Origin of the sequence: Psychrobacter pulmonis, from assembly GCF_904846465.1 — a bacterium.
Lineage (GTDB): Bacteria > Pseudomonadota > Gammaproteobacteria > Pseudomonadales > Moraxellaceae > Psychrobacter > Psychrobacter faecalis.
In genome coordinates, this window is record NZ_CAJHAT010000003.1 from 288358 (window position 1) to 403700 (window position 115343).

The 115343-nt window shown below is 43.7% G+C and carries 94 protein-coding genes, 1 tRNA gene and 1 pseudogene (2 of these 96 only partly in view); 44 read left to right on the top strand and 52 right to left on the bottom strand.

The window, feature by feature from the left end; genetic code table 11:
• On the top strand, window positions 1-54 hold the 3' end of the coding sequence (locus tag JMX70_RS07540) for a sulfite exporter TauE/SafE family protein (RefSeq protein WP_201590919.1). The gene continues 909 nt to the left of window position 1, outside the view; 54 of the gene's 963 nt are visible here — the last part of the coding sequence; its start codon lies off the left edge, out of view; the stop codon is at window positions 52-54.
• A 108-nt stretch (window positions 55-162) separates the two neighbouring features.
• On the opposite strand, the gene JMX70_RS07545 is transcribed toward JMX70_RS07540, so the two are convergent.
• Both JMX70_RS07545 and JMX70_RS07550 read right to left on the bottom strand, forming a co-directional pair.
• A complete protein-coding gene (locus JMX70_RS07545; RefSeq protein WP_068405376.1) occupies window positions 163-1317 on the bottom strand; it encodes a DEAD/DEAH box helicase in 1155 nt (384 codons plus the stop codon).
• Between the two features lie 221 nt (window positions 1318-1538).
• Window positions 1539-1754, bottom strand: coding sequence for a cold-shock protein (locus tag JMX70_RS07550; RefSeq protein ID WP_068405185.1), 216 nt, complete (start codon window positions 1752-1754; stop codon window positions 1539-1541).
• A gap of 510 nt (window positions 1755-2264) precedes the next feature.
• On the opposite strand from JMX70_RS07550, the gene aroQ reads away from it, so the two are divergent.
• Window positions 2265-2798: a type II 3-dehydroquinate dehydratase gene (gene aroQ, locus JMX70_RS07555; protein ID WP_068405182.1), complete on the top strand. Its 534-nt coding sequence runs from the start codon at window positions 2265-2267 to the stop codon at window positions 2796-2798.
• 167 nt (window positions 2799-2965) lie between these two features.
• Window positions 2966-4267, top strand: a complete 1302-nt coding sequence (locus JMX70_RS07560) for an ABC1 kinase family protein (protein WP_201590922.1) — start codon at window positions 2966-2968, stop codon at window positions 4265-4267.
• On the opposite strand, the gene JMX70_RS07565 is transcribed toward JMX70_RS07560, so the two are convergent.
• The gene (locus JMX70_RS07565; RefSeq protein ID WP_191689982.1) at window positions 4264-5094 is read right to left on the bottom strand and encodes an ion transporter; all 831 of its coding nucleotides are present in this window, start codon (window positions 5092-5094) and stop codon (window positions 4264-4266) included. The two genes, JMX70_RS07560 and JMX70_RS07565, sit on opposite strands and share 4 nt — an antisense overlap.
• A 356-nt stretch (window positions 5095-5450) precedes the next feature.
• Here JMX70_RS07565 and JMX70_RS07570 point away from each other — a divergent pair, with 356 nt between their 5' ends.
• The 3 genes from JMX70_RS07570 to JMX70_RS07580 all read left to right on the top strand — a co-directional run bounded on the left by JMX70_RS07570 (window position 5451) and on the right by JMX70_RS07580 (window position 7977).
• On the top strand, window positions 5451-6200 hold the full coding sequence (locus tag JMX70_RS07570) for a YebC/PmpR family DNA-binding transcriptional regulator (RefSeq protein WP_102077564.1): 750 nt from the start codon (window positions 5451-5453) through the stop codon (window positions 6198-6200).
• 541 nt (window positions 6201-6741) lie between these two features.
• Entirely contained in the window at window positions 6742-6915 is a 174-nt protein-coding gene (locus tag JMX70_RS12675) for a FeoA domain-containing protein (RefSeq protein ID WP_227671206.1), read from the top strand.
• Between the two features lie 51 nt (window positions 6916-6966).
• Complete coding sequence (locus tag JMX70_RS07580) at window positions 6967-7977, top strand: ferrous iron transporter B (RefSeq protein ID WP_265089131.1); 1011 nt, start codon at window positions 6967-6969, stop codon at window positions 7975-7977.
• Between the two features lie 181 nt (window positions 7978-8158).
• Here JMX70_RS07580 and JMX70_RS07585 read toward each other — a convergent pair whose 3' ends face one another.
• Window positions 8159-8731 carry a methylated-DNA--[protein]-cysteine S-methyltransferase gene (locus JMX70_RS07585; RefSeq protein WP_201590925.1) on the bottom strand — a complete coding sequence of 191 codons (573 nt, stop codon included), beginning with the start codon at window positions 8729-8731 and terminating at the stop codon, window positions 8159-8161.
• Window positions 8732-8793: 62 nt separating this feature from the next.
• A complete protein-coding gene (gene ftsY / locus JMX70_RS07590) occupies window positions 8794-9705 on the bottom strand; it encodes a signal recognition particle-docking protein FtsY (RefSeq protein WP_223808455.1) in 912 nt (303 codons plus the stop codon).
• An 829-nt stretch (window positions 9706-10534) separates the two neighbouring features.
• On the opposite strand from ftsY, the gene JMX70_RS07595 reads away from it, so the two are divergent.
• The 3 genes from JMX70_RS07595 (at window position 10535) to JMX70_RS07605 (ending at window position 13975) form a co-directional block, all read left to right on the top strand.
• Window positions 10535-10687 (top strand): hypothetical protein, encoded by a 153-nt coding sequence (locus JMX70_RS07595; protein WP_190295458.1) that lies wholly within the window; start codon window positions 10535-10537, stop codon window positions 10685-10687.
• A gap of 111 nt (window positions 10688-10798) precedes the next feature.
• A complete protein-coding gene (locus JMX70_RS07600) occupies window positions 10799-12370 on the top strand; it encodes a M16 family metallopeptidase (RefSeq protein WP_201590928.1) in 1572 nt (523 codons plus the stop codon).
• A gap of 51 nt (window positions 12371-12421) precedes the next feature.
• Window positions 12422-13975: a M16 family metallopeptidase gene (locus JMX70_RS07605; RefSeq protein WP_227671198.1), complete on the top strand. Its 1554-nt coding sequence runs from the start codon at window positions 12422-12424 to the stop codon at window positions 13973-13975.
• Window positions 13976-14071: 96 nt separating this feature from the next.
• Here the strand turns inward: JMX70_RS07605 and JMX70_RS07610 are convergent, their stop codons facing one another.
• Entirely contained in the window at window positions 14072-15049 is a 978-nt protein-coding gene (locus JMX70_RS07610; protein WP_201590931.1) for a D-Ala-D-Ala carboxypeptidase family metallohydrolase, read from the bottom strand.
• A 274-nt stretch (window positions 15050-15323) separates the two neighbouring features.
• Here JMX70_RS07610 and rodA point away from each other — a divergent pair, with 274 nt between their 5' ends.
• Both rodA and JMX70_RS07620 read left to right on the top strand, forming a co-directional pair.
• On the top strand, window positions 15324-16466 hold the full coding sequence (gene rodA / locus JMX70_RS07615; RefSeq protein ID WP_201590934.1) for a rod shape-determining protein RodA: 1143 nt from the start codon (window positions 15324-15326) through the stop codon (window positions 16464-16466).
• Window positions 16467-17412: 946 nt separating this feature from the next.
• Window positions 17413-18033: a septal ring lytic transglycosylase RlpA family protein gene (locus JMX70_RS07620; protein WP_201590937.1), complete on the top strand. Its 621-nt coding sequence runs from the start codon at window positions 17413-17415 to the stop codon at window positions 18031-18033.
• A 165-nt stretch (window positions 18034-18198) separates the two neighbouring features.
• Here the strand turns inward: JMX70_RS07620 and radA are convergent, their stop codons facing one another.
• The 15 genes from radA to JMX70_RS07695 form a co-directional block, all read right to left on the bottom strand.
• Window positions 18199-19635, bottom strand: a complete 1437-nt coding sequence (gene radA, locus JMX70_RS07625) for a DNA repair protein RadA (protein ID WP_068404223.1) — start codon at window positions 19633-19635, stop codon at window positions 18199-18201.
• 288 nt (window positions 19636-19923) lie between these two features.
• Window positions 19924-20634 (bottom strand): LPS export ABC transporter ATP-binding protein, encoded by a 711-nt coding sequence (lptB, locus tag JMX70_RS07630; RefSeq protein ID WP_190295467.1) that lies wholly within the window; start codon window positions 20632-20634, stop codon window positions 19924-19926.
• A 190-nt stretch (window positions 20635-20824) separates the two neighbouring features.
• Window positions 20825-21313: a lipopolysaccharide transport periplasmic protein LptA gene (gene lptA, locus JMX70_RS07635; protein ID WP_180952567.1), complete on the bottom strand. Its 489-nt coding sequence runs from the start codon at window positions 21311-21313 to the stop codon at window positions 20825-20827.
• A 141-nt stretch (window positions 21314-21454) separates the two neighbouring features.
• Complete coding sequence (gene lptC / locus JMX70_RS07640; protein ID WP_068404219.1) at window positions 21455-22039, bottom strand: LPS export ABC transporter periplasmic protein LptC; 585 nt, start codon at window positions 22037-22039, stop codon at window positions 21455-21457.
• Window positions 22036-22602, bottom strand: coding sequence for a KdsC family phosphatase (locus JMX70_RS07645; RefSeq protein ID WP_201590940.1), 567 nt, complete (start codon window positions 22600-22602; stop codon window positions 22036-22038). Before JMX70_RS07645 ends, lptC begins: the two co-directional genes overlap by 4 nt.
• 126 nt (window positions 22603-22728) lie before the next feature.
• Window positions 22729-23721: a KpsF/GutQ family sugar-phosphate isomerase gene (locus tag JMX70_RS07650; protein WP_201590943.1), complete on the bottom strand. Its 993-nt coding sequence runs from the start codon at window positions 23719-23721 to the stop codon at window positions 22729-22731.
• A 249-nt stretch (window positions 23722-23970) separates the two neighbouring features.
• The gene (hfq, locus tag JMX70_RS07655) at window positions 23971-24507 is read right to left on the bottom strand and encodes an RNA chaperone Hfq (protein WP_144296269.1); all 537 of its coding nucleotides are present in this window, start codon (window positions 24505-24507) and stop codon (window positions 23971-23973) included.
• A 372-nt stretch (window positions 24508-24879) separates the two neighbouring features.
• Window positions 24880-26073 carry a tRNA (adenosine(37)-N6)-dimethylallyltransferase MiaA gene (gene miaA, locus JMX70_RS07660; RefSeq protein ID WP_201590946.1) on the bottom strand — a complete coding sequence of 398 codons (1194 nt, stop codon included), beginning with the start codon at window positions 26071-26073 and terminating at the stop codon, window positions 24880-24882.
• A 61-nt stretch (window positions 26074-26134) separates the two neighbouring features.
• The gene (gene mutL, locus JMX70_RS07665; RefSeq protein WP_201590949.1) at window positions 26135-27910 is read right to left on the bottom strand and encodes a DNA mismatch repair endonuclease MutL; all 1776 of its coding nucleotides are present in this window, start codon (window positions 27908-27910) and stop codon (window positions 26135-26137) included.
• Window positions 27911-27961: 51 nt separating this feature from the next.
• Window positions 27962-28486: a tRNA (adenosine(37)-N6)-threonylcarbamoyltransferase complex ATPase subunit type 1 TsaE gene (gene tsaE / locus JMX70_RS07670; protein WP_201590952.1), complete on the bottom strand. Its 525-nt coding sequence runs from the start codon at window positions 28484-28486 to the stop codon at window positions 27962-27964.
• The gene (locus JMX70_RS07675; protein ID WP_201590955.1) at window positions 28479-29102 is read right to left on the bottom strand and encodes a 6-pyruvoyl trahydropterin synthase family protein; all 624 of its coding nucleotides are present in this window, start codon (window positions 29100-29102) and stop codon (window positions 28479-28481) included. The genes tsaE and JMX70_RS07675 overlap by 8 nt, the downstream gene beginning before the upstream one ends.
• Window positions 29103-29255: 153 nt before the next feature.
• A complete protein-coding gene (locus JMX70_RS07680) occupies window positions 29256-29585 on the bottom strand; it encodes a YnfA family protein (protein ID WP_201590958.1) in 330 nt (109 codons plus the stop codon).
• Window positions 29586-29596: 11 nt separating this feature from the next.
• Window positions 29597-30403, bottom strand: a complete 807-nt coding sequence (locus JMX70_RS07685) for a PhzF family phenazine biosynthesis protein (protein WP_201590960.1) — start codon at window positions 30401-30403, stop codon at window positions 29597-29599.
• Between the two features lie 82 nt (window positions 30404-30485).
• Window positions 30486-30815: a DHCW motif cupin fold protein gene (locus JMX70_RS07690; protein WP_201590962.1), complete on the bottom strand. Its 330-nt coding sequence runs from the start codon at window positions 30813-30815 to the stop codon at window positions 30486-30488.
• Window positions 30816-30877: 62 nt separating this feature from the next.
• Window positions 30878-31339 (bottom strand): methyltransferase family protein, encoded by a 462-nt coding sequence (locus JMX70_RS07695; protein ID WP_201590964.1) that lies wholly within the window; start codon window positions 31337-31339, stop codon window positions 30878-30880.
• 301 nt (window positions 31340-31640) lie between these two features.
• Here JMX70_RS07695 and htpX point away from each other — a divergent pair, with 301 nt between their 5' ends.
• Window positions 31641-32555 carry a protease HtpX gene (gene htpX / locus JMX70_RS07700; RefSeq protein WP_201565256.1) on the top strand — a complete coding sequence of 305 codons (915 nt, stop codon included), beginning with the start codon at window positions 31641-31643 and terminating at the stop codon, window positions 32553-32555.
• Window positions 32556-32725: 170 nt separating this feature from the next.
• On the opposite strand, the gene JMX70_RS07705 is transcribed toward htpX, so the two are convergent.
• Both JMX70_RS07705 and JMX70_RS07710 read right to left on the bottom strand, forming a co-directional pair.
• Window positions 32726-33997, bottom strand: coding sequence for a saccharopine dehydrogenase family protein (locus JMX70_RS07705; protein ID WP_201590966.1), 1272 nt, complete (start codon window positions 33995-33997; stop codon window positions 32726-32728).
• 257 nt (window positions 33998-34254) lie between these two features.
• Entirely contained in the window at window positions 34255-35469 is a 1215-nt protein-coding gene (locus JMX70_RS07710) for a carboxynorspermidine decarboxylase (RefSeq protein WP_193031533.1), read from the bottom strand.
• 90 nt (window positions 35470-35559) lie between these two features.
• Between JMX70_RS07710 and JMX70_RS07715 the strand changes: the two genes are divergently transcribed.
• Window positions 35560-36225: a DUF924 family protein gene (locus JMX70_RS07715; RefSeq protein ID WP_144296281.1), complete on the top strand. Its 666-nt coding sequence runs from the start codon at window positions 35560-35562 to the stop codon at window positions 36223-36225.
• Window positions 36226-36388: 163 nt separating this feature from the next.
• Here the strand turns inward: JMX70_RS07715 and JMX70_RS07720 are convergent, their stop codons facing one another.
• Window positions 36389-37273, bottom strand: a complete 885-nt coding sequence (locus JMX70_RS07720; RefSeq protein ID WP_227671199.1) for a ribonuclease HII — start codon at window positions 37271-37273, stop codon at window positions 36389-36391.
• A 102-nt stretch (window positions 37274-37375) separates the two neighbouring features.
• Window positions 37376-38770: a lipid-A-disaccharide synthase gene (gene lpxB, locus JMX70_RS07725; RefSeq protein ID WP_227671200.1), complete on the bottom strand. Its 1395-nt coding sequence runs from the start codon at window positions 38768-38770 to the stop codon at window positions 37376-37378.
• 539 nt (window positions 38771-39309) lie between these two features.
• Here lpxB and JMX70_RS07730 point away from each other — a divergent pair.
• Window positions 39310-40392, top strand: a complete 1083-nt coding sequence (locus tag JMX70_RS07730) for a 3-deoxy-7-phosphoheptulonate synthase (protein ID WP_198327847.1) — start codon at window positions 39310-39312, stop codon at window positions 40390-40392.
• Between the two features lie 109 nt (window positions 40393-40501).
• Here JMX70_RS07730 and pepN read toward each other — a convergent pair whose 3' ends face one another.
• Entirely contained in the window at window positions 40502-43117 is a 2616-nt protein-coding gene (pepN, locus tag JMX70_RS07735) for an aminopeptidase N (protein ID WP_227671207.1), read from the bottom strand.
• Window positions 43118-43512: 395 nt separating this feature from the next.
• Between pepN and pal the strand changes: the two genes are divergently transcribed.
• Together pal and JMX70_RS07745 are read left to right on the top strand one after the other, a co-directional pair.
• Complete coding sequence (gene pal / locus JMX70_RS07740) at window positions 43513-44031, top strand: peptidoglycan-associated lipoprotein Pal (RefSeq protein WP_068404186.1); 519 nt, start codon at window positions 43513-43515, stop codon at window positions 44029-44031.
• A gap of 95 nt (window positions 44032-44126) precedes the next feature.
• Entirely contained in the window at window positions 44127-44942 is an 816-nt protein-coding gene (locus tag JMX70_RS07745; RefSeq protein WP_227671201.1) for a 4'-phosphopantetheinyl transferase family protein, read from the top strand.
• Window positions 44943-45062: 120 nt separating this feature from the next.
• Here the strand turns inward: JMX70_RS07745 and JMX70_RS07750 are convergent, their stop codons facing one another.
• On the bottom strand, window positions 45063-45950 hold the full coding sequence (locus JMX70_RS07750) for a hypothetical protein (protein WP_201590970.1): 888 nt from the start codon (window positions 45948-45950) through the stop codon (window positions 45063-45065).
• A 615-nt stretch (window positions 45951-46565) separates the two neighbouring features.
• Here JMX70_RS07750 and JMX70_RS07755 point away from each other — a divergent pair.
• Window positions 46566-47324, top strand: a complete 759-nt coding sequence (locus JMX70_RS07755) for an IclR family transcriptional regulator (protein WP_068404183.1) — start codon at window positions 46566-46568, stop codon at window positions 47322-47324.
• 286 nt (window positions 47325-47610) lie between these two features.
• Here the strand turns inward: JMX70_RS07755 and mmsB are convergent, their stop codons facing one another.
• From mmsB to JMX70_RS07795, 8 genes are all read right to left on the bottom strand, one after another.
• Window positions 47611-48585 (bottom strand): 3-hydroxyisobutyrate dehydrogenase, encoded by a 975-nt coding sequence (gene mmsB / locus JMX70_RS07760; RefSeq protein ID WP_201590972.1) that lies wholly within the window; start codon window positions 48583-48585, stop codon window positions 47611-47613.
• Between the two features lie 96 nt (window positions 48586-48681).
• Window positions 48682-49914: an enoyl-CoA hydratase/isomerase family protein gene (locus JMX70_RS07765; protein WP_191691622.1), complete on the bottom strand. Its 1233-nt coding sequence runs from the start codon at window positions 49912-49914 to the stop codon at window positions 48682-48684.
• Between the two features lie 57 nt (window positions 49915-49971).
• Window positions 49972-50754, bottom strand: coding sequence for an enoyl-CoA hydratase (locus tag JMX70_RS07770; RefSeq protein WP_201590974.1), 783 nt, complete (start codon window positions 50752-50754; stop codon window positions 49972-49974).
• Between the two features lie 79 nt (window positions 50755-50833).
• The gene (locus JMX70_RS07775) at window positions 50834-51994 is read right to left on the bottom strand and encodes an acyl-CoA dehydrogenase family protein (protein ID WP_193030326.1); all 1161 of its coding nucleotides are present in this window, start codon (window positions 51992-51994) and stop codon (window positions 50834-50836) included.
• Window positions 51995-52190: 196 nt separating this feature from the next.
• Window positions 52191-53675, bottom strand: a complete 1485-nt coding sequence (locus tag JMX70_RS07780; protein WP_201590976.1) for a CoA-acylating methylmalonate-semialdehyde dehydrogenase — start codon at window positions 53673-53675, stop codon at window positions 52191-52193.
• Between the two features lie 322 nt (window positions 53676-53997).
• Window positions 53998-56094 carry a propionate--CoA ligase gene (locus tag JMX70_RS07785; protein ID WP_227671202.1) on the bottom strand — a complete coding sequence of 699 codons (2097 nt, stop codon included), beginning with the start codon at window positions 56092-56094 and terminating at the stop codon, window positions 53998-54000.
• Between the two features lie 334 nt (window positions 56095-56428).
• Window positions 56429-58093 carry a fatty acid--CoA ligase gene (locus tag JMX70_RS07790; protein ID WP_201590978.1) on the bottom strand — a complete coding sequence of 555 codons (1665 nt, stop codon included), beginning with the start codon at window positions 58091-58093 and terminating at the stop codon, window positions 56429-56431.
• A 314-nt stretch (window positions 58094-58407) separates the two neighbouring features.
• Window positions 58408-59592 carry an MFS transporter gene (locus JMX70_RS07795; protein WP_201591107.1) on the bottom strand — a complete coding sequence of 395 codons (1185 nt, stop codon included), beginning with the start codon at window positions 59590-59592 and terminating at the stop codon, window positions 58408-58410.
• 438 nt (window positions 59593-60030) lie between these two features.
• Between JMX70_RS07795 and JMX70_RS07800 the strand changes: the two genes are divergently transcribed.
• A complete protein-coding gene (locus JMX70_RS07800; RefSeq protein WP_201590980.1) occupies window positions 60031-61074 on the top strand; it encodes a dienelactone hydrolase family protein in 1044 nt (347 codons plus the stop codon).
• A gap of 195 nt (window positions 61075-61269) precedes the next feature.
• Window positions 61270-62016, top strand: coding sequence for a hypothetical protein (locus tag JMX70_RS07805; RefSeq protein ID WP_201590983.1), 747 nt, complete (start codon window positions 61270-61272; stop codon window positions 62014-62016).
• A 130-nt stretch (window positions 62017-62146) separates the two neighbouring features.
• On the opposite strand, the gene JMX70_RS07810 is transcribed toward JMX70_RS07805, so the two are convergent.
• Both JMX70_RS07810 and JMX70_RS07815 read right to left on the bottom strand, forming a co-directional pair.
• The gene (locus JMX70_RS07810) at window positions 62147-62749 is read right to left on the bottom strand and encodes an Rrf2 family transcriptional regulator (protein ID WP_201590985.1); all 603 of its coding nucleotides are present in this window, start codon (window positions 62747-62749) and stop codon (window positions 62147-62149) included.
• A gap of 73 nt (window positions 62750-62822) precedes the next feature.
• Window positions 62823-64076: an NnrS family protein gene (locus tag JMX70_RS07815; protein ID WP_201590987.1), complete on the bottom strand. Its 1254-nt coding sequence runs from the start codon at window positions 64074-64076 to the stop codon at window positions 62823-62825.
• 381 nt (window positions 64077-64457) lie between these two features.
• Here JMX70_RS07815 and JMX70_RS07820 point away from each other — a divergent pair, with 381 nt between their 5' ends.
• Window positions 64458-64694, top strand: coding sequence for a hypothetical protein (locus tag JMX70_RS07820; protein WP_144296297.1), 237 nt, complete (start codon window positions 64458-64460; stop codon window positions 64692-64694).
• Between the two features lie 113 nt (window positions 64695-64807).
• On the opposite strand, the gene JMX70_RS07825 is transcribed toward JMX70_RS07820, so the two are convergent.
• Window positions 64808-66298, bottom strand: a complete 1491-nt coding sequence (locus JMX70_RS07825) for an aldehyde dehydrogenase family protein (protein WP_201590989.1) — start codon at window positions 66296-66298, stop codon at window positions 64808-64810.
• A 539-nt stretch (window positions 66299-66837) separates the two neighbouring features.
• Here JMX70_RS07825 and JMX70_RS07830 point away from each other — a divergent pair.
• From JMX70_RS07830 to JMX70_RS07850, 5 genes are all read left to right on the top strand, one after another.
• Window positions 66838-67440, top strand: coding sequence for a TetR/AcrR family transcriptional regulator (locus tag JMX70_RS07830; RefSeq protein WP_201590991.1), 603 nt, complete (start codon window positions 66838-66840; stop codon window positions 67438-67440).
• Between the two features lie 229 nt (window positions 67441-67669).
• Window positions 67670-68887, top strand: a complete 1218-nt coding sequence (locus tag JMX70_RS07835) for an iron-containing alcohol dehydrogenase (RefSeq protein WP_144296300.1) — start codon at window positions 67670-67672, stop codon at window positions 68885-68887.
• A gap of 153 nt (window positions 68888-69040) precedes the next feature.
• A complete protein-coding gene (locus tag JMX70_RS07840; protein WP_201590993.1) occupies window positions 69041-70090 on the top strand; it encodes an NADP-dependent oxidoreductase in 1050 nt (349 codons plus the stop codon).
• 109 nt (window positions 70091-70199) lie between these two features.
• Window positions 70200-70877: a type 1 glutamine amidotransferase domain-containing protein gene (locus JMX70_RS07845; RefSeq protein ID WP_201590995.1), complete on the top strand. Its 678-nt coding sequence runs from the start codon at window positions 70200-70202 to the stop codon at window positions 70875-70877.
• A gap of 28 nt (window positions 70878-70905) precedes the next feature.
• Window positions 70906-71541: a glutathione S-transferase family protein gene (locus tag JMX70_RS07850; protein ID WP_201590998.1), complete on the top strand. Its 636-nt coding sequence runs from the start codon at window positions 70906-70908 to the stop codon at window positions 71539-71541.
• Window positions 71542-71602: 61 nt separating this feature from the next.
• Here JMX70_RS07850 and JMX70_RS07855 read toward each other — a convergent pair whose 3' ends face one another.
• Window positions 71603-72949 carry a D-arabinono-1,4-lactone oxidase gene (locus JMX70_RS07855; RefSeq protein ID WP_201591000.1) on the bottom strand — a complete coding sequence of 449 codons (1347 nt, stop codon included), beginning with the start codon at window positions 72947-72949 and terminating at the stop codon, window positions 71603-71605.
• The gene (locus JMX70_RS07860) at window positions 72937-74160 is read right to left on the bottom strand and encodes an alanine racemase (RefSeq protein WP_201591002.1); all 1224 of its coding nucleotides are present in this window, start codon (window positions 74158-74160) and stop codon (window positions 72937-72939) included. The genes JMX70_RS07855 and JMX70_RS07860 overlap by 13 nt, the downstream gene beginning before the upstream one ends.
• A 493-nt stretch (window positions 74161-74653) precedes the next feature.
• Between JMX70_RS07860 and JMX70_RS07865 the strand changes: the two genes are divergently transcribed.
• Window positions 74654-76342, top strand: a complete 1689-nt coding sequence (locus tag JMX70_RS07865; protein ID WP_201591004.1) for an efflux MFS transporter permease — start codon at window positions 74654-74656, stop codon at window positions 76340-76342.
• Window positions 76343-76443: 101 nt separating this feature from the next.
• Window positions 76444-77748 (top strand): HlyD family secretion protein, encoded by a 1305-nt coding sequence (locus JMX70_RS07870; RefSeq protein WP_201591006.1) that lies wholly within the window; start codon window positions 76444-76446, stop codon window positions 77746-77748.
• Window positions 77749-77861: 113 nt separating this feature from the next.
• On the opposite strand, the gene pdxH is transcribed toward JMX70_RS07870, so the two are convergent.
• The 5 genes from pdxH to cysS form a co-directional block, all read right to left on the bottom strand.
• A complete protein-coding gene (gene pdxH / locus JMX70_RS07875) occupies window positions 77862-78521 on the bottom strand; it encodes a pyridoxamine 5'-phosphate oxidase (RefSeq protein WP_201542509.1) in 660 nt (219 codons plus the stop codon).
• Between the two features lie 63 nt (window positions 78522-78584).
• Window positions 78585-79955, bottom strand: coding sequence for a phosphoglucosamine mutase (gene glmM / locus JMX70_RS07880; RefSeq protein ID WP_144296307.1), 1371 nt, complete (start codon window positions 79953-79955; stop codon window positions 78585-78587).
• 415 nt (window positions 79956-80370) lie between these two features.
• The gene (gene guaB / locus JMX70_RS07885; protein WP_191691593.1) at window positions 80371-81843 is read right to left on the bottom strand and encodes an IMP dehydrogenase; all 1473 of its coding nucleotides are present in this window, start codon (window positions 81841-81843) and stop codon (window positions 80371-80373) included.
• Window positions 81844-82216: 373 nt separating this feature from the next.
• A complete protein-coding gene (locus JMX70_RS07890) occupies window positions 82217-84259 on the bottom strand; it encodes a mechanosensitive ion channel family protein (protein ID WP_227671203.1) in 2043 nt (680 codons plus the stop codon).
• A gap of 165 nt (window positions 84260-84424) precedes the next feature.
• The gene (gene cysS / locus JMX70_RS07895) at window positions 84425-85885 is read right to left on the bottom strand and encodes a cysteine--tRNA ligase (protein ID WP_201591008.1); all 1461 of its coding nucleotides are present in this window, start codon (window positions 85883-85885) and stop codon (window positions 84425-84427) included.
• Window positions 85886-86146: 261 nt separating this feature from the next.
• On the opposite strand from cysS, the gene JMX70_RS07900 reads away from it, so the two are divergent.
• Window positions 86147-86746: a cob(I)yrinic acid a,c-diamide adenosyltransferase gene (locus JMX70_RS07900; RefSeq protein WP_191691590.1), complete on the top strand. Its 600-nt coding sequence runs from the start codon at window positions 86147-86149 to the stop codon at window positions 86744-86746.
• Window positions 86747-86893: 147 nt separating this feature from the next.
• Here the strand turns inward: JMX70_RS07900 and JMX70_RS07905 are convergent, their stop codons facing one another.
• Window positions 86894-87862 carry a hypothetical protein gene (locus JMX70_RS07905; RefSeq protein WP_201591010.1) on the bottom strand — a complete coding sequence of 323 codons (969 nt, stop codon included), beginning with the start codon at window positions 87860-87862 and terminating at the stop codon, window positions 86894-86896.
• Window positions 87863-88231: 369 nt separating this feature from the next.
• Between JMX70_RS07905 and JMX70_RS07910 the strand changes: the two genes are divergently transcribed.
• The 7 genes from JMX70_RS07910 to JMX70_RS07940 all read left to right on the top strand — a co-directional run bounded on the left by JMX70_RS07910 (window position 88232) and on the right by JMX70_RS07940 (window position 97472).
• Entirely contained in the window at window positions 88232-88960 is a 729-nt protein-coding gene (locus tag JMX70_RS07910; protein ID WP_201591013.1) for a glycerophosphodiester phosphodiesterase, read from the top strand.
• A gap of 302 nt (window positions 88961-89262) precedes the next feature.
• Window positions 89263-90660 (top strand): acyl-CoA desaturase, encoded by a 1398-nt coding sequence (locus tag JMX70_RS07915; RefSeq protein WP_227671204.1) that lies wholly within the window; start codon window positions 89263-89265, stop codon window positions 90658-90660.
• Window positions 90661-90949: 289 nt separating this feature from the next.
• Complete coding sequence (locus JMX70_RS07920; RefSeq protein ID WP_201591016.1) at window positions 90950-92416, top strand: protein adenylyltransferase SelO; 1467 nt, start codon at window positions 90950-90952, stop codon at window positions 92414-92416.
• A 340-nt stretch (window positions 92417-92756) separates the two neighbouring features.
• Window positions 92757-95078 (top strand): NADP-dependent malic enzyme, encoded by a 2322-nt coding sequence (locus tag JMX70_RS07925; RefSeq protein ID WP_201591019.1) that lies wholly within the window; start codon window positions 92757-92759, stop codon window positions 95076-95078.
• Between the two features lie 161 nt (window positions 95079-95239).
• The gene (locus JMX70_RS07930; protein ID WP_201591022.1) at window positions 95240-96427 is read left to right on the top strand and encodes a tRNA nucleotidyltransferase; all 1188 of its coding nucleotides are present in this window, start codon (window positions 95240-95242) and stop codon (window positions 96425-96427) included.
• A gap of 58 nt (window positions 96428-96485) precedes the next feature.
• On the top strand, window positions 96486-97298 hold the full coding sequence (locus tag JMX70_RS07935; RefSeq protein ID WP_201591025.1) for a pteridine reductase: 813 nt from the start codon (window positions 96486-96488) through the stop codon (window positions 97296-97298).
• Between the two features lie 97 nt (window positions 97299-97395).
• Window positions 97396-97472: transfer RNA gene (locus JMX70_RS07940), tRNA-Ile, on the top strand.
• A gap of 457 nt (window positions 97473-97929) precedes the next feature.
• Here the strand turns inward: JMX70_RS07940 and JMX70_RS07950 are convergent.
• Window positions 97930-98733 (bottom strand): helix-turn-helix domain-containing protein, encoded by an 804-nt coding sequence (locus JMX70_RS07950; RefSeq protein ID WP_201591028.1) that lies wholly within the window; start codon window positions 98731-98733, stop codon window positions 97930-97932.
• A gap of 342 nt (window positions 98734-99075) precedes the next feature.
• Between JMX70_RS07950 and JMX70_RS07955 the strand changes: the two genes are divergently transcribed.
• The 6 genes from JMX70_RS07955 (at window position 99076) to ppc (ending at window position 108318) form a co-directional block, all read left to right on the top strand.
• Complete coding sequence (locus JMX70_RS07955) at window positions 99076-100068, top strand: proline racemase family protein (protein ID WP_201591030.1); 993 nt, start codon at window positions 99076-99078, stop codon at window positions 100066-100068.
• A 124-nt stretch (window positions 100069-100192) separates the two neighbouring features.
• Complete coding sequence (locus JMX70_RS07960) at window positions 100193-101440, top strand: NAD(P)/FAD-dependent oxidoreductase (RefSeq protein ID WP_201591032.1); 1248 nt, start codon at window positions 100193-100195, stop codon at window positions 101438-101440.
• A 96-nt stretch (window positions 101441-101536) separates the two neighbouring features.
• Window positions 101537-102400 (top strand): 4-hydroxy-tetrahydrodipicolinate synthase, encoded by an 864-nt coding sequence (dapA, locus tag JMX70_RS07965; protein ID WP_201591034.1) that lies wholly within the window; start codon window positions 101537-101539, stop codon window positions 102398-102400.
• A 53-nt stretch (window positions 102401-102453) separates the two neighbouring features.
• Window positions 102454-103938 (top strand): aldehyde dehydrogenase, encoded by a 1485-nt coding sequence (locus JMX70_RS07970; protein WP_201591036.1) that lies wholly within the window; start codon window positions 102454-102456, stop codon window positions 103936-103938.
• Between the two features lie 60 nt (window positions 103939-103998).
• Window positions 103999-105447: an alanine/glycine:cation symporter family protein gene (locus tag JMX70_RS07975; protein WP_201591038.1), complete on the top strand. Its 1449-nt coding sequence runs from the start codon at window positions 103999-104001 to the stop codon at window positions 105445-105447.
• 90 nt (window positions 105448-105537) lie between these two features.
• Window positions 105538-108318, top strand: a complete 2781-nt coding sequence (ppc, locus tag JMX70_RS07980; protein ID WP_201591040.1) for a phosphoenolpyruvate carboxylase — start codon at window positions 105538-105540, stop codon at window positions 108316-108318.
• A gap of 709 nt (window positions 108319-109027) precedes the next feature.
• Here ppc and JMX70_RS07985 read toward each other — a convergent pair.
• The 5 genes from JMX70_RS07985 to JMX70_RS08005 all read right to left on the bottom strand — a co-directional run bounded on the left by JMX70_RS07985 (window position 109028) and on the right by JMX70_RS08005 (window position 114529).
• The gene (locus tag JMX70_RS07985) at window positions 109028-109951 is read right to left on the bottom strand and encodes a LysR family transcriptional regulator (protein ID WP_201591042.1); all 924 of its coding nucleotides are present in this window, start codon (window positions 109949-109951) and stop codon (window positions 109028-109030) included.
• A 182-nt stretch (window positions 109952-110133) separates the two neighbouring features.
• A complete protein-coding gene (locus JMX70_RS07990; RefSeq protein WP_201591045.1) occupies window positions 110134-111495 on the bottom strand; it encodes an NAD-dependent succinate-semialdehyde dehydrogenase in 1362 nt (453 codons plus the stop codon).
• A 54-nt stretch (window positions 111496-111549) separates the two neighbouring features.
• Window positions 111550-112794, bottom strand: coding sequence for a thiamine pyrophosphate-dependent enzyme (locus tag JMX70_RS12680; protein ID WP_201591047.1), 1245 nt, complete (start codon window positions 112792-112794; stop codon window positions 111550-111552).
• Window positions 112795-112872: 78 nt separating this feature from the next.
• A complete protein-coding gene (locus JMX70_RS12685; protein ID WP_201591050.1) occupies window positions 112873-113217 on the bottom strand; it encodes a thiamine pyrophosphate-binding protein in 345 nt (114 codons plus the stop codon).
• 112 nt (window positions 113218-113329) lie between these two features.
• Window positions 113330-114529, bottom strand: a complete 1200-nt coding sequence (locus tag JMX70_RS08005) for a divalent metal cation transporter (protein ID WP_227671205.1) — start codon at window positions 114527-114529, stop codon at window positions 113330-113332.
• Here JMX70_RS08005 and JMX70_RS08010 point away from each other — a divergent pair.
• From JMX70_RS08010 to JMX70_RS08020, 3 genes and pseudogenes are all read left to right on the top strand, one after another.
• A pseudogene (locus tag JMX70_RS08010) lies at window positions 114529-114897 on the top strand (transposase); the annotation flags it as partial. The gene JMX70_RS08005 and the pseudogene JMX70_RS08010 sit on opposite strands and share 1 nt — an antisense overlap.
• Before the next feature lie 47 nt (window positions 114898-114944).
• Window positions 114945-115256, top strand: a complete 312-nt coding sequence (locus JMX70_RS08015) for a transposase (RefSeq protein WP_201591054.1) — start codon at window positions 114945-114947, stop codon at window positions 115254-115256.
• A protein-coding gene (locus tag JMX70_RS08020; protein ID WP_201591113.1) for an IS3 family transposase crosses the window boundary here: on the top strand, window positions 115256-115343 show its 5' end (the start). It continues 791 nt past the right edge of the window; 88 of the gene's 879 nt are visible here — the first part of the coding sequence; the start codon lies at window positions 115256-115258; its stop codon lies off the right edge, out of view. The genes JMX70_RS08015 and JMX70_RS08020 overlap by 1 nt, the downstream gene beginning before the upstream one ends.

Sequence of the window (115343 nt, forward strand, 5' to 3'; positions counted from 1 at the left end):
GAGCAGCAAATGAATAGCCATCCTCATGAAGCTATGCCAGAAACTGCTCAATAGCAGCATAAAAAATATCATGACCCTATAAAAAAGCCCTTAACATCATGATGACGTTAAGGGCTTTTTTATGCAGCAATATTTATCAAAATAAAAGTTGTTTTAATAAAATCATTCCTGCCACTGTTGAAGACGAAACTTGGTATCCAAATGCTTCTCTAGCGCTGGGATATTAAAAGCATCGTCTTCGCTTACAAAGCTGATACTGATACCGGTTTGTCCGGCGCGTCCCGTACGACCAATACGGTGTACGTAATCATCTGGCTGATCTGGCAAGGTATAATTAATCACATGGCTGACATCATCCACATGAATGCCGCGCCCCGCCACATCGGTTGCCACCAACACAGAAGCATGACCATCTTTAAAGCGTTGCAGATATTTTTCACGCTTTTGCTGAATCACATCTCCTGATAACATGACGATTTTATGCGCTTGACGCAGCTTATGATACAAACGCTTCACTTGGTCTTTACGGTTGGCAAAAATTATCACCTTCTCTACTGTCTCATCAGTGATAAAACGCTCGACCGCGGCGAGCTTTTGATCTTCGGTTAATAAGTAAAAATGCTGATCGACCAATTCACTGGTTTTATGCTCAGGCTCAATTTCTACAAACTCTGGCTCATGTAACCAGCGATAGGCAAGATTCATCACATCTTGGTTAAAGGTGGCAGAAAACAGCAAGCTTTGACGATCAGTATTCGGCGGCATACGACCAACCAAGCGTTTGATATCTGGGATAAAACCCATATCGAGCATACGATCCGCTTCATCTAACACCAACACTTCCACGCGATCGAGATAAACCATGCCTTTATGCATTAAGTCAATCAAACGCCCTGGAGTCGCAATTAAGATATCGACATATTGGCGCTCAAGCTCATGCTGCTGAGTTTCATAATTGGTACCACCCATGATACAAACGCTGTGAAGCGAAGTATATTTGGTCAGAGCAATACAGTCATCAAATATCTGCTGGGCAAGCTCACGCGTTGGCGCCATAACAACGGCTCTTGGCTCGCCCAAATAGCGTTTTTCATCGGCAGCAAAGGGGCGCTTAAGCAGTGCTTCCATAATAGTCAATAAAAACGTTGCCGTCTTGCCAGTACCGGTTTGCGCCTGTCCGATAGCGTCTTGATTTGCCAATGTATGCGGTAATATCTGTGCTTGAATGGGTGTCAATTCAGTAAAGCCTAAATCATTTACAGCTCGCAAAGTGGCACTTGATAACGGCAAATCGGTAAACGTCTTAAAAGTACTCAAAAAAAATATCCTTTTGTATAATTTGCCTGCCATTAATAGCATATCTGCGCTAAGCAGACAAACAATAAAACAAGCATGCATAAAAAAGCCAAGCCTAACATCTAAACTTACCAAATATGCTGCGTTTTATTCAACATAGGCAAGACAGACGGGCTTGACTTAGTAGTATATCAGTAGTTTGTAACGACATTATAGCCAAACGGCATTAATGTCGGTAGCGATTACTCTTCTACTTTTCTGACTTCTTCAGCCTGCAGGCCTTTTTCGCCTTCAACCACACTGAACTCGACTTTTTCGCCATCTTTTAAAGAGCGATAACCATCACCTTGGATCGCGCGGAAATGGACAAAAATATCTTCGCCGCTATCACGTTGAATGAAACCAAAGCCTTTTGAGTCATTAAACCACTTAACGATACCTTGCTCACGAGCTGACATAATATTACTTCCTAAAAAGTCACTTAACCCCAAATTCCTTTGCGACATTGCATATAAACGGGGTTGAAGATTATGAAATCAAAATGTAAGAGTACTACTTTACATACCATCATCGCCTCATAAAGCCTGTTATTACTCTCTTTATGAATCAGCGTATAGTAAATTCATCCTCACCAACATAAGCAACTATCAAAATACTCTAAGCATTATATTATTTGCTTATATCAGCACTAGCAACAAATAAGTAATATTTGTTGCGTAAAAAATATCATAGCATGGGTTTTTGGCAACATAAAGACTTTTCATATGATTTTTAGCCCTTATGGCAGTTTTTGCGGTTATTTTTATAACCATGCTGACAAACTGTTATGATAAAGGTCTAAAACATCGTATATTTGATGTATTTTCTTTCTTAAAATTTCAAAAAAGCACCGTCATAAAAGTACGGCGCCGCTTATTTTTAATAATAGCAACCCACTTACCTTAATAATTGCAGAGCCAACTATAACTATGACAACCACTTCTCAGCCAATAAAAGCAAATAGCAATCTACAACAAAATGATAAGACGTTGACGCACAAATTATTGCTGATCAATGGCGTTAATCTTAACCTACTTGGTAAACGTGAGCCAGAAATCTATGGCCATACGACCCTTGCTGATATTGAGAAAAACTTGATCGAGCGTGCCGCCAAATACGGTATCGAGCTGATTTGTATCCAATCAAACCATGAGGGCAAACTGGTCGATGAGATTCAATATTATGGTCTTTTAGCAGAAACCGCTGTACAAGTAGATGCAATTATTATCAATCCTGCCGCTTTTACCCATACCTCAGTGGCGATACGCGACGCGCTATTGGCAACACAAAAACCCTTTATAGAGGTGCATTTATCCAATGTTCATGCTCGTGAGCCGTTTCGGCAGCATTCGTATTTAAGCGATATAGCCGTCGGCGTGATTTGCGGTCTCGGGCATTTGGGTTATCAGATGGCATTGGATTATTGGCTAACCCATACTTATGCTTTAAAATTAGACGGTTAACGTAGAGATTATGACTTTATCTATATAAAGAAAACGTCAAATAAGCACAAGACTATTAGCATTGAAGTTGCGATCAAGTTGCTTTTGGCACATTAGTCAAACAGCAATAATATGATGAAAGTAATAATATGAGCGCATGAAAAACAACCCACGATATGGTGATATGAATGGCAAAATCGTCCGGAAAACGCTTTATGAAACTCGCTGGCATGACCGCAAGTATTGCCGGTAAAGCTGCTAAAAACTCATTAAAGCACCTCTCAAGTGACGAAGAAAAACGTCTAGAAGCGCGCTCAGCGCTGATGCAAGACGTCGGTGTGCAAATCGCTGAAACGCTTGGTGAAATGAAAGGCGCGGTGATGAAAGTGGGACAAATCGCCTCCCAATATAAAGACGTGTTTCCGCCTGAAGTCGCGACCGCTTTAGAGAAACTCCAAAAAGACGCGCCGCCGATGCCTTATGGTCAAATACGCGCGCAAGTTGAGCGTGAATTAAAAGCGCCTATTGCTGAGTTATTTACCCAATTTGAAGAAGCGCCATTTGCCGCGGCATCAATCGGCCAAGTGCACAGAGCGATTTTGCCCTCTGGACAAAGGGTGGTGGTAAAGGTGCAGTATCCTGATGTCGATGAAAACTGCGATAGCGATCTAAAACAAGTACGCATGGCGCTAAAAATAGCTGGCGTGCTCAATATGAGTAAGCAGTTACAAGAGCAGCTGTTTAATGAGATTCGCCAAAGTTTGCATGACGAGCTCGACTACGTTAAAGAGGCGCACAATCTACAGGTATTTGGCGCCTTTCATGCTGATGATGAAGGGCTAATTATCCCCAAAGTGATCAGTAGCCATTCATCCAAACGCATTTTAACTTTGACCGAGGAGATGGGTGAGCCGCTTACCGTCGCTGCGACATGGGATAACGACGTTAAGCAAAAAATCGCTAAGCGCCTGTTTCATTTTAGCGCCGGACAGCTATTTGGTTTATATCGTATGCACTGTGACCCCCACCCTGGCAACTTTGCTTTTCGCACCGATGGTAGCGTTGTGGCGTATGATTTTGGTGGTATCCGCAGTTATAGTGACAGCGAAGTACAATTATTTCGCCGCTTTGCTAAGCATGCCTTAAAAGGCGATGTGACCGCGCTTGAGCAAGACTTGCTTGCCCTTGATATCCGCCGCGATGATGATAAAGTTGTGCCGGGTGAATTTTATAAAGAGTGGTTAGAGATTGGACTTAAACCCTTATCCATAGAACCTTATCAGCAAGGCCCTTTTGATTTTGGCAGCAGCCAAACCCATCATGAAGCCATTGCCCAAATGCGCACGTCGTTAAAGTATTTTGGTCAGTTTCAGCCATCAGCAACGACGATGATGCTTGACCGTACCATTTCAGGTCAATATTGGAATTTGGTCAATCTAGGCGTGATTATCGACTTATCGCCACTGGTGGCAGAATACATAGACTACTAAACGTGCAATGCATGACCGCAGCGATCGCAGAAATCCGCTCCTACGGCGTGACCGAATTTGCCACAGTTTGGACAGGCAATCGGGTTTAGCTGTGGGCGCATGTTACGTGCCAGCTCGGCGGTAAAAATACCTGTCGGCACGGCAATAATCGCATAACCGGTGATCATCACCATCGATGCAATTGCTTGGCCGATTGGCGTTTTTGGTGACATATCACCATAGCCCGTGGTCGTAACCGTCACCACTGCCCAATAAATAGAGATAGGAATACTGGTAAAACCATTTTCCGGCCCTTCTACCACATAGACAACCGAACCAAAAATGGTGACGAGCAAAACGAGTGATAAGAAAAATACCGTGATTTTCTGTTGGCTGGTTTTAAGTGCTGAGGCAAGAAAGCCCGCTTGCTGCATGTAGGTATTGAGCTTGAGTACCCGAAATACCCGTAAGATACGCAGGATGCGAATGACGAGCAGATACTGGACGCCGCCAAATACAAGGCTTAAATAGCTGGGTAATACTGACAGTAAATCTACGATGCCAAAGAAACTAAACGCATAACGAAAGCGATTGGGCGCCGAAAACCACCTTAAAATATACTCAATGGTAAATAAAATGGTAAAAAACCATTCTGCATAACGAAATAGCGTACCATATTGCAAACGCATATATAGCACACTATCGAGCATTACCACGGCAACACTGGCCAAAATCGTAATCAACAATACGATATCAAACAGCTTACCCAAACGGGTATCCGTGCCTTCGATAATGATATGAATGCGGTTACGCAAATGGGTAATGGCTTCGGCGGTTGGTTGCTTCATAAAGTCGGTATAGTCACAAAATCAATGGTTATAAAAAACCGAACGCTTTAAGCTGATATGGGCAAGCTAAGGTTGGTCAAAATGCGCTAAAGTGGTTTATAATACTGCCAATATTTTACTAGCGGTTTCCATCGCCTTAGGCAATAGTCACTCAAGACAAAGAAGATAGCAGTGTAGCAAAAAAGCGCGCCAAACGACATACATATCGTTAACTTGCCGATAGGTCTATTACACTGTATTAACCGCACAATCATATAATAACAATACCTTATCAAGTATGAAAAGTTGTTAACAAGGCATAGCCTACTAACTTTTTATACGCACTATAAACAACCCGTAAAACGTAAGGACGTCATATGGCAGGCCATTCAAAATGGGCAAATATCAAACACCGTAAAGCCCGTCAGGATGCGGTAAAAGGTAAAATATTTACCAAGATTATTCGTGAAATTGTTTCTGCTGCCAAGCAAGGTGACCCCGACCCTGATAAAAACCCACGCTTGCGTGCGGTAATCGAAAAAGCCTTATCAGTTAATATGACACGAGATACCATTAACCGTGCGGTTGCTCGTGGTACAGGCGGCGATGATAATGACAATATGGATGAAGTCAGCTACGAAGGCTATGGCGTCGGCGGCGTTGCGGTCCTGGTAGAAACCATGACTGACAATCTGAACCGTACGGTCAGTGAAGTGCGCCATGCCTTTACCAAAAATGAAGGCAATCTTGGTACCTCAGGCTCGGTCGCTTATCTGTTTACCAAACGCGGTGAAATCGTTTTTAACGATGTCAGCTTAGAAGAAGAAGTCATGCTCGCGGCTTTGGACGCTGGCGCGCTGGATATCGAAAACGATGGTGAAAGCTTGCTGGTTATTACTGAATGGGAAAATTTCGGTCGAGTAAAAGATGCGCTCAATGCAGCAGGGCTTGTCTCTGATAATGCCGAAGTCACTATGGCACCTGCCACCAGCGCTGAGATTGATAATATCGACGACGCGCTAAAAGTGATGAAAATGATCGATATGCTAGAAGATATTGACGATGTGCAAGAAGTCTATAGTAATGTGAGCTTTACCGATGCAGTCATGGCGCAGCTTGAACAGTAGCCTAATGTGTCTGAGCTTAGTCTAAGATTTACCAGCAAAAAACCTTGGCAAATTTAGCTAGCTTACGTCAAAAACCATATTATCCGTAGCAAAAAATGAAAACCAGACAGTGTCATACTCTCTGGTTTTTTTTGTTATTTGCATCATCCTTTATGGGTATTGTATCGTCAATAAGCGAGGCATATAATTCGATTTTAACAGTAACAATTATCATTAACATACGCCAATCTCAACTTATCGTAGGCTTTTGATTTTTATAGAATTTAAAATTCTAATTGTTTTAACTGAAATTTTAAAAACTAAGTAAACCAATACCTTAGAAAAATAAGTTGAGAGTGGGGTATTAACATATAAGAATGGATAAGGATTCTTTATGCGTACGTCCCTTCTGCCCTCTTATCCAACCGCCACTGTCGTCAATATTCATACGCTTAACCCTAAAGCGACTCATCTGTGCTCGTTACTCGATTTGGCTAAGCATTAGCCTGCCATTATTAATGACATCGTCGCTAATGAGCACTTTGGTGATATCGACGGCGTTATCAGTCAACGACTCAAAGATTTAGGCTTTCTGCCCAATACCACTATTCAAATCGTTGCCAAAGGTCTGTTTGGCAAGCCGCCTTATGCGGTGCAACTGAGTACCGGTGCGCAGTTTAGCTTACGCGCCGATGAGCTCATTAAAATCAGCTGTATCGCTATAGATTCAAGGTAAGTGTTCAGTCTAATTTACTGACTTGCTCCTGACTTACTGTATTACGTCGTGGTGTTCGTACCACAAATCACCCTGCTATTTTTATTCTTATTAATACTAGAGGACTCAGGTTATTTACCGCGCGCCGCTTTTTTACTGGACAACTTATTGTCTAAAGTAGGCTTATCTGGACGCTCATTTATCCCTTTGTTGTCAGGTTTCGCTTGTACGGTGCCAGCGGTTATGTCGACCCGTACTATTCCCGATCATAAAGAACGTTTTGTGGCGATTGCGGTATTGCCCATGCTGACGTGTTCGGCGCGTTTGCCGATTTATGCGCTGATTATTGCAGCGGTGATTTCCAATCAAACCGTCCTAGGTGTTTTCAACTTACAAGGTATGACCTTATTTGTATTGTATATCGCCGGTATTTTTTCAGCGGCGTTTGTATCGTGGCTATTCAAACGCTTTCATAGCACGACGGCAAAAGCGGCAGCATTTCCCTTATTGATAGAGCTCCCTATTTATCGTCTGCCAAATATCAAACATATTGCCAGTGAGCTTTGGGACAAGGTAAGTGCTTTTTTAATGCGAGCCGGTACAGTCATTTTTGCGATGACGGTAATATTGTGGGTATTGGTGACTTTTCCCGCAGCCCCGATTGGCGCGACAAACCCAGCGATTGATTATAGTTTTGCGGGCATGCTTGGGCATATGATTGAGCCAATTTTTGCGCCCATTGGTTTTACTTGGCAGATGTGTATTGCTTTAATCCCAGGGCTTGCCGCGCGCGAGGTCGTTATTGCCGCGCTTGGCACGGTATATGCGGTCGGTAGCATCGGCGATGAAGCGGTCAATCAGACGCTTATTCCTATTATTCATACGCAGTGGGGATTGGCTACTGCGTTTTCATTTTTGGCATTTTATGTTTACGCGCCGATGTGTTTGGCCACGCTAGCCGTTATTCGCCGCGAAACCAATTCTTTGAAACAAACCATCGCCATAGCCAGCTATTTATTCGTATTGGCTTATTTAATGGCGGGGCTAACCTATCGGGTGACAGGACAAATTTTCGGATTTTAGAGAGGTAATGATGAGTACATGGGTCGAGTATTTATTGGTGTTTATGATGGTGGTTTTATCTATTTATTACGTATGGACCAAGGTGATATTTAAAAAGTCGAAGGATTGCAATGGCTGCGGCAAATGTTTTAAATAGCCAAAAAACTTAGAGTCAGAATTTTTGGCTTAGTAAAGAAAAACCTTAGCGTTTAACCTCAGCCCCTTCGAGCGTCAGCAAGTATGTTTTTTTATCTAAGCCGCCGGTATAACCGCCCAATTTACCATCGCTCGCAATAACGCGGTGACAAGGAATGATGATGCTAAAGGGGTTTTTGCCATTGGCATTGGCGACGGCGCGAAAGCCTTTAGGATTACCGACTCGCTGCGCCAGTGTGGCATAACTAATCGTTTCACCATGCGGTATCTGTTGCAGCTGTTGCCAGACGCATTGCTGAAAATCAGTGCCTAAGCTTATGTCTAATGGCAAGTCGAATGCTTGACGCTTACCTTTAAAATACGCTGCTAATTGCTCAAGCGCTTCTAGAAGTAACGCCTCAGCAGGCTCGCTTTTGCTCAGGTTATTTTGAGCGATAAAGGTGAAATTCTCATCGACAAGCCCATAATGCTTTTTAAGCTTGGGAAGAGATTTTGAGCTGTGCCAAGAATCACCCACCTGCAGCCAATTGACTTCGACCAGCTTAGGGCTGCTATGCTCATGCGTACTGGCAATCAACGCCAACTGGTGCGACTCAACCGCTGCGATGGTGACTATCATTATTCCTTCCTCTAAACACTCATAATTTTGACACTTACTTATTGTAAAAAACCTATAGAGCGCTACTCTTTATCGTCAGTCTCAAATAAAGCGGCGACAAACTGTTTTGGACTAAAGGCGCGCAAATCATCAATCGACTCACCGACCCCAATATAACGAATCGGCACATCCGTGGTTTCAGCGATATTGAACACCACACCACCTTTCGCCGTACCGTCTAGTTTGGTAATGGTAATACCGGTTAATGGCACGACTTCATTAAATAACTCGACCTGATTGATGGCGTTTTGACCCGTGCCAGCGTCGAGGACAATCATGCCTTCATGCGGCGCGCTTGGATCAGCTTTACGCATCACGCGCACGACTTTTTCAAGCTCGGCCATCAAGTGGGTTTTATTTTGCAAGCGCCCTGCCGTATCAGCGATTAACACGTCGATATTTTTTGCTTTGGCAGATTGCATCGCATCAAAGATAACAGAGGCGCTATCAGAACCATGACCTTGAGCAACGACAGGAATGTGATTGCGCTCACCCCAAATTTGTAGCTGTTCAGTCGCCGCGGCACGGAACGTATCACCAGCCGCTAACATGACGGATTTTCCTTCACCTTGCAGGCGCTTAGCAAGTTTACCAATAGTCGTCGTTTTACCAACACCATTGACCCCCACTACCAAGATAACAAAGGGCTTTTTACTGGTATCGATGACTAATGGCGCAACTTTTGGCGTTAAGATATCGACCAGCTCAGTTTGCAGTGCTTTATATAATGAATGGGCATAAATCAAATCGCCACGGGCAGTTTGTTCAGTCAGGCTCTTAATAATACGATTGGTTGCATTGACACCGATATCAGCCACCAACAGCTGGTCTTCCACTTCTTCTAAGAGCTCATCGTCAATCTCTTTACCACCGATAAGGATACTAACCATCCCTTCGGCAAGATTTTTACGTGACTTACTCAGCCCCGTCTTCATGCGATTAAACCAGCTGCCTTTTTTCTTATTTTCCTCAGTCTGTTCTGACTGTTGCGACTCTTCTGGCGCTGTTGTCGGCTGCTGTAACTCAGTTTTTGCTTTATCAATAGCGCTGCTATCATTATTTTTAGAGGTGACGCTCGCACTATCGCCCAGATGATCTTGCAGAGGCATCGTAGGAATTGAAGTTATAGACTGCGACGCAACAGTATTTGTAGCACTTTTTGCCGTTGTTTCTACAGTACCCTCTATAGTATTTGCAGCAGGGCTTTGTTTTTCTTTCTCAATAATCGGCGTCGCTAGTGGTAGGTCTGCCGCTGTATCGGTAAGTGAAGTATCTTCAGGCTCATCGATGATAGGCACCGATTGCGCTGGCAGACTGGGTAAGGTAATATCATCGTCATCCAAATCATCAAGACCGCCGTCGAGGTTGATGACCACACGATTGCTATTATTGGGATTATTCATAAGCTTGCCCTAAAAGTTATCATTATCAGTAGTTTTTAAAATGATGTGCCGCCCGCCTTTGGTGTTTAACGGACGATTATTTTTAGCCTAGTTTAGCATAATTCAAGCGACGCTTAGCCTTTAGCATCGCAGAGCATGGTTAAATTATAAAAACTCATAAATTCATAGTAAAAACGTTTAGTAATTAAGAATAATCTTCCTAATGAGAGGTTTATAAATCCTATAACTAGCTAAGCAAGTTTCGCTTAAGGTTTGGACACAAAAATCTGACCCTTGATAGGGCAAACTTCGCCTACCCTTAGCATGATTATACCACCCTATTTCATTTGCTTTTTTTGTCCACTTATATTGGAAATGACCTATGTTATCACTATCGAACGATTATAAAAAAATGACCCAAATGGGCGCCGCCTTGCTTGTTGCTACTATCGCGTTGTCTTCAACTGGCTGTAGCACTACACAAGAATTCAAACCGACTGCTACCGTCATGGTGGGAGCACACAAGTCTTTATAATAGCGTTATGTTTGTCATAAATAGGCATATTCATCTAAGCATAAATATGCACCATTCTCATTTTATCACTCAGTCACTTATCAGCTACCTTTTATATAAGTAGAACCTATCATGCCCTCATCTTTACCTACTATCTCTTTACGCTTTGCCTGCGCTTTAGCGATGGCGACCACCCTTGCGGCTTGCCAAACCAGCGCAATTTCTTCGACAAATGAAGTTGCTACGACTAAAAATGCCGCAACAACACAGGTAGTGAATAAAAATCAAACGCTAGAAAATACCGAACAATCTTCAGCATTGACCATGGATATGTCTGGTCGCCATGAATACCAGCTTGAAAATGGCTTAAAGATAGTGGTCAAAGAAGACCACCGCGCGCCTGTGGTCATGACCCAAATTTGGTATCGCGTCGGCTCAGCAGATGAACCTCTCGATAAAGGCGGCATCTCACATGTGCTTGAGCATATGATGTTCAAAGGTACCGCTGATGTATCAAGCGACGATTATGAGCGTTTGATTGCCAAATTTGGCGGCGTCAATAATGCCTTTACCAGTTACGATTTTACCGGTTATTACGAGCTATTCCCTGCCAATCGCTTACCGTTAGCCTTAGAGCTAGAAGCAGATCGCATGAAAAACTTAATATTTGATGACAAAGCGTTTGCCAAAGAGCATCAAGTGGTCATGGAAGAGCGTCGTCAGCGTACGGATGACAATCCGATAGCCAAAGCTTATGAGTCATTTCGCTTGCTGGCAATGCCAAACAGTCCAAAAGGCGAATCGGTCATTGGCCCTATGAATGAGCTTGAATCGATTACCCTTAACGATTTAAAAGACTGGTACAAAACATGGTACGCACCTAATAATGCCACGTTGGTTATTGTCGGCGATGTCGAGCCAACCGACGTATTAGCGCAGGTCAAACGCTATTTTGGGGAGCTAAAACCAAGCGCGTTACCTAAGCGTCCTATGGTCACGCAAAAGGGCTTCCGCGGTTATCAGCAAGTAGAATCCGAGCAAGCGGTACAAGTGCCTGTTTTGCTGATGGGTTATAACGTGCCCAGTCTGGTAACAGCGGGCGCTAACAATGAGAAGCAAGCCTATGCGCTGTCGCTTGCGCAAGATGTATTAGATGGTGGTCTATCCGCGCGGCTAGAGAGCAGGCTGGTACGCGAGCAAGGACTGCTGACCACAGTTGGTACCTCTTACGATTTGCTCGATCGCGGCGATGGGCTGTTTTTGATACAAGCAACCCCGCGCGAAGGCGTCAGTTTAGCGCAGGCACAACAAGCCATTATCAATGAGATTAATAAGCTATCAACCGACCCAATTTCTGCCGATGAAATCGAGCGCGCCAAAACCAATACTGTCACCGGCTTGATATACGCACAGGATAGCATGGAAGGTCAGGCGCGGATGATTGGCTCGCTGCAATCTATCGGTCTTGATGATAGGTTACTTGCCAAATTGCCAACCAAGCTTGATAGCGTAACCATTGCAGATATCCAAGCGGCAAGTAAAAAGTATTTGGTCAAAGATAATTTAACGGTCATGCATATCATCCCGCCTAAAGAGACTGCTGCTAAAGATAACGTTAGCCAAAATAAGATGAGCAAAGATACCGTTAGTAAAAATGATGCTACTAATACCGCTACTAAAGAAGCGGCAAGCAAAGCTAAATAACATCAATGTGCTATCCAATTAACTTGGCAAAAACCCTATACTGATGACCTTATGAATAAGAAGAAAGACATGACGCAAATACCTTTTCTCAAAAAAAATAAATTATCATCACATTTTAAGCAGCTCCCTTATGTAAGTGCTTGCGCCTTGTTTGGCATAATGAGCTTGACCACCGTAGCGCAGGCAGATATGGCAGGTAGCGAAGATGCTCGTACGCCAGCAGCCGCTGTCGATACCAGCGCGCCTATTGCTGCTCTCTCTAAGCTGAGTAGTCTTGAAAATGCGAAACCTTTAGAAGTCACGGTGCCAGACATACAGAGCTTTAAGACCAAAGCCGGTATTCCTGTACTTTTCGTGCCGACCACTACCTTGCCCATTGTCGATATTGATTTGCGCTTTAATGCCGGTAGCGCGCGTGACGGTACTATCAGTGAATCAGGCTTTGGTATCGCCAATATGACCGCGACAATGCTTGAACAAGGCTCCAAACGCTTAGATGAAAACGCGTTCACGCAAGCGGTCGAAACTTTGGGTATCAGTTTAGGTAGTAGCGCCTATAAAGACATGTTTATTGTCTCATTGCGTAGCTTATCTGATGATAAACATCTACTGCCTGCGGTTGATTTAATGACGCAAATGCTTACTGAGCCGAGCTTTGATGAGAAAATCTTAGCCCGTAATAAAGCACGCTTATTGGTCGGTTTACAACAGCAAAAGCAAGACCCTGGCAGTCTTGCCAGTATCGCCTTTAGTAAGGCATTGTATGGCGACCACCCTTATGCGCATCCATCGGTTGGCACACTTGAAAGCGTTCCTAATATTGATAGAAAACAGCTAATTGATTTTAAAAATCGCTATCTAGTCGCTGCCAATGCGTCGCTTGCCATGACGGGTAATTTGACTTTGGCACAAGCGAAAAATTTGGCGGAAGAAATAACGGCAGACTTGCCAGCGGGTCAAGCGGCGGCGGCCCTGCCCGAACCAAAGCCACTAACCCAGCCTCAACATATTCATATTCCGTTTCCTAGCACCCAAACTACGGTATTGATGGGACAACTGGGCGAAAAGCGTGCCACCGACCCGCAAGCGCAGCAAAAGCAAACCAACTTTGCCGTCGGTAATGAAGTGCTAGCAGGGGGCGATTTTAACGCGCGTCTGATGACCGAAGTCAGGCAAAACCTCGGCTATACTTATGGCATATCAGGTTCTATGAACCCGATGTTGGCGCGTGGTCCTTATCAAATTGGATTTTCAACCCGTAATGACAAAGCACGCGCAGCAATTGATGCCAGCCTAAATGTGATTAATGAGACATTAGATAAAGGTATTACCAGCGATGAGATGAAATTGACCACGGATAATTTAAAAAACAGCTTTCCGATGGGATTTGCCAGTAATGCTGGAATCAACAGCTTAATTGGTATGATGAATTTTTATCAGCTACCTAACAGCTACTTGACCAACTATGTCAATCGCATCGAACAGGTTAAACTCTCAGAAGTCAACCAAACCCTGCGCGACACTCTAAAGCCTGATAACTTTTTGATCGTGACTGTTGGTGAGGTCAATCCATGGGATGAGAAGAAACCTAAGAAAAAGTCGTAGAGCCAATATTATTTTTACAGACGCTTAAAAAATAGCTCAATAAAAAAGCTCAATCAGTAATCACTGGCTGAGCTTTTTAAATTGAAGAGTCTGCTTTTAATAGCGGCAAGCGGAGCTGCTACTGGCATGATTAAAGCCCCATTTGCGATAACCATCGGTATCAAGATGAATAGCACCGGTAGAATACAGTCCTAAACCAAAGTTATGCGACTGCCCTTGATATTGCCAAAACTCGCAGAGACTATCTTGCATGCGACTTAGCTGCCATAAATTGCCTTCATATTCAGGCACCCAGATATCCATCGCGCCTGCGGTCATGTGCTTACTCGCACTCGCCCCGCCCGCGCAATTATTTAACCCCGGACTGCGATATACTGAACGTATCTCGGTACTGGCAGGTAAAATACCTTGGCGTTTTAGCTGACTATAAAGCTGCAAGGTCGGTACAATATTTGCCCATAACTCCTGCGGTGGTAGCTGATAAGGCTCATAACCACATTTATCCCAACTACGAGCGGTCGTCAACAGCTGAGATAAGGGCGGTACATTTCTTGCGCCGACGCGTGAGCTTAAATATTGTTGATAATTGGCCACTTGGCTTGCGCGGTAACTATTACTATTTAACCATACATTAAAATCCATACTGGTAAAATCGTTATAATTACTATTTCCAAAGTTATTATTACCGCTGCTATAACGTGGCGTTCCTCTATTGGTAATGACGCGTTTGTTTTCTTCTATCGATACTGCGCTATCGAAGTTAAACTCGCGCTGTTTTTGTTGAATCAGCCCTTGCATACTGTCGCCGCTAATACCATTTGACCGACGAGCGCCTTCACTCAAGATGGTTGCGCCGCCGCTATAGCTATTGCTTTGACTGCCATAACTGCTAGCGGGTGTGATATAAGCATTGCCACTATTATTGTTCGTACCACTGCCATGACGGATTTGGATGCGGCGCTCACTATTATCACTTATAATAGCGGCGTGCACAGAAATACTGTTGGCACAAATACCTAGGACGATAATAGGCTTATAAATGTGCCTATAAATAAATTTTTTTGTCTTTATCATTACCAGAAACTACCGCTAAAAACGTTTTATCGATACTATCAAATTTTAAGCAAGCAAGCTAAACTATCGCAGCGAATTGATGGTCACTGATTCGTTATTAACACTTATCCTTATAATGTTCATATTGTCGTTACTTTATTACGGATAAATTAGGGTTTTGCTACCAAATTCTTAATTAAGCTGCCCGATAAACATTTTGCCCTCGCTGATTGCTTACTTATCGTTTGTCAAAGCAGACTTTTCTTTCACGCCAATTATCAGTCACATATCACCTATGTCTTCTAACCTCCAGTACCGTTTTTCTCGTCAAAGCCATCACTTTGGTCGAGGTCGTGCGCCGACGCTTTGGCAACGTATCCATATTGATCCGTGGCTGACCTTATTGCTATTGACCGTTTGTTGCATTGGCTTGACGATTTTATATAGCGCAGCAAGCCAAGACACTGATATGGTCATCCGCCAAGTCATTAGTTATGGCGTGGCATTTACGGTGATGTTTACTATGGCGCAGATACCGCCTAGCCTTTATCGTACCTTTACGCCCATATTTTATGTATTGGGGCTGATATTGTTGGTGTTGGTCGATATCATTGGCGAGGTGCGTATGGGTGCGCAGCGCTGGATTAACTTACCTGGTTTTGGTAGCGTTCAACCTTCAGAGTTTATGAAGCTTGGTATGCCAATGATGTGTGCGTGGTTTTTATCCAAACGTGACTTACCGCCTTCATTATCAAGTATTGCCATCACCTTAGCGTTAATTGTCGTGCCGGTATTATTAATCGCCAAAGAGCCTGACCTTGGTACTTCCTTGCTGGTCGCAGCCAGTGGCATTTTTGTATTGTTTTTAGCGGGTCTATCATGGCGCTTGATTGCTAGTGCGGCAGCATTAGCCGTGCCATTGGTGGCATTTGCTTGGAACTTTTTATTACACGACTACCAACGTACGCGCGTTTTAACGCTATTCAATCCTGAAGCTGACGTCCAAGGTGCTGGATGGAATATCATTCAGTCCAAAACCGCCATTGGCGCGGGCGGTTTGACCGGTAAAGGCTATTTAGAAGGCACGCAGTCGCATCTACATTTTTTACCAGAAGGTCATACTGACTTTATTATTGCTGCCTTTTCCGAAGAGTTCGGTCTGCTTGGCGTGATATTGTTGATGTTTATATATGCTTGCCTGCTTATGCGTGCTTTATATATCGCATTTTCGCACCCTGATGTTTATAGTCGATTGCTGGCAGGTGCACTTGCGATGTCTTTTTTCGTATATATTTTTGTCAATGTCGGCATGGTTGGCGGCATCTTACCCGTTGTTGGGGTACCTTTACCTTTTATCAGTTATGGCGGTACTGCTATCGTGACGTTAATGGCAGGTTTTGGCCTACTAATGTCAATTCATACTCACAAATCCAGCTAAGCCATAGCAGGTATTATTTACAATCTATTCACCTGTAAAGTTCATCTTTAATAACCAATATTACATTCGATAATCACGATAAACTTGGGTTTAAATGTCTATATAACTCCCTTATATAGACAGGGTTAAAATGGTACGTTAACAAATTTGCCTAGAAACTGAAGCAAAATGTGCTTGGCTAAGTAATCTAATGTAATAGCGAAATTGCTCAAATTAAATGAATATCTACTTTTTTAAGCTTTTCTTATTTGTCATTAATTCTCCATAAATTACTATTAAAACCTTAACTTTCTTGCTTTAGAAATAACCATAAGTTGTTGTTATTTATAGCTATTATTCTTCTTATGTTTTGGCAAAACCCAGATGAAGCCCTATTAGTGACCGATTAGTACTGTTAGGTTTTATTCCTTGTTTTTTACAAATAATTGCGTTACCCTCCTTTTATTGTAGTTTGATACACAACGCGTACATAGCTACTAAGAAAGATATCATTTAATTATATTGCAGTTGTAGCTCGTCCGTATAGTTAGCAAATTGTAGATTTTGGGCTTGCAAAGTCAGTACTTAATTAACGGTTTAATAACAAAGTAATACGCAACATACTTTAAACCCTTTATTAACTTAGCAATGCAAAAAAGTCCTTTATCGATTGGTGCAACCTTACTTTGGTTGTTTGATTACTATTGTTAACTATCATTTGAGCGTGTCATAAGTGGGTTTTGCGAGTCGTATATAACGATAATTCCCGAGCCACTTATGATGATATAAATGAAAATTACCATATGTTAGAGCTTATAAAAGCCCATATTTACTATCATCGTGATAAAACAGATAGATGATAGAGCGGCTTTCGAGTTTGCGGCACTGTTAGAGTGGTCTAATATTGTCTCGCTCCCTCTAAGAGGTTTTAGAGTTAGGTTCTAATGTATACGCTATAGAGGTATTTATGAATAAGCGTTTATCTGGTTTACTTACAATGTCAGCCGTTTTATTTGCTGGCTCTGCAATCGCTACTAATGCAAATGCTGTAGAATCAAAAACCTCCCTTGCAACGATTTCGCAAGATAACGCCTCCCGTATTGACCGTGTGCTCGGTGAACTTAGTCGTCAACATGACGGCGCATCAAGCTTAGTTAAGTCTGCTCGTCAGCCCACTTCATTAGCGCTTAGCAGCCCATTACTCGCCAGCGACACTGCCCAAGTATCCAATGATGCAGATGTTTTAGAGCGCTTAACGGCAGTCGCTTCTAATTCTGTAAGCAAATTTAAACAAACTGGTTTGGCTTCTTGGTACGGTCGTCAGTTTCATGGCCGCAAAACTGCCAGTGGCGAAACCTTTGACATGAATGGTTTAACCGCTGCTCACCGCTCGTTACCCTTGAACTGCTACGTTAAAGTTACCAATAAAACCAATGGCAAAAGCGTCGTCGTTAAAGTAAACGATCGTGGTCCATTCCATGGTAACCGTGTGTTGGATTTATCTTACGGTGCTGCCAAGCAACTTGGTATTACCAATAAAGGTGTGGGTAACGTCTCTATTGAGCGTGTTTCAGGCCCCTCTTCTTAAACCATTAACGTTTTAGACCATTCGCGGTTTAAACCTTTAACGGTTTTTTATCGAAAAAACTGCTTAACGTTAGTTGTAAAAAAAGCGCCTAACTCATTTAAAGTTAGGCGCTTTTTCGTTTTTAACGTTTGACGCTAAATAGTTAACATGGTATAGCTTTTAAAACTATAACTCAAATGCGCTTTCAATCGCATCATCGAGACGCTCAACCGCGATGACATTGATACCCTTAAACTGCGGCGCATCTTTGGCAGGCGCATTGGCTTTAGGAATAATTGCGTGTTTAAAGCCGTGTTTCATCGCCTCCTTTAGGCGCTCTTGTCCGTTAGGAACCGGTCGAATCTCTCCTGATAAGCCGACTTCACCAAAAACGGCAAGTGATGAGGGTAAAGGCTTTTCTTTGATACTAGAAGCACAAGCCAATAGTACGGCCAAATCAGACCCGGTTTCAATCACCTTAACGCCGCCAACGACGTTTACATACACATCTTGTCCGCTGGTATGGATACCGCCGTGACGATGCATGACCGCAAGCAGCATTGATAGGCGCTGAAAATCGAGCCCTAAAGCCATACGTCTTGGTGAACCTTGTGAGTCATCAACCAAGGCTTGCACTTCAACCAGCAGGGGTCTAGTACCTTCACGGCTTACCATCACCACAGAACCCGCTACGGGCTTATCATAACGGCTTAAGAATATCGCTGAGGGATTGGCGACTTCTTTGAGTCCCATATCGGTCATGCCAAAAATGCCCAGCTCATTAACTGCACCAAAACGGTTTTTTACCGCGCGAATCATACGAAAGCGTGAATCGGACTGACCTTCAAAATATAAAACCGTATCAACCATGTGTTCGAGGACACGTGGTCCTGCCAGCGTCCCTTCTTTGGTCACATGCCCGACTAAAAATAGTGCCGTGCCAGTTTGCTTCGCATAACGGGTCAAAATAGCTGCCGACTCACGAATTTGACTAACGCCGCCTGGGGCAGAATTAATGGCATCGGTATAAATAGTCTGAATCGAGTCAATAATAGCAATCGCCGGCTGCTCTTGGGTTAAAGCCGCACAAATGGTTTCAACATTGGTCTCCGCGAGCACACGTAATCTATCCGCTGGCAAATCTAAACGCTTGGCGCGCATCGCCACTTGGGCGAGCGACTCTTCACCCGTCACATACAGCGCGCTACCTGCCAATGAATCAGCCTTTGCCATATTGGTCGCAGTTTGCAGCAAAATCGTAGATTTACCGATTCCTGGGTCACCGCCGATCAAAACGACCGAACCGGCCACCAGTCCGCCGCCCAACACTCGATCAAACTCACTAATGCCAGTGGGCAGGCGTGTATCTAGTGTCACGCTTACCGCATTGAGTGGCATGACCGCACTGTGCGTACCCGAATAATTGCCAGCAGGTGCACCCGCACTACGAGAAACCGCTCGGCTAGCATTCGCTTTTGCGCTACTCTTATTATGGTGCGGCATACTGACATTTGGTGCTTCTACCAAACTGTTCCATTCACCGCAGTCTGTACACTGCCCCGCCCATTTGCCAAAATGCGCCCCGCACTGTTGACAGACATAACTGCTTTTATTTTTTGCCATAACGTATGAACCTTATTGAACTGGTCAATCGAAAGTAATAAATCGCGAATAATAAATAGAATTCTAGAATGCTCTATACGAGCTTAAGTGTAAGACTAAGAGAAAGAATGAACGTGCCTTTTTTAATAACCAGGCATTAGATTATGAGAGATAGATAGCAATTTATAGTGGGCATGGATGTTAAGAGAAAATAGACAAATATTCGTTACACCCTACAATGATAAGATATTTGGCTAATGATTCAAACAAGGCTTTATACAGGCTCACCTCTACTAAATAGCGAAGTGCTTATACGCGAAAGTCTTTACCAAGATAGACAGATTTTACCAAATCATTCTCTAACACTTCACATGACGTCCCTTCCGCAATGATGGCGCCTTCTGAAACGATATAGGCTTTTTCGCAAATGGCGAGGGTATCGCGCACGTTATGGTCGGTGATGAGTACACCAATACCGCGATTTTTTAGGGTTAAAATAACATCTTTAATATCACTAACAGAGATAGGGTCAACACCAGCAAACGGCTCATCTAATAGGATAAATTTTGGATTGGCCGCCAAAGCACGCGCAATCTCGCAGCGGCGGCGCTCACCGCCTGAGACACTCATACCCAATGATTTGCGTACATGTTCTAAATGGAACTCGCCGATCAACTTTTCAAGCTCTTGACGCTGCTCAGCGGCACTTAACTCTTTACGAGTTTGCAGAATGGCTAAGATATTATCTTCAATGGATAATTTACGAAAAATAGAAGCTTCTTGCGGCAAATAGCCAATACCAGCACGCGCGCGCTCATGCATGGCATATTTTGATAAATCCATTTTTCCTAAGGTAACGCGGCCCTTATCCATATTGACCAGTCCGACCACCATATAAAAGCTAGTAGTTTTGCCCGCGCCATTTGGTCCTAATAATCCAACAACTTGCCCTTGCTCAACAGAAAATGATACATCCTTTACCACCCAGCGTTTGCCGTAGCGTTTGCCCAAATTTTGCATTGTTAAACGGGCGACAGGCTCGGAGCTATTGGTTGCCGCTACAGAACCATTATTAAGCTCGTTGCTATGAATTTCATTAGTCTTAACAACATTGTTTTTAATATCGCTCATCACTTACCTGTCAATTACTGTTAAAGTTGCAAAGTTTTTAGTATTACTATCGCTTACTTTTATATTAAAAATACTGTGCTTAGCGTATGCTGCTTCGGTTACTACCGCTATTAGGCGGGAAGACCAATTCTACGCGCTGACTGCCACCAGCAGTTGCTTCTACATCGCCAGCTTTTAAGCTATAACGAATGACATTACCGGCAAAACTGGCGCCATTTTGTACCAATTTTGCATTACCCGTGAGCGTCACGATACCCGTGACCGCATTATAATCAATCTTATTGGCCTGCCCTTTTGCCAAGCCCTTTTCTTGCGTCACTACCTGCTGCATAGTGGCTGGACGGCCGGTGGCGACTGCCGAGTTGATACTACGGCCTTGCGAGAGGTTGACCGTAATATCATCGGCGGTCATTTTGAACGTACCCTGCGTAATCACGACAGTGCCTGAATAGCTGGTGATACCTGTACGTTCACTATAAGTAGCCTTATCCGCCAACAGCTTAATAGGCTGATTGGCATCTGATGGCAAGGCATGGCTGTATAACGGCAATGCTAACAACATTAGCATCGGTAGCGTTCGTAAACCGTGTGTTACTTGGATAGAGCGTGTCGATAGCAAGCGTAAAGTAGGCAAAAAAGTAGATTTCATAAAAGTTACTCGTATCATTATGGGTAGTGGCGTTTGCAAACTTCCTGCTAGGTGCTGCTGTTAAAATAAAGCTTTATCTTGGCGTTTCGCGGGCGTAAATGCAACCGCGACTTGACCAAATTCATAGTCCCCAGTTTCAAGGTTGGCTTTCATGCTTGACGCCTCGAAGCGGTTCATCCCTTGTTCGACTTTTACTGGCGCATCACTATAGACTTGACCTGTTTTGGTATTGCCTTTTAAGGTAGTGCCCATGACTTTAATCGGCTCAATATCAGACTCGCCCGCTTTGCCTTCGCTAACTAAAGTAAAACCACCTGATAAGCTCATCTCACCTGTCTGTTGACTGATGGCAGCGCTGCCCGCTTCAACGCGGTAACGCTGCTCGTCTGATGGCTCCCAATTCATGGTGATGCCTTTCATCTCATCTTTATTGGTCACAGGATTATGGGTCAAGGATTCTGCACTTAGTTCGTACTCGGTCTCACCTTTTTCATTGGTCTGTACCGCCTTAATGTCAGTGGCTTCATAATCCACATCCGTCGGTTCCATACTAACGGGCGGCGTGATCTCCCCTTGCTGTTTGAAGAACCAGCCAGCAATCACAGCAATAATTAATGCCAGAACGATTAAAACACGAGTATTCACGATAAGTTATCCTCAGGTTTCGCTGCATCAAGCGTATAGTGCGCGATAAAATCTTGATAGTGACCATGACCTTTTAAAATAAGATCACATATTTCCCGTACTGCGCCGGTACCACCTGCGCGGGTGGTCACCATATCACTGCGCTTTATCACCTCTTGATGGGCATTTGGGACAGTGGCCGCAAAACCTACCGTTTGCATCGCTTTAATATCTGGTAAGTCATCGCCCATATAAGCACAATCAGCAGCGGTGATATTAAGCTCAGCATCAAGCGTCGCTAATAGCTCATTCAACGCAATCAGCTTATCATCACGACCTTGGACGATATAATTGACACCCATTTCAGCAGCACGCTTGTCCACCATAGGACTGCTACGACCAGTAATAATAGCGGTCAAAATACCATAGCGCGCCAACGATTTGACACCGACACCGTCCTGTACCGAAAAGGCTTTGGTTTCAGTACCGTTGGCATCATAAATAATTTGACCGTTTGACAAGATACCATCAACATCCATGACCAATAACTTTACTTGTCCGGCTTTTTTTATTAAGTCTTGCATCAATTTTCTCTTATTAATAATTTTATTATGAGACGTATTCTTATTAAACACTCTTTTATTAAGGCTTTTTTAATATGTTACTTCTTAATTGCGCCAATTATTAATACATTGTTTATTAAAATAGGGCTACTTAACACCGGCTTGTAATAAGTCATGTACCGTAATAATGGCCTCCAAACGCTGTTCCTCATCGATGATCAGCAGCTGGCTAATACCATTTTCATTCATCACACTTAAAGCATCGGACGCGCGCATATCCTTACTGACGCGGCGTGGATTACTGACCATCAGCTCACGCATCGTGGTTTGCAAATCAATGCCTTTTTCTAAGCCGCGGCGCAAATCACCATCGGTAAATACGCCGACGACTTTTTGTTCGTCATCAGTCACTACTGTCATACCTAGACGCCCAGAAGACATGGTCAATAAAGCGTCTTGTAGCGGTGCTTGTTGATTAATAAGCGGTAAATTTTCTGAATTGGTATGCATTAAATCTTCGACCCGCGTCAGCAACTGGCGTCCTAAGGCGCCTGCAGGATGCGATAAGGCAAAGTCTTCTGAAGTAAAATTACGTGCATGTACCAAAGCCACAGCCAACGCATCGCCCAATGCCAAGGTCGCTGTGGTACTAGAAGTCGGGGCAAGGTTGAGCGGGCAAGCTTCTTGTGATTTACCAAGCGTCAAAATGATATCCGCCGCTCGTGGTAGCATACCGCGTTTGTCTCGACTAATACTAATCAGGGGAATATTTAGACGCTTAACCACGGGCAGCAGCATTCTAATTTCATCTGACTCGCCCGAGTTTGAGATAGCCAGTAGGACATCGCCCTGCACCAACATCCCCAAATCGCCATGCCCCGCTTCCCCAGGATGCATAAAAAACGCTGGCGTGCCCGTAGAAGCAAAAGTCGCGGCTATCTTACGACCAATCAGACCCGATTTGCCCATGCCCGTCACCACCACACGCCCTTTGCAGGCTAGGATAATATCGCAGGCTTGAGCAAATCTATCATCGATTTGTTCCGTTAACAATGCTAGCGCTGCCATCTCCGTATGAATTGCTTCGATAGCAGTGCTAATAAATTGTTGATGGGTCAGGTCGCGGTGCGGATTACTCATACGTTAGCTCTATATTTTCGATGAATCAATGAAACATTTTACTATACTATGGCTGATATTAATAATATAGGGCAAGACGTCGCTTTCATCATTGCCTTCTTACTAAGCAGTGTAAATAGTCGCTTGCACAGCCATGATTATACGTCTATTTATACAAAAAAAACCCACTATAATTAATAGTAGGTCTTAATCAGCTATACAACATTTTAATAACATACTTTCAATCAAATACACACCAGATAGCGTTATTTATTGATTGCTATCGTCTATATCATCGTTTGATTTGTTTTCAAACATAGCATTGTCTGAAGAATTGTCGAAGCCACGATCTTGACCAAAGCCGCCGCGCTCAAATCCGCGCTCTTGACCTTGACCAAAGCTGCCACGCTCAAAACCACGATCTTGGCCTTGACCAAAACCGCCACGATTAAAGCCACTACGATTGGCAAAGCCACGCTCTTCAAAACCGCCACCACCAGCAAGGTTACTACCACGCTCAAACCCACTACTCATACCACCTTGGTAACCAGCAGGTGCACCCGTTGAGGTTTGCGTACCCGTACCAGTAGTCGTGCTGCTTCTAGGATTACGGGCGGGCACGACTGTTGAAATGGCATGCTTATAAACCATTTGACTCACTGTATTTTTTAACAGCACCACATATTGATCAAATGATTCAATTTGACCTTGCAGCTTAATACCATTAACTAAAAAAATAGAAACCGGAATGCGATCTTTGCGCAACGAGTTCAAAAACGGGTCTTGTAAAGTTTGTCCTTTTGACATGACATCTCTCCTAAATATTATATAATTATTTTTAGTGCCAATTATTATAAGTATTGCTTTAATTATAATGGCTAAGGGCAGATACAATAATAAGTTTTATTTATAAAACGTATCTAAATAAGCACTAATTCTTGTTAAATAATTTCACTTTACCGTGAATACGTTATTATTGTAAATAATTAAGTAACCGCTTATTTTTTAAGACTTCCTACCAACAAAAGTTAATTAACGACCGTTCAAAAAGCAATGATACCGATATAATTCACACTATTTTGCTATGATTTAAATTATAGCAGTTATCCAACCTTTATTTTGAAACTAATTGTCATTATTTTTTACGGGGCTAATTAACGCGCTTTATATGATTTGGTTTTAGTATAAATACTCTCTTACTTGGGTCATAGTAGCAAACGTTTTTATTTTGATATCACCGCGCATAAGCTTGTCATCGTTTTCATTTAGCTTTGTTGCAGTATTTGACGCATTATCAGGCAAATTGGGCAACTGAGTAAGTTTGCGCAGCCAAGTATATTGACGCTTCGCCAGCTGTCTGGTCGCATATAATGCCTTATTTTGCATTTTCTGACAAGCAAGTGCCTCGGTTTGAGCGCTGAGCGTCAATGGCTGATCGAGCGCTTGAGTAGTGGTGTCTTGTGGTCGTTTACTTGCACTCGCCGCTTCTACTTCTAAAAAGGCGTCATAAAATTGCGCTTTATCCAAGTGCGGCTGTTTAAATATTGGATGCTTAATATGGACTAGGTATTCTAATACTTGCCGATAACCGACGCAGCGCATAGAGGGTAAGTTTGGTGTCAAAGGGTACTGCTCAAGCAATCTAATCACTTCCGCCACTAGCCCGTCATGCCACATTATATCTAAACGTTGCTCGATACGCTGATGTAGCCATGAACGTTCTGGCATCACCGCCAGCGCATGCCATTGCTGATTGGGATTATGCGCCAAGGCATGTTTGGGCTTTTGCTGCCAGTCACTGATGGGTATATTGGTTTGCAGATAAACTTCAACCGCGCGCGTGATACGCTGAGTATCGGTCGCATTAAGACGCTCGTGGCTTATCGGATCTATTTTTCCTAGATAATCATATAGTGCACCAAGACCTTCGTCTTGCCGCCACTGCTCCACACGCGCGCGCACGTCATCATCACTGTCAGGCACGGGCGATAACCCATCAATAAGCGCCATGTAATACATCATAGTACCGCCAACGAGCAAAGGTATTTTACCTTTCTTATGACAGCTATCAATTAAACGTGCAACATCATTAACGAATTCAGCGACACTATAGCTTTGCATCGGGTCAATGATATCAACCAAATAATGCGGATAACGTGCCAACTCTGCAGCGGTTGGTTTGGCTGTACCGATATTCATATCACGATATATCAATGCTGAATCGACCGAAATCAGCTCATAACGCCCAGTATCGTATAGCTCATACGCTAGAGCTGTCTTGCCACTCGCCGTCGGTGCCATCAAGCACACCACGCTATTATCTGCCAAATTGGGATTGAGGCGATAAGATGAGCTAGCAGACGAGATTTGCATAGGATTACCTTTATTTTTTATAGGACTACTAAAACGTGTCCTCACTCTAATCAATGGACATCTAAATGGCTGTAGATGATAGCATCAACGCGATTAAACGCTGGTTATTTATAGACTTAAAAGCATGTTTAGCAAGTAAGTCTTCGATATCTGCGTTAAATGCCCATAAATCTTCTGTAGACATTTTTGTGGCTAAGTCAGTAAGCTGCTGATTGACAGCATTCGCATCATTAAATGAAACCTGCTCTCTAAATATATCCGACTCAAACAATAAGCTTAATTGCGCCTGCCATATTTCAGCGCCAATCAGAAAAAATTGGCTGCAACTATAAAACAGCAACCATGGTAGCGTTTTCTCACTGACACTTTTAATTGCATCTAAATCATGACCCGTATTTAAAATAACCTCCAAACAATATGGTAAAGGAGCATTTTTTACCGATAGATTTTGTGACGTATTGGCCGTGCTTATTAATGTGCTACCCCGATTTATATTTTCAGTAAAAGTAGCCTGTTCTGATGATTGCGCAGCATCGGTATTTTCTGACAACTGATACGATTGTTTGGGCGCTTGCACTTGTTGGGTTTTGGTTGAATGATTGGTTAAATGAGTAGCCGATGACGTCTGTTGCCTTTTAGCAGCGAAGGCGTTATTGATAGATAGATGATTATCTAATACCTGACTACTTTCATCAGCGGAATTGATGGTCTGATTGATGTTCTGTTTGGTAGCAACCGCTTTAAGCTTTGCTTGAATCGCATGACTAAGATGCGCCATGATGTTATTTAGCGGGCTGATTTTGATACGCTGTTTGGACGGATGGACATTGATATTGAGCCAATCAGTTGGCAGATCAAAATAAAGCGCGTAGCCAATACCTGCTAACTGCGCACTTTGGGCAAGTTGACGCAGCTGATTGCTAATCAATGCTTCTTTTACCAATCGCCCATTCACATAAATTAATTTTGGAAAGGTACTTTGAGAGTCATTGCTAAGCCATAACCAACCGTTGATGTTCGCTTGACCAGCAAAGTTATTATTCACATAGTCTTTAGGCAATTGCATCAAACTGGTAAGGTCGATGGATATTTCTAAGGCGTTGTCCGTTAATGGTAACCCAGTCGCTTGCTCAAGACGTGATAAAGGCAGACGATGAGCGTTATTGTTGCTGCTATTGGTATTATCGTTATCATTTGCAGACATTGCTCTTGAAGACAGCGATAACCGCTTTTTATTGTCATGAAACAAGGTTAGCGCCACATCTGCACGCGCCAAAGCCACTTCGCGGACAATGGTTTCGATATGACCGAACTCGGTCGCAATAGATTTTAAGTTGCCGCGGCGTGCGGGCACATTAAAGTATAAATCCTTGACGGTAATGGTCGTGCCGCGTTGATGCACGACTGGCAGCAATTTTGGCACCTCGTCCAATACACCGGCAACTTGCAACTGGCGACCAATCCCACTGTCGTCATGACTACTGGTTAAAGTCAAACGAGAAACTGCCGCAGTCGCTGCTAACGCTTCACCGCGAAATCCCAGTGTGGTAATACCATGCAAATTAGCCACATCGGCCACTTTACTGGTTGCATGGCGAGTAATGGCCATGACCATATCATCAGGATGAATACCCGTGCCGTTATCCAGCACTTCAATCATACCCATGCCGCCTTGGGTAATACGTATCTCAATATTGCTCGCGCCAGCGTCTATCGCGTTTTCAAGCAGCTCTTTGACCACAGCGGCAGGACGCGTCACCACCTCGCCCGCTGCCAATTGATTGATAAGCAGCGGCGATAGTTTTTTGATGCGGCTATTGGAGGGATTATCTGGCATTAGTGAGCGTCATACTTTTATAAAACCTCAGAGGCTGTGATGCGGTTTAACCTAAAGGTTAAGAGAAGACAAATCTAAGCCTTGCGCTTGACCCGCCTTCGATAGTCTCAGCTCAACCTGACGCGCTTCTTTATCATTATCATCGCGATCGGCTTGCGTCATATCAATAAACAAACTCGGCGGTGGTAAATAGCTGTTCGCACGGCTGGCCCATTCAATAATAACTAAGGCATTTGCTTCATCCAAATATTCATCGAAACCAATAAAGGATAGCTCTTCTGGGTCTTGCAGACGGTATAAATCTGCATGATAAACAGGTTTAATTGAACCATCTTTTTGCTCAATACTATAAGGCTCGACCAAGGTATAAGTTGGGCTTTTGACCGCACCTGTATGGCCGAGCGCCTGCAACCAATAACGCGTCAAGGTGGTTTTACCAGCGCCTAGATCACCCGACAGCCAAACACTACCCGATAAGGGCAACGCTGCCAATTGCACCGCCAAGCGCTGGGTATCTGCTTCAGAATGCAGCGTCAAGGTTTTCACATGTTGGTCTTGTTTTATATTATTAGGCATCAAACTTACCTTTCCTTACTTGCGTCTGTACTTGCATAGTCACGGCTGGATTGATAAAGCTTTCACCGCGAATCAATTTGGCATATAGCTCGGGGTCATGCCATTCTGCCTTCACTTGCTCACTAAATTCAAAGTCTTCTAGATGAAGCTCACCCATTTGCGCGTTTGCAACATCGTCTGCAAAGCACTGTGCGTAACCGGTTGCGGTTTCGTGGGCAATTACCGAGTAAACGCTGACATCAGATTCACCGTTTTGCATTTGGGTTTGTTTGAGAATTTCTTGTGCCCAAAAGAAGATAACGCGTGAGAACTGCTCTGCTGACGGCGATACCGGCAAACTGATCCAGCGCGCGCTGAATTTTTTACAGGCGATGATATATTCAGGGTCGTCTTTATTCCAAAAGCAAATCGCATGATCAAAGCTATCAATAATGTCTTTAATAGACGTTTTTAATAGACCAAAATCATACACCATTTGCCCATGGTCTAATCGCTTAGCTTCAAGAATCAGCTCAATCTGATAGCTATGACCATGAATAGAATGTTTGCAGCGCTCAGAGCTACAATTACGCACGATATGCGCATTTTCAAATTTGAACAGTTTACGAATACGCATAATAATTGACCAAAACAGTAAGCTTTACTGTGTTAAACATGAATATTATAAGGGTTTACCGCGACGACACATCGGCGTGCGGCTCATTATAGCAAATCGTAATGACTGCGTAAGTAGTCACTTACTAATAGCAATATTGGCAAAACCCATTCACTAATGACGTGGTGCAAACATAATAATTGCCATGCCTAAGAGCGCGACAATAGAACCCAATATGTCCCACGTGGTTGGTCTGATGCCGTTCACCGTCCACAGCCAAATAATAGCCATCGAAATATAAACACCGCCGTAAGCAGCATAAACGCGACCAGTGGCGGTGGGATGTAAGGACAGCAGCCAAACAAAAGCGACCAAACTGAGCGCACCTGGAACCAGCAGCCAAATCGACTTACCTTCTCGCAACCATAAATAAGGCAAATAACAACCGATAATTTCAGCCAGTGCGGTCAGCGCAAACAGTCCAACGGTTTTTAATTCAGTCAAACCAACCACTCCTAAACCGTGATAAATCCTGTCATATACTGCACAGCATTACCAGAAATTAGCACCCTATCGCCTGCAACGACGCAGTTTAAAATACCGCCTCGTTTTGATGCTTGATAAGCTATTAATTCATCTTTACCCAAACGCTCTGCCCACAGTGGTGCAAGCCCCGTATGAACCGAACCCGTCACTGGGTCTTCATCGCCACCATTGGCAGGCCAAAAATAACGTGAAATAAAATCGTAATCCTTATAGTCAGCGGAGGTGGCCTGACAGGTGACCACCACATTTAACGGCGCGAGTTGTTTTAATTGCTCGTTATCACGCGTTACGTTTAAGACATCGGCTTCAGCATTATAAATCACAAAATAGGCTTGAGTGTTTTTATAAACTTCGACTGGTGCAACAGACAATCCTGCCAACAAGCTATCGGGAATATCTTTAACCTTTTCCGGCTTAGTATTAGGAAAATCCATTTGTATTTTGCCATCGTCTGTTTGCACGATAGTTAAAACACCAACCGCTTTGGCGTAAAATCTAATAGATTCTAAACTAGGATTTTTGTCAAATAACACAAAAGCAGAAGCTAAAGTCGCATGTCCGCAAAAAGCAATCTCAGACAATGGTGAAAACCAGCGGATATGATAAATGCCGTCATCACTAAGAACAATAAAGGCCGTCTCAGATAAATTGTTCTCAAAGGCAATCGATTGCATCAAATCATCACTTAACCAATTATCTGTAATGATAACCGCCGCTGAATTGCCCTTAAAAACCGTATCCGTAAAAGCATCAATGACATTGATTTCTAGCTGCATTTTATGTTCTCGCTGTTATTTTTTATAACTTCATGGTTTTATGGTTTTATGGTTTTATGGTTTTATGAGTTTACCGCCAATATCAATCAACGATAAATAGCTTAGCGCCTGTCTTCGTTGACGAACGATGTGCAATCGTATTGTCCGCTACTTGATAAGTCATACCGGCTGTTAAGGTAAAAGTACGCCCATCCTTTAACTCAGTGTTTAGCTCGCCCTCAATACAAAACAAAATATGTCCTTTATCGCACCAGTGATCGGCAAGGTAGCCTGCAGAATACTCAACCATATGCACATTAATAGAATCAAATTCACGAGTCTTCCAATATCCTGTGCCCGTTTCGCCTTTGATTTCTACTGTTTCTACTGTCGTCCAGTCGGTAGTAGCAAAAGGTATGTTTTTCATTTCCATGACGTCATCTTCCTGATTTAATCGATCATTTATGCATAATAATTCTCTTTACTTACTATACCTCAAATCCAGCGCCGCACTTTATTTAGATATGCTTGATAAGTTTTACCAAATTTTCGTGCCATCATTTCCTCTTCTGGCTGTATCTGAAAGCGTGTCATATAAAGTATAAAAACGGGCAATAACACAAACGACAGAAAGTGCGACAGATAGAATGCCCAGCCTAATAAGATAAGCACCAAGCCTAAATACATCGGATTGCGACTATATCGATATATGCCACTGGTTACTAAACTAGATACTTTCTCAAGCGCCTGCGGATTGGGTGTGGTCTGCGCCTTTCTAAATTGCGTCACACCCATGACACCTAAGCTCATTCCGATCACACCCAAACCCACTGCCAGTGCAGTTGAGCCGTTGAGTGAGAACGTCAAAGCAGGAACCATTTTAGAGACGCCATACATGGCAGCTGCCGTAATAATGACTTGTGCTACTGGTGGTACTTTAAGCGCTAGAGCGTTCATGGTTGCACCTTATATATGACTAAACAACGAATTTAAATAACGAACCTAAACCATTCATTATCTATTATAACTGCTAACTATTTGTGTGTTTATTTTTCTACTTGCGCCTGTATCTAGCAACTGCACATTTCACACCGCTATCATTGGTATTCTCCATATTATAAAACTTTATTCATACTAGAATTGGCGCCTATATTACTTCTAGAAGGTTATAATTGTCCTCTGTTTAATTTTTAGTCTTTATTACGGTAAAGGAATTGCTCCTAACACTGTCGTTGAATTTAATGAGGAAGTTAGCGTCATGATGCGTATCGGATTGTTTTTATTAACCAACTTAGCGGTGATTGTGGTATTTAGCATCGTGTTTGGTATTTTGTCCAGATTTTTTGGGATTGGTGGCGTACATGGCGCAGGCGGGCTAAATTACACCAGCCTTGCCATTATGTGCGGTATATACGGCATGGTTGGCTCGATGGTTTCGCTATTTATCTCAAAGTGGATGGCCAAAAGATCAACGGGGACGGTGGTTATTGAAACGCCAAGCAACGCCACGGAACAATGGCTGGTAGATACCGTCGCTAAGCAAGCACGAGCGGTAAATATTGGCATGCCAGAAGTGGGGATATTTAATAATTCCCAGCCAAACGCGTTTGCAACTGGCTGGAATAAAAATAAAGCGTTGGTCGCGGTTTCATCTGGTCTGTTGCAAAATATGAATCAAGATGAAGTAGAAGCGGTATTGGCGCATGAGATCGGTCACGTGGCCAATGGTGATATGGTAACGCTTGCGCTTATCCAAGGCGTGGTAAACGCCTTTGTGATGTTCTTTGCGCGTATTATCGGCAGCTTCGTCGACCGTACTGTCTTTAAAAATACCAGTGATAGCCCCGGCATTGGCTACTTTGTGACGAGTATTGTGATGGATATTTTGCTTGGATTTTTGGCGTCTGCCATCGTTATGTGGTTCTCACGTCTGCGTGAATTCCGTGCTGATGAGATGGGTGCTAAGCTTGCTAGCAAAGACAAGATGATTAGTGCGCTTGATGCCTTGCGTCCTTCTGCACAGCGTCCAGACCAAATGCCAGAGAGCATGAAGGCATTTGCAATCTCGTCTGGACAATCTACTGGCTTTAGTATCGCTAACCTTTTCCGCTCACACCCAACGCTTGATGATCGTATTGCGGCGTTGAGGAAGTATAATCCTCGGGAAGCATAGTAAAAAGTGTGATGATTTGTTTAGGTCGTAGGGTGCGCCCCGCCCAGTTTAGTAGATAATAGCGGACGGCAGGATCAGCTCCCTCTACCTTCCCGTAAAGTCACACTACAACCAAACATAAAAAAAGCCTATCTTTAAAAGATAGGCTTTTTATTAGATAAACTTACTGACTAAATATCGAACTCTAATGCTCTATCGCCTTCGCTATCTTTGATACGCGTTGGCAAACCAATCTCATTTAGCAAGTTGATAAATGGCTTGGCATCAAGTTCTTCAACGTTGACCATTTTGCCTGCATCCCACTCGCCAGTCGCCACCAACATTGCAGCAGCAACAGGTGGCACGCCAGCGGTATAAGAGATACCTTGGCTACCAACTTCGTTATAAGCGTCTTTATGATCAGAGATATTATAAATAAACACCTCGCTATCAACGCCATTAATCTTGCCTTTAACCTTATCCCCGATACAAGTCTTACCCGTATAATTGGGCGCTAATGAGCTTGGATCCGGCAGTACGGCTTTGACCACCTTAAGCGGAATCACTTCTTGCCCTTCAGCAGTCATCACCGGCTGCTCGGACAATAGACCTAGGTTTTGGAGCACAGTAAACACATTGATATAATGCTCACCAAAGCCCATCCAAAAGCGGATATTTGGCACATCTAGGTTAGCCGATAAAGAATGAATCTCGTCATGACCACTTAGGTAACTGTTTTGCTCGCCAACGACTGGCAAATCATCGGTACGTTTGACTTCAAACATCTTATTCGACTGCCACTTACTGTCTTGCCAAGAATAAACCGTACCAGTGAACTCACGGAAATTAATCTCAGGGTCAAAGTTGGTGGCAAAATACTTACCGTGGCTGCCAGCGTTGATATCGATAATATCGATATCCGTCACCGAGCCTGCATCCATCATGTCATAGCCAAGACGCGCATAGGCATTGACCACACCAGGATCAAATCCAGCACCCAAAATTGCCGTGATGTTCTTGTCAGCACAGCGCTGTTTACGCTGCCATTCATAGTTGTCATACCATGGCGGCGTCTCACAAATCTTGCGCGGATCCTCATGAATGGCGGTATCAATATAAGCCGCGCCCGTTTCAATACAAGCCTCTAAAACGGTCATATTGACAAATGCCGAACCGACATTGATAACGATTTGAATACCCGTCTCTTCAATCAGCTGTATCAGCGCTTGCGTATCCATCGCATCGACTTGATGGGTATGTAATACCGCAGGCAGCTTAAAGCTATTCTTTTCTTTGACATTTTGGGCGATGGCATCACATTTATCTTGCGTGCGTGAGGCAATATGAATCTCGCCGAGCACATCGTTATGCATCGCACATTTATGCGCGACCACTTGCGCCACACCGCCTGCACCGATGATGAGCACGTCTTTTTTGTTAGGGTTGGTTTGATTTGTGTTCAATGAACAATCCTCCTTTGTGTCCCTGTCGATACCATCGATGGTGGCGAGTCAAAACAGAAACGAGTGAATGATATGCGTGAATTAAAAAGGAAGACCGAGGAAAACCCACGCACCCGTCGGGCAAAGCAGTATTTGGCTACTTGCTTTTGCCCGCGGCGATTATAACAATTTTTACCCACCTTTCGGCAATAATTAATCGATAAGATGACATCTAATTCTATTACTCAAATACCATCACCGTCATCTTAATAGCAAAATTAAGACAAGCTGGCCTTATAATCTTGATAATCAAACTCACGCTGCACATGTATCGACCCATCTAAACGGCGGATAACGATTGCAGGCATACCCACACCATTAAACCAGTTTTTCTTGACCATGGTATAACCGGCAGCATTTCCAAACGCAATGGTATCGCCAATTTTCAAATTACTCGGTAAGGCGTACTCACCAAAAATATCGCCTGCCAAACAAGAACGACCGTAAATAATAGTGTTGTCTGCAGCGCCCTCTTTTTGATCTTTATTTACCGGCATCATATCTATTGATTCTTCATTAATGGACACAATGGGAGCAGACTCGCGATAAATGAGCAAATCAAGCATATGCGCTTCGATAGAGGCATCGACGACGGCAAGATTTTTTTCATTGTGCATAGTGTCTAAGACGGTTGTCACTAATGAGCCAGCGCCGTGAATGCTCGCTTCACCCGGCTCAAGATAGACTTGCACGCCATATTTTTCGCTAAAGCCTTTTAATCTATCAGCCAGTTTTTCGAGTGGATAATCAGGCGCGATAAAGTGAATACCACCGCCCAAGCTCACCCATTCAAGCTGCGCCAGCACCTCACCAAACCTGTTTTCGATATCGGCTAAGCTTGCGCTAAATGCCTCAAAACTATCGTTTTCACAGTTGTTATGAATCATGACGCCAGTGATATCAGCAAGTACGGCGGTAATCTTATCTTTATCATGCTCACCCAAACGGCTAAAGGGACGCGCTGGATCAGCAATAATAAAGGACGAGTTGCTGGTTTTTGGATTTAAGCGTAGCCCTACTGGAATATTCTGAGCAGCAGCTTTACCTTTAAATGCATTCAATTGCGAGATAGAATTAAAAATAATTTTATCGGCATAGCTTAATACTTCGTCAATTTCATCTGCGCTATAAGCAACGCTATAAGCATGGGTCTCTTTTTTATTATCACTGCCTTTACCTTTACCAAAGGTCTCATAGCCCAACCGCACTTCATTCAATGAAGACGAGGTTGTACCATGCAAATAAGGCTGCATGACATCAAACACGCCCCAAGTGGCAAAACATTTGAGCGCGAGCAAGGCTTTGGCGCCAGATAGCTCGCACAGACGCGCGATAATCTGCATATTGGCAACGATTGCCGCTTCATCAAGCAGATAATAGGGCGTTGCAGGCAAGGATGAGTGACTGGTTTGTAACGGTAAGTTTGTATTCATAAGAGGTTACCTAATAGCTGCGGTCGGTATCATGACAGACCTAAATAATTGCGCTATAGTAGACTAAATCCATCATAAATAGAATATCTTATGGCACTCTCGACCGATTATTCTACGGCTAAAAACCCAGCCAATCTATCCCAGCTAGATCCACAAAACATCAGCTTAGAACATCTTGCTGCGGATGCGCGTGCGGTATTGGATTTTTGGTTCGATAAAGACAATGAGCAGTACTGGTTTGCGCAAAATGATGCTTTTGATAAACAGATAAAAGACAAATTTTATAATATTTGGCAGGCAGCAAAACAGGGTGAATGCGTGTCGTGGCGTATCGCAGATGCAGCGACTGATAGCAATAGCTCAGTCACGGCGCTAGCAGGACGCTTGGCAGAAATTATTGTGTTAGATCAGTTTTCGCGTAATTTATGCCGTGAGCAAGCGTGCGCTTTTGCCCAAGATGGCATGGCACTAGCATTGGCACAAGAAGCCATTGGACAACCATATTTTGATACGCTGCCAGCGCAGTGGCGGAAATTTATTATCATGCCATTTATGCATTCTGAATCGGCCATGATTCATGAGCGCTATCTGCCGCTGTTTAAGCAATTAAATGATGCAACAACCTTAGAGTTTGAAGAGCGTCATAAAGAGATTATCGATAAATTTGGACGCTATCCACATCGTAACGACACGTTGGATCGTGAAACGACTGACGAAGAAGAAGCGTTTTTAAAGCAGCCGAACTCATCGTTCTAAGTATTTTTGGGACTTTGAAGATTTCTGTTGTTAAAGGTTTAAATAAAAAAACCATCTGTTGATTATGAACAGATGGTTTTTTTATGACTGAAAGCATTTTCTTATTTAATTTTGCTTAGGCTATTTCATTAAGCAGTCTCATTCTGCTAGCTAATGATCATTTTTAGGTCAGGCAATATTGGCTTTCGAGCACTTTTCTTACCGGTGCAAAGCTACGTCTATGCGCGGCTAATACGCCATGAGCTGCAATCGCTTCCATATGGGCGCGCGTTGGATAGCCTTTATGCTTGGCGATGCCATATTCAGGATGTTCAGTATCAAGCGCATACATGGTTTGGTCACGGCTGACTTTTGCTAAAATACTGGCCGCCGCGATACTGGTATGTCGGCCATCGCCTTTTACCCATGCTTGGCAGTCAATCGCTGACTCTTGAATACCAAATTTAGTGAGACTGGCATAATCTAAATCTGGACAACGATTGCCATCAATTAATATCTCAAACAGTGTTTTGTCACCCGTATTCAGGTGTTTAGCAACTACCGCCAATAAAACCTCAGTACATAAGCGCATCCCTAGCATGGTCGCTTGCAAGATATTGACTTGGTCGATGACCGCTGGCGGTATATCAGCGACGATGTGCGCGACTGCATGCTGCTGAACCAACGGATAAAGAATATCGCGCTTTTTTTCACTCAGCTGCTTTGAGTCCGTCAGTATAGACAATGGCGTATTTTTTAGTGGCTCATTTTCAATTAAACCTGCCCACGCCGCAGGTAATATTGCCGCAGCGACATCCACACTACCCAGCAGCGGTCCACGCCCTGCTTCGTCAACGCCAATTTGTATGGCTGTTGGTTGCAAGTTTTCTAAACTTAATGAGTATTGCGCAATCAGTTCTGAGATATTGACTTGCCCTGATAACTGTATGGGCGCTGCCAGTTGTATATATTGTCCTTTAATATCAATTTGCTCAATAACTCTTTCAATCTGAACGCTATGCTTAAGCATAACTGGGCTTTTTATAGGATCATTTTCTGTAGAAGACATAGTACTCATAACTTTATTATTTCTTAACTTTACGGTTTAAAGAGTTTTTTGCGTGCCTGACATAATTAGCGCTTGATTATTGAGCTTAGTTATTAATCTTGATTACTGAGCTTGATAATTGTCTTGGCTGTCGTAATTTTCTTGACTGACATGACCGTCTTGTCCATTAAAATCATGATTTTGATGACTGGCGCGGTTTTGAATAAACCACTGTTCGATGACGCTATGCGCAGGGTCATGATTGCTTTGTTGTTGCAATGCATACTTGGTATCAATCAGCGCTTTTAATTGTTCTGCATACGCGCGCGGCTGCAACAAACGCATCACGGTACGACAGATATTATCGCCACTTGCCTGCTCTTGGATAAGCTCAGGCACGATTGCGCTATCTGCCAAAATATTAGGCAAACCGACATAAGGGACTTTGACCAAACGTTTTGCTATCTGATAAGTCAGCTGATTTAATTGATAAATCACCACCATTGGACGCTCAAGCAGCATGGCTTCCAAGGTTGCAGTACCCGATGCCAGCATCACCATATCTGATGCCGCCATCGCCAGCTGACTAAAGGCTGGCTGACTTTCATCATAGACCACCGCAATCGCGGCCCGCAGCTGCTCTGAGCGCTTATCGATCACATCTTGCACAATATATTGATGGTTTTGATCGACAGTTGGAATGATAAAGCACAGCTTAGGATCTAACAATAATAGTCTTTGAATACCATCGAGCATAAGCGGCAAAATAGCCGTTATCTCACCACGCCTAGACCCTGGCATGACGCAAATAAGCTGACTGACCTCATCGAAACGATCGATGAAAAACTGCTGTAAGCCATCATTATGCCAGACCAATTCGCTACGGCGCTGATTGATGGGCGTCTCAAGTAAGGTCTGATCAATGGTTCGTAGTAGCGGATGACCAACGCAAATCGCGGGATGATTATAACGCTCGTAGACGGGTAGCTCAAATGGAAATAGGCACAGAACCAAATTGGTCGCTGCCATAATATTATGAATACGCGACTCACGCCACGCCCAAATAGAAGGGCTGACATACTGCACGCAAAACACGCCCTGCGGCTTTAATTTCTTGGCCACTCTGAGGTTAAAATCAGGCGCATCAATGCCAATAAACCAATCAATGCTTGCGGCTTTAAATGCCGTCAGCAGCTCTTGACGTGCTTTGAGTAAATCCGGTAACTGCGACACCACTTCGACCAAACCCATCACAGCTAAGCGCGATAACGGAAAAATACTTTGCAGCCCTTGCGCCTGCATTTTTGCGCCGCCAACCCCAACCCAAATAATATCATCACGCAGATTATTCATCTGCTGCATAAAATCTGCACCCAAACTGTCGCCTGATACTTCACCGGCGACAATCCCTATCACCAGTGGCGAGCTGGTAACCTCAGGCAATTTATCAAAAGCACCATAAGTATCCGGTGCTGGCGTTATATCAGCAGTTTGGTGAGGCGTAGCAGGATCTATCATGATAAGCTCTCAATATTAAAGTGGTACAATTTAATTGGTGCCATTTGAGTAGCACAGTTAAATGAAACAAAAGATAAAATGCGTCTATCATAAAAATGATTATATAAAATATAACATAGCTTAACCGTAATAAGATGCCCATTAAAAGGCATCTTGATAGCATTCTATAATGCTCGAACTTAGTCGTTTATATTGCCATCATACGTGACAGTGCTGGAAATAGCTAAAAATAGCGAAATTAGTGCACAAAATCCATTCAGTATCACTCATTTATATCTGCCTATAAACGTTGTGTTTAATGCAAATTTGGACTTAGGTTAGCGATAAAGCATCATTTTCCCTATGCTTTACATTGCCTTATCATTCTTATACACCTATGAATGACAGCATGTTAAGACGGGTTGCAGCGATAAGGTATAACAAAGTTTTGGTCGCCACATTCCAGTTAGCAGTCAATTAACTGTACGACTGCCCTTGTCAACCAGCGCTTTTGTCCGCATAATGAATATCCCTATAAATCAGCTAGACGATATATAATCATGACAACACCAGCTACTCATAATGCAGATATTGACGACGTGAATATTGAAAAATTCATTCCTTTAATCACACCCGCTGAGCTAAAGTCTGAGCTACCTTTGTCAAATGACGCCTATAACACGGTGCTAAAAGGTCGCAATACCATCCAAGATATCCTTGATGGCAAAGACAAGCGTTTATTTGTGGTTATCGGCCCCTGCTCTATTCACGATATTAAAGCCGCCCACGAATACGCCGATCGCTTAGCCGTATTGGCCAAAGAGATTGAAGACAGCATCTTCGTTGTGATGCGCGTTTATTTTGAAAAGCCGCGTACCACGGTTGGCTGGAAAGGCATGATTAATGACCCTGATATGAACGACAGCTTTGATATCGAAAAAGGTCTGCGCACCGCTCGTAAGCTACTGCTTGATTTAAATGAAAAAGGTCTGCCGTGCGCGACCGAAGCATTAGACCCAAATACGCCGCAGTACATTCAGGATTTGATTAGTTGGTCAGCGATTGGCGCGCGTACCACCGAAAGCCAAACGCATCGTGAAATGAGCTCAGGTTTATCGTGCCCAGTTGGCTTTAAAAACGGCACCGATGGCGGCATGACCGTTGCGGTTAATGCCATGCAAGCGGTCAAAGAAGGTCATAGTTTTCTTGGCTTATCAGCAGATGGCAAAGTTTCTATCATCAAATCAAAAGGTAACCCCTACGCACACGTAGTACTACGCGGTGGTAACGGTAAGCCAAACTATGATGAAACTGCTGTTGCACAAGTTGAAAATGAGCTGGCAAAAGGCAAAACCAATAGTAAAATTATGATTGACTCAAGCCACGCCAACTCAGGTAAAGACCCTTATCTGCAACCAATGGTCATTCAAAACGTTGCCGAGCAGATTAAAAATGGTAATAAATCTATCATCGGTTTGATGATTGAGAGTCATTTAAAAGGTGGCAATCAAAAGCTAACGACTGACTTAAGCCAGCTTGAATATGGTAAATCTATCACCGATGGCTGCCTAGATTGGGAAAGCACCGTTAGCGCTCTACACAATCTACGTGATATGGTTAAAGACGTTCTGCCGAATCGTTAAAAGCGCTTGGTGGTAATGAATACTGATTGACCACTCACTAAAAGGCCCGTTTGATAACAGATATCAGACGGGCCTTTTTTGTGCTTTTTAACTTATAAAGTACTGCTCGTTATGCACTTGCAGAACCTTCATTTGCCGCGCCTAAAACACTGTTTAAGCTTTCAATTACATGCTTAGAAGTCGCTTGCTTTTGTAGTTCAAGCAACTGCTCATGCGCCATTTGACGACGGGGTTCCGCCAAAGTATTCCAACGTGCCAGCACTTGCAATAAGCGCGACGCTAACACCGGATTGGCGTCATCCAGCTTTTTAATCACAGCGATATAAATATCTAAACCCTCTGGTGTCCACAACACCGTAGGCTGCGAGGTAAAGGCGCTGATGACTGAGCGCACACGGTTGGGCGTATTCCAATCAAAATCGTTATGCGCAAGTAAGGATTTAATAGTATCAGGTGTGACTGTATCAGCAGAGGCTTGCACACTAAACCATAAATCAATGACCAAATCATTATTTTCAAAACGCTGATAAAAATCCGCCAGATACTTATCAGCATTTGCCAGTTGATGATTGACCATCGCCTTTAACGCGCCAAAACGCTCGGTCATACAGCTGGCGTTATCATACTGCTGCTCTGCCCATTCAGTAGCGCCATCGACGTTGGCGGTCAGTGCCATATCAAGCACCACATTACGTAAAGCGCGGTTACCACGAGCTTCCGCACTGTCTTCATAAGCCTGCATCGGTAGCTGTTTATAAAGCTCAGACCATTGATCTTTTAACGCTAAAGCCAGCTGTTGATATAAGCCTTCACGCTGTGCTTTTACCAGCTCTGGATCGTAATCTTTATGAATGGCAGATGCCAGCTCATGTGCTGACGGAATATCAAGCAAACGCGCCGCCAACATCGCATCATTAGCAGCCAGTTCAGGTAAGGCCTGCGCCACTACTTGCAAATATATCTCAGGACTGCTTTTCGCGCCGTGACCTTGCAGTAAAATGCGATTGACCAGCATTTGCGTCACTTGCCAGCGGTTAAAACCATTGGTTTCATATTTGAGCAAAAACGCCAAGTCTTCATCTTGATAATTATAATTGAGCTGAACGGGCGCACTAAAATCACGTAGCAAGGATACGACTGGCTCGCTCATTATATTTTCAAAGGTAAAGGTTTGTGTGACTTGATCGAGAAGCAACATACGCTCGGCGATGATATGACCAGAATTTTTATCAAATAGTGCGGTCGCTACAGGAATCGGCAAGGGTTTTGGTGCATCAAAACCTGCAACCTGACGGGTTTGCTGACTCAAAGTAATAGTCAATGTCTGCGTCGCGCTGTCATAATCTTGGTAACCAGACACCACAGGCGTACCGGGCTGACGATACCAGTCGATAAAGTCTTCAATTTTGCTATCGGTAATACTAAGCGCCGATAAAAAGTCCTCAACCGTCACCGCTTGCCCATCATAACGGCGGAAATATTCGTCCGTACCTTTACGAAAGTTATCAGGCCCTAGCGTATTGGCAATCATACGCACGATTTCAGCGCCTTTTTCGTAGACGGTGGTGGTATAAAAGTTGTTAATCTCAACGAAACTCTCAGGACGTACAGGGTGCGCTAGTGGTCCGGCATCTTCAGCAAATTGATGGGCGCGCAAGGTTGCCACATCGTCGATACGCTGGACAGCACTTGACTGCTGATCGGCTGAAAATGATTGATCCCGATAAACGGTAAAACCTTCTTTTAGGCACAGCTGAAACCAATCACGGCAGGTAATGCGATTACCCGTCCAGTTATGAAAATACTCATGAGCAATGATAGATTTGACACTAAAGCTGCGCGCATCTGTGGTCGTCTCAGGACTAGACAAGACACAAGCGGTGTTAAAAATATTTAAACCCTTATTTTCCATCGCGCCCATATTAAACTGACTGACGGCAACAATCATATAACGGTCTAAATCATACGCGCGGCCATAATTGACCTCATCCCACTGCATCGAGTCTTTTAAAGCTTGCATGCCAACAGCACATTTATCGATATCTTCAGATTTTGCATAGAGCTCAAGCTTCACCTCGCGTCCCTCGCTCGTGGTGTAGCTATCAGTCAATACATCCAAATCAGCGATGACACAAGCAAACAGATAGCTTGGTTTGTTGGTCGGGTCTTGCCAAATCGCATAATGACGCTCAGGCGCGTCCGACACTTCACCCGCTTCGAGCAAATTCCCATTACTCAATAGCGTCGTGAAACGCTTATCGGCTTCAAGCCGCGTTGTAAATCTCGCCAGCACATCGGGACGGTCTGGATAAAAGGTAATCTTGCGAAAGCCCTCAGGCTCACACTGAGTGACGAACATAGTATCGTCACCACTACCGGCGATATATAAGCCTTCAAGCGCGGTATTGGTATGCGGATGGATGCGTACTTGCAGCTGTAATTTGGTGTTTTCTGGCGCATCGGTAATGGTTAATGTGCCCTCAGCTTGCGTATAACGATTACGAGCAAGCAGCTCATCATTAAGCTTAATAGATAACAGCTCAAGTCCTTCACCATAAAGCACTAAGTCGCCGTCAGTCTGACGTTGCATCATCAAAGTGCTATCCACAATAGCATGGTCATCGAATAACTTAATATCCAAATCAACGGTTTCGACCGCAAAGCTTGGCGGTTGATAATCTTTCAAATGAATTTTACTTGGCGCATGTGGCGGCACATCTGGCATGTCAGGATTGATAATTTGTGCGTCAGTTTCAGTAGTAGACATGGAAATTCCTATTATTATTCATGTTTTAAACAGTTAATTGATTATTTTGCAGCGCCCTATTAATTAGCACGGTGTTCGTTATAAACAGAGTTTTTAAGATAGTTACATTGACCTAAACTATGAAATTTCAAGTACGATGAGTAATTAAATTGGTTAAGGTAGAAATCAATTCAAAGGTTTTAATCAGAATGCTACATATCTTTAGGTAAACTCTCGAACTATTTACAGTAATACTACTTACATAAAGTAACATTTAGTATATGATAGATAGTAATTGCCTAAGTTTTACCGTAAGCAGTTCAAAAACAACAAATGCCATTAAAACTAATGTTATTAAAATTTTAGGAGCTTATATGTCTACCAGTATTGCAAAAGTTGCTGCCCTCGCAGTATTATCAAGCGCTGTCGTATTTGCGTCAGGTTGTGCTAACAAACGTGCGACATCAGAAGTGGTCGTTGCCCCACTAGGTATCCCAGGTGGTCAAGTTGGTTATAACGGTGCGGTTATCGTTGATAATTCAAATGCCGTTATCACTGGTGCAGAAAATCTACAAGCGGTGGTTTACTTTGCTTTCGATAGCAGTGAAATCACCTCAGAAGCTGCCAGTGTATTAAACCAACATGCTAGCCTCCTAAGCTCAAATCCAAACGCCGGTGTCGTTATTGCAGGTCATACCGATGAGCGTGGTAGCCGCGAGTACAACATGGCACTAGGCGAGCGCCGTGCCCAAGCGGCACGTAATTATCTTGCCGCTCAAGGTGTTGCGGTAAACAACGTCCGTATCATCAGCTATGGTGAAGAGCGCCCTGCTGTTGCTGGTACAACTGAAGATGCCTATGCCCAAAACCGCCGTGCTGAATTGTCTTACTAATATTATTTAATAAGCGTTAATCAGCCGTAATTTAAAGAAGCCCAGCAATCTATTGTTGGGCTTTTCTTATTCTATTCACATTCTACAGATAAATTATGTCAACTTTAAAATTACGTGATATTCACTACCAGCAACTTGACGCTACGACCTGGTATGCGTCAGCTCAGATTATCATGCCTTCTTTTTTAAATTATCCCGTTTTACTCAGCGATTTACCGCTGTTATTTAATCCCAATCTATTTTTAAATACGAGCGTGGAAAAAGTGCGCCACATGCAATGGCGGCAGATGCAATGGTACCGCATTTCTACCGTGTCTCTATCCACACGCGAGATAGCTCATCGTCAGCGCCAACAGCAGCGCACTGGCGTACGATTATTATTACAATCACTACTTAATAAGCTAGAGATGATTGATACCTTGAATGATGCAAGTTTTCCATATCGACTTGCCAATAGTCAATACTACGTCTGCTTTAGTCATACTGGCGCCCATAACAAAGTTATTTCTAATCAGCATAAAAACGAAAATCTATTTAAACATTTGGATAATAAAGTCGCGGTGATCATTAGCGCTTATCGTCCTGTGGGCATTGATATAGAAGTAAATGCCATTAAATGGAAAGTGGCGCAGCGCTTTTATCATACTAATGAGATTGCTATCTTACAAGCTCTAACCATCACTCAGCGTGACACTGTCGCTAAGTTACTATGGCAAATAAAAGAGTGTTTTATCAAGATTCATCAGTATACCCTTGCCCAAGGTTTGGGTATGGATTACTCCTATCTCATTACCGGCTTAGTGAACGGTATCGAAGCACAGGCACAGCTATCTTTGTTAGCGTTTAACGATGATAAAACCAAGTACCATCTTGCCTACTTACCTGAGCAGCAGACAGTGATTGTCTATTAAAAAGTATTTAATGTAGGCACATCATTCTGACTTTATTTTAGACAAAAAAAACGACCCTTTTCAGGATCGTTTTTTTATTACTACTTATCTTCTAACAACAGTCCTTAGACTGTGATTAGCTTAGAAGCGGTAAGTTGCACCAACTTTAACAATTGGCATCCACTCTAACCAGTTTTTGTCTTCTAATTCATTTTCAGCCAAGCGCGCAACATCTTGAGCAGTTTGTGTAGTAGGCACATCGTTACCGGCGCCATCTTTGATATTGACAAAGTCACCACTTACGTTACTTGCATTTACAGTAGCGTCAGTCTTGCCCATGTATGCTGCACCGATCTCACCAAACAAACCGAAGTTGTTAGTGATGTTAGGACGGAAACCGATAGTAGCATAAGGAGCTAACTTGTTACGATGTTCCATAGTACCTTGTAAAGAACCTACATCAGATGCGTTATACTCTGCGCCATTGATTTTATATACGCCATCTGCACCACCATTAGGGTTAGCAGTTACGTCGATATCGTTATCAGGAACGATGATACCAGCACCCATTGTGAACCAGTTACCAGTAGGACGTAATTGTACGCCTAGGTATGGGTTGCTAAAATCAGAATCAACCTCATAGTTTACATCGTTTGCATCAAAGTCACCGCCGAATAGGTCAGCAACATCGCCACCTGCCCAACCAGCTTGTAATTCAGTTTTGTCGTTAAGTGCCCAACCGATATTAGCACCATAACCTAGTGTACCTACTTCAGCACTGATAGCCGCTGGATGAGTCACAGTTTGGAAAAAAGTTCTGTCGCTATATGAGTTTGCTGGTTGTACGACAGCAACTGGCTCAGCTTGATAAGCTACGGCAACTGGCTCTGCTTGATAAGCTACTGCAACTGGCTCTGCTTCGTATACAACCGCATCGTTGTTATCAACAACGATAACTGGTTCAGCTGCTAGTGCAGCAGTAGATGCTAATACAGCAGCAGAAATTGCTGTTAATTTAATAAGTTTCATAAATACTCTCCTAAAGTGTGAAATAACTCGCCCGTAAAAAAATGATAATTTAACTTTTTTATAAACAACCATTTTGTTGAGCAGATTAAAACAATTTTGGCTTAAAAAGTCACCCCCATGAATGCACTTTTTATTTGCCGTTATGTAAAGATTGCATAGATATTGTAATATTTGCTACACCAACCTGCAAAACTTCGCTTCCCTGTTACACAATACTCCCAAAGCAACTGAATAGTCAGAACATGAATATTGAATCGCTTAACGCTCATGTAAAGGTATTACAAAACATGTCAGTATAATGAACTACCTCCACCTTTAACTCAATTACAGTTATAGAGTTTATTACTACAGTTTGTTGTGGTTTGTGAGTTAACGTATCCAATCCTACCTAAAATAAAACATGAGATAGAAATGTGAGAAATCAGTCTGAACTATAAAAACGTAAATATATCGTTTATATCTAATAAGATAGCTTGTTTGAGTGCGTTATTATGCTAAATTAGAGCTATTAATAGATGTCTTTTTAGTATTTGCATTTTTGGACTTTTCACTAGCGTATTAATGATTTTTTTCTACTTTTCGCTTTACCTTTATTATTCTTATTGAGCCATTTTTATGCCAAAAGTTTCGTCGATTACGCGTGTTTTAGAGATTATCGAAGCGGTGTCTTATGCGTCAAAACCCCTCTCACCACTTGAGCTGTCGCAAGAGCTTGATATCCCAAAACCTACTATTCATCGCTTGATTCAAAACTTAGTCGATGAAGGGTTTGTGACCGTCGATATTGGCGGCGGTATTATTCCTGGCAAGCGGGTGCGTAATTTGAGCGTTGAGCTTTGGCAGCAGCGTCAATTTTTTAATGAGCGGCAAATTATTTTACAAAAATTGGTTGATGAGATTAAGGAGACTTGCGGTATCGCCATTCCTTACCAGATGGACATGATGTATACCAATCGCGCTAACACCTCGCTGCCTTTGCAAATATATCTGCCTGTCGGCGCGAAATCACCGATGTGGTGTACGGCTACGGGTAAGTTATATTTAAGCCAGTTGTCTGCGACCAGCCGCGCTAAAATACTACAAGGCCTACCGTTAGATAAATTTACCAAAAATACGATTACTGATATTGATACATTAAATGCCGAGCTTGATCGTATCGCAGAGACAGGCATTGGTATCGATAATGAGGAATTTATCTCAGAGATGGTAGGGGTGTCAGTGCCTGTACTAGACAAAAAATCTCGCTATCTGGCGTCGCTATATATCCACGCACCAACCATTCGCGTGTCATTAGATGAGCTAATGGAGCATGTGCCGCGCTTGCAAAAGGCAGCGCATGATATTCAAGCATTGGTGTATGAGCTACAAAACTAGGGTGTGTGACATTAAGAAAAAATATGACTGAGTAAAAAGGTCTGCGTCATAAAACTAGCGCAGACCTTTTTTATGCTTTGTTAATAACATGATGATAAATATAGTGAGTGAAAAGTAATATCGATACATCACGCACTGCTGATATCAATTTTTCTTGCTTGCTGTGCCTGCGCAGACAGAGGCTACAAAAAATTGATATCAGCAATACCGTCGCGTTTTTAGGATACTTTGACTATAGAAACACACTCTATGCAAAACTGATTAAGGATTTTAAGCGTTTCGTACTTTAAGACAATACCGAACTGTCATGTCGCGCCATGATGCTAGAAAAATCTTTATCGCCATTTTCTACTGTGTGAGATTCATAAAGCTCAGTAGCTTTCGCTCCCATCGGCGTTTCAACATCGGTATCCTTAGCCGTTTGCATCGCAAGGTTAAGGTCTTTTTGCATGAGCTTACTCATAAAGCCGCCTTTATAACCGTTGCTAGAGGGCACATTTTCCATCACCTGCGGATAAGGGTTATAAACCTCTAGCGTCCAGTTACGGCCCGAGCTTTGTAGCATAATATCTGATAGCACTTTAGGGTCGAGACCGTTTTTTACGCCTAAATTAATCGCCTCTGCCGTCCCTGCCATGAGAATACCTAACAGCATATTATTGCAGATTTTCGCCACTTGTCCGGCACCATGCTCGCCTGCATGAAAGATGTTTTTGCCCATAACGGCGAGTATTGGTTCGGCTTTAGCGAATGCATCGTCACTACCACCGACAATAAAAGTTAAAGTGCCAGCAATGGCGCCTCCTGTACCACCGGAGACTGGCGCATCTAAGAAGTCGATACCAACCTTACTTGCTGCTTCTGCCACCAATCTTGCATCAGCTGCTGCGATGGTACTGCTATCGATGACCAACGTACCCTTAGGTAATTCTGCTAGTAAACCATCAGCGCCATTATTTCCTAGATAAACAGAATGGACGTGCTTGCCCGCAGGCAACATGCTAATGATAACTTGTGCATTGCTCGCAGCATCTTTAGGACTATCAGCCACACTGGCACCTGTTTGCTGCAAGCGCGCGGTTGCCTCTTCAGATAAATCATAAACCGATAGCGTATAACCTGCCTTTAACAAGTTCTCTGCCATCGGTGCGCCCATATTGCCAAGCCCAATAAAGGCTATATTTGGCTTAGTAGTATGATTATCGCTCGCAGCAGTATTATTTGTGTCTTTATTACTTAAATTCAAATCCTTTGTACCCATCTCATCGCTCCTTGATGATTGCTTATGCCGACAGTGCTACACATAGTTTTACGTTTTTTAATTTATACCTGATTCTTATAATGAGCCGATAAGCTCTTAGCGTACAAGCTGGCTGCCTAAAGCGTCTTCACCCAACCAATCGCCTAACGGATGCTCACCTTTAGCATAAGGATTCACAAAGTGCTGATGTATATACGCCTGCCCTTCGCTACTGAGACAGTCTGCCAGTGAACGTGACCACTGCGGATTACGGTCTTTGTCAATCAGTAGCGCACGTACGCCTTCTTTAAAATCAGGATTGGCGGCACAATGCACAGCTACGTTGGTCTCTAAATACAGGACTTGCTCAAGCGATAAGTCGGTGACTTTGTGGTAAAGCGCATAGGTCAAAGCGGCAGTTACAGGGCAGCCGTGACGATAAGTAGCTACTGCGCGCTGCGTCCAGCTATCTGCTGCAAAGTCTGTATCTAATTTTTCAAGCGCTTCGTCACTTTGTAGAAGTGCATCAATATCTCCTAAGCCGCCGCTGTTCATTAATTGCTGGATAGGTTTCCAATATATCGCAAGCTTACTTGCAGGCAACTCAGCAACAGGCTGTGCGGTAAGCGCACGACTAACGATACTATGAGCGCTATTATTATGATATTTATCATTGTTGTCAGCTGCTCCTTGCCAATTACTCTGTTTTAAACGTTGTATGACAGCATCGTAATCACTACTGGCAACAGCATACTCTGCAAGATTGGCTAATAAAGCGTCACTGCCATTACACATCGCACCTGTTAGCCCTAAGAACAAACCTGTTTTAGCAGGCATGCGCTGCAAGAACCAACTACCAGAGGCGTCAGGGAACAGTCCAATGGTCACTTCTGGCATGGCAAAGCGCGTGCGCTCGGTGACTAAACGATGACTACAACCTGCCATTAGACCCATGCCGCCACCCATGATAATGCCGTCACCCCAGAGGATTAATGGCTTTGGATAAAAATGCATCTGCCGATACAAACGGTATTCATGACCAAAAAACTCTGTCGCATAAGGATTCGGTAGCGGCACACTGCTGGACATGCTGTCATACAGCTTACGGATATCACCGCCAGCACAAAACGCCTTGTCACCTGCCCCTTTTAACACCAATGCCACTACCTGATCGTCGTTTTGCCACTGCTCTAGCTGCTTGGCTAATAATTGACACATCTCAACGCTGAGCGCATTGAGAGACTTTGGCGTATTTAACATCATTATGCCAATCAGGTGACCGCACTCTGTCGGCTCAGTATTGAATAGGACCGGCGCTTCTTGTTCTATGTTTTCTGTTACTGCTGTCATAAAAGAGACCTACCAAAATTAAAATGAGTAAAGTAAATATTAAGACATCCCTACAGGCTATTTATTTTGCCAATTGGGTGTGCGCTTCTCTAAGAATGCTTGTACGCCTTCGCGCTGATCGTTGGTGTCGAATAACTTAACAAAAGCTTCACGTTCATGGATAAGGTTTTGGGCAGGCGGGGTATTTCTGGCCGCTTGGATAAGCTGTTTCGAATAACTGACCGCCACAGGTGATTGCTTAGCGACTTTTTGCGCTAAGGCTTGCGCCGCTAATAAACCGCCACCCTTTGCCGTGACTTCTTCGACTAAGCCAATGCGCAATGCTGTCTCGGCATCGACGCGCTCACCGCACAATATCATACGCTTCGCCCAACCTTCACCAACCAGTAAAGGTAGGTTTTGCGTCCCGCCTGCACAGGGCAATAAGCCCACGCCCGTCTCTGGTAACGCCATCTGTGCATGCGCTTCTGCGATACGAATATCACAGGCCAGCGCGCACTCAAGTCCACCGCCCATCGCATAACCATTGATAACCGCGATGCTAACGCCGCGATACGCTGATAGCGCTTCGAACGCTTCACCAAACGCGATAGCCATACTTATCGCGCGTCCTTTATCGCCGTCTGAAAAATTGTTTAAATCCGCACCTGCTGAAAAGAACTTTTCCCCATCGCCATGGATAATTAAGGCATAAACATCATCATTGGCATTGAGGTCAGTGACCAGTTGATTGAGCGCTGGCAGACTGTCCATCGTCCAGGTATGGGCTGGTGGGTTATTCAGTGTGACGGTAGCAATATGGCCGTCGATTGAGAGCTTTAAATTGGTATAATCGGTCATGGAACATCCTTGTTATTATCTTTCTATAAAATGGCTTTATTCAAAACGCTTAATAAAGCAGTTTTATAATATTGTTGGGCTAGCGTAATTGACTCAACGCATCATCTTGCATAAGCTGGCGCGAGACAATCACCCGCATAATCTCATTGGTGCCTTCTAAAATCTGATGGACACGCAAGTCTCGCACATGGCGCTCAAGCGGATATTCATTGAGATAGCCATAACCACCATGTAGCTGTAAGGCTTCATTGGCAACATCGAAACAAAGATCCGTAGACAGACGCTTTGCCATGGCACAGTAGGTAGAGGCTTGCGCATCATTATTATCGATTTTGCTAGCCGCTAAATACAGCATTTGCCTTGCAGTAATGGTTTGGGTGAGCATATCAGCAAGTTTAAACTGTACTGACTGTAAGCTGGCAATCGGGCTGCCAAACTGGCTACGCTCTTGCACATAATTGGTCGCGGTCTCTAGCGCCGACTGCGCTGTGCCAACTGCACAGATACCGATATTAATACGACCGCCATCTAAGCCTTTCATCGCAATACGAAAACCTTGGCCTTCCTCGCCGATGAGGTTTTCAGCGGGTACTTTGACATTTTTAAAACTAATCGTTCGCGTTGGTTGCGCTTTCCAGCCCATTTTATGCTCGTTTTTACCATACTCAATACCATCGCTATGGGCATCTACGACAAATGCCGAGATCCCTTTTGGCCCTGCAGCGCCTGTACGTGCCATAACTACTAACACATCGGTTGAACCAGCCCCTGATATAAAAGTCTTTTCGCCATTAAGCACATAATAGTCGCCTTGCTTATCGGCTTTGGTACGTAATGAAGCCGCATCAGAACCAGCATTCGGCTCAGTTAAGCAGTAACTGCCAAGCCATTCACCGCTGACCATATGGGGCAAATACTTTTTACACAAAGCATCGCTACCGTACTCACCAATCATCCAACCTGCCATATTATGGATACTCATATAGGCGGCAACGGCGGTATCACCCCAAGCCAGCTCCTCAAACACCATGGCAGAATCTAGGCGTGGTAGCCCTAAGCCGTCATATTCTGGGTTGGTATACAGCCCTAAAAAGCCAAGCTCGCCGGTTTTTTTGATGACATCGACTGGAAAGTGCGAAGTACGATCCCATTCAGCCGCGTTGGGCTTTAGCTCTTTTTGCGCAAACTGTCTGGCAGTTTGGCGAAAGGCGATTTGGTCTTCGGTCAATGAGAAATCCATAGGGTCATCCTTGTGCTTGCATAGCAAATATGGTGGAGAAAAGGTTATAAGCCGTCAGTCTACTGTGGTTTAAACCGTGTTGGTTATACAGTATAGCAGCGCTATAACGACTATCATAAATTATGCTTTGTTAAAAACATACTGAGTAAGATTGTCGCTATGTTATTGAGATGCTGCCAATATAGTCGATTGACGATTACATTGAAATAGTGGTATTGACACCGCGGCTTGCCTCATCATCGAACCAGCGGGCAGTGACCGTTTTGGTTTGAGTATAAAATTGCACCGCTTGCTTACCATAAGGACCGAGATCACCCAGCTTACTAGCACGTGAGCCTGAGAACGAGAACATTGGTAGTGGCACAGGAATTGGCAAGTTAATACCGATTTGACCCACCTGCACATCCTGCTGGAATTTATGCGCAGCCGCTCCTGACTGAGTAAAGATCGCCGTACCATTACCATGTGGATTGGCATTTAGCAGCTCAATCGCTTCATCAAGGTCGGCTGCACGCATGATACACAGAACAGGGCCAAAGATTTCTTGCTGATAAATTTGCATATCAGCGGTAACGTTATCAAAGATAGTCGGTCCTACGAAGTTGCCTTTCTCATAGCCTTCGACAGTAATGCCACGACCATCAAGAATCAAGCTTGCGCCCTCTTCTACCCCTGTACCAATCAAATGCTCAACACGCGCTTTTGCGGCAGGTGAAATGAGCGGACCTAAATCCTTGTCGTTTTTGCCTGCTGAGACCACTAAGCCTTCTGCTTTGGCTTTAATATCGTCAATCCATTCCCCTGCTGCGCCGACTAACACCACGACTGACAGCGCCATACAACGTTGACCGGCAGCACCAAATGCTGCACCCGCTAGCTGATTGAGTGTTTGCTCTTTATTAGCATCAGGTAGGATAACGCCATGGTTTTTCGCACCCATCATACACTGGGCACGTTTGCCAGATTGACTAGCGCGCTCATAGACATGCTTGCCGACGTTGGTTGAGCCGACAAATGAAACCGCCTTAATATCTGGGTGATCACAAATGGCATCAACCGTCGCCTTGCCGCCGTGCACGACGTTTAACACGCCTTCAGGGACGCCAGCTTCAACTGCCAACTCAACCAAACGCATGGTTACCATCGGATCTTGTTCAGAAGGTTTAAGGACAAAGGTGTTACCCGTAGCAATCGCCATTGGGAACATCCATAGTGGAATCATCGCGGGAAAGTTAAATGGGGTGATACCAGCGCAAACGCCAAGTGGCTGCCAGATACTATAGGTGTCGACGCCTGTTGCGACGTTTTCAACAAAGTCACCAATCTGCAAGTTAGCAATGCCCGCTGCATGCTCAACAACTTCTAAACCACGAAATACATCACCGCGCGCATCAGCAATGGTTTTTCCCTGCTCTGCGGTTAAGATTTCTGCCAGCTCATCCATATGCTCGCGAATCAGTTCTTGATACTTTAAAAAAATACGCGCACGTGTGGTGATAGGCGTTTTACGCCATGTCTGAAACGCTTTTTGGGCGGCAGCGACGGCTTGATTGATTTCATCGTCAGTCGTTTGCGGAACTTTGGCGATGACTTCTTGGGTGGCGGGATCTGTGATGTCAATCCATTCGCTGGTATTAGAATCAACAAATTGACCATCGATAAGCTGCTGAACGTGATGCATAAGATATCCTTATCTTGTTTGTTTGCTCACCATTTAATGGTGGGCCAGTATTTATAAAAAAGTATTCATACAAGTATATTGTTAAAAGGGATAAAAACTGTCCATTATTACCCTTTAAATATTTTTTTAAAATGATTTATTTCGTATCGTTATTGACTATAGCAATAAATCAATTTTAGGGTCAAGCGCTTTATCAAACTTTTATTTGCGATAGTCGCCATCTATAAAATTTATCAGTCTAAAAACCAAAAAGCCCATGATGGTACATGAGCTTTTCCCGATATTAAGATGACTGAATTTTTTCAATTAATACGCTATTAGATTAATAATCTTTCATCGATTTTTTAATCGCATCAATCGCCGTTGGATTGTCAAGCGTTGACATATCTCCCGTTTCATTACCTTCCGCTAAAGCACGGATAGCGCGGCGTAAGATTTTGCCAGAGCGCGTTTTGGGTAATGCTTGCGGGAAATAAATCGCCGCTGGACGAGCGATACCGCCCAAGGATTTTACTACCGCACCGATGACTTGCTGCTCAATACGGAAACGGTTTTCGGTCGTTGCCACTTGCTCATGGTCTTTTAACACACAAAAAGCAATCGGCAACTCGCCTTTTAATTGATCTTTGATACCCACGACCGCACATTCGGCCATCTCTGGATGGGTACTGATGGCTTCCTCAATCTCCTGCGTGCCAATACGATGACCGGCGACATTAATCACATCATCGGTGCGTCCTAAAATATAAAAATAACCGTCGTCGTCGGTCACTGCATAGTCTGATGTAGAGTAGTGCTTGCCATCAAACAGACCAAAATAGCTGCTGATAAAGCGCTCGTCATTACGCCATACAGTCGTGAGACAACCAGGCGGCAGTGGAGCGCGAATGGCGAGTAAGCCCTTTTCACCAGCTTTACAAAGCTCGCCGGTTTCTTCATTGATGACGTGGGCATCATAGCCATACATCGGATAACCGGGCGAGCCTTGTTTGTGCGGTTTATGATTAAATTTGGGCGTGTTACTTAGGATTGGCCAGCCAGACTCTGTCTGCCAATAATGATCTAAAATCGGCACCCCTAAATGCTTGGTTAACCAATTGGCCGTTGATTCATCGAGTGGCTCACCTGCCAAAAAGAATGACTTAAGGCTAGAGACATCATACCGGGTCATCCACGTTTCATCTTGTTTTTTCAGCATACGCACACCCGTCGGTGCGGTAAATAAAATATTCACCTTGTTTGCTTCGACAATCCGCCACCAAATACCTGGGTTTGGACGATGCGGCAAGCCCTCATACATGACACTGGTCATGCCAGCCAGCAACGGCGCATAAATGGTATAAGAATGCCCAACTGCCCAGCCGATATCTGATATCGCCCAAAAAGTTTCGCCAGCTTTGCCATCATAGATATAATCTATCGACGTCGTGAGCGCCACTGCATGACCGCCGGTATCGCGCTGCACACCCTTTGGCGTCCCAGTGGTGCCTGAAGTATACAGAAGATACGACGGCGTATTGGACTCTAACCAAACTGGCTCAACAATAGCATTGGCCTCACAACTGATACGGCGCTGGGCTGCATAATCGACATCGATAGATTTTGGCTCGAACGGTAATACACCACGATTGACCACTAGTACATGCTCGGGCTTGATTGTCGCTTGCTCAACACCTTGATTAACGAGGCTTTTATAATTAATCACTTTACCGCCGCGTAGACCTGCATCGACAGTGATGACCATTTTTGCCTCAGCATCATCCATACGGATGGCCAAGTTATGGGCTGCAAAGCCACCAAACACCACCGAATGCACCGCACCGATACGCGCACAGGCGAGCATGGCATAAGCGGCTTCTAAAATCATCGGCATATAAATGATGACGCGATCGCCCTTCTCGATACCATGACGCTGTAGCACATCGGCGAAGTAATTTACTTCTTTATAAAGGTCGTTATAAGTCAGGCGCCGCTTAGTATAATCAGTATAAAGCTCAACGTTATTGCCCAAATCATTAAAAGCATCAACTACGGCAGGAAAAGTTTCGATTAACTCTTGGTTAATTTCAGAGGATAGCCAAATAAAGGCATCTTGCTCAGCGCGCTCTGCAAGATGGCGATCGACACAGTTGTAGCAAAGATTGGTTTCACCGCCGACGAACCATTTGGCAAATGGCAGATTGCTGTCATCAAGGGTTTGCTCAGGCTCTTTGTGCCAATAAATCCGCTTGGCTTGCTCCGCCCAAAACTGCTCGCGATTATCAATAGAGGATTGATAAATGTCGGCAAAGCTTTGCGTGCTATCAAATGATGGGTGAGAATCTTGGCTAGAGGATTGAGTAAGGTTTTGATTATTATTGTGATTTATAGCTGGCTGGCTGGTTTGTTGAGAATTTTGACGAATGACTTGCTCGTTCATAATGGCTGTCCTTAGCGTAAACGATGGGTAATGCTGTATTTTTTTATAACAAGCGATACTATAAAAAGTGCTTTTATAAGAGATGATTTTATAAACTATAAAAAGCGCTTTTATAGAGATCATATTTATAATATGACGCTTTATAAGGTACGCTCTTATTCAATACTATCATAGTATAAAACTGGCTGTCCCTGCCAGAACTAAAAAACCGATACGTTATGTATCGGTTTAAAATGTAGCAGAGCTAGAGATAAAGGTCAACTACTACGCATGTCAGCCATTTGATATTTTGCTTAACGCAAGCGTTTTAAACAGCTGACTATTTAATGAAGTCTTATTTCTGCTCATCGTACATTTCGCGCATGACCTTTTTATCATGTTTACCGACCGAGGTTTTTGGCAGCTCATCGACAAACTTAAACTGACTTGGCACGCCGTATTTAGGAATAATTCCCCGCGCTACCGCCTGTTCGGCAAGCGCTTTGATGTCATCGGCGTTAGTATCTTGACAGGCAGGTTTGAGTACAATCAAAGCTAGCGGACGCTCGCCCCATTGTTTATCACGGATACCAATCACTGACACGTCAGCCACCGCCGGATGTAGCGATAAAATCGTTTCAATCTCTAATGACGATATCCACTCACCGCCTGATTTGATGACGTCTTTTAAACGATCGGTAATTTTAATATAGCCATCAGGTTGTATATAGGCGATATCTTGGGTATGCATATAGCCATTTTCCCACAGCTCTTTACCGGCATCGTCATTTTTCAGATAGCTCTGCGTTAGCCAAGGGGCGCGCAGCACCAACTCGCCGGTATTATCTTTGCCCGTACCGACGGACTCATTATCAGTATTCCATATTTGAGCGTCCACCATCAGTACTGGCTTACCCGTCATACAGCGGCGGGCAATATCTTCGTCCTCAGACATCTCAGGCTCATTTAGGCTAAATTCTGTCAAGCTAATCAGCGGTGCAGTCTCAGACATGCCATAACCGGTATAAACCTCAATATCTTGCGCTAATGCGGCTCTTGCTAGGCCTTCCGTCAGTTTCGAACCACCGATAATCATTTTTAACCCATTAAAACTGGCATCACGCTCTTGCGCTTCTTTGAGTACCATCTGCAAAATCGTTGGTACGCAGTGGGTGATACTGACCTTTTCATTGATAATCAAATCCATCAAGGCATCAGGCGCGTAACGTCCGGGATAGACTTGTTTTAAACCAACCATTGTGGCGGTAAACGGGAAGCCCCACGCATGAACGTGGAACATCGGCGTCATCGGCATATAAACATCGCCGTAACTGACGCCTTGTTTATTGGGCAGCATACCCAAGGTCGCGGCTTCCGTCAGACTGTGCAAGACCAGTTGGCGGTGGCTAAAGAACACCCCTTTTGGATCGCCTGTTGTACCTGAAGTATAAAAAGTCGTGGCAATAGTGTTTTCATCAAAATCTGGGAAATCAAACTCGCTACTGGCGGCCTCTAACAATGCTTCATACTCTCCAGTGACGCGATTTTGATTACCGCCAAAGACGCCTTCATGTGACACGCCATTGTCATCAAGCCAAATAATATGCTCAATGCTAGAGTTTTCAAACTGATAGTCTTTCACCAATGGCGCAAACTCAGAGTTTAGTAGCAATACTTTTGGCTTAGCGTGGTTGATGGTATAGAGGATTTTTTCAGGTGACAGGCGGATATTGACGGTTTGCAAAATATATTCTGACATCGGTACGGCGAAATACGATTCTAAATAGCGATGACTGTCCCAATCCATCACCGCAATCACATCACCGGCAGCAAGATTTAGGTCGGCTAAAACATTAGCTAAACGATTGATACGCTCAAACAACTCTTTATAAGTGAGGCGTTTTTTATCGGCATAAATAATTTCTTGCTCTAGCGACACCTTTTTGGCACGGTTTAAGAGTTGCTTGACGATTAAGGGATAATCGTAGGCTGACGGCGCACTATGATAAATATTTGACATAAATTTAACTTCCTTGTGGGTGATTTTAATTATCTTAAAGCACTTTTAATAAGGTTTAAGACACATATAAAAACAGAGCATTTTTATCGGTATACGCGTGGCTATTATTGGTGGCAATGCTTATCGTCATTCTTGATAAGCTTCATTGATAGTAAGAAAAAACCTAAGCCATGTAAAGCCTGCTTGCGTAAGTCGCTGACGACTATAGGTTCTTTGATTGACGTTTAAATACTTAGATTATTGTGTTATGGCAAGTTAGGTTATAGGGTCGAGTGAGGTTAAAAGTGTATGTTAAAGGGTAGTAAAAATCTATATTACTCCGCGCGAGCCACTGTTTTGACCATCCCAATGCTAGCGACCAATAGAGCCAGCACTTGTACAAACAATAATAACCAAACCGTCAGCGACCATTGTCCACGCGCGTAAGCGATGCCGCAGAGCCACGCGCCCATCGTGCCGCCCGCGTAATAGCCCATATAATATAAGCCTGAGGCCAATGAGCGTCCTTTTTTGACATTGACCGCAATATAGCTGATGGTGGCCGCTTGGGTAATAAAGACGCCGCTAGACATGATGGCAAGCCCCAGTACGATGCCCCAAAGCGGCGTCACGAGCGTTAAGAGCACGCCAAACATCGAGATAATAACTGCCACGCGAACCGTACGCGCTGAACCAAAGCGGCGCAGCAACGTCGTCGATAATGGGGTGATGACAACGCCAATTAAATACACCGCAAAAATATTGGCAAGCGCACCTGTGCTTAATTCATAAGGTGTATCGGCCAAATGCAGATTAATAAAGGTAAAACAGCCAACCAACGAGAACAACACACAAGCACCAAGCAAACAGGAAGTGACAACATAGCGATTGACCAAATGCTCACCGAGGGTCTGCATGGCTGAGCGAAAGTTGGGATTAGCAACGAAGTGCCGTGATGCGGGCAGCATTTTACCCACCCACAGCGCCCCGATCAGCGTCATACCTGCCATCACATAGTAGCCAGCGCGCCAACCAATAAGTTCGTGCAAGTGCCCAAGTAAAAAGCGCCCCATAAAGCCGCCGAGCACCGACCCTGACACATAAAACGACATCAGCTCAGTGAGCGCCCGTCCCTCAAACTCTTCGCCGATATAAGCAATCGTCACCACCGTAATACCGGGCACAGACAATCCCTGCATAAAGCGCCACATGCCCATCCAGCCGATATTCGGACTTTGGGCAATTAACGCAGTGGGTATCGCTAAAAACAATAACGCCCCAACGATAAATGACTTGCGTCCTACTGCATCAGACAGCATGCCCAAAAATGGTGACATGATAGCAATTGCCAATATGGTGGCACCAACAATCATGCCCGCCTGCACCTCAGTTGCGGTGAAATCCATCATCAAGACCGGTAAAATAGCTTGAATAGAATAGACCTGCAAAAAAGCAAACATCCCAATCAAGCCAATCGTCAGCTTAAGTACCCATGAAGGCGCGGCAAAGGGTGTGTTCATACGGCGATTGCTGACGCTATTATCTTGGCTAATACCAGCGGCTTTGCCATTAACATCGCTATCATTATTTATACTGTTATTTATATGATTGTTCAAAGTATGACTTACTATATTGAGTGCTTTTTTAGCTAGAGCTGACTTTTGTGCTGGCTCGTACTAAATGACGCATGGGTGATAGAAATAAGTGGTAGCAATTACATCATGCCTAGCATAAAACTTATAACTGACTATAAAAAGATGGCTGATTGGTGATTTTATCACAGCAAATACCAGACTCAGGTTTCGGTATGTTATTCACGCCAGCTTTTTAAATGCCGCTTTATAAAAGCCGTTTTAGCACTGTAGAGGTGACTGTTATTTTTGACAGCGAATAGATTACTGTCTACTATTATTTTGCTTTGCTATTAAAACCAACCATCATCTAACAGACCCTTTATCATGTTAAACAACCCTTTTTATCTAAGATTGATTGCCCTAACCGGCACACTGATTATTTCTGTGAATATGGCAGCAGTCGCAGCACAACCAACAGACTCAATTCAAACCTTTTCAATTAAAGAGCAATCAACCATTACCTTACCAACTACAGCAACCAAAGCGACTTCAAACGAAATATTATTAACCCCTGCATCATTAGCCAAAGTGCCTGCAAGTAAAGCAACTTTAACCACCACAACTTCTACAGCCTCCAGATCAAACTGTATCGCTGATAGTGTCATTACCGCAGCTGAGCTGTCAGCTACGCGTGATAACGGTCCTTTTACGGTGGCAAGTAAAGCCATTCCTCGTCAGTTAGCAAATGGCTTTGGCGGCGGCACCATTCATTATCCTACCAATGCTGGAGACTGCGGCCTGTTAGGCGGCATCGCAGTGATTCCCGGTTATGTGTCTTATGAAGCATCGATTAAATGGTGGGGTCCGCGTCTGGCATCTTGGGGATTTGTGGTGATTACTATCGACACTAACTCTATTTATGATGATCCAAATAGCCGTGCAACGCAATTGAGCGCCGCCCTCGATCATATTGTGAGCGATAGTACGGTAGGTGCGCAAATAGATAGCACACGTTTGGGCGCCATCGGTTGGTCGATGGGCGGTGGTGGCGCGCTGCAGTTAGCAACCCAGCGCAGTGACGTTCGCGCCATTATTCCGCAAACGCCTTATCATGATAAAGACTACGGCATTATGGACACGCCCGCGTTATTTATTACCTGCCAAAATGACCGCATTGCCTCTAATAAGAAGTACAGCAGTGCGTTTTATAATCATGCTGCTGGGCCAAAAATAAAGATTGAGATAAAAAACGGCAGCCACTTTTGTCCAAGCTATCGCTTTAATGAGATATTACTCAGCAAACCGGGTATTGCTTGGATGCATCGCTACATCAATGGTGATACTCGCTTCGATAAATTTTTATGCAATAACGAAAACTATGGCAACAGCCCTCGTATATCTTCTTACGATTATAAAGATTGTGGATAAGCACTGCTCTTAATTTGCCTTGTATTTAATATTTTTTCTCCTTCATCTTTTTCAAACTTACATATTTATAGTCCTGATATCCTTTTGCTTACAGACTTTGCATGCTCAAAAAATCATAATCAAAAACTATCCATATTTATTGCTATGACTAACAATTAAAAAAACTCATAAAATAATGATTAAGGAAGAATATTAATGACCGATAAAATACATGATTTAGGCGCAGGATTTTGGAATATTCGCGGTACGTTTCGCATAGGCGGCGTCCTTAATATAGGTACTCAATGCTCACTGATTAAGTTAGATTCAGGGCGTTTTATCTTTTTAGATAGCTATAAGCTTACTGGCGACGTACGCAATGAGGTAATGGCCTTAACCAATAAGGGGCAAGATGTTGAAGCTGTGCTCAACGTCCATCCCTTTCATACGATTCACTGCGCGCAGATGGCAAAAGATTTCCCGCAAGCGACTTTTTATGGCAGTCGCCGTCATCATAAAAAAATCCCTGAGGTGAAATGGGCAGACGATTTGGTCGAAAGCGAGGCCGTCGCCAAGCGTTATCCTGAGCTAAAGTTTTCTATGTCAGAAGGCATTCACTATATCTCACCTAATGAGATGATTCATGCAGGGTCGCTGTTGGCCTTTCATCCTGCCAGTAAAAGCCTACACGTCGATGACACCTTTATGAGTCCGCCAACCAAACTCCTAGAAGCGGTGTTGCCTGAGCTACTATTGCACCCAACCACCAAAAAAGCGCTCAAAGATGAGCCTGATGCTGGCAAGCAATACTGCGATTGGGCGGCCAATTTGGCACATGAATGGCGAGAAGTGCGTAATTTTTGCGCCGCGCATTCTTATTTGGTGAAGTTTAAGGAAGGCGAGTTTGAAAAAGCCTTATTAAAAGCCATCGATAAAGCGCGTCCGAAGCTTGAAAACGCTTAGATGATTAGACGATTAGTTGCTTAAATCGAATGATTTAGAAATTGATAATAAAAAAGCTGCCTCGCTATGATGGACGAGGCAGCTTTTTTATTTTTGAGTGTCTATATCAGCTTTATTTTTTAGATGAGCGTTATTTTACCAGACTATTTAAGCCATTGAGGTTATTTCTATAAAACAATAGCTCAGCCAATTCTGACTCATTACTGATAATATCCGCCAGTGTATAGCGCTCAAGGACATTGATAAAAGCAGTCAGCGCTTCAAAAAATACCTGCTTTAACTGACAGACAGGGCTAATGATACAGCCTGATTTGACCACCGCACTGGCCTCTTCGTCGATAAGCGTCAAAGCCAAATCTTTGGCGACCCCGCTGTCTTCACTAATAACCGGACTATTCGCCGTGCTATTAGTATTAGCATCGGGTTTGGCAGTTACTAATAAATCAGTCGAAAAACATTCAACCAAATTAAAATCTGGCTCAATTTGCTTAATCAATACGCCCAAATTGATATCCTTTGGCCGACAAGCCAAGCGAATACCGCCATTTTTACCGCGTACGCTGTCGATATAACCAAGCTGCCCCAGTTGGTGGATAATCTTGGTCAAATGACTTTTAGAAATATTGTAGCTGTTGGCAATATCACTGATGTTTGCCAATAGATGCGGCTCAGGCTTAATCGCCAAATATATTAATGAGCGCAGCGCATAATCACTATAGTTGGTCAGTCGCATTTTTTGCGCTCCCCTGTTTGAGATGAATATTAACTTGACGTTGTAAAATAACGTTGATCACGTCAAAACCTTATTAACCAAATAAGCCATCTGGCCGTTGGCGTGCCAGCATCGGTAAATAACTGATGCAAAATAGTGCAAAACAAGCAATCCAAGCACCTTGCGCCGTCATAATCCATAACAAGTAATGGCTCATATCGACTAATGGTAAAAATACTCGACTGACAAACGCCAGAACCATCAGTGCAAACATGAGATTGACGATTTTGGGCGGTTGATGGATACTGCGACCTGTATGACCGAGCGATACCCGCGCCATCATTGCCACTGTCATCATACCCACGCCAGAGATGGATAATCCATGGACGGCGATACTGTGGCTGTAACCAAGCCATGGCTGTATTGCGTATAACACAAAACTCAGACACATCCCTAAAAATGCGATATATAACGACCATAAGAGTGGTTTTTGCCAAATGCCGCGATGATACCAGCCGGCCAAGCGCACGATGTTGACCACTGCGACCCCAAGAGCACTGATGGTCAGCAAGTATTTATTGGGGTAAAATAAATCAACGAGGAAAAAAACAAAGAAAAACAGTAAACTTGCGATATCTTGTGCTTTATTATTACGTACTGTGACTTCTTCTTTTTCGCCTTTAGCGTTTGGAATACTTAAACCACGCTCGATAAAGAACGGCACCACACGGCGACCAATGGTCAAAACTAGGCCGATAATCAAGTAAAAACCTAAATAGACACCTAACTTGGTCAAATTCATATTGGCGCTGATAATACCCCAATAGCATAGCGCATTACCGAGTGTTAGGAGCGTAAGCTTGGCTAAAATACCCATCTGCTTATATTGCTTTACTTGTAGCACTGCCCGAGAAATCACAAACGCCATCCAGCCGACAAACAATAAATCAAATATCGCCGCGGCATATAGTAAGGCTGCCCCGCTACCAGCTACCGTGATACCGAGGCCGAAAGCTACCCAGCCCAAGCGTGCCAGCAACCAACACATAAAAATACCGAGCAGCTTATAACCATGCGGCATCATCACACCCGTCCAGGTTTTCACTGCGGTCAATAAAAATCCCGCCACGACTGCCAGCGCATAGCCATAAATCATCTCATGGCCATGCCAATACAGCGGATTTAGCGTTTGCGCATCGATATCCGTGTGTCCGGTAAACACAAACGCCCATAGAGCCATTGTGATAATGGCAAATAAAGCCGCGGCACTAAAAAATATCCGAAAGCTCAGGTTAAGAATAGGATGCGGCGAGCTTGGCGGTTTGGTAGGTAAATTAATTGATTGCATAACAGACTTCTTATAGTCAAAGTTAGAAGGTATGTCTTAAAGATATATTTTAAATGAATGTTATACATAATACAACTGAAACTCTATGACTGCTACGATGAATTAACGCACTTATTATATACAGCTTTGATTTATATAACGCGCTACACTAGATAACTTATATTATATTAATCTATATTATATCATTTATGCTAAACCACGGCTATTAAATAACTTATCGCAAATGACTGATATCGGCGAATTTACGGCGGTATAAATGTAAATTCTAAAAGCTAAGCGCTAAAGTAGCCAGCACCTTGATATTTGCTTTCATTATTACCATCATAAATAGTGACCACGGATAATTTGACTGCATAAATGGTCTACCTTGAGGAGAATGTCATGACAGAAGCACATGCACCAATTGAAAAACGTAAAATTGTTAATCGTTTTTTAACTCTACTGACCGAACAACAACCACAAATGTATTATGCCACGACATCAGAGGTCGCGCGCAGTATCCATACCATGATTAAAGAGCACGCCAATCGCTTGACGGTAGAAGAGCAAGCACTGACCCGCCGTATGTCTATCGAGGAAATCGAAGCGTTATTGGGTTTTCATACTAAGCAACATTAGAATAATCAACTTTTAGAGTCACGACATTATTAGTAAGAAAAAAGACCACCATCAAGGCGGTCTTTTTTCATAGCAGTACGTTTAATTAAATACGTCTAACCAAAATACGTTGATTAGAACCGATACTCACGTGGTTTATGCTGTACTGAAATCCAATGCAAAGTGGTAAATTCTTCTAGTATCCACTCACCATTAAAGCGTCCGATACCAGAGTTTTTCTCGCCACCGAACGGCACATTACTTTCATCATTGACCGAGATATCGTTGATATGGGTCATGCCCGCTTTGATACCGCGCGCAAAACGCAGACCTTTTTCCATATCTTGGGTAAAGACCGCACTCGATAGACCATACATAGAGTCATTGGCAATCGACAGCGCATCATCTTCATCCTTGGCACGAATGATACCAACCACAGGGCCAAAAACTTCGTTACAGGATAAGTCCATCTCACGCGTCACTTCACTAAAGATATGCGGCGGCACCACCTGACCTTTAATCTCACCACTTAATAGCATCTTAGCGCCCTCTTTCTGCGCTTTGGCGATTTTTTCTTGTAGCGATTCGACTTGTTTTTTATTGATGATAGGGCCAACTGCGGTGTCTTCTTTGCTAGGATCACCGACATTTAGGGTTTTTACGTGAGCGAGGAAACGCTCAACGAAATCATCATAAATCTCATCTTCGACAATGATGCGATTAATCGCAATACAGATTTGTCCTTGGTGCAGGAATTTACCAAAGGCTGCTGCTTTTACCGCTTGTTCGATGTCGGCATCTTTTAGCACCACAAATGGGCTATTACCACCAAGCTCAAGCGCCACTTGCTTTATATAATCGCCGCCGTTAGCAAGCTCGCCGATATGTTTGCCAACCGCCGTTGAACCAGTAAATGACACCAAGCTTGGAATATCGTGAGTAACAATCGCATCGCCAATCTCGCTACCTGCGCCAACGACCACGCTCAGCAGCCCTTTTGGCAGACCCGCTTCTTCAAATATTTTTGCCAATAGCAGACCGCCAGTAATTGGCGTATCACTGGCAGGTTTGAGCACCACGGCATTACCCAAGGCTAACGCAGGCGCAATAGAACGCTGGGTTAAATGTAGAGGAAAGTTCCATGGGCTAATCACGGCAATCACGCCCATCGGCTCACGATAAATAAAGTTCTCTTTACCCGGCGTATTAGAAGGGCGAATCTCGCCATGCACGCGGTTAGGAAAAGTAGCCGCTTCAAGCGTAATCGCACGCGCACTACCAAACTCGACCATGGCTTTAATACGGGTACTGCCCGACTCTTTAATTAACCACTCAACGATTTCTTCTTGACGCTCATCAAAAATATTGACAACTTTATATAATACCGCTGCACGCTGGGCTGGCGTTTGCTTCGCCCATTCTGCCTGTGCTTTGGTTGCCGCCTGAAAAGCTTCATCGAGCTGTTTATCGGTTGCTTGCTGAATCTCTACCAAGGTTTCGCCATTAAAAGGATTGGTATCGGTATTGACGCTATCGTCTTGACCTTTTTGCCAAGTACCGGCGATATATTGCAAATGAAAATCGTTATACGCGCTTTGTTGAGTATGCTTAGTATCGGTTGACATAATCATCCTTATTTATTTTAAGTTTGTTTTTAAGAGCCATTCAATTAAAAGTATTTTCTAGATAGAAACTTATATAAAACACCCCACTCTCAACTTATTTTTCTAAGGTATTGGTTTACTTAGTTTTTAAAATTTCAGTTAAAACAATTAGAATTTTAAATTCTATAAAAATCAAAAGCCTACGATAATTTGAGATTGGCGTATAAAACTCTAGGTTGTATCACTTTATAAACAGTCGGCACAACTATCGTGCAAAAAACTTGCTGCTCAACGTTGATAAAAGGTTTCATTGATAAAAGAATTCATTTATAAGTTGCGTTAATAAATAAAAGCCTTCTTACCAAACGCAACTTGCTAGACGACTGGTCTAATGCTACCATAGTAAGCACAAAAACAAGAATAATTTATCATTATGTATTGTTGAGAAAACGTAACGCTTAAAACTATTGTCAAAGTAGTGCTCTCAACCCTGGTTTCTATTTAACTGATTTCCATTCGATTACATAACCAAATAATACCCTAAGGAGAACATCCTCTTCATGTCTGATATTACCACCCCTATTCCATCCGATACGAAGGCGCTTCTGTTAGCGATAGGTTATAAGCTTATTGCCCAAAAAGGTTTTACCGCTGTCGGTATCAAACAAATACTCGATACTGCCGGGGTACCTAAAGGCTCGTTTTATCATTACTTTGCTTCAAAAGAAGCTTTTGGTGAAGCCATCATCGAGCATTATTTTGCTAACTATAAAAGGCGCTTAGAGTCGATTGCAGCTGAAGATATTAGCGCGCAACAAAAGATTTATAACTATTTTCAGAACTGGTATGACACCCAGCAAAACGGCTGCGACCATGGAAAATGCTTGGTAGTTAAGCTCAGCGCTGAAGTGGCTGATATCTCAGAAACCATGCGTAAAGCCTTGTATGCAGGTTATCAGCAAACTGTTAATTGGATTGCTGAGCAAATAAAAGCCGGCTGGGCAGATCGTTCAATTCCTCACCCTGATAATATCGCCGCTGAAAGTATGGCTAAGCGTTGGTACTTTGCGTGGTTAGGTGCCAGCTTAATCGCTAAAATCAGTCAAACCGATACACCATTGGCAGAAGTTTGGCTGATGACAACCTCGCAACTTGGTCGCTAAATATTATTCAGGATTTCCATGAGCAACTATTTAGACCGCTAGCTAATCAATGACGATTTTCGGTTATACGATAGTTTTGTAAAATTAATAATAAATTACTAGACGACCGGTCTAATTGATGTAAAATACGCTCAAACAACAAAAGTTACTACGATCTAATTTTTGCGCTCACAACCTACACACTTCTTAAAACTCACCTTACAACTTCTCATTAACAACTAGGAATTTTATGAATAACTTTCAATATTACAATCCCGTTCGTATCGTCTTTGGCGAAGGTCAAATCAAAAAATTGTCAGAACTGGTGCCAACCGATGCACGTGTATTAATCACTTATGGCGGTGGTTCAGCGCAGCGTACTGGCACCTTAGATGAAGTAAAAAATGCGCTAGGTGCTAACGGCAACCGTGAAGTATTTGAGTTTGGCGGTATTGAAGCCAATCCAGAGTTTACCACGCTGCTAAAAGCCGCTGACATGGTCAATGAGCATAATATTGATTTCTTATTGGCCGTTGGTGGCGGTTCAGTCATTGATGGCAGTAAATTTGTCGCCCTTGTGTCTTCATTAACTGAAGAAGGTAGCACAGATGGTACGGTTTCTCGTGAAAAAGCGTGGGACGCATTGACCAGCTATTGCAAAAACATCGACTCAGCGATTGATTTAGGCGCAGTATTGACCATTCCAGCGACCGGTTCTGAGATGAACTCTGGCGGCGTAATTAACTATAGCGAACGTCAAGCAAAACTACCCTTTGGTAACCCGCTTACCTTCCCTAAATTCTCAATTTTGGACCCTACCAAAACCTTGACATTACCTGAGCGCCAAGTGATGAACGGTGTCGCTGACGCCTTTGTTCACGTCATGGAGCAGTACCTTACCTATCCTATTAATGCCAAAGTGCAAGATGCCTTTTCTGAGAGTTTATTAAAAATTCTTATCGAAGAAGGTAAAGCGGTCAAGGCCGACCCAGAGAATTTAGAAACGCGTAAAAACATCATGTGGACAGCAACCATGGCATTAAATGGTCTGATTGGCACGGGCGTGCCACAAGATTGGACGACGCATATGATTGGTCATGAATTGACTTCTCTACACGCGATTGACCATGCTCGCACGCTCACGATTGTACTGCCGTCAGTCATGCGTGAGCTTAAAGACAGTAAAAAAGACAAATTGCTCCAATATGCGCGTAACGTTTGGAACATTACAGATACAGATTTAGACGACGATACCATCATCGAAACTGCTATTGTGCATACTGAGAACTTCTTCCGCGAGCTTGGCTTGCCAGTGAGCTTAGAAGATGCTGAGTTAGATAAGTCGGCGATTGACCCTATTATTAAGCAACTTGAAGCGCACAAAATGGTGAAATTGGGCGAGCATGGCAAAAATGATTTAGACGTATCACGTCGCATCTTAGAACGCGCCGTGACGAGCAAAGCCTAATCATTTAAAGCCTTATCATCGTAACTTTCTTATCCACAACAATCGGTAGCCATCCACCTTAGTATGGCTACTGACTTTAAGAATTTTAAAACGTTAAAAAACCAATAACTACAACCAATAACTAGAATAATAACTAGAATAAGGAGCTTTAACATGAGCTTTAATGAACAACAAAACCAACAACAAAATCGTCAAATCAAACTTGCTAGCCGCCCGAATGGCGCTCCTACTAAAGATAACTTTGAGTTGACCACCAGCGACATCCCAACGCCTAACGACAAGCAAATGCTGCTACGCACGGTTTATATGTCGCTTGACCCCTATATGCGCGGACGTATGAGTGCGTCAAAAAGCTATGCTGACCCACTAGAAGTCGGCGATGTGATGATGGGTGGCACGGTCGCCCAAGTGGTCGAATCTAATATCGATAAATTTGCCGTTGGTGATTTGGTGGTATCAAATTCAGGCTGGCAGGATTATAGCGTCAGTGATGGCGAAGGCGTGGTCAAGCTTGATAAGAATATGTCCAACCCTTCTTATGGTTTGGGTGTCCTTGGTATGCCAGGCTTTACCGGCTACATGGGTTTAACCGATATCGGTAAACCAAAACAAGGCGAAACCTTAGTCGTCGCAGCAGCAACTGGTCCTGTGGGCGCAACGGTCGGACAAGTCGGCAAGCATTTAGGCTTGCGTACCGTTGGTGTGGCAGGCGGTGCGGAAAAATGCGCCTATGCAGTTGAAGAATTGGGCTTTGATATTTGTATCGACCATAAAGCCGACGACTTTGCCGAACAGCTGAAAAACGCTTGCCCAGATGGTATCGACATCTATTACGAAAACGTTGGCGGTAAAGTACTCGATGGCGTATTGCCATTACTGAATGCTCATGCGCGTATCCCAGTGTGCGGCTTGGTGTCACAATATAATGCGACCGACCTTCCTGATGGCAAAGACCGTCTCGGTATGTTGATGGGTCTTATCCTGAGCCAACGCCTGACTATCAAAGGTTTTATTATCTTTGAAGAGTACGGCGATTATTTCCCAGAGTTCTTAAAAACCATGGGTGAATGGGTTGAGTCGGGTAAAGTTAAAACCAAAGAGCATATCGTCGATGGCTTAGCACAAGCGCCGCAAGCTTTCTTTGACATGTTAGAGGGTAAGAACTTCGGTAAAACCGTGGTTAAAGTTGCCGACGTTCAGTAGTGGTTATTTTAAATAGTGCAATTCTAAGAGCAATAGAATCTCTCAGCAATACTTAACGATGGATACCAACAAGCATCAATACCAATATCAATAATAAATAAGGACAGTTATGAATATTTTAATGGTACTAACCTCACACGATAAACTAGGTGATACTGGCAAAAAGACCGGCTTTTGGCTCGAAGAATTTGCCGCCCCTTACTATGCTTTTTTAGATGCTGGCGTCAATATTACCCTAGCCTCTCCTGCTGGCGGTCAACCACCACTCGATCCGAGTAGCGATACGGAAGATGCGCAAACCAAGGACACCAAACGCTTTAAAGACGACAAAGATGCTCAAGAGCGTCTTGCCAATACCAAAAAGCTTGCTGACGTAAAAGCCGAAGACTTCGATTCTGTCTTTTATCCAGGCGGTCATGGTCCATTATGGGATTTGGTAGTCGATAAAAACTCCATCGAGTTAATTGAAAGCTTTGTTAAGCAAGACAAGCCGGTTGCTTTTGTTTGTCACGCTCCTGCAGCGCTGAAAAACGTCAAAGTCAATGGTGAGTATTTGGTTAAAGGTAAAAAAGTTACTGGCTTTACCAATACCGAAGAAGAAGGTGTACAGCTCACTGACGTCGTACCTTTCTTATTGGAAGACGTTTTAAAAGCCAATGGTGGTGACTATCAAAAAGGCGCAGATTGGGAATCGTATGTCGTCGAAGACGGTCTATTGATTACCGGCCAAAACCCAGCCTCATCAGAAGAAGCTGCCAAACACTTACTGGCTAAACTGAACGCTTAATATAAAATACAGCAAAAAGGCTGACATCATGATTCGCTTACATCATCTTAATCAATCACGCTCACTACGTACGCTATGGCTACTAGAAGAATTGGAGCAACCTTATGAAATCATTAGCCATCAGCGCGATGCCAACACGCATCTAGCACCTGATAGCCTAAAAGCAATTCATCCACTCGGTAAATCTCCGGTTATTGAGATGGATGGCGAGCTTTACGCAGAATCTGGGGCGATAATCGAGCTATTGATTGAGCGTTTTGCGCCAGAGCAATTACGCCCTGCGACCGACAGCACTGATTATGGTCATTACTTGCAGTGGATTCACTTTGCCGAAAGCTCGCTGATGTTGCCGTTATTGCTTGAGCTGTTTACCACTAAAGCAGGCGTTAGCGACAGTGCGTTTTTGACCGGTTATATCGCTCAAGAAAAGCACAAACTCCTGAGCTATTTAGATAATGAGGTGAAAGACAAAACGTTTATCGTCGGCAACAAACTCAGTGGCGCTGACTTCATGCTATCGTTTGATTTAATCATGCTCGCTAAGCGCGGCGCGTTAGAAGACTACACCCATATCAAACAGTATGCTTTGCAACTGACGAGCATTGATAGCTACCAACGCGCCATGCGTTTGGAAGCCAACTATGATGACTCTATTAAGCGCTAAGTAAGACATTTCAATGGTTTAATATGAAAAAACAGCTCTTTATGAGCTGTTTTTTTTATGGCTAAGCTGTTAAGGGCTTAAGGCAAAACTTTTGCTCAAGCCAGCTATTCATAAAGACATTATCAGGATCATACTCACGGCGTATCTCCAAAAAACGATTTAGCTTAGGATATAAGCTTTGCAGCTCTATACGGCTCAATTTATTCACTTTGCCCCAATGCGGGCGACCCTGCCATTTTTTCATATACTCGTACAGCCATTTAAACAATGGCTCACAGTCCATACCCTTATAGACATGGAACGATAATACCGCGCAATCCTCCCCCTGCGTAGGACTAAGCATGCCTGTCTCGCCTTTATGCGTGCGCACCTCAATAGGAAAGTGCGAGCCTTTATTGTCGTTTAATAAAATATGATTGACCTCTGAGATACATTCATCAAAGTCAGATAACTTGATAAAATACTCAGACTCATTAAACTTAACGCCGCGCGGTGTCGGAAACACCTCGTAGCTATAGCCTTCACGCTTGATATTAGGAATGGAGCTTGCTGATATTTCACTGACCTTTTTGGTCAGCGACGGCTTCATACGAGCCAGCTCGCACAGTACATAAAAAGCACCATTTAAAGTGACCACACTGTCAAAATGATCTTTGAGTTTTTGCGTGCCCGTCATCGCTTTGGGTGCTATGACTGACAGCGTCTTTTGCTGAACCTTATTGGTGCCGGGAAACAAAAACCATTCTAGATGACGATGGCTGTGCGCGGTTTCATGAAAACGCGCCAACCCTTCTTCAAAGTCCAATACTTCATTGGACTCTTTAAGTCCGTAGATATCGACTACTTTAAGCGTTAATTTGGTGAAAATACCAAGCATACCAAGGCTGACATGTAAGGCATTACCCAGCTCATCGGTTTTCGGATCGCCGCGATGATGAGTATGCAGTTCTCCTTTACCATCGACCCATTCCCATGTTACCACTTGATTGGCAATCGAGCCTAAAGTAATCCCTGTGCCATGAGTTGCGGTACTGGCAGCACCAGCAATGGTTTGCGCTTGCACATCGCCCATATTTTCTAATGCCAAACCATGCTCTTTGAGCGCTGGGCCAATTTCATATAAGTAAGTACCAGCATGTAAAGTGGCAAGCTTCGCCTCTTTATCGACTAAGATAAGACCGCGCATATTATGTAAACTGACGGCAATTTCTTCAGGTTTCGCGCAGCCACTAAAAGAATGCGCCGCACCGGTGACTCTAACGCGCTTTTTATTTGCCCGTGCATTTTTCACAATCTCTTGTAGTTCTGCAACCGATGAAGGCGTGAGTTTTTGCTCAGGGGCAGCACGCTCGTACCCTACCCAATTTTGCCAATCATTGCTTCCTTGCCACTGCCTTAATGAAAACATTTGCCCTCTCCTCGGTAAGTTATCATCGTTTGCTGCTTTTCTACTTTGTTTGCTGCCACTGTAGGCTGACCAGATTGTCGATAACAAATGAGTTCATTAAAATGTTCACATAGCTCGCCTGCTTTTGCATGGCGGCACCAAACCATATCGCCAATATTAAGACGCGGCATCTCATCATCATTGCCCGTTTTGCCAATAGCCATCGGCGTTTGTACTTCACCAAAACCTTCATCGTTTAATAGGGATAAATGTTTGGGATAATGAATGACCGGTGCTTTATCGGCACCTGTCGCACCTGAGGCAATAAAGCCGCCACCATGACAGGTAATCACGCCTTTTTCCGGCTGACGCGTCACAGGCAGCACAAAGCCCGCGGCAGGCTGAAACTCATGCATGCTATCCATATAATCAAAATACGCCGGTTTATAATAGGCAGAACCGACCGTTATTTCGCTAACCTCAGGCTGGCTTGAGGTGAAATCCATACTGCCACTGCCACCCCCATTGACGAGCTTAAGCGTATAACTTTGTTTATCCAGATAGGCAACAATTGAGCGGCGGCGCTTACTCACTTGTTTTTGTGAGCGGCTTTTTAGTAAACGAATTGCAGGCGACAACACAGTTTTACCCGGTAAATGCTCGGGCAAACCCGCAATTTGTGCCTCATAGCCCATTGCCGCACTGACCTTAATATTGGGATATTTTTTGATATGTTTTAGTAGTTTTTTTACGTCTTTGATGCTCATTAATGCTGAACGTTTGGTACCGAAATACAGCTTGGGCAGCGGCATCGACATATTGATATCGAGACAAATATCAATATTGACATCGTGCGCTTTGGCAACTTCATTAAGCACATCCACATGCTCGGGGCGATCGATCATCCAAATCATGGTTGCGCCCTGTTTGGTAAAGTCAAAAGTTGCGGCGACACTTTTCGCATCTAAAGTTGGATAAGCGCAGAGAATATTATCAAAGCCATTTTCTAACAGATACACTGATTCGTCGGCCGCATAAGACATTAGGCCGATAAAGTTAGGAGATTTGTCTTTAATGTAGTGCAGAACATCGATAGAGCGAATAGATTTGGTCGCCAAGCGCAGTTGCACGGCCTTAGTTTTTTGATTGACCAGTGTTATATTATGATCGAGCGCGTCCATATCAAGCCACGCACTCGGAGCTTTCGGCGGAATAATGTGGGCAAAATCCATTTTACTTTCCTTGTAGCAGCCATTAGATACGACCTTGTATTTCTTATCATACTGTCATTACGCCTCTAAAAAAGAGGATAAATTAGCATAATAGTTTGAACCTAGAGCGTAGCTCAGTCAAGTACCATATTTATAAATAATAGACATTTGTTAGTCCTAAAATTAAGTTTAGCTAAGAAGACCTTCGAGTAAAAACTCTAAATAAAAGTAGAATTATTTATAATTTTAAGCATAAACATAACTCTGATGCCCTCACTTTTTAAACTAAAAAAGTACAATCACCAAATAGTCTCAAATTGAAATCATGATAAAATAATGCAAACAGTCCTTTGACTGTTTTTTATTTTTTATAGCTACTATTTATAGCTACTATTTATAGCTACTAAATGAAGCACTTATGGCTCAATTTGATAATAGCTCTTCCAATTATTGCTCGTATAAGAGTCCTACGATGTCACTTTATCTTTCTACTTTTAGCAGGTGGCGATAGACAATGAGCAATGAATACCAATTCAAACCGCACGAACAACCCTTTATGGTGGGTTCTCCCGCCACACCCGACCATCCTACTCGCCGTAAAGTATTTTATCTATTGATTGGTATTTTTATTGGCATCACCGCCAGCTTTCAAAATGGTTTATTGGTAGCGAATCTGACCCAAATCCAAGGTGAAATGGGCTTGACGCCAGTCGAAGGTGGCTGGATATCGGTCGCCTATAATATGACCAATGCTTGTATTACGGTGCTGCTATACAAAATCCGTCAGCAATTTGGTATGGCGCTCTTTAGTAAAATCACCCTGTTCTCACTGTTGGCGGCCACCAGTTTACAATGGTTGGTCAGTAGTCATTTATTGGACACCAGCGCTATTATTATTGAGCCTTATTATCTAGAAATCATCGCCCGCGGCTTAAGCGGTATGGTTGCTAGTGCCATGACGGTGTTGGCTATTTTTTATTGCTTGCAAGGCATGCCAACCGCCAAACGCATTAGCGGTCTGATTTTGGGATTTGGCTTAGTACAATTTGGCATTCCTCTCTCAAGGATTATCTCGCCATATCTCGCGGTCGACGGCCAGCTTGAAACGCTATTTTTGTTTGAATTGGGCTTAACCCTGATTTGCTTTGCCCTGATTAATATCTTAGAGCTACCACCTGGCAATACCGAAAAAGTATTCGAAAAACTGGATTTTTTAAGCTTTGCGTTTTTTGCTAGCGGACTTGCAGCCTTGGCAGTCTTTTTGGTTCAAGGGCGTATCCAGTGGTGGACGACGCCTTGGCTGAGCTATCCGCTCATCATCGCGGTGGTGACGATTAGCATCGCTTTATGGATTGAAACGCACCGTAAAAACCCAATGTTACAAGTGCGCTGGATGCGTAGCCGCAATATCATCGCTTTTACGATAACCGGCGCGGTGATGCGTATTTTATTATCCGAGCAAAATGTAGGCGCAGCAGGTTTACTGGCCAATTTGGGCTACGGAAATGATCAACTGATTACCTTTTATGCGGTGATACTTGCCGCTAGCGTTCTGGCCTTGGTCATCAGTATTTTTAGGACTAATGCGATGGATTTACGCCGTCCGGTCATTTTCGCTGTCGCCCTGATTGCGGTTGGCGCATGGCTAGATACAGATATTTCGCTAAATTCTGCTCCTTATATGTTTTATGTCAGTCAATTTATGATTGCCTTTGCTGCCGTTTACTTTATGGGTCCCATGGTTTTTGAAGGGATGTTTCGCGCTATCGCTAACGGCCCCGCTTACATTATTAGTTTTTCGGTTATTTTTAGCATCTCGCAGACCATTGGCGGACTTGCAGGCGCAGCAGCGATTCAAGCGTTTACCACCATACGCACACAGATGCACTACGCCGATATGGTCGGCTCGCTTAATTTAGGCGACCCAGCCTTAATGGCACAAGTCGCAGGCGTACGTCGTATGTTATCTACCCAAATCACGGATGCCAATCAAGCAAATGTCGCGGCGATGGGACAAGTATTGCAAAGTCTTCAGCGCCAAGCGACGGTCGCCGCCTATGCTGATTTATTTTTTCTTATGGCAACTATCGCCTCCATCACAACGCTGATTTTATTACTAAATTACTTGTATCATCGCTACCATAAACGTAATCCATTGGCTAAAGAATTGGCAGCGATTGCAAAAATGCGCGAAGCAAAATAGCCCGAATAATTAAAGCATTTTCTTCATTTAAAAATGCCACTTAACATATTAACCAATGCAAAAAAAACTTATGATAACTATTCAAACTTTAGGAGCGCGGCATGAGTCAAGAAAAATCTGATGAGCTTAACCAAAACCCTAAGCCTGCCTCTGACGTACTAACCAATAACACTCATGCTCCTGATGCAACAAATTATCCAAATGCTGCGGTCAATATAGATAAGTCGGCTAACGACAGGCTCATTAATGACGAGAGTATTGTTAATGACGAGATTATTGTTAATGATAATCTTACTGACAGTGATGAGCCGTCCATGCCGCCTATACCGCCAAAGGAGCCGATTCCTAGCAGCGATGGCTGGTCGCCGAAGAAGAAATCTTATTTAAATTTAGGCATACTAATCGCCTTGATTGTGATTGGTGTGGCATTAATTTTGTACGCTTGGAAGCTGCCGCCCTTTACTCCAACGGTGCAGCAAACCAATAATGCTTTTGTTAAAGGACAAACCACCATTATCAGTCCGCAAGTATCCGGCTACGTGACTGAGGTAGCTGTTAAGGATTTTGCCACTGTTAAAGAAGATGATTTATTAATCAAAATAGACGATCGTACTTTTAGGCAGCAGCTTGAACAAGCGCAGGCAAACATTGAAATCGCTGTGACCAATCGCGCTAGTAATGCGCAGGATACAGGAACCAGCCAAGCGCAAATCGAAGCACGCGAGGCGGACTTATATAGTGCTAAAGTCAGCGTCGACAGTGCGCGTGAAGATGTGAAGCGCTATCAAGGTTTAGACGCTATCGGTGCGGTATCAAAGGCAGAAGTGGCGCATATCAAAGCGCAACTTGCAAAAGCGCAGGCCAACGTGCAACAAGCAGAAGCGAATTTACAAGTGGCTCGTGAGGCAAGCGAGAAGACCAGCGGTAGCCGCTCATCTTTAGATGCCAATATTAAAAGTGCAGAAGCCGGTGCCAAGCAAGCTCAGATCAATTTAGACAATACCGTTATTAGCGCACCAGAATCTGGGCAGCTGAGTCAAATCAGTGTCAAAGAAGGACAATACGTGAGCGCAGGTACGCAGCTGATGTATATCGTACCAAAAGGCGTATGGATTATTGCTAACTTTAAAGAAACGCAAGTGGCCAATATGCGTATCGGTGAGCCCGTCACCATTCATGTCGATGCCCTTGGCGGTACCAAGTTTAGCGGTCATGTCAGTAATATCTCGCCTGCAACGGGCAGCGAATTTAGTGCCGGCGCGGCCAATCCTGCGACGGGTAACTATATCAAAATTGCTCAGCGCGTTCCCGTTAGAATTGACTTGGCCCAAAACCAGCCTAACCTTGCGCAGTTACGTCCAGGTATGTCAGTGTCAGTGAATGTCGATACCAAAGCAAAAAGTTAATGCAAGAAATTAGACTAAAAAACAGCGCAAAAAAAAGCCTCTTTAAACAACTGTCAAACCAGATTTAAAGAGGCTTCTTTATTTGTAATAGATTGTCATTAAAACGATCAAGCTTAGGGTAACAAACGTTTGGTTGTCCATTTTGCCGCGTCGCCCGTGCCACTCTTGTCTTGCGTATAAACAATGCGGTCATGCATACGATTGGCACGGCCTTGCCAAAACTCGATGCTCTCAATCGTAATCTCATAGCCACCCCAAAACTCAGGGGTTGGCACTTGACTGTCTGCTGGATAATCATTTTGCAACTGCTCAAACGTTTGCTCCATGACCTCGCGATTGGCAACCTCACCACTTTGCGGCTGGCTAACCCACGCGCCCACTTGACTATCATGCGGACGTTTTTGGAAATAAGCCGCTGATTTAGTAGCGTCTATTTTAGCAATACTGCCGCTGATACGGATTTGACGCTCAAGCTTATGCCAAAAAAACAGCGCTTCGGCATTGGGATTTTCGGCGATATCTTGGCCCTTGGCACTTTCATAATTGGTATAAAACACGATGCCTTTATCGGTAATTTCGCGCAGCAAAACGATACGCACGCTGGGCTTATTGTCCGCGCCGCACGTCGCTAAACTCATCGCATAAGGTTCTTGCACTTCTGCTGCTATCGCTTCATTCATCCACGCGTGTAGCAGCTCAAATGGTGAGTCTGGTACTGACTGCTGGTCGAGTTGCCCTTTCTCATACGATAAGCGCTGATCGGTAAAATCCATACTCATGATTGTTTCTCGCTAACTTTCGAATATTATTAATATAAGTCTATTTAACCAAGACGTTTAGCCTAAAACCGTTTTGATTTTATCGGCCAAATCATTGGCCATCACATCGCATTCTATCTCATCGTCTGACTCAACCATGACCCGAATCATCGGCTCTGTACCTGACTGACGGATAAGCAGGCGACCACGACCTTCTAAAGTAGCGCGCGCTTTATCAAAAGCTGCGACAAGCTCTTCATGCTCAAACGGATCTTGCATTTGCGATAAGCGTACATTGACCAGTTTTTGTGGTAATACTTCAAAACCTTCGGTCAAATCGCTAAGTGCCTTACCGCGTGCTTGCATCACTGCGAGCACCTGCAAACCTGCGATAATGGCATCACCCGTGCGACTTTTATCCAAGCATAAAATATGACCAGATGGCTCACCGCCTAGTATCCAACCATTGGCTTCAAGCTCTTGCATGACATAGCGGTCGCCAACTTTTGCACGGGTAAACGCGATATTAGCGTCTTTTAACGCCAACTCTAAGCCCATGTTACTCATCAAGGTACCCACGACACCTTCGGCTTTGGTTTGACTTTGGGTAGCCAGTACATACAAAATACCATCGCCATCGACTAGCTCACCGGCTTCATCGACCATCACGATACGGTCACCATCGCCATCTAAAGCAATACCAACATCAGCCTCGTATTCAAGTACCGCTTTTTGCAGATTTTCAGGATGGGTTGAGCCGCAATTGGCATTGATATTAATACCATCAGGTTTATTATTAATTGCGATAACATTGGCGCCAAGCTCACGCATGACACGCGGCGCAACGCTATAACCTGCACCATTGGCACAGTCGACGACGACGGTTAAATGGTCTAAGTCATATTGATAAGGAAAGCTGCCTTTGCAAAATTCGATATAGCGCCCTTTCGCATCATTAATACGATTGTTTTTGCCCAGTCGCGCCGGATCGAGGATTGGCATGATGGCACTATTATCGGAATTTGAGGCATCCATAATTGCGGTCAATTTATCGTTAATTGCGCTTTGCATCTCATCGGTCAGTTTCTTGCCATCTCCTGAGAAGAACTTGATGCCATTATCAAAATAAGGATTGTGCGAAGCAGAAATGACCACGCCAGCATCGGCGTTAAAACTGCGGGTCAAATGCGCGATAGCAGGCGTCGGTAGCGGCCCTAGCATATGGACGTCGACACCAGCAGCATTAAAGCCAGCTTGCAGCGCCCCTTCAATCACATAGCCGGACAGACGCGTGTCTTTACCTATCACCACACTGGGTTTGCGCGCAGGATTATTATTATTTTCTATCAGCACCAGCCCCGTCACATAACCTAACTTCAAAATAAAATCAGGGGTAATCGGTAACTCACCAAATTTGCCGCGAATACCATCAGTGCCAAAGTAACTCATTATTATTATTCCTCAATTTTATAAAGTAAAAAAACAAATGGGCGCCCAGACTGTCATTGTTTTAAAAGAAGCTAATTGATAAACAATCGCTTTTTTAGAAACGCTTTTAAAACTATCTGCTGCTATAAATTTTCTTTTTTGGCTCTCTTTCTATGCGCCTTGTCCTTTTTAAGGCTACTAAAAACCCACTCCAGCATTAGCGAAGTGTTTTTAACATACATCAAGTATAAGCCTTAAACCGAGACAAGGCATCTAAATAATAAAAAGGCGTCTAAGTTATAGATAGAAGAGTTTAATGTTGTATTTTACAAAAAAAACAGCCAACAATAATAAAGCATTGTTGGCTGTTTGTATCTTGGTGTCACGGCAACGCTACAGAGCCGATAACCTACATCTTACTAGCGTTAAGAGATGATCAATCAACGCGATAGTTAGGCGCTTCTTTGGTAATCTGCACATCATGGACATGAGATTCTTTCATACCCGCTGAAGTGACTTTGACAAACTGCGGCTTAGTACGCATCTCTTCAATGGTCGCACAACCAGTATAACCCATCGATGAACGTAGGCCACCCATCATCTGATTGACAATACCAGAAACTGGGCCTTTATAAGGTACGCGGCCTTCGATACCTTCTGGTACCAGTTTTTCTACGCCGTCTTTGGCATCTTGGAAATAGCGATCTGATGAGCCGTTTTGACCTGACATCGCACCCAAGCTACCCATACCGCGATAGGCTTTATAGTAACGGCCTTGGAACAGCTCAACCTCACCTGGCGCTTCTTCGGTACCCGCCATTAGTGAACCAACCATGATGCACGACGCGCCAGCAGCAATGGCTTTTGCCATATCGCCTGAATAGCGGATACCGCCATCAGCAATCAGTGGAATACTGTCTTGTAGTGCGCTTGCGACACTATCGATTGCCGAGATTTGCGGCATACCAACACCCGCGATAATACGCGTGGTACAGATAGACCCAGGGCCAATACCTACTTTTACCGCGTCTGCACCAGCATCACGTAATGCTTTAGCGGCATCACCTGTGGCAATATTACCGCCGATAACCTGAACGTTTGGATAGTGCTTTTTAATCCAAGAAACTTTATCAATCACGCCTTTTGAGTGACCATGCGCGGTATCGACAACGATGATATCGACATCAGCGGCAATCAAAGCTTCAACACGGGCTTGGGTATCAGCGCCAGTACCGACAGCCGCACCAACGCGCAGGCGACCCTGCTCATCTTTACAAGCATTAGGGTTATTTTCTGCTTTAGAGAAATCATTGACCGTAATCAGACCACGCAAACGAAAATCATCATTAATCACAATCACTTTTTCGATACGGTGCTCGTGAAGAAGTTTTTTGATATTCTCGTTACTTTCACCTTCTTTGACGGTGACCAGCTGATCTTTTGGCGTCATGATATGGCTGACAGGTAATGATAAGTTGGTCTCAAAACGCCAATCACGATGAGTTACGATACCGATGACTTTATCGGTACCCTTCTCAACCACAGGTACCCCTGAGATATTGTTATCTTGAGTCAATCTTAATAGCTCACCGATGGTCATCTCTGGGTGCACGGTAATAGGATCGACAACTGTACCCGCTTCGAATTTTTTCACGCGACGTACTTGCATGGCCTGCTTATCGATATCCATGCTCTTGTGCAAAATACCCAAACCACCAAGCTGCGCCATAGTGATGGCCATCTCAGATTCAGTGACGGTATCCATCGCAGCCGAAATCATCGGTAAGTTTAAAGTGATATTTTTGGTTAGGCGGGTCGTTAAATCAGCAGCTTTTGGTAGGATTTCAGAATAAGCTGGTAATAATAAAACGTCATCAAAGGTTAAGGCTTCATCGACAATTCGCAACATACAGACCCCTAGTGGTGGTTATTTTGATGGGTGGGCAATGCAGTATCACGTCGATAAACGAAAGCTTTATCAAAATCAATACGCCAAAATAAAGCGGCTAGAATTGTGAAAAAACCATGAGGAACAAACCTTAAATACGGATATCACTCGGCATGTTATCTGTTTATCAGCGGTAATAAAATGCTTAGGAAAGTAGAATTGCTAATATCGCGCTTCTAAACCTTCTAACATCTGATTACCCGACGCTTAATAACTGAATTATCCCTTAAAAATAACGCCATATTATAACAAATAAAGCAAGCCTTCGCATAACATATTTGTCAGCTTATTTTGCTAGATGATGCCTTTATTTTGCCACGCTCTTACATCGTTACTATGTTTCTGTTTTAACGATAAAACGTTCCGCTGGTAGATAATCCTTTTGTTCACTATATAAGTAGCTTAGCATTTGCTCACGCACTTCACATTCAAGTAACCAAGCATTGAGCGGACTATCGGACGCTTGGCTACAGCGCAGCTTGATAGTGGTCTCTGTTACCGATACCGTATACATCTCAGGCTCGGTGTCACTATCCCATAGCTCACTGTCTTTGACCAGCTCAATATATTTTTGTCGTATCGCTTCGATATTGGCGCCATAATCGACATATAAATAAATCACTGAGATTTGATGCGACTCGGTATGTGACCAGTTTTCTACAATCTCAGTGATAAAATGCCGCATCGGTACAATCAAGCGGCGCTCATCCCAGGTTTTTAGTACCGCATAGGTATAACCCAAATCCTCAATCGTGCACCACTCGCCTTCCATCATCACCGTATCACCGATACGCACCGGCTGGGTAATAGCCACTTGCATGCCTGCGATGATATTACCCAAAATAGGCTGGGCAGCAATACCTATCACCGCACCTGCAATACCTGCCGAGGTAAGTAAGGTTTTACCCAAACCATCAATATTGGTAAATTCACTCAAACCTATCCAAATACCGCCTAAAATCATCACAAAGATAAAGACGCGGCGAAAAATAGACACATAGGTGCGGCGACTGCGGCCTTTATCAAACTGCTCTTCGCTTAAATTTTCGATTTGCAAATCTTTATAACGATTGGCAAAGAAATTAATGGCGCGTGTACCCAGCCACATGGCGCTTAGCACCAGCCCAATCCAAATAATGGGGCGTGTCGATGAGGCAAGCGCATCTAAGTAAGGAAAACCGCCCGATACCAAGGTATAAACCGCGGAAAAACTGATGGTAAACGTCAAAGGCACGGTCAGTTTATTGACCAAGTCCTCGACGCCGTTATGATGAATGGTGGCGAGCCGATTGCCCTCTTTGTCTAAAACGTACCAATTGAGCAGTTTACCAGCCGCTTTACTGAGCAGCCAACCAGCGCCCATGGTAAAAGAAAAGAATAAAAATAAAGCGATAAATTCCCAAATAGCAATGCCGAAAACTTTTAATTTGGTCCAGTCGGGCAAATAACGCTCAAACTTGGCAGGCTGATATTGCTCATACAGCTTATTGATATTGGCGACCGTTTGCGCGGAAAACACCCAAAAAGGCGGGCTGTCATCGATACGTACGCGCTCAAGATGCAGCGGTACACGGCGATCTCGATAGTCGATATAACCCAACTGGATTGAGCGCCGAGGAATACCTTGGATACTATTATTGCTACCAAGCGGCGGTTCTATCAAACCATCAGGACGGTCGGGCAACTTATCAAACGCATACAGCTTTTTTTCCATCAATAAAAAATCGAGCTGTTTGGCAAGCTCTATTGCTTGATTACGCTGCAACTCCTCGTCAATCAAGTTCATATTGAGCGCATAAGCGGCCAAATCATACTGCTGCTTGATAACTGCCGATTGAAAAAACTCTAGCGTTGCCAGTGGTGTCGATAAATTCGGTGGCTCAGATAGCGGCGGCAAGCCGACATTGAGCTTATTTAAGGCATAATAACTTTCGTTATAGTCGCCAGTCAGACCGGAATCACCCTGTAATACTCCTGCTTGCTGTTCGGTTTTTTTCTCAAACGGACTAATGACCTCTTCGGCAAGCGCAGAGACACTGACTCCCTCTTTTTTGAGCTTATCAATCCGTTGCGATGCATAGTCAACGATGTTTTCTGGCGCCTCGGAGATGGGCGCTGTTGTTTCGTTTTGATTGTTGATCGTTGCATTGTCATTCGCTGAATGACTAGCCGCATAAGCTGGCAGATAAACAATACTTAGGATAATGACGGAAATACTGAAAATAAAATGACGTATGTTCAAATGCCTCACGGTTAATTTATGCCTACCTTTAATAGTATTTAAATTCTTACAACCAGAAACATCAGCGTCGCCCCTATTGCCCATATACGGAGCTTGAGTATTTTTAGCAATCAAAGACTGAGAGGAATGTTTCATACGTTAAGGTTCTAGGCTGATTGATGAAATGATTTAGTAAAGTTAAACATCAATTTTGACTATAAGATAAAGCTAATGCACTGAACCAAAAAAAGCCAGCATAAAGCTGACTTAATTTGAGGGTAAAATGTTAATTGATACAATTGCTTATAGCAAGAATATGATTTAAGCACGGCGCCAAGTCGTACCCGCACGGCTGTCTTCAAGCTCAATTCCCGCCTCTTTTAACTGCTCACGTATCTCATCAGCACGGGCAAAGTTTTTATTGGTTTTGGCATCGGCACGCTCGGTGATTAATCCATCGATAGCGTCATCGGACAAACCACCTTCTTGCGCCCCACCCACGACTGCTTGTAAAAACTGCTGTACCGGCAGCTGCAATATATTTAATGTCTGCGCCAAAGCTTTTAGTTGCTGCGCCAACTGCCATGCAGCCTCTGCATCTTCGCCTTTGAGCGCTTTATTAATGTCACGTGCCAGCCCAAATAATACGCTAATAGCCGTTGAGCTATTAAAATCATCATTCATGGCTTTGATAAAGTCTTGTCCTGCCGCGCTATCGTAAGCAGAGTTTGTTAGCGCATCATCGATAGTGAGTGTTTGTCCTTTTTGCTGTTCAGCCGCTTTTAATGCTTGATATAATCTGCTTAGGCTATTGTGCGCTTCATCTAAGGCTTTGTCTGAGAAATTCACTTGGCTGCGATAGTGACTTGATAACAAGAAAAAGCGCACCGTTTCAGAATGATACTTGGCAATCACATCGCGAATGGTAAAGAAGTTATTTAGCGATTTGGACATCTTTTCGCCATCGACATTAATAAAGCCAACGTGCATCCAATTACGCGCGTACTCGCAGCCTGTCGCCGCTTCCGATTGTGCTATCTCATTTTCATGATGTGGAAACTGTAAATCATGACCACCGCCGTGAATATCAAAGGTATTGCCAAGGCATTTGGTCGACATCGCCGAGCATTCGATATGCCAGCCTGGACGCCCTTGACCCCATGGCGATGCCCATTGTGGCTCACTAGGTTTCGCCGCTTTCCACAATACAAAGTCAAACGGATTGCGCTTGTCGCTTTCGACATCGACGCGTGAGCCCGCCTGCATATCATCCAAGTTACGCTTGGATAATTTACCATAATCTGGAAATCTATCGACTGCATAATAGACATCGCCATTATCGCCAGCGTACGCATAGTCATTGCTGACCAAATTGCCAATCATCTGCTGCATCTCGTCGATATAATCGGTCGCACGTGGCTCAGCATCGGGTGCTAAGCAGCCAAGGGACGCAAAATCTTCGTGCATCGCTGTGATAAAGCGCTGCGTTAATGCGCCAATTTCTTCGCCATTTTCGGCTGCGCGAGCGATGATTTTGTCATCTATATCGGTGATATTCCGCACATAATTAACCTCATAGCCCAATTGCTTAAGCCAACGCACCGCCATATCAAAGGCAACTACCACCCGCGCATGACCGATATGACAATAATCATAGACCGTCATTCCGCACACATACATGCCGACTTTGCCCGCAACCAGCGGCTTAAATGACCGCTTGCGTCCGTTAAGTGAGTCGTAAATGGCAAGCTGAGACATCGCGTCTGCAAGAGGTGTGGTCATAGTAAAAAAGCCTTTTGATAAAAAAGATAAGAGTGAAACGAAAATATTCTTACTGCACACTTAAATAATGAAAACGCTTATTTATAGCTTAGTTATAACAATATTTAGCGTCATTATTATTTTTGAAAAAGTAGCAGTATAAAACTTAACCCATTATCTTAGCGAAAATGCTCGTAAAATACTACAATGAGCGCATAACTAACATTCGCAATGCTAAAAAATACTGACTTTTTAACAAACACTAACCTTTAAGGATAAAACATGGGCAATCGTTTAAGCAAAATATATACACGTACTGGCGATGACGGTACTACAGGCATGGCAGATGGCAGCCGCGTGAGTAAAGCGGACAATCTATTTAGCGTCATGGGTGATGTCGACGAGCTTAACTCACATATTGGTTTGGTACGCGCGCAGTTGACGCAAAACTCGACTGACGCGACAAAAGAAGCCGACTTTGCCCAAGCCTTAGTGATTATTCAGCATCTGCTATTTAATATTGGTGGCGAGCTTGCCATGCCAGAATATGAAGGCGTGAATAGCGCGCACATTGCATGGTTAGAGCAACAGATTGACGCGATGAATAGCACCTTGCCGGCGCTAAAAGATTTTATCCTACCGACAGGTTCAGTGTTGGTCAGTCAATTGCATGTGGCACGTACCGTCTGTCGCCGTGCTGAGCGTCAAGCGGTGCTATTGCAGCAGCAGCGCTCCGAGGCCATTCGTCCAACGGCAGTTAGCTTTATCAATCGCTTGTCTGATTGGCTGTTTGTCGCTGCGCGTTTTTGCACCGACCCTGAGCAAGTTTCTGAAGTGCTATGGGACAGTCAAGTATTACAAAAATTCGCTGAGAATAAATAGTTTAGCTTTTACTGACTGCTAAAAATTAACCGCTAAAAATCCATTCAAGCAAAAAGCCCGCGACTTACGATAGTTGCGGGCTTTTGAATTTCAAACGCTAGGCTTAGACAGCACCTACTGACATTTTATTAATAAACTGAGAGGTTATTAATAAGTCGCGTCTTTATCTTCGATAATCACCATATCGATACTGTCATCTTTAGGGACTGACTTAGGTGCAGCTGGAGTCGCAGGCGCTGTAGTACTAGGCGTTGGGGCAGCTTGGTTATTGCTTTGATTATCCTGATTACTCGTGTTCTGGCTACTGTTTTGACTGCTGCTATTTTGATTGACAGTCGGTGGCGTAGCTGGCTCAGCTGGACGCACAGGGGCCGCTGGCGTTACCGGTCTTGGTTGACGAGTTTGGTTTTCGCTATTGTTTTGTGCCGTTTGACGGCGGCGTTCGGCTGCTTGCGCGGCACGCTGCTCTTCTAGTGCTGTCTGAAAGGCTGAGCCTGCCACTACTTCTGATACTACGGTCAGCAGTGCTGGCTGTCCAGCGATACGCGTACGTACTTGACCGCCTTGGGTACCAACGACATAGGTAAAGGCATCGTCAACAAGCATGTTGTTATTGATACGGATATTGTCATTGGCTAGGCGTGATTGTAAGCTTGGCTGATTGTTAGTGGCTTGCAGTTGGCTGGCTTGGTATAAGTCTTCACTTGGCAAAGTCATGCTGACACTCGCCTGACAGGTGGTCATGCCATTATCATTTGTGGCTTGTAATACCGCAGCGTTTTGCACATCGATGACGATACCATTGGTTTTACCAGTGACAACGCCACTACTTAAAGCAATTTCAGCATCGTTAGCGTAACTTGCTGCCAAGGTTTGCGCTTGTTGATTGAGCGTATTTTTTAAGGCTGATTTGAGGCGATCTTGTACCATTGGATCATCACAACTTACCGCTGTAGCAGCCGCGTTTTCATTAGTAGCGGTCTCTTCGGTTAGCTCGGCAGTTTCTGTGGTCTCTTCTTTTTCTGAGCGGTTACAGCCTGTAAGTACCAAACTACAGGCGATACCAATACCAGCAACCTTATACCACTTACTCAAACTCTTGTTTGCTACGCTCATCTTTTTTTGCTCCAATTTCCTGATTCGTACCGCCACTGACGGACAGTGTTTTAACATTCAAAAACTTACATGCGCATCATGACATTTAAATGTTAACAATCGTCATGCAAGTTTTGAAAACCACGTTATTATACGGCGTTTGATTTAAATGGTCATCAGTGTAGCCTATTGATATACAAATAACGTCCAACATTGTGTATAAAACCTTGCTTTGGTTGCAAAAAAGCTACAAAGACATATTTTATATCGTAGCTGCAGCTCCTACGTACGCTATATAAGTAATGCTTCTGTTCTCAGATAAATATTTTATTAGACCCCATTTTGCACAGACGATATGATAGCGATAAGAATTTTTGATAGCTATTAATAATGATAAATTTTAAAAATACCCTTTTATTGGGCCATCGCGGGGCGCGCGGTGAAGCATTAGAAAACACCTTAGCAGGCTTTAAACTGGCGCAAAACCTACAAAGCGCGGGTTTAATAGGCGTTGAATTTGATGTGCAATTAAGCGCCGATGGTCACTTGCTGGTCTTTCATGATGATAATTTACAACGCCTATGCGCTCAGCAATCCTGCATCGACCAGTTGAGTCTTGCCGAGATTGGACGCTATTTACAGTCTGGTCATCAGATTACCCCTTTGGCCAAAATAGCCTCTGTGCTAAAAGGTTTTGGCTATATTGAGCTGGAAATCAAGACACATGAGCGCACGGATTACGGCAAATTAATTAGAGCATTAATGCACGATTTAATCGATAGTCCTCTTGCCAGCTTGCCTATAGCGCTGACCAGCTTCGATGTCGAACTACACGCGCGGTTGCAACGCAATAAAACCTTACAACACATTCCGCGTGGCTTACTGATTCGCACCCCTAAAACTTTGCTAAGCGCACCGCAAACTGCCCTGCAACTTGGCTGCGTCCAGCTAGGTATTCACTATCCATTGCTGACTCAAGCTGTCATTAAGCACTGTCATCGTTATCACCTGCCAGTCAGCGCGTGGACCGTCAATGATAGCGAGACGATTAAACAGCTTATTACGTGGCAAGTCGACGTCATCATCACCGATTATCCAACCTATTTTCTCACGCGCTAAGTAAGGGATCTTCTTACCTATCTTTTTGTCATATTTCAAAAAACTTGCTTGAAAATGGCTTAAGAAAGCCAGCTAATTAATTGGCTCGATAGTCATTTATACATTTTTATCGCACACATATTTATCTTTTTACTTACACTTTCACTTAATTGCTGATAAGTAAGGGATTATTTGGGTTAATCACTACCATAACTCCTACAAGTTATTGTTATTTAGCAATATTTTTCTAGTGTATAACTGTTCACTTTACTGGTCTTTTAGGGTAATATGGAGGCTGAAATTAATATCATTAGGAATATTACATGATTGCTAAAAAAGTAATAGGCTTACCACTTAAGGGCTTGCGTTTCGCCATGAAGTCGGGTGATTCGCTTATACAGTATGCTGGTACTCAGGCGCTGCGCGTGAAGACGTGGCTTGATACTGGCAAAAGCAAAACTGATGAGGCTGCCGATACGCAGTTTGCGACGACGAGCGGTTATAAAGATGCCAATGCAGTCGCTAACTATGAGGGTATCGATCCGCTTGAGCTTGAATTTCAAAAGTCGCCAATCAACTTGGTTCCAGCGATTTTTCTAATTGCGACGCCTATTGCTGCTGCCGTCATTACGCCATGGTACCTGTTGACCCATCAAGTTAGTGCGCCAGTTTGGGGTGTGTTTGGTGCCTTTATGGTGTGGACCGGTATTAGTATCACTGCAGGCTATCACCGCCTACTGTCGCATCGCGCTTACAAAGCCCATCCCTTGGTAAAAAACTTCCTATTACTTGGCTCAACCCTGGCGGTTCAAGGCTCTGCTTTTGACTGGGTATCGGGCCACCGTACGCATCATCGTCATGTTGATGACCGCATGGAAGATCCTTATTCAGCAAGACGGGGTTTTTGGTTCAGTCATATCGGTTGGATGTTACGCAATTATCCTAGTGGTCGCTTTGATTATAAAAACATTCCTGATTTGACCAAAGATAAAGTGCTACAGATTCAGCATAAATACTATGGTTTATGGGTACTGGCTACCAACGTTGCGATGGTTGCGGCAATTGGTTGGTTAATAGGTGACGTGTGGGGCACGCTCGTATTGGCAGGTCTACTGCGCTTGGTACTGACCCACCACTTTACCTTCTTTATTAACTCGCTATGCCACATGTTTGGTACGCGTCCTTATACGGATACCAATAGTGCGCGCGATAACTTTTTCCTTGCTATCTTTACGTGGGGTGAAGGCTATCATAACTATCATCACTTCTTCCAATACGACTATCGTAATGGCGTGAAATGGTGGCAATATGATCCAACTAAATGGCTTATCTTGGGCTTATCTAAACTTGGGCTAACCAGTGAATTACGCACGGTTGACGACACCACCATTAAGCATGCTGAAGTGCAAATGCAGTTCAAAAAGGCTCAACAGCAGATTGATAATGCTACTGCAAACGGACTTGATATTCCGCATGCGATGAAGAGTTTCCAAGATCGTATCAAGTTTGAATACGAAGCCTTTACGCAAACGGTCGAAGAATGGCAAGCGCTAAAAGCCAAAACTATTGAGCTAAAAAAGACCGAGTTTGCTGATCGCCTGCATGAAGTGGAAGAGATGCTAAAGCACGACTATGCCAAAGTTGAGCAAAAGATACTGGCGCATAACAGTAATCTAAAAACGGCGTTTCGCTCTATCGGTCAAAGCCCAAAAGCGGCATAAGCGTTTATAGATTTATTATCTTAGTTTTTATTGTACGTTTCTCCTGCCCTCTATCTGTAAAGATAGGGGGCTTTTTTCGGCCATGAGTTGTGCGCTACTCGTTTACGCACTTATTATTTTTGCTCACTCACTGTTTATACAGCAATTACAAGAGATGGACAGAGTGAAACGCGGCATTATTAAGGCTATGCTATAGTAAGTTTATTACTCTCTTTACACGCTTTCATTACTCGCTTTTAACCTTAAGTTTTTATATTAAAAATACATACCTTTATATTGGAACGCACCTATGCGCTATCAAAATACTTACGTCACATTAGATACTCGCCTTTATCATGAACAGCAGCCGACACCGCTTGATAATCCGCGCGCTGGTCACTTTAACACCGAAGTTGCCAAGCAATTAGGCTGGCTCGATGACGATGAGCTGATGGCGCGTTGGGTTGAAATATTAGGGGGTCAATACGTGCCAGCTGAGTTTCGACCGCTGTCCATGGCCTATGCTGGTCACCAGTTCGGACAGTGGGCCGGACAATTGGGCGATGGGCGCGGTTTACTCATGGCGCAAGTACTCGATAATGATGATAAATTACAAGATTTACATTTAAAGGGCATTGGTCTGACCCCCTACTCACGCATGGGCGATGGGCGCGCGGTATTACGCAGTACCATTCGCGAGTATTTATGCGGTCATGCGCTGACGCAGCTTGGCATCCCTTCGTCTAATGCCTTGGGCTTTGTGGTGTCTGATACACGTGTCCGCCGTGAGCGTATGGAAGCAGGCGCGGCATTGATGCGCGTTGCTGACAGCCATATTCGCCTCGGTCATGTTGAGTGGATTGCAAGCTTTGCACCCGACTTACTTGGCGAGTTTACCGACTATATGATTGATATATACTATCCAGAATGCCGTGATAGTGAAGCGCCTGTCTTAGCATTTTTACAAGCGGTGGTTGAGCGAACCGCACGTATGATTGCCGATTGGCAATTGATTGGCTTTGCCCATGGGGTGATGAATACTGACAACCTATCGATTACGGGCAGTACCTTAGACTTTGGGCCGTTTGGTTTTATGGAACGCTTTAACCCTGCCTGGATTAACAATCATTCTGATCATACTGGACGTTATGCCTATCAAAACCAACCTGCTATCGGTCATTGGAACTTAAATATTTGGCTACCGCATTTTATGCGCTTGGACGGCGTAACACGCGATACCTTGGCTGATTGCCTAGCGCCGTATGAAGCGACCTCTATGCAGCATTATCAGCAAGGCCTCTGCCGTAAGCTTGGGCTACCGCATAGTAAAGAAAGTTTGGCTCTCGCTTTTGAGTGGTTAACCTTGTTAGAGAATAATTTGCTCGACTATAGCAACAGTTTCCGCGCGCTATTGGGTTTGGTCGCGCCAAATGAATATCCGTATGAGCAAGAATTGCTGGCAAAAATGACTGCTGAGTTTAATAATGAGGCACAGCACGTTTGGCAACAATGGTCAACAAGGTATTTAGCAGCGCTAGAGCCGTTATCTAGCGAAGCCTCTATTGAACAAATGCATAGCAATAATCCGGTTTATGTACTACGTAATAGTGTGGCACAGCGGGCGATTACGGCGGCGGAGCAAGGGCAATTTGATGAGTTAAATCGAGTCTTTGACTTGCTTGCCAATCCTTACAACGTCCAAGACATCGCCACTGAGCTTGATACCATGCCGCCCGCGCCACATGCGCCGCAAATGCCAATCAGCTGTTCTTCGTAAGAGAATACGGACAAGCTGCTATTCTGTAATGTTTTGAAACATTAGGCAATTATGGTTGATATTGAGGGGCGTTTTTTGCCATTATCAAACAGCGAAATAACGAATATCATTTTATTATATTATTCACCTAATTGAGATGACTTGACTAGGCAGTGAAATACCAATAGTGCTAGAATAACGCTTCCTGTGAGATTGCTGTTTTTACGCTGATGTCTAGTCGCCGAGCACGACCTTTTTAGTATAAATGTGCCTTAATTATCATAGTCATGATAATGAAGCATAGACATTGGTTTTTATCACCATTTACTTTATTCCAATTATTCCAACCATGGCAATTATTATGAATGACGATATCACTTTGAATACGGACACCCCTACTACGGAAAAAGAGCAGTTTGAACAATCTGCCTTACACTACCATGAGTTTCCGCGCCCCGGTAAAATCTCAGTTACGCCTATCAAGCAACTGGCCAACCAACGTGATTTGGCACTTGCTTACTCTCCAGGGGTTGCGATACCTTGTCTTGAGATTCAAAGAGATCCAGCGTTAGCGGCTAAATATACTGCTCGTAGCAACTTGGTTGGCGTGATAACCAACGGTACTGCGGTGCTTGGTTTAGGGAATATTGGTCCATTGGCCTCTAAACCTGTCATGGAAGGTAAAGGGGTTTTATTCAAAAAATTTGCTGGTATTGACGTTTTTGATATTGAAATTGCCCAAAATGATCCAGATAAGTTCATCGAAGCCGTCGCCTCGCTTGAGCCTACTTTTGGTGGTATTAACCTTGAAGACATCAAAGCCCCAGAATGTTTCAAAATCGAGCGCGAATTGCGTGAGCGCATGAACATTCCGGTATTCCATGATGACCAGCACGGTACCTCAATTATTGTTGCCGCAGCGATGCTAAACGCTTTACTTATCACTGGCAAAAAAATCGAAGAGATTAAAGTGGTCTGCTCTGGCGCAGGTGCGGCAGCTATATCTTGCTTGGATATCATTTGTGCGCTTGGTGTTGATAAAAACAACATCTTGGTATCAGACTCACGCGGTATCATCACCACTAGCCGTGAAAACCTTGATGAGACTAAGCAGCGTTATGCGCGCAATACTACCGCCACTACCATCGAAGAAGTGATGGATGATGTCGATATGTTCTTAGGCCTATCAATGCCTGGCACCTTAACTGAAGACATGGTGCGCCGTATGGCAAAAGACCCTATCGTCTTTGCCCTTGCCAATCCAACGCCTGAGATTATGCCAGAATTGGCCCATGCGGTACGTCCAGACGTCATCATGGCAACAGGTCGCTCAGATTATCCCAACCAAGTAAACAACGCGTTATGCTTCCCTTATATCTTCCGCGGTGCGTTAGACGTTGGCGCAACGACCGTTAATGAAGAGATGAAAATTGCTTGCGTAAAAGCAATCGCCGCCATGGCGCATGTTGAAGCCACGCCAATGAGCAACGTGAAAAACGTTGAGAGCACGCCAAGCTTTGGACGCGAATATTTGATTCCAGGACCTTTGGAGCCGAACTTAATCATCGAAATTGCTTCTGCTGTTGCTAAAGCGGCGATGGATTCTGGGGTTGCGACGCTACCTATCACGGATATGAAAGCCTACCGTCAACGCTTGTCTGAGTTTGTTTATAACTCAGCGTTTGTCATGAAGCCTATCTTTGCCCGCGCGAAAGCTGACCCTAAACGTATTGTTTACTGTGAAGGCGAAGACAGCAACGTCTTGCTCGCGGTACAAGTGGTGGTCGATGAGCAGTTGGCATATCCAATCTTGGTTGGTCGTCCTGCCGTCATCGAAAAGAACATCGAGAAACTTGCACTACGCCTAAAAGATGGTGAAAACATCACGATTATCAATCAAGATGATGATCCACGCTATAAAGACTACTGGCAGGGCTACTACGAGAAAAACAAACGTAATGGCGTCAGCATTGAACTTGCTCGCCGTGATGTTCGTCGTAAGACCTCTTTAATCGGTGCGTTACTGGTTGAAAATGGCGATGCCGATGGTATGATTTGTGGCACATTCAGCTACTATCAGCTCCATCTAAAATACGTCAGCAGAGTCATCGGTAAAAAAGAAGGCGTCAGTGATTTTTATGCGATGAATGCTGTCTTGATGCAAGATCGCAACATCTTTATCGCCGACACTTATATCCATGAAGACCCAACGGCTGAGCAATTGGCTGAAATGACGGTACTAGCAGCTGATCAGTTACGTCGCTTTAGCATCACGCCACGTGTGGCGTTGGTTTCGCATTCAAACTTCGGTACATCAGACCGTGCCAGCGCGGTAAAAATGCGCAAAGTACATCAGCTGCTGACAGAAATGAATGTCGACTTTGACTTCGATGGTGAAATGCAAGGTGATGCGGCACTTGATGAACATATCCGTGCCAATGACTTGCCATCAAGCAATCTAAAAGGCTCAGCAAACTTGCTTATCTTACCAACGCTTGATGCAGCAAACATTGCTTTCAACCTACTAAAAACAGCGACCAGCAGTGCCTCTATCGGTCCTATCTTGCTAGGCGCTAACAAGCCTGTACATATCCTAACCCCATCAGCAACGGCACGCCGTGTGGTGAATATGACAGCGCTTGCGGTCACTGAAGCTCAAGATTTAATCAATGAGCAGAAGTAGTTGTTTATATAGCGTATAAACACATAGCTAAGACGGTCTTCTGTTAGTTATTTATAGAAACCGTCTGCTATACTAAAACCAGTCAATACTCCTAAGCGAGTGTTGACTGGTTTTTTTTGGCAAAATGACTTAGTAAATACTGGATAAAAAAAGAGACTATTATGCAAGTGTATCTCGTCGGCGGCGCTGTCCGTGACCAATTGTTAGGTCGTCCTATCAAAGACAAAGATTTTGTCGTCGTCGGCGCGACTGTCGCAGATATGCTGGCGGCAGGTTTCCAACAAGTGGGCGCAGACTTTCCAGTATTTTTGCACCCTGTTAGCCGTGAAGAATATGCCCTAGCACGTACGGAGCGCAAACAAGGTCTGGGCTATCAAGGCTTTAGTGTGCATGCCAGCCCTGATGTCACCTTGCGTGAAGACTTGCAACGTCGTGATTTGACTGTCAATGCCATGGCAATCGAAGTCAAGAGTCTTACCGATGACACGCCCATCACTGGTAAAGTCGTTGATTACTACGGTGGATTGGATGACATTGAGAATAAAACCCTACGCCATGTCTCAAGCGCTTTTAGCGAAGACCCATTACGAGTACTGCGAACCGCGCGCTTTTATGGACGCTATTATGATTTGGGCTTTGGTATCGCCGATGAAACCTTGCTATTGATGCGCCAATTGGTAAGCTCAGGCGAGCTTGCGGATTTAAGTAGTGAACGCATTTGGCAAGAATCGAGCCGTGCCATGATGCAAGTGTCGCCGCAAGTATATTGGCAGCAGCTTTTTGAGATTGGGGCGCTAACAGAGTATTTTGCCCCGCTACATCAAGTTTGGAGCCATGCTCAATACGATCAAATACGAGAGATTGTACAAACCGCATTGTATTTCGCCGGTCAAATGCAATTAAATTTATCGCAGCGTTGGGCGTTATTAATGGCCAGTCTGAACACAGATTTATTTACTTTAAACTCTACAGAAACTCTTTCGGTTAATATAGAGGCAGCGGCTAAAGCTATTAATGAGATCGGAAACAGCGCCAAAGTGCCAAAAGCACAGACTCAATTTGCCACTTTATTTGTGCAGCAAGCGAAAAATCTTAGCCGCATAGACCAGCTGAGCGCCGCCGAGAAAATCGATCTTATTCAAGCTTGTAGCGCTCATAAAGCGCCCGATAAACTGTCGCAGCTCTTGGTCACCAGTCATGTCTTAAAACTGGCCATACAGCACCGCCAAATGATGCTCGCCTTAAATAGCTTTCATGCAATCAGCATGGATAATATTGACCAGAATCTAAAAGGCCCAGCGATAGGCGAAGCATTACGCCAACGTAGAATTGAGCATTTACAAACATAACCTGTCTTGTAAACAAGCACTTTCAACCAGCAATTTAAATAACAAAAATACCTTTAATATGAACCATGAATTTAGTTTAAGCCAATCAAAATATTCTAATACCTCAGCGCCCGTAATGGTAGTCACCGGTGGCGCTAAGCGTATTGGTGCGGCTATTGTCCGTGCCGCCCATGAGCAAGGCTACCGTGTCATTATTCATTGTCATCATAGTGAGCAAGAAGCCAATGACCTAGCCGATACGCTGAATCACAGTCGTCCTGATAGCGCGGTCGTCGTCCTTGCAGATTTGACGGTTGTTAATAATAGCGAGATGCTACAGCAATTTACTCAAAATATTATGCAAGCATTTGGGCAACTCGATGTCCTAGTGCATAACGCCTCTCGCTTTTATCCAAGTCCACTTGGTGATATAGATCTAGAGCAATGGGATGATTTATTTTTAACCAACGCCAAAGCGCCCTTATTATTAAGCCAAGCGTTATATCCTTATCTACGGACACAGCAAGGCTGTATCATTAGCCTACTCGATATCCATGCGCATAATAAACCTTTTAAAGAGTATGCCGTCTACAATATGGCAAAGGCGTCGCATCGCATGATGGTACAGTCTTTCGCGCTTGATATGGCCCCAGAGGTACGCGTCAATGGCATCGCTCCTGGCGTCAATATCCTACCAGAAGCAGATAGCGACCAAGCACTTGACCCACAGCAGCAAAAAAGCATCATCGACTCCATTCCTCTGCAGCGGATAGGCAAACCTGAGGAAATTGCCCATAGTGTGCTTTATTTGGCGCACGCCCGTTATGTGACGGGTGAAATAATTACTGTCGATGGTGGTCGCAGCCTGACATTGGCTGGCGGTGGTGTTTGACCAGGAAAAAAGTGGCTTTTTGAATAATATCTGTCTGACAGGCCATCTTTTACTTGAAAATTTAAAAAAATCGGGTATCATTGTGCGTCTAACGTTAGGGCCCATAGCTCAGTTGGTTAGAGCAGAGGACTCATAATCCTTTGGTCGTAGGTTCAAGTCCTACTGGGCCCACCAAATTCAAACCCTTACAGTCATTGACTTGTAAGGGTTTTTTATTGTCTAAAATTTGTGTGAGTGCATGGATGTGATTAATTTTTTGATACTATCTTGAGACTTTGAACCTTATAGCAATTAAAGTATGATGACTACTAACACTATGTGTAGTGGCTGAAACATTACCGTTGTTATCTACTATCTTCTTAACGGCTTCTGCTTTAAATTCTGTGCTATAAGTTCTGGTTTTCTTCGTCATGGTAAACTCTTCATCGGGTCGTTAGTTTACCAAGTTTATCTCTACGGTTTCTTCAGCATAACTCAAATAGCTTCAAGCTTGAATTCTCGGGTATATTGATTGCGTTTGCTGGTCATACTATGTTCATTCTTTGAGTTAGCATAACTTCTTAGTAGCTATCCAATTTAATGGTACTACTACACAACCCTATAATATGATACGAAAGAAAAACCTTGGTCACTATATTTCAAAATGCATCTTACGAAACTTAATAGGTGACATTCCAGTAAATTGCTTAAACTGCCGACTAAAAGCACTATGATCACCATAACCACAATTTAAAGAGATTTGCGTCACTGTGAGCTTATGGTCTGCCAAAAGACGAATCGCATGCTCTAAACGAAGTTTTTGTACAAACTGAATCGGCGACATATTAAGTACTGCCTTAAAAGTACGCTCTAGTTGTGATTGACTAAGATTCGCCAGCGTCGCTAAATGCACAATATGAATCTTTTGATCAATGTTGTTTCGTACATACTCCTCTACACTTGCCAAGCGAGCGTGCTTACGCAATATTCGCTCATTATCTTCATCGATATCGACCGATATGCCCACCATTGCTACAATACGCCGTTCTGTATTATATACCGGTAGCTTTTGCGTGATACACCACCCTAGCTGTCCAGAAGCATAGCTATGTAACTCCAGTCTATCAGTAATCTCCCTGCCCTCTTTCAGCACTTTCATATCCTGATTAAGGTAATCTTTGCCTTGAGGCTCTGAAAACACTTGCTCTGAAGTTAGCCCTACAAGTTCTTTTTTATCTTTGAACCCACTACGTTTAATCAGTGTCCTACTTACTAATTGATAACATGCTTGGCTGTCTTTCACAAAAAATACCGTGTTCGCCATAGTATCGAGCAAAGGTATTAATAATGATACGTTACCAACAAACTCCTGCAAGTTTTTTGGTCGATAAGCCTGTAGCTGTTTTGACAATCCATTTGTCGGCTCTCTTAACGATAGCATTTGCACATTTTCCATATAGCCTCTCTTGGGCTCTCCTGCTAAACCCTAAAAACATTTTAAAGAAACCTTATTACTATTTAGGCTCTGTACATAAATACTTCATTAGAAAAATAAACTTTAAAATCATTTTACCCTGAGCTTCCCTAGAGCCTAATAACTATTTAGCACGTTAGGTTAATAACATATGACCTTTATACCGTTATATCGCTCTATAACCTATGCAGAAATGCGCATTTATTCATGGAAAAACAACAAGCCCCCTTTTACGAAACGGGGCATTCTATATCTATACACTATTTATTAATAATTAAGTGCTACGAACACACCTTAATTCATGGATGAATCGGGAAGTTAATTATGTCTACCATACTTTTTAATTTTAAAATCATTGATTCGCACACTGGCGGTGAGCCTACTCGTATGGTGTACGAAGGCTTCCCAAACCTTAATGGGTATACCATTCAAGAAAAACTCCACGACTTTAAACAAAACTTTGATCATTTACGCCAAAGCATCATTCTAGAACCACGTGGCAACGATGTGCTTGTTGGCGCTTTACTGTGTGAGCCCACTGACCCTCGCGCCAAGGCTGGCGTTATTTTCTTCAATAATTGTGGCTATTTAGGTATGTGTGGTCATGGCACTATCGGTGTAATTGCCTCACTTGCTTATCAGAAAAAGATTACTCCAGGCGAGCATTACCTTGAGACAACTGTTGGTTTGGTAAAAGCTACTCTGCATGAAGACGGCAGTTGTAGTGTCCAAAATGTACCTTCTTATCGCTACCAAAAACAAGTCGCAGTTCAAGTCCCGAATATTGGCCCTGTGCATGGAGATATCGCTTGGGGCGGCAATTGGTTCTTTTTAGTGAGTGAGCATCCTCAAGCCATCAAAGCGAGTAATGTCCAATCGCTTACCCAGTTTAGCTTACAAATCAAATCTGCACTTCATGAAGCTGGCATTACTGGCGCTAATAATGGCGAAATAGATCATATAGAGCTGTTTGGTCAGAGTGAGCTCGCCAGCGCCAATAGCAAAAGCTTCGTTTTATGCCCAGGTGCCGCTTATGACCGTTCTCCTTGTGGGACCGGTACCAGTGCCAAATTAGCTTGTTTGGCAGCGGATAACCTATTAGCTCCTGGGCAGACTTGGGTTCAAGAAAGCGTTATCGGTAGTATATTTAGCGCCAGCTATCAACCTGCTGAAAGGCTTAGCGAAAATCAGTCCGTTTCTCACCCTTATCCTGACAATACTATCATCCCTACAATTCGTGGTTATGCTCATATCTGCGCAGAGAGCTCTCTAATTGTCCAAGATAGCGACCCATTTAAATGGGGTATATCTTTATAACAGTATAGATTCTTTTACAAACCTCTTCTAAGAGATATTTACAAGATTTTTAAGTAGGGACTAAAAGCAGTATTAGATCGAGCAAGACGCATCATATTAATAATCACAAGGAAGTGAGAGCAGCATGGGCAATCAAGAGTTTGATTTACATATTATCGGTGGCGGTATCATTGGCTTATGCGCTGCCGTTAGTCTGCAAGCTCGTGGAGTGCAAGTCGCTATCCTAGAAGCTTATAAAATCGCCCGCGGAGCCTCTTATGGCAATGCCGGTCATATTGCCACCGAGCAGGTCTTTCCTATTGCTGATGCCAATATATTGCAGCATGTACCAGCCATGTTATTAAACCCTGAAGGACCGCTACGCATAGACTGGCGCTACCTACCACGCTTAATGCCATGGGCTTTTAAGCTGCTATTGAATATGCGCTCAGAACCTTTTGCGCAGAGCCATCAAGCACTCTTAGCTCTCAATAGTCAAAGCCTACAAGCCTGGCAGGATTTTGCCGATAAATGGCAATTAACATCCTGGATTAAGGTACAAGGGTCTTTATTAACAGTCGAAAAGAACACTAGCCTGTACGAATTGAAAGCACATGGCCATCGTCTCAATGACCTTGGAGTGAATAACGAACTACTCTCTCAATCGGCTCTCTTAGACCTTGAGCCTGAATTAAAAGATAACCAGTTGGGCGCTTTGCTTTTCCCAGAGACCGGACACATCACTAACCTCGAAGCCATGGCTCAGAAATTAACTGATACATTCAAAGAGCTTGGTGGTCGAATCTTTGAGAACTGCCGTGTTTTGGGTGCGAAAGTGACGGCCGATAGCATCACTTTAACGACGGCCAACCGACAAATTAATGCCAAAAAAGTCATGCTAGCGGCAGGCGCGCACTCTAAAGTTTTAGCCAAACAGTTGACGGGCATCTCAGTTCCTCTCGATACGGAACGTGGTTATCATCTCATGCTGCCTAACGAAGCCACACGCTTAACCCTACCCGTTTCAAGTATGGATCGTCGCTTTATCATGACACCAATGGAAACCGGGCTACGCTTAGCGGGCACAGTAGAATATGCAGGGCTCGAGGCTCCAGCCAATATGAACCGGGCGCAAATGCTGCTAAAGCAAGCACAAGCAATGATAAAAACCCCGCTTGATAGTCAAAATAGCACGCAGTGGATGGGGTTTAGACCCTCGACCGCCGACTCGTTGCCCATTATCGACAAGTGCGGTTCCGTCCTTTTAAATTTTGGTCACCAGCATCTGGGATTGACACAAGCCGTCGTCAGTGCCGAGATGATCACGGCTTTATATTTTGGCGAGACTCCCGCTATAGACCCTACTTCTTATCGTTTAAATCGTTTTAAATAATTCAAATTTTACTTCTATGATCACTCATAGAATCTCCACTGTCGCTATTGGCATGCTGCCTACTAACGACTTTTATCATTAAATAAGGATATTTATATGAACATTCATGGCGTTTTAGTCCCTATCGTTACCCCTTTTGATGCCAATGGCGACATTGACACGCAAACTCTAACCGAACTAGTCAATGTCTTTATAGAAAAAGGCGTCACCGGTATCGTAGCCTGTGGTACCACTGGAGAATACTATACTTTTTCACCTGAAGAGCGCGAGCTCGTTCTGAGTACTATTGCTGATACTGCTAAAGGTAGAATCACTTTAATCGCTGGTATTAACAGCCTTTCGACTGATCATTCCATTGAGCTGGCACATCAAGCAAAAGCGCTAGGCTACGATGGTTTAATGCTATCAGCCAATCCTTATAGTCTTCCAGATCAAAATGGCATTATCGCTCATTTCGAAAAAGTCGCTGATGCAACAGACCTGCCTATCATTATGTACAACTTTCCCGCACGCGTAGGTGTGAATATTGAATTTGAAACGGTTGCTCATCTAGCAAAACACCCAAATATCGCAGGTATTAAAGAAAGTAGTGGCGATTTCAGCCACGCGCTGCGCATGCTACAAGCAAATTTCGACAATTTTGAAGTAGTTTGTGGTTGTGATGATCAACCGGTTGACTTCTTCTTTTGGGGTGCAAAAAGTTGGATTGCAGGTGCAGCTAACGTTTTCCCTAGCGAGCAAGTTGCCCTATTTAAAGCGACACAGCAAAGCGATTGGGATGGGGCTAAAGAGCTGATGAGTGGTATGTACCCTGCGATTCATTCTATGGAATCTGGTAACTATAATCAAAAAGCTAAAGCCGGATGCATTAACGGTACCATCGATGTCGGACCCGTACGTATACCATTAACTCCCATGTCCGATGAAGATACCCAAACGTTCTTGACGCTATTGTCATAGTCGTTCAACCACCTCCGTATTGAGAATATTACTTTATATAAAAGGACAATCTAATGAGTATGACCACGGCGCAAGTATTCGAACTCTCAAAAAAACAACAGCTTTGGGCAGGCCATCTTATAGCCTCTGAGCAAGTTTCCGAGGCTACACTACCTAACTATAGCCCTATCGACAATAACCCTATCGGTACTATTGCTAAAGGCAATCGTCAAGATGTTGACCTTGCGGTGATTGCAGCTCGCAATGCTTTTGATACTGGAGATTGGCGTCGGATGTCGCCTGCAGAGCGCAAAGTTATAATGCAGCGCTGGTGCAAGTTAATGCATGAAAACATTGATGAGCTTGCGGCATTAGACTGTGTCGATGCGGGCAAGCCAATCACAGAATGCCTCAACACCGATCTACCCGCTACGATCGAAACCTTTGAATGGTACGCCGAAACTGCTGATAAAGTATTTGGTAAGGTCGCACCTACTGGATCTGATGCACTAGGGCTTATCGTACAAGAACCAATTGGAGTAGTTGGCGCAGTATTACCTTGGAACTTCCCTGCACAAATGTACGCTTGGAAGGTCGCGCCAGCGCTAATAACCGGAAATTCAGTGATTGTTAAGCCTGCCGAACTAACGTCACTATCAGCTTATCGCTTGACGCAATTAGCGTATGAAGCCGGTGTACCAAAAGCGGCCTTACAGCTGATTTGCGGCCTTGGTGAAGAAGTCGGCGCGGCACTCGGGCAGCACATGGATGTCGATATGATTTCCTTCACCGGCTCTACCGAAGTCGGTCGATTATTTCTGCAATATTCTGCGCAAAGCAACCTAAAAGAAGTGGTCTTAGAGTGTGGTGGTAAGAGTCCACAAGTGGTGTTTGCGGATGCCCTCATCAATGAGCAAACCGTTGAGCATATTTTGTCAGCGGCTTTTTGGAATATGAGCGAAAACTGCAGCTGTGGCTCACGATTAATAGTGCACTCTAGCCAAAAGGAAGCTTTATTGAGCCTCCTACAAGAAGGTCTCAAGTCATGGAAAGTAGGTCTTCCCTATGACCCTGAAGTCGCTATTGGCCCTATGATCGAAAGGGCGCATTTCGACAAGGTAGTTTCCTACCTTGATACCGCTAAAGCTGAAGGCGCTACTTTGGTTGCAGGCGGTCGTATCCATGAGGAAGTTGGCAGTGGCTGGTATATCGAGCCCACTATTTTTGATAATGTCAGCTCAGACATGACGTTGTTCAAGGAAGAAGTCTTTGGTCCAATTCTCGCTATCACCAGCTTTGAGACTGAAGAAGAAGCCATCACGCTTGCTAATCAAAGTAGCTATGGCCTAGCTGCGTCTTTTTATACTCAAAACATCCACCGTGCTTTCCGTGTCGCAGCCGCTATAAAAGCAGGTACCGTCTCGATTAATGGCTTTTCAGAAGGAGATATTACGACACCTTTTGGTGGCTACAAACAGTCGGGCTTCGGCGGGCGTGACAATGGCCTTGAGGCACTATCTCAATACACTCAAACTAAAACTATCTGGTTGGTAAATTAAGCAAGGACGTCCCAAGAACTAATGTCAGCGTAGCCAAAAACATTACAAGGAAGTAAAGTTATGGAAAACATCATTAATACCATCGTCGGGTATATTTGGAGCGACGCGCTGGTCTATCTTGCGTTAGGCGTCGGTATCTATTTTACTATCATGACCCGCGCTGTGCAGATTCGCTATTTTAAAGAGATGATCAAGCTGCTATTCGATAAACAAACCTCATCAGCAGGGGTTAGCTCGTTCCAAGCTTTCTGCATGGCCTTATCCGGGCGTATCGGTGTCGGTAATATTGCAGGGGTCGCAACGGCTATAGCAGCCGGTGGACCTGGGGCAGTATTTTGGATGATCGTCATGGGAGTTTTGGGCGGCGCCAGTGCCTTTATTGAGTCCACTTTGGCACAGGTGTATAAGCATAAGGTAGACGATCAATATCGAGGTGGCTCACCGTTCTATATTGAAAAAGGTCTCAAGCTAAAGCCTTTTGCTATCGTCGTTGCTGTCGTGACCTGTCTCTCTTATGGCGTGCTAGTGCCTGGGGTTCAGGCAAATACTATTGCTGATTCTTTTAGTACCGCATTTAATATCCCTCCATTCGTGACTGGTATCCTAATTGTCGTACTGCTAGGCATCATCATATTTGGTGGCGTCAAGCGTATCGCTAGTTTCGCTGGCAAAGTGGTTCCGGTTATGGCCATTGGCTACATTGTTATGATGGTCATTGTGTTGGCCTTTAATGCTCACAACATTCCCTCTATGTTTGCGCTCATCTTCAAAAGTGCTTTTGGTATGGATGCTATATTCGGCGGCATGGTCGGTACTGCTATCTCATGGGGCGTACGTCGCGCTGTATTCTCTAATGTCGCGGGAGCTGGAGAAGCTACTTTTAGCTCAGCCGCAGCAGAAGTTTCTCACCCTGCTAAGCAAGGATTGGTACAGAGCTTTTCTATCTACATTGATACCGTACTCGTTTGTACCGCTACCGCTTTGATGATTCTATCAACCGGAATGTATAACGTAACTACCCCAGAAGGGGTGGCGCTGGTCGAGAATATGCCTGGCATTGAGGCCGGCACTGCATTTACACAAGCAGCGGTATCTACTGTTTTTAGCCAATACGGTAGTGGATTTGTCGCTATTGCTATTTTCCTGTTCGCATTCACGTGTTTGATTGCCTACTACTATATTGCCGAAACTACTTTGGTCTATTTGGATAACAAATTGCGCTACCCCATCCTTAAGTACTTACTAAAACTGATTTTTTTAATTGTTTGCTTCTCAGGCAGTGTGCAATCTGTCGGTATGATGTGGGCACTAGGCGACATTGGCTTTGGCAGTATGTGTTACCTAAACTTTATCGCCATTTTACTCCTAAGCAAAACTGCATTAAAGGTGCTCAAAGACTACGATGCGCAGATGAAGTTAGGGGTTAATCCTATCTTTGATCCCAGAAAGGCTGGCGTGGATAATGCAGACTTCTGGATAGGCTACAGTGATGAACATGGTCATAAATAATGGTCTTACCTATTGTTTTAAACAATAGACTGCGATATAAATTAGCCTATCAGGACTATTTCACCCACTAATTTAACGAGAAGGTTAAGGATGACTATAAATAACGACGTATTACGTGAACGCATCAGCTTATTAGGCTCATTCCTAGGAGATGCGATTTCTCGCCAGACTGGCGAAGAAACACTTAATACGATTGAAACCCTGCGTAAAGGTTTTATTCAACAACGACGCGCGCCTAACGACGCGAACCAGCGACAACTTATCGACTTCATCGCCTCGTTAGATAATCAAACCTTAAAAAACGTCATCCGCAGCTTTTCTATCTATTTCTTTTTAGCAAATCTAAGTGAGGAAAATTACTTACGCGAGCAGCGTCATGCCTTGCGTATGCAATCCGATCAAAGCTGGGAAGGCTCGTTTCGCCGCACCTTGCTTGAATGTCGCGAACGCAATATTGAACCTGCCCAAATGCAAGAGCTGATTGAGCAGCTGAAATTTATACCTGTCTTTACCGCGCATCCTACTGAAGCGCGCCGCCGTACGACCATGAATCTATTGCAGAGTCTATTTACTCATAGCGACGCCTTAAACAATCTTGCAGAAGACAGCTTTGCCTACGAGCAAGCAAAAGAAAAAACGGCGCAAACGATTGATTTATTATGGTCATCGGATGAAGTGCGTACGCGTAAGCCTTTAGTTTATGATGAGATAAATAATGGCCTGCATTATTTTAATGCCAGTTTATTCAATGCCATTCCAAAGGTTTATCGCAATATTAAAGACGCCATTGTTGACATCTATCCAGAGCTAACAGACTACCCGTTACCTGCTTTCATGAGCTTTGGCTCTTGGATAGGTGGCGATAGAGATGGTAATCCCTTTGTCACTCATGACACCACAGAAATGGCGGTATTGATGCATGCCGATACCGTACTGCGTCATTATCAAGTACTGCTAAAAAAACTGCGCCGTGAGCTTATTCATAGCGATACGATTATTAATATTGCGCCAGACGTTTATGCTCGTATAAAAGCGTACGCCACTCTCGATCAAAAAGTATTTTATTATAATCCTGACGATTACAACAATGAGCCGTACCGCAGATTGTTATCGATTATTCTTGCCAAAATAAAAGCGACCAATCGCCACATTCAAAGCAAAGGTACAGACCTCGACGCCGCACACGATGCTTACGCCAACCCGCAAGAGTTGTTAGAAGATTTACGCATCATTCGAAAAAGTGTCAATACTCATGACAAGGCTCATGGCGAAGGGCTATTACTCGATACGATTCGTCTGGTCAAAACTTGCGGCTTTCATCTAGCAGCGCTCGATATCCGCCAAGAGTCGTCTTATCATAGTGAAGTGATCGCCGATATTTTTGCCAGTGCCTCAAACTTACCAGACTATCATGCCCTCACTGAAATAGAACGCCAAGAGTGGTTGACGCGTTTACTTGCAAAGTCTGGTACACCGCTCATCTATACCGATAACTTGACTGATAAAACCCGCGAACAATTGGCTTTAATGAACTCTGTGGCGACATTACGTAAGCTGGTCGGGCAAGATACGTTTGGTAGTTATGTGATTTCGATGACCAACAATGCCAGTCAATTATTAGAAGTCTTACTACTGATGCGTTTTGCAGGCTTGTGCAGGGTTGATGGTGCAGGTCAGCTGTCTGCTGACTTACCCGTTGCGCCCTTGTTTGAAACCATCGAAGACCTTAAAAACATCGATAAGATTTTACCTGCCGTGTTGGACAATCCGCTATATCGAGGGTTGCTTGCGCACTCAGATAATACCCAAGAAATCATGTTAGGCTATTCAGATTCGTCAAAAGACGGTGGTATTATCACCTCTGCCTGGCAGCTGTATAGCGCGCAACAAAACATTAACCATATCGCTGCTAAATATGGCATCAAAACGCGATTGTTCCATGGTCGCGGCGGTTCTGTCAGTCGTGGCGGTGGCTCAACCCACAAAGCCATCGCAGCACAACCTGCCGGGACACTGCATGGAGAAATTAAAGTCACTGAGCAAGGTGAAGTCCTTTATGCCAAATATGCCAACACCGATACCGCTGTGTTTGAGCTTACCATGGGCATCACTGGTACGCTTAAAGCTTGCTCAACAAGATTTGTGGTGCAACCGCCTGAACTACCAAATTATGAAGCACTCTTTGCGCGTCTAGCCGATGCGGGTGAACAAAGTTATCGTACGCTTACTGACCATACCGAAGGGTTTTATCAGTTCTATTCACAAGTGACGCCAGTGCAGGAAATCTCTTTATTAAATATTGGCTCGCGCCCAGCGCACCGTAACAAAGGCCTGCCAAGTAAAACAACCTTGCGGGCAATTCCTTGGGTATTTGGTTGGTCTTTAGCGCGCTTCACCCTACCAGCTTGGTATGGCGTAGGTAGTGCTCTTCATAGCGTTAAAGAAGACGAAGGTTTAATGAGAGAGATGATTGATTGCTGGCCATTTTTTAACGTATTTATTAGTAATATTGAAATGGCGTTTACCAAAGCTGAGATGAGCATTGCTCAGGCTTATAGCCAATTATGTGACAATGCGAGGTTACGTGAACAGATTATGAAAGCAGTAATCGATGAGCATCACCTAACCTTCTCAGGTTTAAATTCTTTGCTCAACCAAACATCGTTATTGGCGCATCAGCAAAACCTTGCCGCATCACTGCAATGGCGAGATGCTTATTTAGATCCAATGAATTACATCCAAATAGAGTTGTTAAAACGTGCTAGACAAAAAGAGACTATAGATGATGTTAGCCATGGCGACCTTGATGTTGAAGATCCATTAATCCGTAGTATCAATGCGTTGGCAGCGGGTCTACGCAATACGGGTTAATTAATAGAGAATTACGTTCAGATATCTAACTTATGACCTAAATACATTGACTTCCTTTAATTAAATTAAGAAGGTTGAAAAGGTGTAAGGGTCAACTGATTTAGATATCTGAGCTATGATAGTAGTTAAACCTCTGTATAAGGGGCTAACTTTTGTTTTTATAACAGACGTTATAGCAAATAAAAGAATTCGTTGAATATATTAGTATATATAGTCAAACCCCCAATAATGTCAACACCACCTAAAAAGAAGATTTTTGATCTGATATTTATTCTTATTAAGGGATAGTTTTGAAGTTAATCTCGATAGCGGAGAAAGATTCAATATTAGGGCGTGTCTTCATTTTAAAAATGAGATAAATTGCAGTCAAACAAGGAAAATAGCGCCGTTAATATCGGGATATTACCTAGCTATTTGATGAAGTTTGGCAAAATTTAGCCATTTTTAGTTCATTTAGATGTCCATCGATTGAATTGAAGACACGCCCTAGAGTAAACCCAATATTAATTTAAAACTATCATTTATTAGGTGGCATACACCCAATACTATGGTGCCCGAAATATCATTAACCTTTCCATTACAATGGATTTATTTTACACTGATGATTCAAAAAAGACCTAAATACTATCGTTTGTATAGTCTAGAAGGTTTAGGCATGAAATCACTTTTCTCAGATGGTGTTGTTAATATTGGGGTTTGAGGGTTTTAATTAAAGAGAAACATCAAATTCTATAATCTCTTCAATAAATTTAGCTTCGATAGGTGATAAAGCGCGGTCTTTATGCCAAAAAAGATATACGGGTATATCAGCAATACCTTCGTTTGGCGGCAAAAGTCTGAGCTTAGACTCTAGGTGCGTTGCGGCAATAAACTGGTCAGGTAGCGCACCAATGCCATAGCCGGTATAAATCAGGCGCACCGCTTCATCTAAATTGTTGGTATAAGCACTAATGCGACCAGTAATATCATGGTTTTCTTTAAATACCGTAATTGGCGAAAGCACATCACCAATATCTTCACTATTAAAAGCTATAAAATCTTCTTTTAATAGACTGTCAAAACTCAAATCAGGCACTGAAAATAGAGGATGATGGTAGCCGCAGTATAGATAATATCGCTGAGTAAATAATAATTGCTGATTAAGGATTTCTGGGATATGTCGGGCTAAGCAGATACCCACAGCAGGCGTCTTTTGTTTGAGGTTATTTAAAATATCCATACTTGATTTTACTGTCAAATCTAAAGTGATATTTGGATATTTTTTTTTGAAATATACTAAAAAATCATTGTATTTTGGATTATGGAGTCGACTGGCGACCAGCAATTTAATCTCGCCTTCTAAGAGATATGAATTGCTACCCTTCATAGCCTCAATTGAGGTTATTTCTGTAAATATCGTTTGGGCAACTTGAAGACAGTAATGCCCGATGGGTGTAAGCTCTAACGGTTTGGTATTACGAATGACCAGCTGACTTTCGAGCTGCTCTTCAAGCTTTTTAAGGTTTTGACTGACCGCTGATTGGGTAATATTTAAGCGATTTGCAGCTGTACTAATACTCCCTTCCTCATAGATAACAATTAATACATGAAGTAATGTCCAATTCAAGCTATCGGCTAATTTCTGTTGCAGCATGGTAGTTTCAGCACTTATACTCTAGATATATTGATAACCAATCAACATGAAAGGCCTGCTAAAAACACAGAGGATTTAGTTTTTATGATACTCATCCAGCCTGTGAATGTTTAACGCACCTTTCATCATTGTCCTCAGCTCATAATACAATATAGCTAGAGATAACGGGACTGTATAAACGCTTATTTATTATATAGCTTAAAATTTACGAACTCATTCATCCCACAAGGACCAAGCTCGCGGCCAAAACCTGAGCGCTTAACACCACCAAAAGGCATTTCAGCTGCTGTCCCCGGTGCTTGATTAAACGTCACCATACCAACATTCAGCCGCTCGGCGATTGCTTGTCCACGTGCCATATCTTGCGTATGAATACATGCTCCTAGACCAAATGGCGTATCGTTAGCAAGCCTTATAGCCTCCTCAATATCAAGCGCTTTATATACGACAGCTACTGGTCCAAACAGCTCATCATGATAGGCTTGCATATCTGGGGTTACGTCAGCTAATAGCGCAGGTTTAAACCATGCCCCCGATTTTTCTATCTGTCCACCCGCTACTAGTACTGTAGCACCTTGCGTTATGGCATTATCGTATTGTGCTTGAAGTGTTTCTAAAGCTTGGCTAGAAGATAATGGTCCTAAAAAAGTCTTTTTACATAATGGATCAGCAGGCTCTAACGACTCAACGTTATGGGTTAATTTTTCTACGAATTCCTCATAAATATCCGCTTGTAGAATAATACGTTTTGCCGCGTTACAGGCTTGACCAGCATTACCAAATCTACCAATGAATGCACAGGTTACTGCTTGATCGATATCTGCATCTGCTAAGACTATAAATGGGTCCGAACCTCCTAATTCGAGCACTACCTTTTTCAGTGCCGCACCTGCTGTCTGTGCAACAGCCGCACCTGCCCGCTCCGATCCTGTTAAGGAAACCCCTTGAATACGCTTGTCATTAATGATCGATGTAACTTGGTCATTAGTTGCAAAAATATTATTATAAACACCTTTAGGTAAGCATGCTTGTGCCAATATAGTAGTAATAGCTACAGCCGACTCTGGGCATGAAGGCGCATGCTTCAACACCATCGCATTACCTAGCATCAAGTTCGGTGCAATAAATCGTGCTACCTGATAATGAGGATAATTCCATGGCATGATGCCCAGCAATACTCCGATAGGTTCTTTTTTTACTACGGCGTTTTGAGCATTAGGCAAATCTGCTGTCGTTAAAAACTGCTCACCATACTTGGCATAATAGCGAAATATATCACTGACTAATGCAAGCTCCCCCTCACCTTGCGCCACAGGCTTACCCATTTCGCGTGCCATAATTCTCGCTAAGGCTTGCCGTTGCTTGTCATACAGATCAGCAATATTATTTAATATTCGTACACGCGAGTTGATGTCACTTGTACGCCACACCTGATAAGCATCATCTGATTCGGTAATGATAGCCTGTATTTCTTGATCAGAATGATTGGTATATTGCTTTTCTATCTCTCCAGTTGCCGGATTCGTTACTTGATAGCTGGTCATCATACTTCCTTGTTATGAATAATTATTAGCATAAGATATTAATTAAATTAACAGCTAGGGCATTAGCTCCTCAGGATCAGTAATCACGTGCAACAATACCGTTTTACGTTCTTCTGTGACGACCTGCATCGCCTCAGTGACACTCGCTTTAATATCGTTATTACTAGTGATTCGTATGCCATGAGCACCAAAGGCGTTAGCGAGTGCTGCAAAGTCAGGATTTTGTAGCTGCGTACCAGACACCCGGTCAGGATAATGTGCTTCTTGATGCTGGCGGATAGTACCAAACTGTTGATTGTCCATCAAAATAATTAAAACAGGGGCATCATAACGAATGGATGTTGATAATTCCGCTTCATTCATCATAAATTCGCCATCGCCAGTGACCACAATCGATAGGCGTTCTGGCGACTCTAAAGCAGCAACAATACCTGAAGGCAAGCTATAGCCCATCGCGCCATTTCTAGTACTGAGCTGACTTGGGAAAGTATGCGTAGGCAGATAACGCTGCGCCCATAAGCAGTGATTACCGGCACCAAAACTATATACGGCATCTTTAGGTAACTGCTCAGTGACCTGCTGGATTACTTGCGTCATACTGACATAATTTTGGTTAGCGGCTACATCATTGACATAATGACTTTCTGTTACTTTTTCTGGAAAAGCACAATCCTTTCTTTGTTGTTCATGACAATAATTAAACCAAGTCTCACGAGACGCAGAATTTGCCAGCGATGCTTTACTCATCGCTTTAACAAAGCTAATAGGGCTAGCAACAATATGCTCAGTCACTGAGCCACTATGACCGCGCAAACTGGTATCGAGATTCACAATATAGTTGGGTTTATCAAAAGACTGTCGTAATTTATAGCCATCACTAGCGACATCACCTAACACAGTACCTATCGTCAGCAGTATATCAGCCGTTTCAATAAGAGCGGCGCACTCATCTGAGCGCCCGTAACCTAGATAACCTGCGTGGGCAGGAGAATCAAAAACCACTCTGTCTGAGGCTCGCCAATCATGAATAACAGGAATACAATTGTCTTCGGCAAACTTCGTTAGCTGTACAGAAGCCTCTGTCGTCCAATTTTGTCCTCCTGCAAAAATCAGTGGCTTTTCAGCAGTCGATAAGGCATTTAATATGACATCAAGATTGTCATCGCTTACAGCGCCTTCAGCAACAGGTATCACTGGATGCAATTGCCCATGAAACTCTTGTTGGATGATATCTTCCGGTAGTCCGACGACGACAGGCCCAGGTCTACCCTCTAAAGCTGCATGAAATGCTTTTGCCACAATTTCAGATGCTCTTGACACTTCATCTAATATGAATACACGCTTACACTGACTAGAGAACCACTGCTTAGGGTCAAATTATTGAAACGACTCGCGGTCTCTATCGGCAACAGGAATGAGCCCAACGAACAATATAAGTGGTACACCATCCTGCCATGCAGTATGAATACCAGTATAAGCTTGCGCCGCGCCCGGTCCACGGGTCACCATGGCGATACTTGGCTGACCCGTAAACTTACCATGAGCATCTGCCATATAGGTACAAGCGGCTTCGTGTCGGCATACAATTGTTTGGATGTCAGCGTTATATAATCCATCTAATACCGAGAGATAACTCTCACCAGGGACGACATAGGTGCGACTAACCCCATGTAATTGCAGACTATCTACGATCGCTTGACCACCATGGATTATATTATTCATTATTAGTTCCTTAATTTTTTTAACGAGCCGGTTAAATGTAATTTTTTTCTAGTCTTATCACTACAACTGTTAGGTTATAGCCTATTAAAATCACTAATTATTTTTCTGTGTATTAGACAGTAAAAAAACCTAATAAATTAGCGATAAATAGCAAAGCAATACCTGTTAGGAAAATTAGCCCCACGATTGCCCATATGTTCATTACGGTAGATAATTTTTTATGATCTTTAATTAATACATAGTTCAGTCCGCCAACAATAGGTGCAGCAATAAAAGCAGCTATCATTGCAAATTTAAGCATTGAGCCAAGTTGACCGGTAAAGAAGATAATGATGATCAATCCTCCAACAATAGCGTAGGTTGTCCAGAAGAATATTTGTTTATTAGTAATCTCTTTATTACCTTTGAAAAGTCGTAAGCATTCAGAATTTGCGCGCGCTGTTCCGTCTGCACTTGTGAGTGTGGTACCAAACATACACATGAAAGCCACGAAAGCCACGAAAGCCACGAAAGCCACGAGGAATTTAGACCATTCATCGATAGTAGCTGTATACATGTTAATTAGTTGACCAACGTAATCACTACCTGCTGTTTGGATCTCTTGACCTGAGCCATATTGAACAAATACTCCTAGCGCTAAAAACACTAACGCCAGAACTGTAGAGACTGAATACCCTACGTTAAAATCAATCAGACCTTGACGATGAGTGGTATTTTCAGCCTTAATTTTTGCAGATATCCACATTGAGTTAATTGCAGAAAACTCCATTGGTGCAGGCATCCATCCCATTAGAGCGACAAGAAAACCTAAAGTCGCTAGATTCCAAGGTGACGTTGCAACAAAGTCTGCTGTCATAACAGTAGGTTTTCCTGCGGCCATAATGACAGCGACAAGAGAGCCAAACGTCAGAGCGATAATAATCCACTTATTAACGCTATCAAGCAGCTTGTAATGCCCTGCAACCAAAAACACCCAAGAAATACCCATTACAATAACAGATAGTGTAATAGTTGATAGCTCAAGGCTAGCAGGTAGCATAAACCCTAGAATAGCAGCACAAAGTAAAGCTACAGCGCCCGTACCTACTACCGACGCAAACATAGACAAAAAAAGATAAACGCCCAAGTAAACTTTTGATTTCTTATAGTAACCAGCGATTAAAGATTCACCAGTACCATAAACATAGTCGGTACCAAAGCGAAAAAATGGATACTTTAATAGATTAGGGTGTGTATAGAATTCAAATGAGTGGCAGAGCCTTTCCCAAACTTTGTGTAACTGCTTATAATCCAATAACAGGAGAATAAGCAATGACTACTCAATCTGACATTAAAAAGCTGGCTGAGCAAATGGCTGGTAGCATGAACAGCTTCGATGACATCAAAGACTTTCAGAAGCAGCTCATGCAGTCGTTTATCGATACTGCCTTAGAGGCTGAGATGGAAGACCATCTCGGCTACCCCAAGCATGAGAAAGCAGACAAGCCTAATAAGCGTAATGGGCACACTAAAAAGACCGTCCGCAGTGACACAGGCGATCTTGAGATATCCACCCCAAGAGACCGTGATGGTGACTTTGAACCTGCACTCGTGCGCAAGCATCAAAGTCGTATTAGTGGCCTTGATGACAAGATCGTCTTCCTTTACGCCAAAGGCCAAACCTGTAGTGGCATAATAAAATTGGACAGCTGCTAAGAGGTTATACTAACCCAAAGAAGGAAAATAGTATGACCAACAAACGCAATCAATATACCCGAGAATTTAAATTAGAAGCGATTAGCTTAGTTGTTGATCACAACCGCACCATACCTGACGTGGCCAATTCCTTAGGGATAGGTAAATCCACCTTGCAGAAATGGCTGAGTCAATACCGTCAAGAAATCAGTGGCAAAGCACCTAAAGCCGGCAACGCTTTAACGGATGAACAGCGCGAGCTTCAAGAGCTGCGTAAGCAGGTTAAGCGGCTGACTATGGAGCGCGACATTCTAAAAAAGGCTTCTGCTCTGCTGGCCTTAGACAGCCTGAACGGCTATCGTTAATAAGACAGCTTGCAGAGCAAGACGAACAGGTCAGTAAAAGCCTTCTGTGCAAGCTGTTTGGGGTATTGAGGAGCAGTTACTACTATG

Excerpts from the sequence above, each read along its gene's own strand:
- JMX70_RS07550 (WP_068405185.1), bottom strand. The coding sequence starts at position 1,754 with ATGTCAGCTCGTGAGCAAGGTATCGTTAAGTGGTTTAATGACTCAAAA.
- aroQ (WP_068405182.1), top strand. The coding sequence starts at position 2,265 with ATGACAACCACTTCTCAGCCAATAAAAGCAAATAGCAATCTACAACAA.
- JMX70_RS07560 (WP_201590922.1), top strand. The coding sequence starts at position 2,966 with ATGGCAAAATCGTCCGGAAAACGCTTTATGAAACTCGCTGGCATGACC.
- JMX70_RS07565 (WP_191689982.1), bottom strand. The coding sequence starts at position 5,094 with ATGAAGCAACCAACCGCCGAAGCCATTACCCATTTGCGTAACCGCATT.
- JMX70_RS07570 (WP_102077564.1), top strand. The coding sequence starts at position 5,451 with ATGGCAGGCCATTCAAAATGGGCAAATATCAAACACCGTAAAGCCCGT.
- JMX70_RS07585 (WP_201590925.1), bottom strand. The coding sequence starts at position 8,731 with ATGATAGTCACCATCGCAGCGGTTGAGTCGCACCAGTTGGCGTTGATT.
- ftsY (WP_223808455.1), bottom strand. The coding sequence starts at position 9,705 with ATGAAGACGGGGCTGAGTAAGTCACGTAAAAATCTTGCCGAAGGGATG.
- JMX70_RS07595 (WP_190295458.1), top strand. The coding sequence starts at position 10,535 with ATGTTATCACTATCGAACGATTATAAAAAAATGACCCAAATGGGCGCC.
- JMX70_RS07600 (WP_201590928.1), top strand. The coding sequence starts at position 10,799 with ATGCCCTCATCTTTACCTACTATCTCTTTACGCTTTGCCTGCGCTTTA.
- JMX70_RS07605 (WP_227671198.1), top strand. The coding sequence starts at position 12,422 with ATGAATAAGAAGAAAGACATGACGCAAATACCTTTTCTCAAAAAAAAT.
- JMX70_RS07610 (WP_201590931.1), bottom strand. The coding sequence starts at position 15,049 with ATGATAAAGACAAAAAAATTTATTTATAGGCACATTTATAAGCCTATT.
- rodA (WP_201590934.1), top strand. The coding sequence starts at position 15,324 with ATGTCTTCTAACCTCCAGTACCGTTTTTCTCGTCAAAGCCATCACTTT.
- JMX70_RS07620 (WP_201590937.1), top strand. The coding sequence starts at position 17,413 with ATGAATAAGCGTTTATCTGGTTTACTTACAATGTCAGCCGTTTTATTT.
- radA (WP_068404223.1), bottom strand. The coding sequence starts at position 19,635 with ATGGCAAAAAATAAAAGCAGTTATGTCTGTCAACAGTGCGGGGCGCAT.
- lptB (WP_190295467.1), bottom strand. The coding sequence starts at position 20,634 with ATGCAAAATTTGGGCAAACGCTACGGCAAACGCTGGGTGGTAAAGGAT.
- lptA (WP_180952567.1), bottom strand. The coding sequence starts at position 21,313 with ATGCTAATGTTGTTAGCATTGCCGTTATACAGCCATGCCTTGCCATCA.
- JMX70_RS07645 (WP_201590940.1), bottom strand. The coding sequence starts at position 22,602 with ATGCAAGACTTAATAAAAAAAGCCGGACAAGTAAAGTTATTGGTCATG.
- JMX70_RS07650 (WP_201590943.1), bottom strand. The coding sequence starts at position 23,721 with ATGAGTAATCCGCACCGCGACCTGACCCATCAACAATTTATTAGCACT.
- hfq (WP_144296269.1), bottom strand. The coding sequence starts at position 24,507 with ATGTCAAAAGGACAAACTTTACAAGACCCGTTTTTGAACTCGTTGCGC.
- miaA (WP_201590946.1), bottom strand. The coding sequence starts at position 26,073 with ATGCAAATCTCGTCTGCTAGCTCATCTTATCGCCTCAATCCCAATTTG.
- mutL (WP_201590949.1), bottom strand. The coding sequence starts at position 27,910 with ATGCCAGATAATCCCTCCAATAGCCGCATCAAAAAACTATCGCCGCTG.
- tsaE (WP_201590952.1), bottom strand. The coding sequence starts at position 28,486 with ATGCCTAATAATATAAAACAAGACCAACATGTGAAAACCTTGACGCTG.
- JMX70_RS07675 (WP_201590955.1), bottom strand. The coding sequence starts at position 29,102 with ATGCGTATTCGTAAACTGTTCAAATTTGAAAATGCGCATATCGTGCGT.
- JMX70_RS07685 (WP_201590960.1), bottom strand. The coding sequence starts at position 30,403 with ATGCAGCTAGAAATCAATGTCATTGATGCTTTTACGGATACGGTTTTT.
- JMX70_RS07690 (WP_201590962.1), bottom strand. The coding sequence starts at position 30,815 with ATGGAAATGAAAAACATACCTTTTGCTACTACCGACTGGACGACAGTA.
- JMX70_RS07695 (WP_201590964.1), bottom strand. The coding sequence starts at position 31,339 with ATGAACGCTCTAGCGCTTAAAGTACCACCAGTAGCACAAGTCATTATT.
- htpX (WP_201565256.1), top strand. The coding sequence starts at position 31,641 with ATGATGCGTATCGGATTGTTTTTATTAACCAACTTAGCGGTGATTGTG.
- JMX70_RS07710 (WP_193031533.1), bottom strand. The coding sequence starts at position 35,469 with ATGAATACAAACTTACCGTTACAAACCAGTCACTCATCCTTGCCTGCA.
- JMX70_RS07715 (WP_144296281.1), top strand. The coding sequence starts at position 35,560 with ATGGCACTCTCGACCGATTATTCTACGGCTAAAAACCCAGCCAATCTA.
- JMX70_RS07720 (WP_227671199.1), bottom strand. The coding sequence starts at position 37,273 with ATGTCTTCTACAGAAAATGATCCTATAAAAAGCCCAGTTATGCTTAAG.
- lpxB (WP_227671200.1), bottom strand. The coding sequence starts at position 38,770 with ATGATAGATCCTGCTACGCCTCACCAAACTGCTGATATAACGCCAGCA.
- JMX70_RS07730 (WP_198327847.1), top strand. The coding sequence starts at position 39,310 with ATGACAACACCAGCTACTCATAATGCAGATATTGACGACGTGAATATT.
- pepN (WP_227671207.1), bottom strand. The coding sequence starts at position 43,117 with ATGCCAGATGTGCCGCCACATGCGCCAAGTAAAATTCATTTGAAAGAT.
- pal (WP_068404186.1), top strand. The coding sequence starts at position 43,513 with ATGTCTACCAGTATTGCAAAAGTTGCTGCCCTCGCAGTATTATCAAGC.
- JMX70_RS07745 (WP_227671201.1), top strand. The coding sequence starts at position 44,127 with ATGTCAACTTTAAAATTACGTGATATTCACTACCAGCAACTTGACGCT.
- JMX70_RS07750 (WP_201590970.1), bottom strand. The coding sequence starts at position 45,950 with ATGAAACTTATTAAATTAACAGCAATTTCTGCTGCTGTATTAGCATCT.
- JMX70_RS07755 (WP_068404183.1), top strand. The coding sequence starts at position 46,566 with ATGCCAAAAGTTTCGTCGATTACGCGTGTTTTAGAGATTATCGAAGCG.
- mmsB (WP_201590972.1), bottom strand. The coding sequence starts at position 48,585 with ATGGGTACAAAGGATTTGAATTTAAGTAATAAAGACACAAATAATACT.
- JMX70_RS07765 (WP_191691622.1), bottom strand. The coding sequence starts at position 49,914 with ATGACAGCAGTAACAGAAAACATAGAACAAGAAGCGCCGGTCCTATTC.
- JMX70_RS07770 (WP_201590974.1), bottom strand. The coding sequence starts at position 50,754 with ATGACCGATTATACCAATTTAAAGCTCTCAATCGACGGCCATATTGCT.
- JMX70_RS07775 (WP_193030326.1), bottom strand. The coding sequence starts at position 51,994 with ATGGATTTCTCATTGACCGAAGACCAAATCGCCTTTCGCCAAACTGCC.
- JMX70_RS07780 (WP_201590976.1), bottom strand. The coding sequence starts at position 53,675 with ATGCATCACGTTCAGCAGCTTATCGATGGTCAATTTGTTGATTCTAAT.
- JMX70_RS07785 (WP_227671202.1), bottom strand. The coding sequence starts at position 56,094 with ATGAACGAGCAAGTCATTCGTCAAAATTCTCAACAAACCAGCCAGCCA.
- JMX70_RS07790 (WP_201590978.1), bottom strand. The coding sequence starts at position 58,093 with ATGTCAAATATTTATCATAGTGCGCCGTCAGCCTACGATTATCCCTTA.
- JMX70_RS07795 (WP_201591107.1), bottom strand. The coding sequence starts at position 59,592 with ATGAACACACCCTTTGCCGCGCCTTCATGGGTACTTAAGCTGACGATT.
- JMX70_RS07800 (WP_201590980.1), top strand. The coding sequence starts at position 60,031 with ATGTTAAACAACCCTTTTTATCTAAGATTGATTGCCCTAACCGGCACA.
- JMX70_RS07805 (WP_201590983.1), top strand. The coding sequence starts at position 61,270 with ATGACCGATAAAATACATGATTTAGGCGCAGGATTTTGGAATATTCGC.
- JMX70_RS07810 (WP_201590985.1), bottom strand. The coding sequence starts at position 62,749 with ATGCGACTGACCAACTATAGTGATTATGCGCTGCGCTCATTAATATAT.
- JMX70_RS07815 (WP_201590987.1), bottom strand. The coding sequence starts at position 64,076 with ATGCAATCAATTAATTTACCTACCAAACCGCCAAGCTCGCCGCATCCT.
- JMX70_RS07820 (WP_144296297.1), top strand. The coding sequence starts at position 64,458 with ATGACAGAAGCACATGCACCAATTGAAAAACGTAAAATTGTTAATCGT.
- JMX70_RS07825 (WP_201590989.1), bottom strand. The coding sequence starts at position 66,298 with ATGTCAACCGATACTAAGCATACTCAACAAAGCGCGTATAACGATTTT.
- JMX70_RS07830 (WP_201590991.1), top strand. The coding sequence starts at position 66,838 with ATGTCTGATATTACCACCCCTATTCCATCCGATACGAAGGCGCTTCTG.
- JMX70_RS07835 (WP_144296300.1), top strand. The coding sequence starts at position 67,670 with ATGAATAACTTTCAATATTACAATCCCGTTCGTATCGTCTTTGGCGAA.
- JMX70_RS07840 (WP_201590993.1), top strand. The coding sequence starts at position 69,041 with ATGAGCTTTAATGAACAACAAAACCAACAACAAAATCGTCAAATCAAA.
- JMX70_RS07845 (WP_201590995.1), top strand. The coding sequence starts at position 70,200 with ATGAATATTTTAATGGTACTAACCTCACACGATAAACTAGGTGATACT.
- JMX70_RS07850 (WP_201590998.1), top strand. The coding sequence starts at position 70,906 with ATGATTCGCTTACATCATCTTAATCAATCACGCTCACTACGTACGCTA.
- JMX70_RS07855 (WP_201591000.1), bottom strand. The coding sequence starts at position 72,949 with ATGTTTTCATTAAGGCAGTGGCAAGGAAGCAATGATTGGCAAAATTGG.
- JMX70_RS07860 (WP_201591002.1), bottom strand. The coding sequence starts at position 74,160 with ATGGATTTTGCCCACATTATTCCGCCGAAAGCTCCGAGTGCGTGGCTT.
- JMX70_RS07865 (WP_201591004.1), top strand. The coding sequence starts at position 74,654 with ATGAGCAATGAATACCAATTCAAACCGCACGAACAACCCTTTATGGTG.
- JMX70_RS07870 (WP_201591006.1), top strand. The coding sequence starts at position 76,444 with ATGAGTCAAGAAAAATCTGATGAGCTTAACCAAAACCCTAAGCCTGCC.
- pdxH (WP_201542509.1), bottom strand. The coding sequence starts at position 78,521 with ATGGATTTTACCGATCAGCGCTTATCGTATGAGAAAGGGCAACTCGAC.
- glmM (WP_144296307.1), bottom strand. The coding sequence starts at position 79,955 with ATGAGTTACTTTGGCACTGATGGTATTCGCGGCAAATTTGGTGAGTTA.
- guaB (WP_191691593.1), bottom strand. The coding sequence starts at position 81,843 with ATGTTGCGAATTGTCGATGAAGCCTTAACCTTTGATGACGTTTTATTA.
- JMX70_RS07890 (WP_227671203.1), bottom strand. The coding sequence starts at position 84,259 with ATGAAACATTCCTCTCAGTCTTTGATTGCTAAAAATACTCAAGCTCCG.
- cysS (WP_201591008.1), bottom strand. The coding sequence starts at position 85,885 with ATGACCACACCTCTTGCAGACGCGATGTCTCAGCTTGCCATTTACGAC.
- JMX70_RS07900 (WP_191691590.1), top strand. The coding sequence starts at position 86,147 with ATGGGCAATCGTTTAAGCAAAATATATACACGTACTGGCGATGACGGT.
- JMX70_RS07905 (WP_201591010.1), bottom strand. The coding sequence starts at position 87,862 with ATGAGCGTAGCAAACAAGAGTTTGAGTAAGTGGTATAAGGTTGCTGGT.
- JMX70_RS07910 (WP_201591013.1), top strand. The coding sequence starts at position 88,232 with ATGATAAATTTTAAAAATACCCTTTTATTGGGCCATCGCGGGGCGCGC.
- JMX70_RS07915 (WP_227671204.1), top strand. The coding sequence starts at position 89,263 with ATGATTGCTAAAAAAGTAATAGGCTTACCACTTAAGGGCTTGCGTTTC.
- JMX70_RS07920 (WP_201591016.1), top strand. The coding sequence starts at position 90,950 with ATGCGCTATCAAAATACTTACGTCACATTAGATACTCGCCTTTATCAT.
- JMX70_RS07925 (WP_201591019.1), top strand. The coding sequence starts at position 92,757 with ATGAATGACGATATCACTTTGAATACGGACACCCCTACTACGGAAAAA.
- JMX70_RS07930 (WP_201591022.1), top strand. The coding sequence starts at position 95,240 with ATGCAAGTGTATCTCGTCGGCGGCGCTGTCCGTGACCAATTGTTAGGT.
- JMX70_RS07935 (WP_201591025.1), top strand. The coding sequence starts at position 96,486 with ATGAACCATGAATTTAGTTTAAGCCAATCAAAATATTCTAATACCTCA.
- JMX70_RS07950 (WP_201591028.1), bottom strand. The coding sequence starts at position 98,733 with ATGGAAAATGTGCAAATGCTATCGTTAAGAGAGCCGACAAATGGATTG.
- JMX70_RS07955 (WP_201591030.1), top strand. The coding sequence starts at position 99,076 with ATGTCTACCATACTTTTTAATTTTAAAATCATTGATTCGCACACTGGC.
- JMX70_RS07960 (WP_201591032.1), top strand. The coding sequence starts at position 100,193 with ATGGGCAATCAAGAGTTTGATTTACATATTATCGGTGGCGGTATCATT.
- dapA (WP_201591034.1), top strand. The coding sequence starts at position 101,537 with ATGAACATTCATGGCGTTTTAGTCCCTATCGTTACCCCTTTTGATGCC.
- JMX70_RS07970 (WP_201591036.1), top strand. The coding sequence starts at position 102,454 with ATGAGTATGACCACGGCGCAAGTATTCGAACTCTCAAAAAAACAACAG.
- JMX70_RS07975 (WP_201591038.1), top strand. The coding sequence starts at position 103,999 with ATGGAAAACATCATTAATACCATCGTCGGGTATATTTGGAGCGACGCG.
- ppc (WP_201591040.1), top strand. The coding sequence starts at position 105,538 with ATGACTATAAATAACGACGTATTACGTGAACGCATCAGCTTATTAGGC.
- JMX70_RS07985 (WP_201591042.1), bottom strand. The coding sequence starts at position 109,951 with ATGCTGCAACAGAAATTAGCCGATAGCTTGAATTGGACATTACTTCAT.
- JMX70_RS07990 (WP_201591045.1), bottom strand. The coding sequence starts at position 111,495 with ATGACCAGCTATCAAGTAACGAATCCGGCAACTGGAGAGATAGAAAAG.
- JMX70_RS12685 (WP_201591050.1), bottom strand. The coding sequence starts at position 113,217 with ATGAATAATATAATCCATGGTGGTCAAGCGATCGTAGATAGTCTGCAA.
- JMX70_RS08015 (WP_201591054.1), top strand. The coding sequence starts at position 114,945 with ATGACCAACAAACGCAATCAATATACCCGAGAATTTAAATTAGAAGCG.